The 115,343-nt window shown below is 43.2% G+C and carries 95 protein-coding genes, 3 tRNA genes, 3 rRNA genes and 1 pseudogene (2 of these 102 running past the window's edge); 52 read left to right on the top strand and 50 right to left on the bottom strand.

Features of this window, described 5'->3' with window-relative positions; all coding sequences use genetic code 11:
* From VYM24_RS24710 to VYM24_RS24685, 6 genes are all read left to right on the top strand, one after another.
* A protein-coding gene (locus VYM24_RS24710; protein WP_299088862.1) for a WD40 repeat domain-containing protein crosses the window boundary here: on the top strand, positions 1 to 419 show its final stretch. 1,765 nt of this gene lie to the left of the window's left edge; the window shows 419 of its 2,184 coding nt (coding positions 1,766-2,184); the start codon falls outside the window, past its left edge; its stop codon occupies positions 417 to 419.
* 25 nt (positions 420 to 444) lie between these two features.
* Complete coding sequence (locus tag VYM24_RS24705) at positions 445 to 3,204, top strand: caspase family protein (RefSeq protein ID WP_291554671.1); 2,760 nt, start codon at positions 445 to 447, stop codon at positions 3,202 to 3,204.
* A gap of 171 nt (positions 3,205 to 3,375) precedes the next feature.
* Entirely contained in the window at positions 3,376 to 3,828 is a 453-nt protein-coding gene (locus VYM24_RS24700; protein WP_291554673.1) for a cupin domain-containing protein, read from the top strand.
* A gap of 16 nt (positions 3,829 to 3,844) precedes the next feature.
* The gene (locus tag VYM24_RS24695; RefSeq protein ID WP_330942292.1) at positions 3,845 to 4,573 is read left to right on the top strand and encodes a DUF5131 family protein; all 729 of its coding nucleotides are present in this window, start codon (positions 3,845 to 3,847) and stop codon (positions 4,571 to 4,573) included.
* 80 nt (positions 4,574 to 4,653) lie between these two features.
* On the top strand, positions 4,654 to 5,712 hold the full coding sequence (gene msrB / locus VYM24_RS24690; protein ID WP_330941114.1) for a peptide-methionine (R)-S-oxide reductase MsrB: 1,059 nt from the start codon (positions 4,654 to 4,656) through the stop codon (positions 5,710 to 5,712).
* A gap of 47 nt (positions 5,713 to 5,759) precedes the next feature.
* Positions 5,760 to 6,536: a GNAT family N-acetyltransferase gene (locus VYM24_RS24685; protein WP_330941113.1), complete on the top strand. Its 777-nt coding sequence runs from the start codon at positions 5,760 to 5,762 to the stop codon at positions 6,534 to 6,536.
* Positions 6,537 to 6,629: 93 nt separating this feature from the next.
* Here VYM24_RS24685 and VYM24_RS24680 read toward each other — a convergent pair whose 3' ends face one another.
* Positions 6,630 to 7,067 carry a PepSY-like domain-containing protein gene (locus tag VYM24_RS24680; protein WP_217714250.1) on the bottom strand — a complete coding sequence of 146 codons (438 nt, stop codon included), beginning with the start codon at positions 7,065 to 7,067 and terminating at the stop codon, positions 6,630 to 6,632.
* 27 nt (positions 7,068 to 7,094) lie between these two features.
* Between VYM24_RS24680 and VYM24_RS24675 the strand changes: the two genes are divergently transcribed.
* Positions 7,095 to 7,280, top strand: a complete 186-nt coding sequence (locus VYM24_RS24675) for a hypothetical protein (protein WP_299088851.1) — start codon at positions 7,095 to 7,097, stop codon at positions 7,278 to 7,280.
* Positions 7,281 to 7,526: 246 nt separating this feature from the next.
* Here the strand turns inward: VYM24_RS24675 and VYM24_RS24670 are convergent, their stop codons facing one another.
* The 3 genes from VYM24_RS24670 to VYM24_RS24660 form a co-directional block, all read right to left on the bottom strand.
* Positions 7,527 to 8,411 (bottom strand): IS3 family transposase, encoded by an 885-nt coding sequence (locus VYM24_RS24670; protein WP_244436642.1) that lies wholly within the window; start codon positions 8,409 to 8,411, stop codon positions 7,527 to 7,529.
* An 8-nt stretch (positions 8,412 to 8,419) separates the two neighbouring features.
* Positions 8,420 to 8,803, bottom strand: coding sequence for a transposase (locus VYM24_RS24665; RefSeq protein WP_330941095.1), 384 nt, complete (start codon positions 8,801 to 8,803; stop codon positions 8,420 to 8,422).
* Positions 8,804 to 8,894: 91 nt separating this feature from the next.
* Positions 8,895 to 10,967: a HelD family protein gene (locus VYM24_RS24660; protein WP_291555106.1), complete on the bottom strand. Its 2,073-nt coding sequence runs from the start codon at positions 10,965 to 10,967 to the stop codon at positions 8,895 to 8,897.
* 137 nt (positions 10,968 to 11,104) lie between these two features.
* Here VYM24_RS24660 and VYM24_RS24655 point away from each other — a divergent pair, with 137 nt between their 5' ends.
* A complete protein-coding gene (locus VYM24_RS24655) occupies positions 11,105 to 11,689 on the top strand; it encodes a hypothetical protein (protein WP_007210449.1) in 585 nt (194 codons plus the stop codon).
* A 25-nt stretch (positions 11,690 to 11,714) separates the two neighbouring features.
* Here the strand turns inward: VYM24_RS24655 and VYM24_RS24650 are convergent, their stop codons facing one another.
* Positions 11,715 to 12,482 carry a response regulator transcription factor gene (locus VYM24_RS24650; protein WP_330941112.1) on the bottom strand — a complete coding sequence of 256 codons (768 nt, stop codon included), beginning with the start codon at positions 12,480 to 12,482 and terminating at the stop codon, positions 11,715 to 11,717.
* Between the two features lie 302 nt (positions 12,483 to 12,784).
* Between VYM24_RS24650 and VYM24_RS24645 the strand changes: the two genes are divergently transcribed.
* Positions 12,785 to 14,092, top strand: a complete 1,308-nt coding sequence (locus VYM24_RS24645) for an MATE family efflux transporter (protein WP_299087516.1) — start codon at positions 12,785 to 12,787, stop codon at positions 14,090 to 14,092.
* 21 nt (positions 14,093 to 14,113) lie between these two features.
* Positions 14,114 to 14,308 (top strand): hypothetical protein, encoded by a 195-nt coding sequence (locus tag VYM24_RS24640; RefSeq protein ID WP_291555099.1) that lies wholly within the window; start codon positions 14,114 to 14,116, stop codon positions 14,306 to 14,308.
* Positions 14,309 to 14,509: 201 nt separating this feature from the next.
* Here the strand turns inward: VYM24_RS24640 and VYM24_RS24635 are convergent, their stop codons facing one another.
* From VYM24_RS24635 to VYM24_RS24625, 3 genes are all read right to left on the bottom strand, one after another.
* On the bottom strand, positions 14,510 to 15,046 hold the full coding sequence (locus VYM24_RS24635) for a hypothetical protein (protein ID WP_299087512.1): 537 nt from the start codon (positions 15,044 to 15,046) through the stop codon (positions 14,510 to 14,512).
* 5 nt (positions 15,047 to 15,051) lie between these two features.
* Positions 15,052 to 16,440, bottom strand: a complete 1,389-nt coding sequence (locus tag VYM24_RS24630) for an ATP-binding protein (protein WP_299087510.1) — start codon at positions 16,438 to 16,440, stop codon at positions 15,052 to 15,054.
* A gap of 77 nt (positions 16,441 to 16,517) precedes the next feature.
* Positions 16,518 to 17,357 carry an AraC family transcriptional regulator gene (locus VYM24_RS24625; RefSeq protein WP_330941111.1) on the bottom strand — a complete coding sequence of 280 codons (840 nt, stop codon included), beginning with the start codon at positions 17,355 to 17,357 and terminating at the stop codon, positions 16,518 to 16,520.
* 110 nt (positions 17,358 to 17,467) lie between these two features.
* Between VYM24_RS24625 and VYM24_RS24620 the strand changes: the two genes are divergently transcribed.
* Both VYM24_RS24620 and VYM24_RS24615 read left to right on the top strand, forming a co-directional pair.
* On the top strand, positions 17,468 to 18,064 hold the full coding sequence (locus VYM24_RS24620; RefSeq protein ID WP_299087505.1) for a sugar O-acetyltransferase: 597 nt from the start codon (positions 17,468 to 17,470) through the stop codon (positions 18,062 to 18,064).
* 4 nt (positions 18,065 to 18,068) lie between these two features.
* Positions 18,069 to 18,734, top strand: a complete 666-nt coding sequence (locus tag VYM24_RS24615; RefSeq protein WP_299087502.1) for an HAD family hydrolase — start codon at positions 18,069 to 18,071, stop codon at positions 18,732 to 18,734.
* A gap of 200 nt (positions 18,735 to 18,934) precedes the next feature.
* Here VYM24_RS24615 and VYM24_RS24610 read toward each other — a convergent pair.
* From VYM24_RS24610 to sppA, 5 genes are all read right to left on the bottom strand, one after another.
* Positions 18,935 to 19,007 (bottom strand) — tRNA-Phe (locus VYM24_RS24610).
* A gap of 177 nt (positions 19,008 to 19,184) precedes the next feature.
* Complete coding sequence (gene thiL / locus VYM24_RS24605) at positions 19,185 to 20,249, bottom strand: thiamine-phosphate kinase (protein WP_007210455.1); 1,065 nt, start codon at positions 20,247 to 20,249, stop codon at positions 19,185 to 19,187.
* A 2-nt stretch (positions 20,250 to 20,251) separates the two neighbouring features.
* Positions 20,252 to 21,061: a purine-nucleoside phosphorylase gene (locus tag VYM24_RS24600; protein WP_291555407.1), complete on the bottom strand. Its 810-nt coding sequence runs from the start codon at positions 21,059 to 21,061 to the stop codon at positions 20,252 to 20,254.
* A complete protein-coding gene (lpxK, locus tag VYM24_RS24595; protein ID WP_330941110.1) occupies positions 21,018 to 22,121 on the bottom strand; it encodes a tetraacyldisaccharide 4'-kinase in 1,104 nt (367 codons plus the stop codon). Before lpxK ends, VYM24_RS24600 begins: the two co-directional genes overlap by 44 nt.
* 12 nt (positions 22,122 to 22,133) lie before the next feature.
* The gene (gene sppA / locus VYM24_RS24590; protein WP_291555410.1) at positions 22,134 to 23,903 is read right to left on the bottom strand and encodes a signal peptide peptidase SppA; all 1,770 of its coding nucleotides are present in this window, start codon (positions 23,901 to 23,903) and stop codon (positions 22,134 to 22,136) included.
* A 286-nt stretch (positions 23,904 to 24,189) separates the two neighbouring features.
* On the opposite strand from sppA, the gene VYM24_RS25460 reads away from it, so the two are divergent.
* The 13 genes from VYM24_RS25460 to leuB all read left to right on the top strand — a co-directional run bounded on the left by VYM24_RS25460 (position 24,190) and on the right by leuB (position 38,013).
* Complete coding sequence (locus VYM24_RS25460; RefSeq protein ID WP_425286618.1) at positions 24,190 to 24,894, top strand: transposase; 705 nt, start codon at positions 24,190 to 24,192, stop codon at positions 24,892 to 24,894.
* Between the two features lie 612 nt (positions 24,895 to 25,506).
* Positions 25,507 to 27,029: ribosomal RNA gene (locus tag VYM24_RS24585) — 16S ribosomal RNA — on the top strand.
* Positions 27,030 to 27,185: 156 nt separating this feature from the next.
* Positions 27,186 to 27,259: transfer RNA gene (locus VYM24_RS24580), tRNA-Ile, on the top strand.
* An 82-nt stretch (positions 27,260 to 27,341) separates the two neighbouring features.
* Positions 27,342 to 27,415: transfer RNA gene (locus tag VYM24_RS24575), tRNA-Ala, on the top strand.
* A gap of 100 nt (positions 27,416 to 27,515) precedes the next feature.
* Positions 27,516 to 30,398: ribosomal RNA gene (locus VYM24_RS24570) — 23S ribosomal RNA — on the top strand.
* A 69-nt stretch (positions 30,399 to 30,467) separates the two neighbouring features.
* Positions 30,468 to 30,577 (top strand): 5S ribosomal RNA (rrf, locus tag VYM24_RS24565).
* The 16S, 23S and 5S rRNA genes sit together here with 2 tRNA genes alongside, the layout of an rRNA operon.
* Before the next feature lie 118 nt (positions 30,578 to 30,695).
* Positions 30,696 to 30,935, top strand: coding sequence for a hypothetical protein (locus VYM24_RS24560; RefSeq protein WP_330941109.1), 240 nt, complete (start codon positions 30,696 to 30,698; stop codon positions 30,933 to 30,935).
* A gap of 369 nt (positions 30,936 to 31,304) precedes the next feature.
* Positions 31,305 to 32,798: a 2-isopropylmalate synthase gene (locus VYM24_RS24555; protein WP_044263508.1), complete on the top strand. Its 1,494-nt coding sequence runs from the start codon at positions 31,305 to 31,307 to the stop codon at positions 32,796 to 32,798.
* A 128-nt stretch (positions 32,799 to 32,926) separates the two neighbouring features.
* A complete protein-coding gene (gene leuC, locus VYM24_RS24550; protein ID WP_299096614.1) occupies positions 32,927 to 34,324 on the top strand; it encodes a 3-isopropylmalate dehydratase large subunit in 1,398 nt (465 codons plus the stop codon).
* 234 nt (positions 34,325 to 34,558) lie between these two features.
* Positions 34,559 to 35,146, top strand: coding sequence for a 3-isopropylmalate dehydratase small subunit (gene leuD, locus VYM24_RS24545; protein WP_044263507.1), 588 nt, complete (start codon positions 34,559 to 34,561; stop codon positions 35,144 to 35,146).
* Positions 35,143 to 36,696 (top strand): alpha-isopropylmalate synthase regulatory domain-containing protein, encoded by a 1,554-nt coding sequence (locus tag VYM24_RS24540; protein WP_299096612.1) that lies wholly within the window; start codon positions 35,143 to 35,145, stop codon positions 36,694 to 36,696. Before leuD ends, VYM24_RS24540 begins: the two co-directional genes overlap by 4 nt.
* Complete coding sequence (locus VYM24_RS24535; protein ID WP_259320477.1) at positions 36,693 to 36,962, top strand: hypothetical protein; 270 nt, start codon at positions 36,693 to 36,695, stop codon at positions 36,960 to 36,962. The genes VYM24_RS24540 and VYM24_RS24535 overlap by 4 nt, the downstream gene beginning before the upstream one ends.
* Positions 36,952 to 38,013 carry a 3-isopropylmalate dehydrogenase gene (gene leuB / locus VYM24_RS24530; RefSeq protein ID WP_007214989.1) on the top strand — a complete coding sequence of 354 codons (1,062 nt, stop codon included), beginning with the start codon at positions 36,952 to 36,954 and terminating at the stop codon, positions 38,011 to 38,013. Before VYM24_RS24535 ends, leuB begins: the two co-directional genes overlap by 11 nt.
* On the opposite strand, the gene VYM24_RS24525 is transcribed toward leuB, so the two are convergent.
* A complete protein-coding gene (locus tag VYM24_RS24525; protein WP_299096606.1) occupies positions 38,010 to 38,918 on the bottom strand; it encodes a cation diffusion facilitator family transporter in 909 nt (302 codons plus the stop codon). The genes leuB and VYM24_RS24525 overlap by 4 nt on opposite strands.
* 226 nt (positions 38,919 to 39,144) lie before the next feature.
* Here VYM24_RS24525 and cysK point away from each other — a divergent pair, with 226 nt between their 5' ends.
* Together cysK and VYM24_RS24515 are read left to right on the top strand one after the other, a co-directional pair.
* Positions 39,145 to 40,095 carry a cysteine synthase A gene (gene cysK / locus VYM24_RS24520; protein ID WP_044263505.1) on the top strand — a complete coding sequence of 317 codons (951 nt, stop codon included), beginning with the start codon at positions 39,145 to 39,147 and terminating at the stop codon, positions 40,093 to 40,095.
* 125 nt (positions 40,096 to 40,220) lie between these two features.
* On the top strand, positions 40,221 to 41,045 hold the full coding sequence (locus tag VYM24_RS24515; protein WP_291550660.1) for a tetratricopeptide repeat protein: 825 nt from the start codon (positions 40,221 to 40,223) through the stop codon (positions 41,043 to 41,045).
* A 172-nt stretch (positions 41,046 to 41,217) separates the two neighbouring features.
* Here VYM24_RS24515 and recQ read toward each other — a convergent pair whose 3' ends face one another.
* Entirely contained in the window at positions 41,218 to 43,026 is a 1,809-nt protein-coding gene (gene recQ, locus VYM24_RS24510; protein WP_330941108.1) for a DNA helicase RecQ, read from the bottom strand.
* Between the two features lie 278 nt (positions 43,027 to 43,304).
* Here recQ and VYM24_RS24505 point away from each other — a divergent pair, with 278 nt between their 5' ends.
* The 7 genes from VYM24_RS24505 to VYM24_RS24475 all read left to right on the top strand — a co-directional run bounded on the left by VYM24_RS24505 (position 43,305) and on the right by VYM24_RS24475 (position 50,682).
* On the top strand, positions 43,305 to 43,769 hold the full coding sequence (locus VYM24_RS24505; protein ID WP_007214984.1) for a helix-turn-helix domain-containing protein: 465 nt from the start codon (positions 43,305 to 43,307) through the stop codon (positions 43,767 to 43,769).
* Positions 43,770 to 43,872: 103 nt separating this feature from the next.
* Positions 43,873 to 45,918 carry a dipeptidyl-peptidase 3 family protein gene (locus tag VYM24_RS24500; RefSeq protein ID WP_330941107.1) on the top strand — a complete coding sequence of 682 codons (2,046 nt, stop codon included), beginning with the start codon at positions 43,873 to 43,875 and terminating at the stop codon, positions 45,916 to 45,918.
* Positions 45,919 to 45,935: 17 nt separating this feature from the next.
* The gene (locus tag VYM24_RS24495) at positions 45,936 to 46,595 is read left to right on the top strand and encodes a DNA alkylation repair protein (RefSeq protein WP_007217266.1); all 660 of its coding nucleotides are present in this window, start codon (positions 45,936 to 45,938) and stop codon (positions 46,593 to 46,595) included.
* A 112-nt stretch (positions 46,596 to 46,707) separates the two neighbouring features.
* Positions 46,708 to 47,196, top strand: coding sequence for a Fur family transcriptional regulator (locus tag VYM24_RS24490; RefSeq protein WP_022393539.1), 489 nt, complete (start codon positions 46,708 to 46,710; stop codon positions 47,194 to 47,196).
* Positions 47,193 to 48,464 (top strand): adenylosuccinate synthase, encoded by a 1,272-nt coding sequence (locus tag VYM24_RS24485; protein WP_291550668.1) that lies wholly within the window; start codon positions 47,193 to 47,195, stop codon positions 48,462 to 48,464. The genes VYM24_RS24490 and VYM24_RS24485 overlap by 4 nt, the downstream gene beginning before the upstream one ends.
* Positions 48,465 to 48,546: 82 nt before the next feature.
* Positions 48,547 to 49,854: an alpha-L-fucosidase gene (locus VYM24_RS24480; RefSeq protein WP_425286669.1), complete on the top strand. Its 1,308-nt coding sequence runs from the start codon at positions 48,547 to 48,549 to the stop codon at positions 49,852 to 49,854.
* Positions 49,855 to 49,989: 135 nt separating this feature from the next.
* Entirely contained in the window at positions 49,990 to 50,682 is a 693-nt protein-coding gene (locus VYM24_RS24475) for a zinc metallopeptidase (protein ID WP_007214977.1), read from the top strand.
* A gap of 154 nt (positions 50,683 to 50,836) precedes the next feature.
* Here VYM24_RS24475 and VYM24_RS24470 read toward each other — a convergent pair whose 3' ends face one another.
* A complete protein-coding gene (locus VYM24_RS24470) occupies positions 50,837 to 53,080 on the bottom strand; it encodes an inorganic phosphate transporter (RefSeq protein WP_299094043.1) in 2,244 nt (747 codons plus the stop codon).
* A gap of 84 nt (positions 53,081 to 53,164) precedes the next feature.
* Positions 53,165 to 55,234 carry an RNA degradosome polyphosphate kinase gene (locus tag VYM24_RS24465; protein ID WP_299094045.1) on the bottom strand — a complete coding sequence of 690 codons (2,070 nt, stop codon included), beginning with the start codon at positions 55,232 to 55,234 and terminating at the stop codon, positions 53,165 to 53,167.
* A 55-nt stretch (positions 55,235 to 55,289) separates the two neighbouring features.
* Between VYM24_RS24465 and VYM24_RS24460 the strand changes: the two genes are divergently transcribed.
* The 3 genes from VYM24_RS24460 (at position 55,290) to rfbB (ending at position 57,978) form a co-directional block, all read left to right on the top strand.
* Positions 55,290 to 55,781: a metallophosphoesterase family protein gene (locus VYM24_RS24460; RefSeq protein WP_330941105.1), complete on the top strand. Its 492-nt coding sequence runs from the start codon at positions 55,290 to 55,292 to the stop codon at positions 55,779 to 55,781.
* A gap of 148 nt (positions 55,782 to 55,929) precedes the next feature.
* Entirely contained in the window at positions 55,930 to 56,802 is an 873-nt protein-coding gene (gene rfbA / locus VYM24_RS24455; protein WP_007214972.1) for a glucose-1-phosphate thymidylyltransferase RfbA, read from the top strand.
* Positions 56,803 to 56,838: 36 nt separating this feature from the next.
* Positions 56,839 to 57,978, top strand: coding sequence for a dTDP-glucose 4,6-dehydratase (gene rfbB / locus VYM24_RS24450; protein ID WP_007214971.1), 1,140 nt, complete (start codon positions 56,839 to 56,841; stop codon positions 57,976 to 57,978).
* Positions 57,979 to 57,984: 6 nt separating this feature from the next.
* Here the strand turns inward: rfbB and menA are convergent, their stop codons facing one another.
* Positions 57,985 to 58,893, bottom strand: a complete 909-nt coding sequence (menA, locus tag VYM24_RS24445; protein WP_330941104.1) for a 1,4-dihydroxy-2-naphthoate octaprenyltransferase — start codon at positions 58,891 to 58,893, stop codon at positions 57,985 to 57,987.
* Positions 58,894 to 59,018: 125 nt separating this feature from the next.
* Here menA and VYM24_RS24440 point away from each other — a divergent pair, with 125 nt between their 5' ends.
* The gene (locus VYM24_RS24440) at positions 59,019 to 59,870 is read left to right on the top strand and encodes a metallophosphoesterase (protein ID WP_425286668.1); all 852 of its coding nucleotides are present in this window, start codon (positions 59,019 to 59,021) and stop codon (positions 59,868 to 59,870) included.
* Positions 59,871 to 60,015: 145 nt separating this feature from the next.
* On the opposite strand, the gene VYM24_RS24435 is transcribed toward VYM24_RS24440, so the two are convergent.
* A complete protein-coding gene (locus tag VYM24_RS24435) occupies positions 60,016 to 62,985 on the bottom strand; it encodes a PEP/pyruvate-binding domain-containing protein (RefSeq protein ID WP_299094057.1) in 2,970 nt (989 codons plus the stop codon).
* A gap of 149 nt (positions 62,986 to 63,134) precedes the next feature.
* Here VYM24_RS24435 and VYM24_RS24430 point away from each other — a divergent pair, with 149 nt between their 5' ends.
* The 5 genes from VYM24_RS24430 (at position 63,135) to VYM24_RS24410 (ending at position 71,844) form a co-directional block, all read left to right on the top strand.
* Positions 63,135 to 67,016, top strand: a complete 3,882-nt coding sequence (locus VYM24_RS24430) for a hybrid sensor histidine kinase/response regulator transcription factor (RefSeq protein ID WP_330941102.1) — start codon at positions 63,135 to 63,137, stop codon at positions 67,014 to 67,016.
* A gap of 128 nt (positions 67,017 to 67,144) precedes the next feature.
* Complete coding sequence (locus VYM24_RS24425; protein WP_007214966.1) at positions 67,145 to 68,086, top strand: ROK family protein; 942 nt, start codon at positions 67,145 to 67,147, stop codon at positions 68,084 to 68,086.
* A gap of 50 nt (positions 68,087 to 68,136) precedes the next feature.
* Positions 68,137 to 68,847 (top strand): 6-phosphogluconolactonase, encoded by a 711-nt coding sequence (locus VYM24_RS24420; protein WP_330941101.1) that lies wholly within the window; start codon positions 68,137 to 68,139, stop codon positions 68,845 to 68,847.
* A 4-nt stretch (positions 68,848 to 68,851) separates the two neighbouring features.
* Positions 68,852 to 70,111 carry an MFS transporter gene (locus VYM24_RS24415; protein WP_291550683.1) on the top strand — a complete coding sequence of 420 codons (1,260 nt, stop codon included), beginning with the start codon at positions 68,852 to 68,854 and terminating at the stop codon, positions 70,109 to 70,111.
* 11 nt (positions 70,112 to 70,122) lie between these two features.
* Positions 70,123 to 71,844 (top strand): glycosyl hydrolase family 18 protein, encoded by a 1,722-nt coding sequence (locus tag VYM24_RS24410; RefSeq protein ID WP_291550685.1) that lies wholly within the window; start codon positions 70,123 to 70,125, stop codon positions 71,842 to 71,844.
* A gap of 161 nt (positions 71,845 to 72,005) precedes the next feature.
* On the opposite strand, the gene VYM24_RS24405 is transcribed toward VYM24_RS24410, so the two are convergent.
* From VYM24_RS24405 to VYM24_RS24325, 17 genes are all read right to left on the bottom strand, one after another.
* Complete coding sequence (locus VYM24_RS24405; RefSeq protein ID WP_330941100.1) at positions 72,006 to 73,088, bottom strand: DUF1972 domain-containing protein; 1,083 nt, start codon at positions 73,086 to 73,088, stop codon at positions 72,006 to 72,008.
* 178 nt (positions 73,089 to 73,266) lie between these two features.
* Complete coding sequence (locus VYM24_RS24400) at positions 73,267 to 73,392, bottom strand: HepT-like ribonuclease domain-containing protein (protein WP_291550688.1); 126 nt, start codon at positions 73,390 to 73,392, stop codon at positions 73,267 to 73,269.
* A 4-nt stretch (positions 73,393 to 73,396) separates the two neighbouring features.
* Positions 73,397 to 73,687: a hypothetical protein gene (locus VYM24_RS24395; RefSeq protein ID WP_330941099.1), complete on the bottom strand. Its 291-nt coding sequence runs from the start codon at positions 73,685 to 73,687 to the stop codon at positions 73,397 to 73,399.
* A 66-nt stretch (positions 73,688 to 73,753) separates the two neighbouring features.
* Complete coding sequence (locus VYM24_RS24390; RefSeq protein WP_291550691.1) at positions 73,754 to 74,857, bottom strand: glycosyltransferase family 4 protein; 1,104 nt, start codon at positions 74,855 to 74,857, stop codon at positions 73,754 to 73,756.
* Complete coding sequence (locus VYM24_RS24385; RefSeq protein ID WP_299094072.1) at positions 74,854 to 75,957, bottom strand: phosphotransferase; 1,104 nt, start codon at positions 75,955 to 75,957, stop codon at positions 74,854 to 74,856. Before VYM24_RS24385 ends, VYM24_RS24390 begins: the two co-directional genes overlap by 4 nt.
* A gap of 5 nt (positions 75,958 to 75,962) precedes the next feature.
* A complete protein-coding gene (locus tag VYM24_RS24380) occupies positions 75,963 to 77,204 on the bottom strand; it encodes a glycosyltransferase family 4 protein (protein WP_291550694.1) in 1,242 nt (413 codons plus the stop codon).
* Between the two features lie 183 nt (positions 77,205 to 77,387).
* A complete protein-coding gene (locus VYM24_RS24375) occupies positions 77,388 to 78,758 on the bottom strand; it encodes a nucleoside/nucleotide kinase family protein (protein ID WP_330941098.1) in 1,371 nt (456 codons plus the stop codon).
* An 11-nt stretch (positions 78,759 to 78,769) separates the two neighbouring features.
* Complete coding sequence (locus tag VYM24_RS24370) at positions 78,770 to 79,543, bottom strand: glycosyltransferase family 32 protein (RefSeq protein ID WP_291550697.1); 774 nt, start codon at positions 79,541 to 79,543, stop codon at positions 78,770 to 78,772.
* A gap of 15 nt (positions 79,544 to 79,558) precedes the next feature.
* Positions 79,559 to 80,794: a hypothetical protein gene (locus VYM24_RS24365; RefSeq protein WP_291550699.1), complete on the bottom strand. Its 1,236-nt coding sequence runs from the start codon at positions 80,792 to 80,794 to the stop codon at positions 79,559 to 79,561.
* Between the two features lies 1 nt (position 80,795).
* Positions 80,796 to 81,797 carry an acyltransferase family protein gene (locus VYM24_RS24360; RefSeq protein WP_291550700.1) on the bottom strand — a complete coding sequence of 334 codons (1,002 nt, stop codon included), beginning with the start codon at positions 81,795 to 81,797 and terminating at the stop codon, positions 80,796 to 80,798.
* Positions 81,794 to 82,651 (bottom strand): glycosyltransferase family 2 protein, encoded by an 858-nt coding sequence (locus VYM24_RS24355; RefSeq protein WP_291550702.1) that lies wholly within the window; start codon positions 82,649 to 82,651, stop codon positions 81,794 to 81,796. The genes VYM24_RS24360 and VYM24_RS24355 overlap by 4 nt, the downstream gene beginning before the upstream one ends.
* Positions 82,652 to 82,686: 35 nt before the next feature.
* Complete coding sequence (locus VYM24_RS24350) at positions 82,687 to 83,445, bottom strand: glycosyltransferase family 32 protein (protein WP_291550703.1); 759 nt, start codon at positions 83,443 to 83,445, stop codon at positions 82,687 to 82,689.
* The gene (locus tag VYM24_RS24345; RefSeq protein ID WP_330941097.1) at positions 83,442 to 84,062 is read right to left on the bottom strand and encodes a DUF1919 domain-containing protein; all 621 of its coding nucleotides are present in this window, start codon (positions 84,060 to 84,062) and stop codon (positions 83,442 to 83,444) included. Before VYM24_RS24345 ends, VYM24_RS24350 begins: the two co-directional genes overlap by 4 nt.
* Before the next feature lie 20 nt (positions 84,063 to 84,082).
* Positions 84,083 to 85,066 (bottom strand): glycosyltransferase family 2 protein, encoded by a 984-nt coding sequence (locus VYM24_RS24340; protein ID WP_291550706.1) that lies wholly within the window; start codon positions 85,064 to 85,066, stop codon positions 84,083 to 84,085.
* 36 nt (positions 85,067 to 85,102) lie between these two features.
* Positions 85,103 to 86,638, bottom strand: coding sequence for a lipopolysaccharide biosynthesis protein (locus VYM24_RS24335; RefSeq protein ID WP_291550708.1), 1,536 nt, complete (start codon positions 86,636 to 86,638; stop codon positions 85,103 to 85,105).
* A 75-nt stretch (positions 86,639 to 86,713) separates the two neighbouring features.
* On the bottom strand, positions 86,714 to 87,286 hold the full coding sequence (gene rfbC / locus VYM24_RS24330) for a dTDP-4-dehydrorhamnose 3,5-epimerase (protein WP_291550710.1): 573 nt from the start codon (positions 87,284 to 87,286) through the stop codon (positions 86,714 to 86,716).
* 55 nt (positions 87,287 to 87,341) lie between these two features.
* Positions 87,342 to 87,791, bottom strand: a complete 450-nt coding sequence (locus VYM24_RS24325; RefSeq protein ID WP_291550711.1) for a hypothetical protein — start codon at positions 87,789 to 87,791, stop codon at positions 87,342 to 87,344.
* Between the two features lie 163 nt (positions 87,792 to 87,954).
* On the opposite strand from VYM24_RS24325, the gene VYM24_RS24320 reads away from it, so the two are divergent.
* Both VYM24_RS24320 and VYM24_RS24315 read left to right on the top strand, forming a co-directional pair.
* Entirely contained in the window at positions 87,955 to 88,524 is a 570-nt protein-coding gene (locus VYM24_RS24320; RefSeq protein ID WP_291550712.1) for a BT4734/BF3469 family protein, read from the top strand.
* A gap of 8 nt (positions 88,525 to 88,532) precedes the next feature.
* Positions 88,533 to 90,041 (top strand): annotated as a pseudogene (locus VYM24_RS24315) (DUF3987 domain-containing protein); the annotation flags it as partial.
* A gap of 266 nt (positions 90,042 to 90,307) precedes the next feature.
* On the opposite strand, the gene VYM24_RS24310 reads toward VYM24_RS24315, so the two are convergent.
* A complete protein-coding gene (locus tag VYM24_RS24310; RefSeq protein ID WP_244436642.1) occupies positions 90,308 to 91,192 on the bottom strand; it encodes an IS3 family transposase in 885 nt (294 codons plus the stop codon).
* Between the two features lie 8 nt (positions 91,193 to 91,200).
* Complete coding sequence (locus VYM24_RS24305) at positions 91,201 to 91,584, bottom strand: transposase (RefSeq protein WP_330941095.1); 384 nt, start codon at positions 91,582 to 91,584, stop codon at positions 91,201 to 91,203.
* A 580-nt stretch (positions 91,585 to 92,164) separates the two neighbouring features.
* On the opposite strand from VYM24_RS24305, the gene VYM24_RS24300 reads away from it, so the two are divergent.
* From VYM24_RS24300 to VYM24_RS24285, 4 genes are all read left to right on the top strand, one after another.
* Positions 92,165 to 92,359, top strand: a complete 195-nt coding sequence (locus VYM24_RS24300) for a DUF4248 domain-containing protein (protein ID WP_299094094.1) — start codon at positions 92,165 to 92,167, stop codon at positions 92,357 to 92,359.
* 142 nt (positions 92,360 to 92,501) lie between these two features.
* On the top strand, positions 92,502 to 93,005 hold the full coding sequence (locus VYM24_RS24295) for an HU family DNA-binding protein (protein ID WP_291550715.1): 504 nt from the start codon (positions 92,502 to 92,504) through the stop codon (positions 93,003 to 93,005).
* Between the two features lie 57 nt (positions 93,006 to 93,062).
* Entirely contained in the window at positions 93,063 to 93,197 is a 135-nt protein-coding gene (locus VYM24_RS24290; protein WP_291550716.1) for a smalltalk protein, read from the top strand.
* The gene (locus tag VYM24_RS24285) at positions 93,194 to 93,712 is read left to right on the top strand and encodes an N-acetylmuramoyl-L-alanine amidase (RefSeq protein WP_330941094.1); all 519 of its coding nucleotides are present in this window, start codon (positions 93,194 to 93,196) and stop codon (positions 93,710 to 93,712) included. The genes VYM24_RS24290 and VYM24_RS24285 overlap by 4 nt, the downstream gene beginning before the upstream one ends.
* A 99-nt stretch (positions 93,713 to 93,811) precedes the next feature.
* Here the strand turns inward: VYM24_RS24285 and VYM24_RS24280 are convergent, their stop codons facing one another.
* The 10 genes from VYM24_RS24280 to VYM24_RS24235 all read right to left on the bottom strand — a co-directional run bounded on the left by VYM24_RS24280 (position 93,812) and on the right by VYM24_RS24235 (position 108,474).
* Positions 93,812 to 95,080 (bottom strand): ATP-binding protein, encoded by a 1,269-nt coding sequence (locus VYM24_RS24280; protein ID WP_330941093.1) that lies wholly within the window; start codon positions 95,078 to 95,080, stop codon positions 93,812 to 93,814.
* Positions 95,081 to 95,196: 116 nt separating this feature from the next.
* Positions 95,197 to 95,961, bottom strand: a complete 765-nt coding sequence (locus VYM24_RS24275; RefSeq protein WP_330941092.1) for a tyrosine-protein phosphatase — start codon at positions 95,959 to 95,961, stop codon at positions 95,197 to 95,199.
* A gap of 5 nt (positions 95,962 to 95,966) precedes the next feature.
* Positions 95,967 to 98,354, bottom strand: a complete 2,388-nt coding sequence (locus tag VYM24_RS24270) for a GumC family protein (protein ID WP_330941091.1) — start codon at positions 98,352 to 98,354, stop codon at positions 95,967 to 95,969.
* A 91-nt stretch (positions 98,355 to 98,445) separates the two neighbouring features.
* Positions 98,446 to 99,240 (bottom strand): polysaccharide biosynthesis/export family protein, encoded by a 795-nt coding sequence (locus tag VYM24_RS24265; protein ID WP_291550721.1) that lies wholly within the window; start codon positions 99,238 to 99,240, stop codon positions 98,446 to 98,448.
* 35 nt (positions 99,241 to 99,275) lie between these two features.
* Positions 99,276 to 100,379 (bottom strand): MraY family glycosyltransferase, encoded by a 1,104-nt coding sequence (locus tag VYM24_RS24260; protein WP_330941090.1) that lies wholly within the window; start codon positions 100,377 to 100,379, stop codon positions 99,276 to 99,278.
* Positions 100,380 to 100,424: 45 nt separating this feature from the next.
* Positions 100,425 to 100,961 (bottom strand): UpxY family transcription antiterminator, encoded by a 537-nt coding sequence (locus VYM24_RS24255; RefSeq protein WP_291550724.1) that lies wholly within the window; start codon positions 100,959 to 100,961, stop codon positions 100,425 to 100,427.
* Positions 100,962 to 101,465: 504 nt separating this feature from the next.
* On the bottom strand, positions 101,466 to 102,692 hold the full coding sequence (locus VYM24_RS24250) for a site-specific integrase (protein ID WP_330941089.1): 1,227 nt from the start codon (positions 102,690 to 102,692) through the stop codon (positions 101,466 to 101,468).
* A gap of 316 nt (positions 102,693 to 103,008) precedes the next feature.
* Complete coding sequence (locus VYM24_RS24245) at positions 103,009 to 105,054, bottom strand: glycoside hydrolase family 16 (RefSeq protein WP_330941088.1); 2,046 nt, start codon at positions 105,052 to 105,054, stop codon at positions 103,009 to 103,011.
* Between the two features lie 106 nt (positions 105,055 to 105,160).
* Positions 105,161 to 105,973, bottom strand: a complete 813-nt coding sequence (locus tag VYM24_RS24240) for a ThuA domain-containing protein (protein WP_294604673.1) — start codon at positions 105,971 to 105,973, stop codon at positions 105,161 to 105,163.
* Between the two features lie 35 nt (positions 105,974 to 106,008).
* Entirely contained in the window at positions 106,009 to 108,474 is a 2,466-nt protein-coding gene (locus VYM24_RS24235) for a glycoside hydrolase family 9 protein (protein WP_330941087.1), read from the bottom strand.
* Between the two features lie 441 nt (positions 108,475 to 108,915).
* On the opposite strand from VYM24_RS24235, the gene VYM24_RS24230 reads away from it, so the two are divergent.
* The 3 genes from VYM24_RS24230 to VYM24_RS24220 all read left to right on the top strand — a co-directional run bounded on the left by VYM24_RS24230 (position 108,916) and on the right by VYM24_RS24220 (position 113,957).
* The gene (locus tag VYM24_RS24230) at positions 108,916 to 111,024 is read left to right on the top strand and encodes a prolyl oligopeptidase family serine peptidase (protein WP_330941086.1); all 2,109 of its coding nucleotides are present in this window, start codon (positions 108,916 to 108,918) and stop codon (positions 111,022 to 111,024) included.
* Between the two features lie 233 nt (positions 111,025 to 111,257).
* Positions 111,258 to 112,595 carry an NADP-specific glutamate dehydrogenase gene (gdhA, locus tag VYM24_RS24225; protein ID WP_291550733.1) on the top strand — a complete coding sequence of 446 codons (1,338 nt, stop codon included), beginning with the start codon at positions 111,258 to 111,260 and terminating at the stop codon, positions 112,593 to 112,595.
* A 201-nt stretch (positions 112,596 to 112,796) separates the two neighbouring features.
* Entirely contained in the window at positions 112,797 to 113,957 is a 1,161-nt protein-coding gene (locus tag VYM24_RS24220; protein ID WP_330941085.1) for a M24 family metallopeptidase, read from the top strand.
* A 35-nt stretch (positions 113,958 to 113,992) separates the two neighbouring features.
* Here the strand turns inward: VYM24_RS24220 and VYM24_RS24215 are convergent, their stop codons facing one another.
* Both VYM24_RS24215 and sov read right to left on the bottom strand, forming a co-directional pair.
* Positions 113,993 to 114,994 (bottom strand): DUF3843 family protein, encoded by a 1,002-nt coding sequence (locus tag VYM24_RS24215; RefSeq protein ID WP_330941084.1) that lies wholly within the window; start codon positions 114,992 to 114,994, stop codon positions 113,993 to 113,995.
* Between the two features lie 67 nt (positions 114,995 to 115,061).
* Positions 115,062 to 115,343 carry the end of a T9SS outer membrane translocon Sov/SprA gene (sov, locus tag VYM24_RS24210; RefSeq protein ID WP_330941083.1) on the bottom strand. The gene runs 7,206 nt beyond the window's last position, so the window shows 282 of its 7,488 coding nt (coding positions 7,207-7,488); its start codon lies off the right edge, out of view — the gene reads right to left on this strand; it ends in the stop codon at positions 115,062 to 115,064.

Here is a 115,343-nt window from a genome sequence, read left to right as displayed (position 1 = left end):
CCAATGCCGCAATGTCTTTGATGAAGATAATCAAGAATGCTTTTGAAGGCGATTTCTCCAAGTATCTGTCTGAAGGTAAACAAGTGAAGGTCATTGTTACCGGCTCTGCCGACGCGAGTCCTATTCGCGGGCGCATTGCCTATAACGGACAATATGGCGAATTTATCGATGAACCTTATTATAAGGATGGTAATCTTGATAACATTACCGTAACAAAGGCTTCGGGCATCACTGCTAATGAACAGTTGGCTTTGATGCGTGCGGCAGGTGTGAAGAATTATATTGAAAAGAATGTAACCACACTGGATAACACCAAGAACGAATATGAATATCATGTGGAAGTAGCCAAAGAACGCGGTGGTGAATTCCGTAAGATTAACGTAGAGTTTGTAATCATGGATGCTTTTCCTGCAAAATAATTTAGTGAGGAGCTAATAAATAAATATGAAGAATATTTTAGTACTGACAATCATTTTAATGTTGGGAGCATGTGGGAGAGTAGCGGCACAAGATGCCGCTGCTGCCTCTAAGCGTGCCAACCAGCAATATGTGCTTTTTGAAAGTGAGCGCGATAAAGGAACGAACGTGACAGGTATGTATAGCTATCTGCTGGACAGTTACGAGAATTTCATGAAAGTAGTGGAAGCACCGGATAACGGTCAGTATTTGAGTGGCGCCAAGAATCGTTTGCGTGCTATGTATCCTTATCTCTTGAATGGTGCAGTGTATTATTCCGAACAGAAGCAACCCTCTAAGGCACTGGATTTTGCAGCGGCTTATATTGAGATGCCCCGACTGAAGATTTTTCAGAGCGAGTTGCTTCCCAAAGATAGCCGCTATGCTTCTGTAGTATATTATGCGGCGGTATCTGCCTACAATCTCCAAAAGTATTCGCAGGCGCTGAAGTATTTCCAGGAGTATTTAAGCACGGGAACGGATACACAGCAGAAAGACTGCTATGTATATATGAATATGATTTATCAGTCGCAGAAGAATTATTCTGAACAGGAACGTGTCCTGGAGGAAGCCATAGCCAAGTATCCTGTTTCGCTTGATTTCCTTTATAATCTGGTGAATGTGCATATTGCCACGAACAATATGCCGAAGTTACTGTCGGCCATCGATCGTATTCTTGAAGTTGACCCTAATAATGATAAGGTATTGCCCATCAAGGCACGCATTTTGGAACGCCAGGGAAAGAATCAGGAAGCGCTTGATATCTACAAGCGTTTGTATGCTCTCCATCCCGATAGTTTTGAGTTGCTTACCGGATTGGCGCGCGTTAATTTCAATGTAGCTACGGAAATTGTGAATAACGGTGCTACCATTGCCAATGATACCGAATATGCGTTGGTACGTCAGCGTGCTTCCGGTTATCTGCTGGATGCTAAAGACCTGTTCCTGAAAATTCTGGAAAAAGAACCTTCATCCAAAATGTATATGCAGGGGCTGGCGGGTGTATATCAGTATATGGATATGAAATCTGAGTATGAAGTCTTGATGAAAATCATTACTGACGGTGCTTCATATGCTTCTTTCCCATCCCGCTTGCTGGCCTATAATGAGGCATTGAAGAAGACTGAAGGGGTGGCACAGCAACAGGAATCTGCTCCTGTGCCGGTGGAACCTGCTATGTTGGTCATCCATGTGGATAGTTTTATTGATGGTAATAATAATAAGGTAATAGATGCCGGTGAAAGTTTTGCTGTTCAATTTTCTGTTGAGAATAAGGGACAGGGAGATGCGTATAACATCCGTCTCCGTCTTTCCGAACAACAGGGATATGATGAATATTTCGACGGTCCTCGTGAGTTGGATGGTGGTAATATTCCCGCAGGAACATCGAAGCAATACATTTTCCGTTATCTGGTAAAGAAAGAAATGCCCTCGGCACTGGCTAAGATTAATATTTATGCATTCGAGGCGAATGGTTTTGATGCTGATCCGTCGGAATTGATTGTTAATACACAGGAATATGCTATGCCGCGTCTGCGTGTAGCGGATCATCAGTTCTTTGCTTCCGAAGGTTCTTCTATCACTTTAGGTAAGAATGGTAAGCTGACGCTTGCTTTGCAGAATTTCGGTTCGAAGACAGCACGTAATGTGAAATTGAACTTTAAGTTGCCGAATAATGTGTTTACAACTGATGTACCTGAAATGACGATTGATAGTATTGCTCCGGGTGATGTGGCAACACTGGATTATGGTTTCCTGGTGAACAAGCGTTTCGATGGTGATTCAATCGCTGTGATGGTAAGCGTGAGTGAAGATTCCCGTTCTTCTTATCTGAGTGAAGCTTATAAGGTGAAGGTGGGTGAATACTTAACGGCATCCAGCACAATCAAGATTGACGGAGCTGTCCGTAAGGCGGTTGATCTTAAGAATGTTAGTTTAGGGCTCAATACTGAGTTGCTGCAAGATATTCCTGTGGGTGCTGTGAACCGCCACCGTTATGCATTGATCATTGGTAACGAAGATTATAGCATCACCGGTGCCAATGCAGAAATTAATGTGCCTTATGCTGTGAATGATGCTATGGTATTCCGTGAATATTGTGTACGTACATTCGGTGTACCTGATGGACAACTGAAAGTTGTTCCGAATGCTACGGCCGGTATGATGCACGAACAGCTTGACTGGTTGGTGAATATGGCAAGTACTGATCCTGAAGCGGAATTGATATTCTATTATTCCGGTCATGGTAATAATGATGAGGCTACGAAAGAACCTTATCTGCTGCCGGTAGATATTACGGGTAAGAACATTCGTCTGGGTATTTCTCTGGCGGATTTATATAAGCGTCTGGCAACCTATCCTATCAAGGGAGCTTATGTTTTCCTGGATGCTTGCTTTAGTGGTGGCTACAAGAGTGCTGCTCCGTTGCTGACCCAAAAAGGGGTACGTGTAGTACCGAAGGTGGGTTTGCCGCAGGGACATACCTTGAGTTTCTCATCCAGTAGCGGTGACCAGACTTCCAGTGTTTATCATGATAAGAAGCAGGGATATTATACTTACTTCCTGGTTAAATGTATTAAGGATGCAAAGGGAGATTTAACCATGAAAGAACTGTTTGAAAAGACCAATGCAGAGGTGAAGAAAGCTACTGCTTTGATTGGCAAGATGCAGGAACCTCAGTATATGGTTTCTCCTACATGGTCTGATTGGGCGGATGTGAAGCTGAAGACACCGGCGACAATGAATTAGTTTATTGGTAATATAGAAAAAGGGACTCTGTCGACATAAATGTTGCAGAGTCCCTTTTCTTTCTCTTTTCATAAGCGCATGTAAAAGTTCCATAAAAAAGAACCCGGTTTCTGTTTTGAATGAGGGCAATGCATAACTTTGTGATACATTCTAATTTAAAAAGAAACGGTTATGGAAACGACAAAGGTAATATCAGAAAATGAGAATTATACCGCTGTGAATATCGGTAGTATGGACGAACTGATGGAGCATACTCTGGTGCATCCTGTCAGCGGACGCATTATAGAAGGCAAAGCTTTTCTGAAAGAAGTGACAAAAGCAACCGGTACGGAGATTTCTTTCAACAGCCTTCCGCCGCATACTGATTTATCCTATTTTCATGTGCATGAGCAGAACGAGGAAACATACATTATATTAAGAGGTGCAGGTTATTTCCAGGTAGATGATGATTGTTTCCTCATTTCCGAGGGAAGCGTTATCCGTGTGGCGCCTAAAGGCATCAGAGGAATGGCTAACTCTTCAGATGAGGCGATGATATATATTGTAATCCAGTCGCGTGAAAACTCTTTGCAGCAGTACTCTACGGCTGACGGAACGCGGGTGGAATGCGAAAAGAAATGGTGACCGGCAGATGCTACAAATAGCTAAAAAATCATCCATGTGGAATCCCTGGCATGGTTGTCATAAGTTCAGCACAGGTTGCCAGCACTGCTATGTCTACCGCACGGATGGTAAATATGGCAAGGATAGTTCCGTTGTGACAAAAACGGAGAAGTTTGACCTGCCTTTGCAGCAGAAAAAGAACAAGACTTATAAGATACCTTCGGGTAATATGGTTTATACTTGTTTCACTTCCGATTTTCTGGTGGAGGATGCCGACGAGTGGCGTCCCGAAGCGTGGGAGATGATGCGGATACGTCAGGACCTTCATTTCCTTTTTATCACAAAACGCATCGACAGACTGAGTGCCTGCCTGCCCGCTGACTGGGGTGAGGGGTATGATAATGTCACCATTTGCTGCACCATGGAGAACCAGGATCGGGTTGACTACCGCCTGCCTATCTATAAGGCTGCTCCCATAAAACATAAGATTATCATCTGCGAGCCTCTTCTCAGCCAGATAGACTTCCGTGGAGAACTGGGCACATGGGTGGAACAGGTTGTAGCCGGGGGAGAATCCGGCAGGGAAGTCCGTGTATGCGATTACGACTGGGTGCTGGATATCCGCCGGCAATGCATTGACGCCCATGTCGGTTTCTGGTTCAAGCAGACAGGATCTTATCTGCTGAAAGAAGGCAAGGAGTTCAAAATAGCCCGTCAGTTCCAGCACTCACAGGCACGAAAGGCGGAAATAAATTATGCTCCTTGACTTACTGCTTTCAACTATACTGCCCGTTGTATTGTTATTATATAACGGAAACATAAGAACCGTCAGGAGAGGGGGAGGATATGAAACAACTGATATTCGCTTTTGTATTGTTAATAAGTTGTCTTGCTTGTGCCAATAACCGGACCGGGCAGGCAGAAAGGAAAAAAGATATGAAGTCAACCAAAGAAATTTATCTGGCAGGAGGATGCTTTTGGGGAACCGAACATTTCCTGAAACTGATTGAAGGTGTGGAAGCTACGCAAGTGGGCTATGCCAACGGAAATATTGCCAATCCAACCTATAAACAGGTGTGTACCGGCACCACGGATTTTGCGGAAACCGTAAAGGTGCAGTACGATCCGGTAAAGGTGGATCTGCCTTTCCTTATAGACCTCTATTTCAAAACGATAGATCCTACCAGTGTGAACCGTCAGGGAAATGATCGTGGCACCCAGTATCGTACAGGCATCTATTACACCGATTCGGCAGATTTACCGCTCATTCGGGAAACTGTCAACCGTCTGGCTGCGGCTTATACCCGTCCGTTGGCAGTGGAAATTAAGCCTTTGGAAAACTTCTATCCGGCAGAAGACTATCATCAGGATTATCTAGACAAGAATCCTGGAGGTTATTGCCATATCCATCCGGAATTATTCGAACTGGCGCGTAAAGCAAAAATGCCGAAGAAGCCTGCAACTGTTTATCGCAAACCGGATGATGCCGTTTTGCGTTCGCAGCTCACAGCAGAACAATATGCCGTGACTCAAAAGAATGCAACCGAACCGGCTTTTCATAATTCTTATTGGAATGAACATCGCCCTGGCATTTATGTAGATGTGACTACAGGCGAGCCTTTGTTTGTCTCTACCGATAAGTTCGATTCTGGTTGTGGCTGGCCCAGCTTTTCAAAGCCTATCGACCGTAAACTCATTCAGGAGAAAGTGGATACCTCTCACGGTATGGTGCGCACGGAAGTTCGCAGTTCTACGGGTGATGCTCATTTAGGTCATGTTTTTACAGACGGTCCGGCAGATAAAGGCGGTTTGCGCTATTGCATAAACAGTGCTTCCCTGCGGTTCATTCCCAAAGACAAGATGCAGGCGGAAGGATACGGAGATTACATTGATTTAGTGAAGTGATTTTTCTGTATCAGGAAAACTTTCGTATCTTTAGCAAAAATGGATCTATGATTGAATTTAAAAATGTACCGTTGGCATCACTCCGTGATTTGCGGGAGCAATATTTAGCTTCTTTGCGTTATCCGCAAGAGTTACATTGCGAGTGGCTTGTTGCGAAAGGGACTTGTGTCAGTATTGAAACGGATGTAGAAAGGGTGGGATATTTTGTCTGTTCGGAAGAAGGACAATTGGTTGAATTCTATCTACTCGACAAGATGTTTGCCCGAAAAGAAGAAATCTTCGGACGAATGTTGGGAGAGTTTCAGATTAAAAATGCTTTCTGTAAGTCCTTCGATGATTTGTTTATGACTTGTTGCCATACATTCTGCCGGTTCTATAAAATAGGCGGTATTTTGTTCCGCTTCTTCACTGACGAAATTGTGATGCCTTTGCCGGCTGGCGTAACCGTTCGTAAAGCAAAAGAAATTGATGTTCCGTTGCTGCTGACTCATGACAGTGATTTGTACGAATCTCCCGAAGAGTTGAATTATACCGTTTCAAACCGTATGATACTGATGTATGAGAAGGATGGAGCACTCGTTGGCTGTGGTTATCTTATCCGAATACTTCCTGATAAGGACATTTTTGATGTAGGTATGTGGGTGAATCCAGCATTTCGCAGGCAAGGATATGCCGTGATGATTATTTCTCATCTGAAAAAGACGTGCTTGAAGGCTGGATATGTGCCTGTTGCCGGTTGTGCTGCCGATAATGTGGCTTCACGCAGGACGTTAGAACGGTGCGGGTTTATGACGAAACATTGTGCTGTTGTATTTGAGTTTTGAAACAGCTTTGACACTTGATACAAACAGTTGTTATTTTGTTTCGTTACCGCTGTAACTGTTACAGCAGTAACGAAATGGAAGTATATCTTTGATTTAGTCATCAATATCAATCACCCTCATCTTTGAATCGAACGTGATTTCCAAACGGTTGGATAGTCTGATTTCATACTCTTTCTTGTCAAGCTCAATCTGCAGGATTCTTGTATCCGGATAGTTTTCCTTTACATAATTACGGATGGCTTCCGGGATAATCTGGGCAGGAACTTCACTCTGACGGCATTTCACTTCTTTCCATTCTCCTGTTTTATCAAACTCTACTTCTTCGCCATTGGTAAAGACTACATCGTAGCTTTTATAGAATACTCCACTTTCCTCTTTTGCCAATGCCACTTTATGATCTTTAAAGTAGGTATTGAGGAAAGTTTGAGCCTTTGCAGGGAGTTGATTTACCTGGATCGGTTTGTCATTATCCGCCATTACCATTGTGTGCATCGTGAACATACATACTAATAATAAAACTAACTTTTTCATATTCTTCTGTTTTTAAAAATTAATACTTTGGTTTATTCTGATATTGCAAAGGTAAAGGGCGATTCTGGAAAGAAACTGGAATTCTTTATTGAAACGATTTCCGGCAATGAAGTTCCCTGCACTTGGGAACGACAGTTTCCTCTAATGGGAACGCTCGTTTCTCTTCGTGGGAATGACCGTTTCCGTGCACAGAATGATGTGTACTGGTTTTAGTTGACAACTTCGTTTGTTATAACTGGATTAGTTTACTCAATATACTTTAATATCTAAAGAGGTTTACTTTTGTTTTTCTTATTCCTATTTTAGTTGTCTTTTGTTGGTGCTTGCAAATTTATGCATCTTCCTTTATTTACGCAAGCCTTCTTCAGGAAAATGTAATGTTGCCAACAAACAAGAACTCTTCGGTCGGGGATCGCCCTAGCGGCAAGGGGCGGGCCCCCCCGTCCCGACGAGCGGGTATTATGCTGTAAATCCTACCGTTTCTCTGAGCACTTCCATAGGTGTCCTCATGTTTATCCCTTGATGAGGCCGCACATGATTATATACATATACAGCATCTTCAATGCGCTTGCTTACTTGCTCGAAGCTCTCATCATCACAGTCGAATAGCCAACCGTTTTTAATGGTGTTGTTCATTCTTTCAGCCAATGCATTATGCAAAGGATCACCACACTGCGTCATACTGATGTTGATTTGATGCTCTTTAAGCCTCTCTACATATTTATTTGAGCAATATTGGACACCCCGGTCAGAATGATGAATAAGAGTGCTCATGTCTATGTGATACTTCTCATAGAATGATATTGCCATCTCCAAAGCTTTCAAGGGCCCCTCCGTCTCAAGAGTTTTGTAAAGCGCATATCCAACGATGGCACGACTTGCCGCATCGGTAAGCAACGAGAGGTAAGCCCAGCCCTGACCGGTGTTTACGTAGGTTATATCCGCCACTACCATAGCGCCCAATCGCGTAGCGACAAATTTGGGCGCAACATTCAACAGATCGGGGTAGATATAGTAATTATGGTTCGAATTCGTTGTTTTAGGACGCTTGCGACTTGTACGTTGACACAAACCATTGGAGCGAAAAATGTCATAACAACGATCACGACCGATAACCATCTTTGGTCCAAACTTACTCACGCAGCAGGCGTATAACTCGCGCATACCAGCTTTGGGCATGAGTTCCAACAGTTCCTTGCAGTACAACACGATGCTTGTGGTAAGGATATCAACCTCCAAATGCCGGTTCACATGCTTGTAATAACCTTGTCGGGTTATGCCGAAGTAATCACAGAGGAACTTTATACAACCATGTTTGCGTCGGGTTGAGTGCCTCTGTGACAAGGTGTCGATTACTTGGCATCGGAGTTTTTTCGTACCTTGATATGATACGTGGATTCAGCAAGATTGATGAGTTCTTCGCACGCCTCATGACGTAAACTCTCATCAGCAAGAGCCCGATGAAGTTTACGGTTCTCAGCACGCAATAGCGATAGTTCTTTCTGGAGCTCAGAAATACTAGAATTAATAGCATCGCTATTTACCGGTTTAGGTGATATACCCATAGCTTTGTCTTCCATTTGATACTTGTTAAGCCAATAAGTAAGAAGCTTGGCACAAAAGCCGTTACGCTTACAAAACTGAGATTTGCTCTCGGGACTTGATAAATACTCACGAATATAAGACATTCGTTCATCATCACTGTAATAGTTGTACTTCTTTTTCGAATATTTCATCTTTATTTTCGATTTTTGAAGTGTCAACTTATTCAGTACACTACAGAAGCAGAACAGACCGGTAGTTCGGCAGATGAGGGAGAATGGTATTTTATCTGATGGAGGCAGGAATAAATTCACTTGGTCGTCCGTTGTAGGTTAGTGTTAGTCTATGCATAGCCCTTGTTACAGCTACATAGAGCATACTTTTGTCAATGGCTGAGTTGTAATTCTTGTCGTTGACATAGGGAACGATTACTTCGTCAAACTCCAATCCTTTTGCCATGTGAGATGAGGTAATGATAATCCCTTTCATAAAAGCAGAGCTTTGATTGGACAGGAAATGGATATCACCGGTATGCACCCTGAGGCTTTCTGACAGTTCTCTTGCTTGTGTTTCGGTTTTGCATACTATCCCGAGTGACGTATAACCGGATTTTTTAAAAGAAGAAATTATACTGAAAATACCCAGTATTTCCTGTTTTATATCTTCAAACCGTAGGATTGCAGGAGGTTCACCATGACGTATGATAGGTTCTAATTCATGATTAGTCTGAATCCTTTGCGAGAAATCCGTGATTTCAAACGTAGAGCGGTAACTTTTGCATAGTTTCATTATTTCGCCTATAGTGAATGCTTTCCGAATCATATCGGCTGTTGACGAACCGTAAGGGTTGACAGATTGTGATGCATCTCCGAGAATGGTCTTCCGGCAGGGGTAAAGTTTCTGAATTACTTTGTACTGGATAGGAGAATAATCCTGCATTTCGTCTATCAAAAGATGTTTGACACCGGGCGAAGTAATATTTCCGTCTAAAGCCAGATGCAGGTATGCCAAAGGTGCCAGGTCTGCGTATTCCAACATCCGGTTCTTGCGTAATTTGAATAGTTCGGGTTTACCTACCCATACGAAAAACTCTTTATAAATCTGAAGATCGTTGTTACCTGCAAACATCTTCTTTATTTCTTTCTTCAACAGATTTTTCTCTGAAGTGGTAACTGTAAAGTAGTATTGCACCTTCATCATTTCCAGGATATAATCCGTCATAGCTTCAGAACGCTGGCGCATGGGGTAACGGTTGAAGCGCCTGAATTGCTCTTCAATATATTCGGCGGGAATTGTGATGTGCCTGGTGAGTTTTACTTCTGCAGCTTTGAAGTAGTTGTTTTCCATATAGAGGATAAACTTATCGAGCTGTGAAATAAACTCAAAGGAAGATTTGTATTTGATTCGTTCAATGAAGTTCGAGGACGTTTTTTCGAGTAATTCCGTTACCTGTTCAAAGAAGTTCTGGTATTTGTATTTGTTTTCAAGAACTCCCGAAAGAATCTGCTCCATACTGGTTTCGGGCACACTTTCTTCGCCAAGCTCGGGAAGTACGTTCGAGATATAATCACCGAAAACTTTATTGGGTGAAATAATAAGTATATCTTTTGAGGAAATATTTCCTTTCAACGTATAGAGCAGGTAGGCGATGCGGTGTAAGGCAATGGATGTCTTGCCCGATCCGGCAACTCCCTGGATAATGAGCACGTGAGCTTCTTCATTGCGAATGATCCGGTTCTGTTCCCGCTGGATAGTGGTGACAATATTCTTCATTTTATCATCGGCATTACTGCTGAGTTCCTTCTGAAGTATTTCATCATGTACAGTCAGCGAGCTTTCTATCATATATTCCATTTTTCCTTTACGGATGCGGTATTGGCGTTTAAGTGAAATATCTCCGTTGATTTCACCGGTAGGGGAGGTGTAAACCGCTTTCCCCAGTTCGTAATCGTAGAACATACCGGAAATGGGAGCCCGCCAATCGTATATCAGATTTGTCTTACTTTGTGAATCATAGAACGTATGTATGCCTATATAAATAGGTAAAACGCTACTGCCGTTTTTCTTTTCCTCGAAGTCTATCCGTCCGAAATAAGGAATATCCAGTATTTTGCCCAACCGCCTGCGTTTGTCAATTACGCTTTCACCCAGTGCGAAATGATTGAGGATGCTTTCGCGCATAGATCGGATTTCATGTGGATCGATATCTTTGTTTGACCAGATATAATCTTTGTATTCCTGTAAGGTTTCTACATGTTCTTTGACTGATGTATCGGTGTTATGAATCGTATCGTTAATGATGCCGATGATCCGTTGCAAGTACTTTTTTTCCTGCTTTTCTGTTTGATTGAATGTCATAACTCTTTTAATTTTTTATCTGGGAAGTTTGGAAAGGGTGGCAAAGTTAGTCTGAATTATCAGGTTATTAAATAGTTATTTATAGCTATATATCCGTCCTTTTTTCTACATTTGCACGTCATTACAAAAGAAAAACAATGGATATTCTTGATCTTGCCAGACGGAATCAACAGAAAGCCCGGAAAATTATAGAAGACACAAAAATCATCCCTATTTGGGAAAGTATAGGTGCCAGAGTGAATTTAGTAGGTTCTTTGAGTACAGGATTGCTGATGAAGCATCTTGACATTGATTTTCATATTTATACCTCACAATTTAGTCTGTGTGATAGCTTTCAGGCAATGGTGAAGTTTACGGAAAACAAGTCTTTCATGAAGATGGAGCATAAGAATCTGCTGGATACAGAGGAAGCATGTGTGGAGTGGCATGCCTGGTATCGGGATGCAGATAATGCGCTTTGGCAGATAGATATGATCCATATTTTGGAAGGTTCCCGGTATGATGGCTATTTTGAGAAGTTTGCCGAACGGCTTTCCGCTGTTTTGACTGATGAAACAAGGTATGCCATTTTAAAATTGAAATATGATACGCCCGAGTCGGAAAAGATTATGGGAATAGAGTATTATAAGGCTGTTATCCGGGATGGTATACGCAGTTATGAGGACTTTATGGAATGGAGAAGTCTGCATCCGGTTACGGGAATTATGGACTGGATGCCGTAACTTGAATATTTCTTTCGCGGAGCGGTTAGCTTAGTATTCCTAACTTTAATCCTGCATTGATAGCTTCGATAGAATTCTGTACCCCTAATTTGTGCAATAGGTTTTGCCGGTGAATATTGACTGTATGAATACTGATGCAGAGATTGTGAGCTATTTCTTTACTTAATAATCCTTTTTGAATAAGCTGTAAAATCTCCAGTTCACGCTGTGTCAGATGAATCCGTGGAATAGATACTAAAGTAGGCGAGAACATTTCTCCATTTTTGAGATTCAACACAGTGCATTCCACTTGATCAGTTTCTGTCTGATTAGGTGCAATCTCTATATTTCCAAGTATTAGCCAGGCTTTCCCGTTGCGGCTTGGTTCTAAAACCTGTTGTCGGCTGATTACCCGTATGTACTGTTGTTTGGTATTCATCAGCCGGAAACTATAGATATTACAATAATCATTTCTTTGTTCGTGAGGCAGGCTATAGATAAACTTGCTGAGATTAATCTGCAATTGCTCCAGTCGGGCGAAATCGTCCGGATGAAATCGTGATTCCAAATAATCTCCCTGCTTCTCCAGAGTAGCTATTTTCCGGCTGTCATATCCCAGTATATCTGCAAAGTTAGAAGATGCGAAAGCATATCTGTATTTATAAACGTCAACTACAAATGAGCAACTTCTGCTGATTTTGGACATCTGTTGTAGCACAACTTTATCCTGTTCCCAAATGGCATAGTCGATTTCATTTGCAGACAAATGTTGCTTTGCCCACATCTCTTCTCTTGTGATTTCAGTTGATTTCATGCAGTGGAGTAATTTCACGCAAAAATATAATAACCGTTGATTTATTCGGGTAAGATCGCTTGCTTTTTTATTATTTTTCCTACATTTGCTGTATCGAATTTACATAAAACGATTGTTCAACTCATGAAACATCAACTCTGTATATAGCTACGCTCCACGAATAGCACTTTTTAATAAAAGCTATTCGGCTATCCTGACGGATTTTTGTAATTCGTCACAGAGTTTTCATATCTGATTATTTACATCGAGTGGCACGCAGCTATGTGTATAGTTGTGTGGCATACGTTTATTTTAGTTGAACAATGAATTATACGTATAAGCAAATATGGCTCATCAACTTTCCTGTGATGATGAGCATCCTGATGGAGCAATTAATCAATATTACTGATGCTATTTTTCTGGGACATGTAGGCGAAGTGGAGTTAGGTGCTTCTGCGCTTGCAAGTGTTTATTATCTGGCCATTTATATGCTTGGTTTTGGCTTTAGTTTGGGTTTGCAGGTTATGATTGCCCGCAGAAACGGGGAACAAAGATACGAAGAAACAGGCAGGACTTTCTTCCAGGGATTATTGTTCCTGAGTGGACTGGCTATGTTTTTAAGTCTTGCGTCCTATGTACTGTCACCTATTATTCTGAGATATTTCATCCGTTCACCGGAGATTTATAATGCTGCAGTTGATTATCTGACATGGAGATGTTTCGGTTTGCTATTTTCTTTTCCATTTCTGGCATTCCGCTCTTTCTTCGTGGGAATTACGAAAACGAGAGTTTTGTTGTGGGCGGCTATAATGGCGGTTCTTATCAATATCCCTTGTAATTACTTGTTTATTTTCAGTTTCAATCTGGGTATATCCGGGGCAGCAATGGCTTCTTCACTGGCTGAAGTCGGTTCTTTATTAATTCTGGTTATCTATACTTTTCTGAAAATGGATAAGGAGAGTTTAGGGTTAAAACCTGTTTATGATAGGAAATTACTAAGTTCACTTTTTCACTTATCCGTATGGAGTATGATGCATGCTTTCATTAGTGTTGCTCCGTGGTTTTTATTCTTCGTGGCTATCGAGCGATTGGGAGAAAAACAACTGGCAGTCTCGAATATTATTAGAAGTGTTTCTACCGTTTTCTTTGTAATAGTCAATTCGTTTGCGGCTACTACCGCTTCATTGGTTAGTAATCTGATAGGTGCGGGTGAGGGGAGAAGTATGTTCCGGCTTTGTGGTAAAATTCTCAGATTGGGATATGTAATCGGTCTTCCTCTGATAATTATTGCTATGCTATTTAATAAACAGATTATCGGATTTTATACGGATAATGCAGAATTAATCGAACTTGCTCAGTATCCGTTTATCGTGATGTTACTAAATTACACGTTTGCTTTGCCTGGTTATGTTTTTATGAATGCAGTAACAGGTACAGGTAATACCCGGATTGCATTTATCTTTCAGATTTCCACTATTGTCGTCTATCTGGCTTATTTGTATTTATTGAGTTATTGTTTCACAACGACTTTACCGGCTTATTTGACGGCTGAGTATTTGTTTGTGATTCTATTAGGTCTTCAATCTTACGCTTACCTGAAGATAAACGGTGTTAGTAAGGGAATGAAGTAATATAGCCAATTGCTTTTTCACATGACAGGTGGTGTTGACCTAGTAGTAAACTCTGCCGGTGCAGTATCAGCATTTAAAGATTTAAACTCTTTCATAGACAATAAAAAAGTAAAGTCATGCATTTGTAGTATTTATAGTTTTGAAAATGTGAAAGAGGCACAGACTGCTTTCTCTGGAAATGCATTAGGTAAAATTGTTATAGAAATCAATCAATAGAAAAGAAAAGCGTTGTAAATAATTTATTTACAACGCTTTTCTTTTCAAGTGGTGCCACCAGGAACTGGAAATCAGCTTGTATGACGCTATTTCTCAATAAGTTATATCTTTATTACGATGTTAATCCCTTGAATAAGGTTTTCACAGCTTTGCACCGTTCGACATTAGTTTGTATCTTGGGTACGATTTCTGAATGCAAAGTTACGAAAATATTTTCTTTCTAATAGAATATAGAAAAGAATCTTTGTAACCAAGCTGTTTACAAAAACTTTCGCATTCTTCCTTATTCGCTATCAGTATCTGTAAAATAGTTTTTTCATTCACTTTTTCTCTTTTATATCCTATTTCTTTTCTTATAAGCACCATTAATTTGAAGTAATTTCTTAGAGTAAGAATAGAATCATTTCTTTCGGTATCCATGTTTAATTTAGTAAATTGTAAAACCACCCTATCAGATGCATGGAATAGCAATAGTTTTTTAATTTCCATATATCTATTGGAATATTTAGTTTTATCTATTGGCGTTTTATTTATAGTATCATTTAATAGGTCAAAAATGTAAGAATAAATCTTGTCATAGACAATTTCCTGTTTGTCTCTTAGTTTTGCTTTTAAAGTATTAACTTCTGTTTTTTTGAGTTGATACCAAACTCCCATAAAGGTAATCATTGCTACTATTAAAGCCGATAATACTCCTATTATAGCTACTAGTAAATCATTATTTATTTCAGTACTCATAATCATTATATTTTTGTTAGATAATACCCTCCTATTTTGGGTGCGCCTCTAAACTCAATCAAGTCTTTATCTTGTAAAGTCTTGATATATCGCATAGTCGTTCTTAAGCTCTTGTTGATATACTTACTGATTTCAGAAGCATTCAAACCGGGAGTATTTACCAACAGATTGAGAATAGCTTGTTCATTCTCATTTATTGTATCATTTACTATGTCATTTACTCTGCCATTTACTGTGTCATAGTTGGCAGAGTTGGTGATTTGACGTTTGAACACTGCTGTAAACATCCCCTCTGTGTGAAATTCCGGTTCGGGAAGATTCGCTTCCCTCATGGCTTCTTGCATACGAGGAATACCGGATGCAACTCTTTCGACCAAGTGCATACGGGTAAATAACCCGAATATTAGTGGGTTACGTGTCATGCTTTTATGCCCGAAATTTTTAGCTACAATAGGCAAAAGTCCTCCGGGATTGGAAATCTCTACCCGGTCGTCAAACATTTCTATCATAATGCTTGCGCCTTGTTCATAGTAGTCACGATGTGACAGGGCGTTTATAATGGCTTCTTTAAATACGGTCAAAGGTATTTCCCAAATTTCCTCTCTTGGTCCTGCTCCCTCTATTTTATAAGCTACTTGCAGTTTGCTTTCCAGCCAAGACATAGCCTGTAGATATTGTTGGTACAATGAACCTCCGAAAGTTTTATCATCTATAATATAGACTTTGTTTGTTCCCTTGAAAAGAACACATCTTGTAACAGCGTGCGGAAACTTTCGTTCAGGTTGCTTGCCGAAGAACATCGCTGCACCGTTCTTTGCCGTTCCATTCTCGGTAAACAATTCCAAGTTCTCAAATATTTGTTTGTCGGGTGTGGACGGACTTAGTTTGGCTTCTGTTCGGAAATCCTTAATCATCTGTTCGTCTGCATCCGTGTAGATATTGAACCAGTGGCAGGGAATATGGTCGAAAAAGATTTTGTTACACTCCTGAAAGAAGCTGCGCATTTCTTCGGCTGTGCGAAGTTTCTGCGAGTTTGCTCCCTCACGGACATAGATAGAACCGGAAAATATATAAGGTTTATCTTTCCCTGACGGAACATCAATTACCCAAACTGTTTCATCCTCGATATTTACCGCATACATATCACAATGGAGAGCCGGAGATATTTCACTGATAGAGCCTTGAATGGCTGAACGTTTGTCATTTTCCAAACCTGTACCAATAATTTGTCCGTTATCATCTACGCCGATAAGCAAATATCCTCCGTCAGCATTAGCGAAAGCGCAAATTTCCTCTGTTAGTTCACGAACCTTTGAAGGAACACGAACTTTGAACTCTACATTATAGCCTTCTCCGCTATCGATGAGTGATTGTATGGTTTCTGTATTTGTCATAGACATCTATAAATATAATGCAAAAATAGTCATTTCTATTGTTTTAATAACCCTAAAAACAAGGATATGTATATGGTTTACTTCAAATTGTTCTTTCTGAAATTAGAGGGGCTGCATCCTCTATACTTTTTGAAAAACTTATTAAGATGGCTCTCATCGGTAAATCCCAATTCTTCAACGATTTCACAAATTCTCATTTGACTATGTAATAATCTATTTTCTACTAACTTTAGTTTGTAGTTTAAAATGTATTGCTGCATAGTTTCATTAGTATGTTTCTTGATATATCGTCCTAAATAATTCTCCGAAATGCCAAAATGTTGGCTAATATTTTTTGCTCTGATTTTACCTGTTTTATAGATGTTTGCTTGAATATACTGCAATATGTCAAGCGATTTGTCCTCAGAGCATTCATCCACCTGTTCAGGTAAGAACATTGCGATATTGCGTGCTACCACAATAATAATCGTATTAATTATTTGTGTTATAATCTCCTTGCTGTATAAATTTCGGTTAATATATTCCCTGATAATCGCTTCAATCATGGGTTTCACCAATAGCTTATCTACTTTATTTCTTAGTATACAACCGGGTTGATGATTAGCATGTTGAAGAATAAACTCCAGCCTTTGGATATTTTCAGCACCGAAAACAGAAGAATGTATATATATGTCGTTAAACTTGATGTCGACAAACTTAGTTGTTGTATGGATTTCGAAAGAATGCGTATCTCCGGGAGTAATCATAAACAAATGTCCGTCATGATAAGGAAACATATTGTTGTTAATCCATTGGATGCCTGTTCCTGAAAGAATATATACTAATTCAAAAAAAGTATGTTCGTGTTCTTTTAGCAAGGATTCGTCAAGCTCGCTAAAACTAATTTCGAATGGTTGATGTAGGTTTTCTCTTTTCATGCCATAAATATAGCCCTAAAAAACGGATTAATACCAAAATAACGAAAAATAATACCTGAAATCAGTCAAAAAATCGGTATAACTTTGCAATAAATTTAAAATCATAGCTTATGAAAACTGAAATGGAAAAATGTTTGGCTGGTGAATGGTATGATTGCCATGACCCTTTTTTTATGGATTTGAAAAGTAAAGCTCATCACTTGTTGATGAAATACAATTCTTTGCCGTATGAACAAAAGTCTGAAAAATATGCCGTACTAAAGGAAATGTTTGGAAGTATAGGCACAAATGTTTCTGTCGGTCATTCGTTTATATGTGATTATGGATGCAATATACATATCGGTGATAATGTCACCGTAAATACTGGCTGTACATTTGTCGATTGCAATAAGATTACCATAGGGAACAATGTGCTGGTAGCACCTAATGTACAAATCTATACGGCAACTCACCCGGTAGAGTTTAATGAACGGCTTGTATTGACAGAAACCCCGGATGGCTGTAAATATGTCCGTCGAACTTTTGCCCTCCCTGTCATGATAGAGGATGGCTGCTGGATTGGCGGTGGAGTAATTATTTTACCGGGTGTGACAATAGGGCAAAAAAGTGTGATTGGTGCAGGAAGTGTTGTAACCAAAGATATTCCGGCAAATAGCTTGGCGGTGGGAAATCCGGGTCGGGTGATACGGAAAATCAATCAAATGTAAGGTTATGATTAAATTAGTAGCTTTTGATTTAGACGGTACAATTGGAGATACAATTCCCATGTGCCTCAAAGCCTTAAAAAAGGCAGTAACTCCCTATGTTACTCTTAATGATGTATCCGAGAATGATATTTTAGAAACTTTTGGACTAAATGAAAAAGGGATGATAAAAAAACTTGTTAGTAATAATTGGAAAAAAGCCTTGGATGACTTCTACGTGATATACGAACAAATGCATATAATGTGCCCTCGTCCTTTTAACGGTATAACAGAACTGATTGAGAAGTTAAAAAAGAAATCTATTCCTATTGCTTTGGTTACAGGAAAAGGAGAAAAGAGCTGTGCGATAACATTACGTCAATTTAATATGGACACGTGTTTTGATAAAGTAAAAACTGGAAATCCTTTCAAAAATAATAAAGCAGAGAATTTTAGGGAATTGCTTGCAGATTATAAGTTACAACCGGATGAAATGATATATATAGGTGATACAGTTTCAGATATTGTGTCTTGTAGGGAAGTTGGAATACGATGTTTATCTGCTTCATGGGTAACTTCTTGCTTAGATGTACAAAAATTAGAAGCTCACAATGCTGGGAATGTTTTTAATTCAATAGCTTCACTTGAATGCTATTTAATATGTAAAATAGTGCAACGTTCTGTAAAAGAATGAAGTAGCTGTTGCGTAGTGGAACATTCAGGGCTTTCTAAAACTGTCCTCCGAATAAGGACGTATTTTAACGATATCCCCCAAGTTTTCAAACTGAGCCGTTTTCGGACTGACCCCCACTTATTTTGCTTATTCTTGGAAATAAAAAATCCCTGAACTTCAAAGAAGTTCAGGGATTTACATCGTTTTTCTTTTCTTTAAAGTGGTGCCACCAGGAATCGAACCGGGGACACAAGGATTTTCAGTCCTTTGCTCTACCAACTGAGCTATGGCACCATTGTTTCTCTTTTGCGGTTGCAAAGGTAGTGAAACTTTTGGACTATGCAAGCGCTTTGGAGATAAAAAACGCTGATAATTGCCTATGTGGCTAAGTATCAGCGCTTATATTTTAAGAAAAAAATGAATTCAGCTGTTTATTTGTTCTCACAAATCTTTATCTGCTCTTACAAATCTTTATTCGCCAGCTTTTTCGCCTTCACTTTCGGTAGTTTCTTCTTTTAGTGGATTCCATCCTTGGGCTTTCAGTTCAAACTCTTGACCATCGCGGGTGATCAGTGCACAACCTAATTCCGGTTTAGTGATGTGTCCTATTAACTTCACTCCCTCCATTTCAGAAATCTTCTCGTGATCGGCAATGGGAACGGTGAAAAGCAGTTCGTAGTCTTCGCCACCATTAAGAGCGCATGTTGTCAGATTCATATTGAACTCTTCAGCCATGACGGCAGTCTGATAGTCAATGGGGATATGTTCCTCATAAATGCGGCAGCCTACTTTACTTTGCGTGCAGATATGCAACAATTCAGAAGATAAACCATCTGAAATATCCATCATAGAAGTGGGTTGGATACCTTCTTCCGCCAGTTTCTCGATGATGTCGCGGCGAGCTTCCGGTTTTAATTGGCGTTCCAGCAGATATTCCTTTCCGGAGAAATCTGGTTGCATATCAGCCTTACCTTTCAAAGCCACTTTTTCGCGTTCCAATAATTGTAAACCCATATATGCGGCACCCAGATCACCGGTTACGCAAATCAAATCTGTTTCTTTCGCGCCATTTCGGTAGACAACCTTATCTTTGTCTGCCTCACCTATACAAGTGATACTGATTGCCAGTCCCGTAAGAGAAGAAGAGGTGTCGCCTCCTATGATATCCACATCATATTCCTCGCACGCCAGACGGATACCCGCATACAATTCTTCCATATCTTCCACGGAGAAGCGCTTGGAGAGAGCCAGAGAAACGGTGATCTGCTTGGGCGTACCATTCATGGCGTAGATATCGGAGAAGTTTACGACAGCCGCTTTATAGCCTAAGTGCTTCAGCGGGACATAAATTAAATCGAAATGCACACCTTCCATTAGCAAGTCAGTGGTAATCAAGACTTGCTTTTCGGTAGGATAGGAGAGTACGGCTGCATCATCGCCTACACCGTACCGACTGGATTCATTCTTCAGTTCAATACCGTCGGTAAGGCGGCGGATGAGGCCGAACTCACCGAGGCTTGATATTTCTGTTCTCATGATTATGCTCTGTTTATCAATTCTCTCATAATTTCTGTCATTTTCGGCTGGGCGGCATCGGCAGCTTTCTGCACTTCTTCGTGTGTCACCTCTACGATCTTACCTTCCACACCAAGGTCGGTAATTACCGAAATACCGAATACCTTGATACCGCAATGATTGGCAACAATCACTTCAGGCACTGTAGACATACCCACTGCATCGGCACCAAGGATATGGAATAATTTATATTCGGACGGTGTCTCAAATGTCGGACCTTGCGTACCGATATATACACCATGCTGTACTTTGATACCCTTTTCCGTTGCAATTGCATTAGCCTTACGAATTAGTTCTTTATCATACGCTTCACTCATATCCGGGAAACGCGGGCCATATGGAATATTCTTGCCACGCAACGGGTGCTCTGGGAAGTAATTGATGTGATCTGTAATAATCATCAGGTCGCCGATTTCAAAATCCGGATTTGTACCACCGCTGGCATTCGAAACAAATAGGGTTTTGATACCCAGTTCGCGCATTACACGTACCGGAAACGTTACTTCCTTCATTGAGTAACCTTCATAATAATGGAAACGTCCCTGCATTGCCATGATATCCTTGTTTCCCAATTTTCCGAATATCAGTTTTCCGCTATGGCCTTCTACCGTCGATACGGGGAAGTTCGGAATTTCCTCATATTTTATTTCGTACTTCTCGGTGATTTCGGTGGCAAGACTGCCTAAACCAGTTCCGAGGATAATTGCTGTCTCAGGTTGTGTGTGCATCCTACCTTGCAGGTAAGCTGCTGTTTCTTGAATGAGCTCTAACATAGCCAATAATATTTTGGTTAAATATATGTTGTTGATTTTGTAAAAATTCTATCTCAATCGGTAAAATGTATAAATACGGCTTTAACGTTTCGGCGAGTGCCGGATGGTGTTGCAACCTTGTCGCATCCTTTTCCGTGGTGATAATCAGCTTCCTCTTTCCTTCCAGACGTTCGAAGCGTTCTTTTATAGCTTGCAAATCCTTGCTGCTGAAATCATGATGGTCGTCAAACTGGCATAAGTTTACGTGCGGTGTGTGCATTTTTAGCTTTTCCACCAGCGGCGCAGGCGAAGCGATTCCTGTTACTAGTAATACTTGTTCGTCTTTTTCCAGTGATGCGAGGGTTCGACGTTTTTCTCCGAAGAGCGGTGTTAATGCCCCATATCTGAACGAGGAAAAATAAAGTTGCTGATACGGATACAGTTTTAGTCTTTTCGTGATGATATTGAAATCTATAGGTTTGATATCTTCCGGGCATTTTGTCACGATCACGATGTGCGCTCTATTTTTGCCACTTTCAGGTTCGCGTAATCGTCCTGCCGGAAGCAGGGTGTCGTCTGAAAAAAGCCTGTGGAAATCTGTCAGTAGAATGTTCAGCCCGGCTTTCACGTACCGGTGTTGATAAGCGTCATCCAGTAACACTACATCTACTTTGGGGTGGTCCAATTTCATCAGTTGTTCAATGCCGTGACAGCGGTTCTCATCTACAGCTACCCGGATAGCCGGGAATTTGTTTTTTATCTGATAGGGTTCGTCACCAATGCGCTTTACATCCGTTTCTTCCGTAGCAAGTATATACCCCTTGCTTTTTCGTTTATATCCGCGGCTCAGCATGGCAACGCTTGTTCCCGTTTGTTGTAACAGCTTGATAAGATACTCCGTGTGTGGTGTCTTGCCTGTCCCACCTACAGCGAGGTTACCGATACATACCACAGGTACGTCAAAACTCTTTGACTGGTAATATCCCCAATCAAAGAGTTTATTTCTTAAGCGTACCCCCATCCCGTAAATCCACGAGATGGGGTATAGCCAATAGTGTATCTTAACCAGCGGCTCTTCCATTCACTCCTTTCTTTAATTGATGTTCAACTCGAACGGAACACGTGCCTGAATTTTATCGCAGTTCTCAAAATTATTCAGCCAGTCGAATTGGTGGTAAAGTTCACCGACTTTACCTTTCAGTATCCGGGATTGGATATATCCACCGGGTTTCGTATCCGTCAGCATATCGAAGAAACTTTTCTTGCCCGGATAAGACATTACTGTATAGGCATCCAGTCCGGCCTTTCCGATAGCTATTTCCAAAGCCTTGTCCAGTCCACCCAGTTCGTCTACCAAGCCCAGTTCTTTGGCTTTGGTGCCTGTCCATACACGCCCTTCGGCAATCTTCTTGATTTCATCCGTGGTCATGCTCCGGCCTTCTGCACAACGTTTCACGAACAATTCATAGCCCTCATTCACCATATTCTGCATCAATGCCTTCTCGCCGTCATTCAGCGGACGTCCCATTGCTCCGAAGTCAGCGTATGTATTGGTCTTTACTACATCGAATGACAGACCGATCTTATCCGTCAATCCTTTCACGTTGGGGAACATTCCGAAGATACCGATAGATCCTGTCAGTGTAGTCGGATCAGCTACAATACTGTCCGCATTACAAGAGATATAGTAACCGCCTGATGCTGCATAGTCACCCATGGAAACAATCACTGGTTTTTCTTTTTTAAGTTCGGTGACAGCGTACCAAATTTGTTCCGAACCGAAAGCGCTACCGCCCGGAGAGTTCACACGAAGCACTACAGCTTTCACGTCCTTATCATCTTTCAGTTTGCGTAAGTCGCGGATTACCTTATCAGAATTAATTCCATCTTCACTGCCTGCATACGAACTTCCGCTGTCAATGGCTCCATATGCGTAGTACACAGCGACAATATTTCCGCTCTTATCTTTCGGAACGTTCTTCTTCACGTTCACCATGTCTTTTAAGCTTAATATTGGCATACTGTCATCCTTGTCTATTCCCACCATTGTTTTCAAGTAGTTACGTACGTCATTTTTGTATACCAGAGTATCTGCCAGACCATATTCCACGCAGTCATTGGCGGGATAGAACATCAGCATTTTGTCGGCAGCCTCGTTCAGTTTTTCTTTGCTTACGCCTCTTGATTCTGAAATATCACTCAGCATTTGTCCCCAGATACCATCCAGGAATACGGTTACCTGTTCACGATTGGCCGGACTCATTTCTGTAGAAATGAATGGTTCGACAGCCGATTTGTAAGTACCTACTTTGAATACCTGCATTTCAACGCCAATCTTTGACAATAAATCTTTGTAGAAGGTCGGGGTAGAAGCCAAACCGTACCAGCCGATTGCGCCTTGCGGATTCAGCAATACTTTATCCGCTACACTTGCCAGATAATACAGGCGTTGTGAGTATTGGTCACCGTAAGCTACCACGAATTTACCGCTGGTCTTGAAGTCAGCCAGCGCTTTGCGTATTTCTTCCAAAGAGGCAAATCCTATGCCCATTGAACCAGCTTGCAGGTAAATTCCCTTGATGTTTTCATTTTCCTTGGCTTTCTGGATAGACGAAAGAATGTCATCTAGTCCGTACGTAGTTTCATCTTCGCTAAGGAAGATGTCGAAAGGGTTGTCCTGGCTCCGTTCTGAGAGCATACCTCTCATGTCGAGCATCATCACAGAGTTTTTGCGCACCTGAGTTTCAGACTCTGACGAGGACAGCATACTAAACAGTATCAGGATGCTGACGAAAAACAACACAACGCTTGACACAATAATGCCTGTGATGGTGGCTAGCGTAAATTTAAAAAAATCTTTCATTGTAGTTATTGTTTTTTGTATGCTAACTTATAAAAGCTAACAAAGATAAATAATTGAATTGATATTTGCTCTATCTGTCGCAAGGTTTTTCATTTTGTCACACTCCTCTCGTAAAATGTTGTAATCCGCAAACTTGCCGATTTTCAACATTTTGGCTTTTTCTGTGTTCTTTACCTCCAGAATCTTTTTTTGTAGTTTTATGTTTGAACAAGTTTTAATACTATTATCTTTAATCTCGGTGGTAATGTTTATGCTTTCGATTCTATAACCATTGGCTTGTGTTTAGTTGTATTTTGGTGAGCCAAGTTCCGTAAGAAAAAGATGTATTAAAATACATACACTGTATGATGTCGAAATTCAAATAGCTGCATTCTTCCATACAATTACAGCTTCGATTCACGATAGCAAAGCTATAAATGAAATTCCTTATGAAATAGGTGCCTACTATATCTTTGACTGTGGTTACAACTATTTAAAGAGGCTTTTCAAAATAGAAACCTTAGAGTCTTATTTCGTTGTAAGGATAAAATTAGACTTGCAGTTCAAAGTAATAAACAGGAAACGCTGTTTCCCCAGGAATATACTTTCTGATGCAATTGGCGAACTCATTATTAATAAAAGCTCCAAGAGGTATCCTTCTCGCATACAAAAGGTTTGTTTTGGGGATGAAGAGCAAAAGCGTAAGTTTACGATCCTCATTAATGCTATGGATTTATCTCCACTACAAATTGCTAATTTTTCTATTATATTACCTGTCCCCCATCTGCACATTCTTATTTTTTTCTTTTTCCCGCCTCTGTTCACGCGCACATTTCGCGCACGTATATATAATAATGTATCCCCTTCCCCTTCTTTCATCCTTTCTTTCAGAATTATGTTCTACAACATCCTTATCAATCAGTCAGTTACAAAATTGTTTCAAAAAACTATAGAAAAAGTGATAGATATATTTGGATTGCATAGATATATCGTCTACTTTTGCACCCGCTAACCAAGCGACGGTCAGCCTTGCAATTGACATTCTGACAGAAACGGCGTAGGAACTCCACCGTTTTTCTTTTCTTTGGGCTTAATTCCAACCAAGAATACAGCATTTTAAAAGAAAAAAGAAAAAAAACTTCCGGAAACATTTGGAAGATATGTGATAAAGTTCTTACCTTTGCGCCCGCTTTCCAAACGAAGGCAATCGATAATTGACTTGCTGATTAGGAAACCGGTGTTGCTAAGAACTCCTTTCTCTTTCCTCTTTTATCTCCCTTTCGCAAAGAGAGACGACGAGAAAAAGAAAAAAGAAAAAAAACTTCTGAAATTATTTGGAAGATATGCTTAAAAGTTCTTACCTTTGCATCCGCTTTCTGAAAAGAAAAGCAGTTTTGAAAAGAAGCGATCTTTGAAGAATTTACATAAACAATACAAGTAGTACAAGAGCAGAATGCTACAATGGTTAGTAATGAATAATTAATAACCAAGCGTACATTCTGGGTATAAAAAAAAGAACCGTCAAGTAACTTATATATATAGGTAATTTGAAGACTTTTAATAAACCGAGCGTCCTGAACAGAGCAAAATCACTAGTATTCTTACTAGTAATAACAATACTTTTACAATGAAGAGTTTGATCCTGGCTCAGGATGAACGCTAGCTACAGGCTTAACACATGCAAGTCGAGGGGCAGCATGGTCTAGCAATAGACTGATGGCGACCGGCGCACGGGTGAGTAACACGTATCCAACCTACCGGTTATTCTGGGATAGCCTTTCGAAAGAAAGATTAATACCGGATAGTATAACGAGAAGGCATCTTCTTGTTATTAAAGAATTTCGATAACCGATGGGGATGCGTTCCATTAGTTTGTTGGCGGGGTAACGGCCCACCAAGACATCGATGGATAGGGGTTCTGAGAGGAAGGTCCCCCACATTGGAACTGAGACACGGTCCAAACTCCTACGGGAGGCAGCAGTGAGGAATATTGGTCAATGGACGAGAGTCTGAACCAGCCAAGTAGCGTGAAGGATGACTGCCCTATGGGTTGTAAACTTCTTTTATATGGGAATAAAGTGCAGTATGTATACTGTTTTGTATGTACCATACGAATAAGGATCGGCTAACTCCGTGCCAGCAGCCGCGGTAATACGGAGGATCCGAGCGTTATCCGGATTTATTGGGTTTAAAGGGAGCGTAGGCGGAAGCTTAAGTCAGTTGTGAAAGTTTGCGGCTCAACCGTAAAATTGCAGTTGATACTGGGTTTCTTGAGTGCAGTAGAGGTAGGCGGAATTCGTGGTGTAGCGGTGAAATGCTTAGATATCACGAAGAACTCCGATTGCGAAGGCAGCTTACTGGACTGTAACTGACGCTGATGCTCGAAAGTGTGGGTATCAAACAGGATTAGATACCCTGGTAGTCCACACAGTAAACGATGAATACTCGCTGTTTGCGATATAATGCAAGCGGCCAAGCGAAAGCATTAAGTATTCCACCTGGGGAGTACGCCGGCAACGGTGAAACTCAAAGGAATTGACGGGGGCCCGCACAAGCGGAGGAACATGTGGTTTAATTCGATGATACGCGAGGAACCTTACCCGGGCTTAAATTGCAACTGACGGATTTGGAAACAGATCTTCCTTCGGGCAGTTGTGAAGGTGCTGCATGGTTGTCGTCAGCTCGTGCCGTGAGGTGTCGGCTTAAGTGCCATAACGAGCGCAACCCTTATCTTTAGTTACTAACAGGTCATGCTGAGGACTCTAGAGAGACTGCCGTCGTAAGATGTGAGGAAGGTGGGGATGACGTCAAATCAGCACGGCCCTTACGTCCGGGGCTACACACGTGTTACAATGGGGGGTACAGAAGGCAGCTACACAGCGATGTGATGCTAATCCCAAAAGCCTCTCTCAGTTCGGATTGGAGTCTGCAACCCGACTCCATGAAGCTGGATTCGCTAGTAATCGCGCATCAGCCACGGCGCGGTGAATACGTTCCCGGGCCTTGTACACACCGCCCGTCAAGCCATGAAAGCCGGGGGTACCTGAAGTCCGTAACCGTAAGGAGCGGCCTAGGGTAAAACTGGTAATTGGGGCTAAGTCGTAACAAGGTAGCCGTACCGGAAGGTGCGGCTGGAACACCTCCTTTCTGGAGCGGCGCTCAAATTCAATTAAACGATTGAAACAAATATTAGAGGTTGGTTCTTTTGTGATACTTCCATTAGAACCTCTTGGACTACGCGTAGTTGTTTATATAATATAAGAGAAAGAAGAAGCCGAGCCGCAAGGCGAGGGTTTGACTGACAGTCCTATAGCTCAGTTGGTTAGAGCGCTACACTGATAATGTAGAGGTCGGCAGTTCAACTCTGCCTGGGACTACTCTTTAAGTAATTACAAATTATGAATAAAAATTACTCCGTTCGGACTTGTAGTTGTTATTTAGTAATTCGTAATTAAAAGGGGGGGATTAGCTCAGCTGGCTAGAGCACCTGCTTTGCACGCAGGGGGTCAACGGTTCGAATCCGTTATTCTCCACTCTACCTTTTCTAGGTAATCGATCTTTGACATGATGTACAAAAAAAAGTAAAGTTATAACAAGCTGAAAGTATATATCGAGCCATACGGCTAGGTAAGACTAAAAGTAAGTAAGGGCGCATGGCGGATGCCTTGGCTCTCGGAGGCGATGAAGGACGTGATAAGCTGCGATAAGCCGCGGGTAGGTGCAAATAACCTTTGATCCGCGGATTTCCGAATGGGACAACCCAATATCTTGAAGAGATATTATCCATCTAATGATGGAGGCGAACGCAGGGAACTGAAACATCTTAGTACCTGTAGGAATAGAAAATAAATAATGATTCCCCTAGTAGTGGCGAGCGAACGGGGAACAGCCCAAACCATATGTGTTACGGCATGTATGGGGTTGTAGGACCACGTCGTGGGACGACAGTTAGTGAGTAGAATGATCTGGAAAGTTCAGTCATAGACGGTGATAACCCGGTATACTAAGCTAACTTAACCCTAGTGGTATCCTGAGTAGCGCGGGACACGAGGAATCTTGCGTGAATCTGCCGGGACCATCCGGTAAGGCTAAATACTCCCGAGAGACCGATAGCGAACCAGTACTGTGAAGGAAAGGTGAAAAGCACTTCGAACAGAAGAGTGAAATAGTCCCTGAAACCATGCGCCTACAAGCGGTCGGAGCAGCTTTTAGCTGTGACGGCGTGCCTTTTGCATAATGAACCTACGAGTTACTTTTTCCGGCAAGGTTAAGGATCTTGAGATCTGCAGCCGAAGCGAAAGCGAGTCTTAATAGGGCGGATAGTCGGAAGGAGTAGACGCGAAACCAAGTGATCTACCCTTGGCCAGGTTGAAGGACAGGTAACACTGTCTGGAGGACCGAACCGATAAGCGTTGAAAAGCTTCCGGATGAGCTGAGGGTGGGGGTGAAAGGCTAATCAAACTTGGAGATAGCTCGTACTCCCCGAAATGCATTTAGGTGCAGCCTTGATTTATACTAATATGAGGTAGAGCGACTGATAAGATGCGAGGGCTTCGCCGCCTATCAAGTCTTGACAAACTCCGAATGCGTATTAGTTCTATATCAGGAGTGAGGGCATGGGTGCTAAGGTCCATGTCCTAAAGGAGAACAATCCGGACCATCAGCTAAGGTCCCGAAATAATTGCTAAGTTGATCTAACGAAGTCAGATTGCTAAGACAGCTAGGATGTTGGCTTGGAAGCAGCCATTCATTTAAAGAGTGCGTAACAGCTCACTAGTCGAGGAGTTTGGCGTGGATAATAATCGGGCATAAGCAATTTACCGAAGCTATGGGATGTTTATACATCGGTAGGGGAGCATTCCACTCCGCGTTGAAGGTGAAGCGTGAGCTTTGCTGGAGCGTGTGGAAAAGCAAATGTAGGTATAAGTAACGATAAAGGGGGTGAGAAACCCCCTCGCCGAAAGACTAAGGTTTCCTGATCAACGCTAATCGGATCAGGGTTAGTCGGGTCCTAAGGCTCAGCCGAACGGTGAGGCCGATGGCAGAACAGGTTAATATTCCTGTACTACCTTAAGGAGTGACGTGGAGACGGAGGCGTGACAGTGCCGCGGACTGACGGAATAGTCCGTTGAAGGGTGTAGATGTTGATCGGGGTAGGCAAATCCGCTCCGAGAGTCGAACCTGATAGTATGGAGCGTTCTTCGGAACAATCCAATAGCGCATGTAAACATACTCCCAAGAAAATCCGCTAAACTTAATCTTTAAGGTACCCGTACCGCAAACGGACACACGTAGTCGGGTTGAATATACTAAGGCGCTTGAGTGATTCACGGTTAAGGAACTAGGCAAATTGACCCTGTAACTTCGGGATAAAGGGTCCCCGCTGCGAGGCGGGGCGCAGAGAATCGGTCCAGGCAACTGTTTAACAAAAACACAGGGCTGTGCCAAATTGAAAGATGAAGTATACAGCCTGACACCTGCCCGGTGCTGGAAGGTTAAGAGGAGATGTCATCGCAAGAGAAGCATTGAATTGAAGCCCCAGTAAACGGCGGCCGTAACTATAACGGTCCTAAGGTAGCGAAATTCCTTGTCGGGTAAGTTCCGACCTGCACGAATGGTGTAATGATCTGGACACTGTCTCAACCGTGAGCTCAGTGAAATTGTAGTATCGGTGAAGATGCCGATTACCCGCGATGGGACGAAAAGACCCCGTGAACCTTTACTATAGCTTAACATTGAATTTGGGTAATTGATGTGTAGGATAGGCCGGAGGCTTTGAAACAGGTACGCCAGTATTTGTGGAGCCGCTGTTGAAATACGGCCCTTTGGTTATTTGAGTTCTAACTCGCGCTGCGAGGACACTGTTTGGTGGGTAGTTTGACTGGGGTGGTCGCCTCCAAAAACGTAACGGAGGCTTCTAAAGGTGCCCTCACGACGATTGGTAACCGTCGGCAGAGTGTAATGGCATAAGGGCGCTTGACTGGGAGACTCACAAGTCGATCAGGTAGGAAACTAGAGCATAGTGATCCGGTGTTTCTGTATGGAAAGGACATCGCTCAAAGGATAAAAGGTACTCCGGGGATAACAGGCTGATCCCTCCCAAGAGCTCATATCGACGGAGGGGTTTGGCACCTCGATGTCGGCTCGTCACATCCTGGGGCTGGAGAAGGTCCCAAGGGTTGGGCTGTTCGCCCATTAAAGTGGCACGCGAGCTGGGTTCAGAACGTCGTGAGACAGTTCGGTCTCTATCTATCGTGGGCGTATGAAATTTGCGTGGCTCTGACACTAGTACGAGAGGACCGTGTTGGACTGACCTCTGGTTTACCAGTTGTGCCGCCAGGTGCATTGCTGGGTATCTAAGTCGGGATTGGATAAGTGCTGAAAGCATCTAAGTACGAAGCCAGCCACAAGATTAGATTTCTTAGGGTCGTTGAAGACTACAACGTTGATAGGATGCAGGTGTACAGGTGGTAACATCATAGCCGAGCATTACTAATTGCCCGTTGACTTTTGGTCCTTGCCTTGTATGGCGGATATATACGTTCAGTTTTCTAACTTTGCTTTTTACATCGTGTCTAACTTATTTCAGGTGACTATAGCATCAGGGTTCCACCTCTTCCCATTCCGAACAGAGAAGTTAAGCCTGGTCACGCCGATGGTACTGCGTCAAGTGGGAGAGTAGGTAGTCGCCGTTTTTGAAGGAAAGCCTCCATATCGAAATGATATGGAGGCTTTTTGTGTTTGTATAATTCTAATTTTTTGCTTATATTTGCGCCGCACTATTTATTATTAATGTTTAAAGCAAAATTAGAGATGAAGACAAAGTTATTTTTGGTAGCTGTTGCAGTTGTATTTTCTTTCGCCGTGACTTCTTGTGGTAACAAAAAAGCAGCTAATACTGAAGTAGAAGCTACTGAAGTTGAAGTTGTAGAAGAAGCACAGGCATGTGATTCAGTACAAGCTTGCTGCAAGGCAGATTCTGCAGCTTGTGATAGTACAAAAGCTTGCTGCAAAGAGAAAAAAGAATGTGATAAAGCTTGCGATAAGAAGTAATTCTTATCACATAGAATCATATAAAAAGGAGTATACTACTTTGTATACCCCTTTTTTGTTATACTTTATAGAGTTATTTAATAACAAACTTATAAAATGATGCTTTTTTAGAGAAAAAAGTAACGAATTTGTTTGTGTGCTACGAAATTATCTATACCTTTGCACCGTCATAATAAAAACAAGAAGATAAAAATGATACAGAACTTTACATATATTCTACTGTGTGGTATTATTATTCTACTGGCAAGGTTTAGTGGAAGTGAGTGCTGTGCGTGAATATATGTAACGATTAGGATATTCGAAAGCCTTTCTCACTTCCAAGTGTGAAAGGCTTTTTTTAATGGCAATAATTTATAAAAACTATAAGAAATGAGTGACAAGTTATTTATTTTCGACACAACGCTCCGCGATGGCGAGCAGGTTCCGGGATGCCAATTGAACACAGTGGAAAAGATTCAGGTAGCAAAGGCATTGGAACTGCTGGGCGTGGATGTTATCGAAGCCGGATTCCCGATTTCCAGTCCGGGAGATTTCAACTCTGTTATTGAAATATCCAAAGCGGTGACATGGCCTACTATTTGCGCGTTGACCCGTGCGGTACAAAAAGATATAGATGTAGCTGCGGATGCTCTGAAGTTTGCCAAGCACAAACGTATTCATACAGGTATCGGTACATCGGATTCGCATATCAAGTATAAATTCAATTCCAATCGTGAGGAAATCATCGAACGTGCAGTAGCTGCCGTGAAGTATGCCCGCCGTTACGTGGATGATGTGGAGTTCTATGCAGAAGATGCAGGTCGTACGGACAATGAATATCTGGCTCGTGTGGTGGAAGCTGTAATTAAAGCGGGTGCTACAGTAGTGAACATCCCGGATACGACCGGTTACTGTCTGCCGGACGAATATGGAGCGAAGATCAAGTATTTGATGGAGCATGTGAGTGGTATTGAAAAAGCAATCCTCTCTACACACTGTCATAATGACCTGGGAATGGCTACTGCAAATACGATGGCCGGTGTACTGAATGGTGCCCGCCAGGTAGAGGTTACGATCAATGGTATCGGTGAACGCGCAGGTAATACTTCGCTTGAGGAAGTGGCTATGATTATCAAATGCCATAAAGATATTGAAATTGAAACGAACATCAATACACAGAAGATTTATCCGACAAGCCGCATGGTTTCAAGTTTGATGAACATGCCGGTGCAGCCTAACAAGGCTATCGTAGGTCGCAATGCCTTTGCGCATTCATCGGGTATTCATCAGGATGGTGTGTTGAAGAATGTGCAGACTTATGAAATCATCGACCCGCACGATGTGGGTATTGACGATAATTCTATCGTATTGACTGCCCGTAGCGGACGTGCTGCTTTGAAGAATCGTTTGCAGGTATTAGGCGTGGATCTTGAACAGGAACAACTGGACAAGGTATATGAAGCTTTCCTGAAATTGGCGGATAAGAAGAAAGATATTAATGATGATGATATCCTGGTGCTTGCCGGTGCAGACCGTACACAGAACCACCGCGTGAAACTGGAATATCTGCAAGTGACCAGTGGAGTAGGTGTACGTTCGGTTGCCAGTCTGGGACTGAATATCTCCGGTGAGAAGTTTGAAGCGGCTGCCAGTGGAAACGGTCCGGTAGATGCGGCGATAAAGGCTTTGAAGAAGATCATTGATCGCCATATGACACTGAAGGAATTTACGATCCAGGCTATCAGCAAAGGTAGTGACGATATGGGTAAGGTACACATGCAGGTGGAATATGACAATCATATCTATTATGGTTTCGGTGCGAATACGGATATTATTGCCGCATCGGTAGAAGCTTATATTGATTGTATCAATAAGTTCAAGTAGTTACGAGCTACGAGTAGTGGTTGTATGTTTTAATAATTAATATTAGGAATAAAAAGAACAGTTTACAAGTTATGTGCTATACCGAAGGGCTCTTGTAGCTCGTAACTTGTAGCTAACAACTAAAAGATATGAATACATTATTTGATAAAATCTGGGATGCCCATGTGGTTCAGCAAGTGGAAGATGGTCCCACACAGTTATATATAGATCGGCTTTATTGCCATGAAGTAACCAGTCCGCAGGCTTTTGCGGGAATGCGCGCACGTGGTATCCAATGTTTCCGTCCGGAAAAGATTATTTGTATGCCCGACCATAACACACCGACCCACGACCAGGACAAGCCGATTGAAGATCCGATTTCGAAAACACAGGTGGATACACTGGCCAAGAATGCGGAAGATTTTGGATTGACACATTTCGGCATGCTTCATAAGAAGAATGGTATCATCCATGTGGTAGGTCCGGAAAGAGGCTTGACATTACCGGGAATGACGATTGTATGTGGTGACTCGCATACTTCAACCCACGGTGCGATGGGAGCAGTGGCTTTTGGTATCGGTACAAGTGAGGTCGAAATGGTAATGGCTTCACAATGTATCTTGCAGACACGCCCGAAGACAATGCGCATCACAGTGGACGGAAAACTGGGTAAAGGTGTGACGGCAAAAGATATTGCTCTTTATATGATGTCTAAAATGACAACGAGCGGTGCAACCGGTTATTTTGTAGAATATGCCGGAGAAGCAGTTCGCAGTCTGACCATGGAAGGACGTCTGACGCTGTGTAACCTGAGTATAGAAATGGGTGCACGTGGTGGTATGGTGGCACCGGATGAAGTGACATTCGAATATATCAAAGGCCGTGAATATGCTCCGGCAGGTGAGGAATGGGAGAAGGCGTTGGCATACTGGAAGACGCTGAAGAGCGATGAGAATGCTACGTTTGATAAAGAAGTGCATTTTGATGCGGCAGATATCGAACCGATGATTACATACGGAACAAATCCGGGTATGGGTATGGGTATCACGCAGCATATTCCCACGACTGACGGAATGGGAGAGGCTGCAAAAGCTTCATTCCTGAAATCAATGGATTATATGGGCTTCCAACCCGGTGAGAGAGTATTGGGCAAGAAGATAGATTATGTGTTTTTGGGTGCTTGTACGAATGGACGTATTGAAGATTTCCGTGCTTTCGCCTCGTTAGTGAAGGGGCATAAGAAGGCAGAACATGTGGTTGCCTGGTTGGTACCCGGTTCGTGGATGGTAGATGCACAGATTCGTGAAGAAGGCTTGGATAAAGTATTGGAGGAAGCAGGTTTTGCTATCCGCCAGCCGGGATGTTCGGCTTGTCTGGCAATGAATGATGATAAGGTGCCTGCCGGAATGTATGCGGTTTCTACAAGTAACCGTAACTTTGAAGGTCGTCAGGGACCGGGTTCACGCACGTTGCTTGCCAGTCCGCTGGTAGCGGCTGCAGCGGCGGTGACGGGAGTGATTACGGACCCGAGAGAACTGATTGGATGATGTTTCTGCCGGAGGTAAAAATAGTTTATCCGTATCCGGACTCACAGAGACATACGTATCTCACCTCTCATGACATACGTATCTCACCCCTCATGAGAAGCGCATGTCACCACCCATGAGAAGCGCATGTCATCACCACCCCCTCCAGGATGTGCTGTAGCGGGGGTAAAATCCATTTTCAGCCGGTTTTCCCGTTGCTGGAAGATAATAAAACGATATTAAAATAATAGGACAATGAAACAGAAATTCAATATCATCACCAGTACTTGTGTCCCCCTCCCATTGGAGAATGTGGATACAGACCAAATCATCCCTGCACGTTTTCTGAAAGCTACGACGAAAGAAGGCTTCGGAGAGAATCTGTTCCGCGACTGGCGGTATGACAAGCAAGGAAACAAAATCGACTCTTTCGTTTTGAACGATCCGACCTATAGCGGACAGGTGCTTGTGGCCGGGAAGAACTTCGGTTCGGGCAGTAGCCGCGAGCATGCGGCATGGGCCATTGCAGATTATGGTTTCCGCGTGGTAGTCAGCAGTTTCTTTGCAGATATCCACAAGAATAATGAACTGAATAATTTCGTATTGCCTGTAGTGGTGAGCGAACCGTTCCTGAAAGAATTGTTTGATTCCATTGCCGCCGATCCGAAAACGGAGGTAGTGGTGAACCTGCCGGAACAGACAATCACCAACAAGGCAACAGGCAAAAGTGAGACTTTCGAAATCAATGCTTACAAGAAACATTGCCTGATGAATGGCCTGGATGACATCGATTTCCTGGTAGAGAATAAAGATAAAATAGAAGCTTGGGAAAATAGAAAATGAAGTATAAACAGCCCCAAATAGAAATCATGGACACCACGCTCCGCGACGGTGAGCAAACCAGCGGTGTGTCGTTCGTCCCCCATGAAAAGCTGATGATAGCCCGTCTGCTATTGGAAGAACTGAAAGTAGACAGGGTGGAAGTGGCTTCGGCACGGGTTTCGGACGGTGAGTTCGACGCGGTCAAGATGATATGTGACTGGGCGGCGCGGCGTAATCTGTTGCCCCGGGTGGAGGTGTTGGGTTTCGTAGACGGGCATACGTCGGTAGACTGGATACACGCTACCGGCTGCCGCGTCATTAATCTTCTGTGCAAAGGTTCGCTGAAGCATTGCACATGTCAGTTGAGAAAGACCCCTGAAGAACATATCGAGAATATTATTGGCGTAGTGAATTATGCCAATGAGCAGGATATGGAAGTGAATATTTACCTGGAAGACTGGAGTAACGGGATGAAAGATTCTCCGGAGTATGTCTTCCAGATGGTGGATGCACTGATGCACACGAATATCAAACGGTATATGTTGCCTGATACACTGGGTGTACTGAATCCGTTGCAGGTCATCGAATATATGCGGAAGATGGTGAAGCGCTATCCGTATGCTCACTTCGATTTCCATCCGCATAATGACTACGACCTGGCAGTGAGCAATGTGCTGGCCGCCGTGCTGAGTGGCGCGAAGGGACTTCATACCACGATCAACGGTCTGGGCGAACGTGCCGGTAATGCGCCGTTGTCCAGTGTGCAGGCTATTCTGAAAGATCATTTCAATGCTATCACTAACATTGACGAAGGGCGTCTGAATGAAGTCAGCCGGGTGGTTGAGTCTTATTCGGGCATCGCCATACCCGCCAATAAACCGATTGTAGGTGAAAATGTGTTCACGCAGGTAGCGGGAGTACATGCCGATGGAGACAATAAGAGTAACCTTTATTGCAACGACCTGTTACCCGAGCGTTTCGGGCGCAAGCGTGAATATGCACTGGGCAAGAACAGTGGTAAGGCGAACATCCGTAAGAATCTGGAAGACCTGGGACTGACGCTGGATGAGGATTCCATGCGTAAGGTGACGGAACGGATTATCGAGTTGGGTGACAAGAAAGAGCTGGTTACCCAGGAAGATTTGCCTTATATCGTTTCGGATGTACTGAAGCACGGAGTGATGAATGAGAAAGTGAAACTGAAGACATACATCGTGAACCTTGCTTACGGTCTGAAGCCGATGGCTACGCTGAAGATTGAAATCAACGGACAGGAATTTGAAGAAAGTTCCAGCGGTGACGGTCAGTATGATGCTTTTGTACGTGCTCTGCGTAAGATTTATAAGGTGACGTTGGGACGCAAATTCCCCATGCTGACGAACTATGCCGTAACCATCCCTCCCGGTGGGCGTACCGATGCTTTTGTGCAGACCGTGATTACCTGGAGCTATGACGGCACAGTGTTCCGTACACGCGGACTGGATGCCGACCAGACGGAGGCAGCGATTAAGGCGACAATGAAGATGCTGAATATTATTGAAGATGACTATGAACTTAAAAAATCAGAATGATGAACCCCGCTGAGAAAAAGAAATCATTCTTTGAAAATCATCCGAAGGTATGTTATGCGCTGTATGCAGTCTTGCTCTTTGCTTTCAATCTCTTTCTGCGTTGGAAGGATAGGGAGTTGAGTGCGGACGAATATTTCATCTCTGCTATCAATACCCTTATACTAACAGCGGGTTTTGTGTGGGGCGACCGTTATCGTCGCAAAAATCTTGTGAATCAGAAGAAAATAGAAGAATACCTAAAAAATAAAGAAAACAATGGATTTTAAAATTGCAGTATTAGCCGGTGACGGCATTGGCCCGGAGATTTCCACCGTAGGTGTGGACGTAATGACCGCCGTATGTGAGAAGTTCGGACATAAAGTAAACTACGAATATGCCATCTGCGGTGCAGATGCTATCGACAAAGTGGGCGATCCGTTCCCCGAAGCTACTTATGAAGTTTGTAAAAACGCGGATGCTGTTTTGTTCTCGGCTGTAGGCGATCCGAAATTTGACAATGATCCTACTGCCAAAGTACGTCCCGAACAGGGTCTGCTGGCTATGCGTAAGAAACTGGGATTGTTTGCCAATATCCGTCCGGTACAAACTTTCAAATGTCTGCTCCATAAATCACCGCTTCGTGCAGAACTGGTGGATGGCGCAGATTTTCTTTGTATCCGCGAACTGACCGGCGGTATGTATTTCGGTGAGAAGTATCAGGACAACGACAAAGCGTATGATACCAATATGTACACTCGTCCGGAGATTGAACGTATTCTGAAAGTTGGTTTTGAGTATGCCATGAAACGCAATAAGCACCTCACGGTGGTAGATAAAGCCAATGTGCTCGCATCTTCACGCCTGTGGAGACAGATTGCCCAGGAGATGGCACCGCAATATCCTGAAGTGACTACGGACTATATGTTCGTGGACAATGCAGCCATGAAGATGATTCAGGAGCCTAAATTCTTTGATGTAATGGTTACCGAAAATACATTTGGTGATATCCTTACGGATGAAGGTTCCGTAATCAGCGGCTCTATGGGATTGCTTCCTTCGGCTTCTACAGGCGAAAGCACTCCTGTATTCGAACCGATCCACGGTTCATGGCCACAGGCTAAAGGTTTGAACATCGCTAATCCGTTGGCGCAAATCCTTTCGGCTGCCATGTTATTCGAATATTTCAATTTGCTGGAAGAAGGCGCGTTGATTCGCAAAGCCGTAGACGCTTCTCTGGATGCTAACGTCCGTACACCGGAAATTCAGGTAGAAGGTGGTGCGAAGTATGGTACCAAAGAAGTAGGAGCATGGGTGGTAGATTATATCAAACGTAGCTAATCTTCGGCAAATACGGCTTCATAATGTTCACCCGGAACTTCAAACTCCAGGGTGGCATGGCCGATGCCGAAATCTTCAAGCCGGTGACGGATGAGGTGTTTCACCTCTTGCATACCTTCCGGTTGCTTTAAAACAATATGGGCTGTCAGTGCATTCTCTGTGGTGCTGATGGCCCATATATGTATATGGTGAACGTCGTCAACGCCGGGAAGGACACGGATGGCTTCTACTACTTTCTGACTATCTATACTTGCGGGTACGCCATCCAGCGTCAGCCGAAGACTGTCATGCAGTAAATCCCACGTAGAGATGAGAATGACAACAGCCACAATCAGACCGATAATCGGGTCGATAATATACCAGCCGGTCCGGCTGATAACGATACCTGCCACTAATACTCCCACTGATACCAAAGCATCTGCCGCCATATGCAGATAAGCTCCTTTTACGTTCAGGTCTTTTTCCTTATCTTTCATAAAGAGGAAAGCCGTGAATGCATTGATCAGTACACCCACACCCGCTACCCAAGCAATGGCTCCACCGGGAACAACTGCCGGATTACTTAGCTTATGAATACTTTCGATGACAATGGCGCCTACGGCTACCAGCAAAATGACTGCATTGAGCAGGGATACCAGGATCGTACTTTTTTTATAACCATACGTATAGTGTTCATTGGCTTTGATTTTGGCCAGGCGGAAAGCCAGCAATGCCAGCACGAGACTAACTACATCGCTTAGATTGTGTCCTGCATCGGAAAGCAGCGCGAGGGAGTTGAACCAGAAACCGGCTGCGAACTCTATGACGACAAAGGCTAAATTGAGAACAATGCCTATAATAAATGCCTTGTTTAGCGACTTTGCGTTGATGGTATGGCTATGCTGATGTGAATGTTCGTGTGACATATATTTAGTAAGGTATAAGAGTTATATAAATTTTATTATGCAAATTTACGTGATAGAAATGTAACACTTGAACGGTGAAATAGTTTTTTATCTATCTTTGCTTAGAAACGAAGATAAGCTGCGCCTCTGCATAAAAAATGAATGAGTTCATTTTATTCTGCTTTCGGTTTGCATTATCTTTGTACGAAGATACCTGCAAGTGAGGATATTTAATAATTAGATTGTTATGGCAAAAATAGCAAAGAACCTGACGGAACTTATCGGTCGTACTCCGCTTATGGAATTAGTGGAATACAGTCGTAAATATGGACTGAAACAGAATATTATCGCAAAGTTGGAAGCATTCAATCCGGCTGGGAGTGTAAAGGATCGTGTGGCGCTTGCCATGATTGAAGATGCAGAAGCGCGCGGAGCACTGAAGCCCGGTGCGACGATTATAGAGCCTACCAGTGGAAATACCGGTGTGGGACTGGCGATGGTTGCTACAATCAAAGGATATCACCTGATGCTCACGATGCCCGAAACCATGAGTATAGAGCGTCGTAATCTGCTGAAAGCGCTGGGTGCTGAAATTGTACTGACAGATGGATTGACCGGTATGGCAGGCTCCATTGCAAAGGCGCAGGAGTTGAGGGCGTCTATTCCCGGTTCAATCATCCTTCAACAATTTGAAAATCCTTCTAACGCACAGATTCATACGCTTACTACAGGTGAAGAAATCTGGACGGATACAGACGGAAAAGTGGATGTCTTTGTTGCCGGAGTGGGAACAGGCGGAACCATCTGCGGAGTGGCACGTGCCTTGAAAAAACATAATCCGGATGTGTATATTGTTGCTGTAGAACCGGAATCTTCTCCTGTTCTGGAAGGCGGAGTGGCAGGGTCGCATCGTATTCAGGGAATCGGAGCCAATTTTGTTCCTGCTATTTATGATGCCTCTGTTGTAGATGAAGTGCTTCCTGTGCCCGATGATGAAGCAATTCGTGGCGGACGCGAGTTGGCGTCTACCGAAGGATTACTGGCGGGCATATCTTCCGGTGCGGCTGTATATGCAGCGCGCTTGCTGGCACAACGTCCGGATTTTGCGGATAAGAAGATTGTAGTTCTTCTGCCTGATACGGGAGAGCGTTATCTGTCGACAGAGCTGTTTGCATTCGAGACTTATCCGCTGGATTAGTTAGCCTTATTAAACGTTTCGTTGCGTATTAGGGAACCGTTAGTTTCGTCTAATGAAACTCTTGGTTTCAAGCAATGAAACTAACGGTTCCCTACTTTGACATAATCTTTAAATAATATAGAAATATGAAGAAGGCTATTCTTTCTTTCCTTATATATATAATAGGTATATCTCCTGTGTGTGCCCAAACTTACCAGGAACTTTCGGACCGTGCCATTGCTTGTACGGAACAGGATAGTCTGGCACAGGCGGAAAATTATATCCGCCAGGCTTTGAAACTGGAACCTGCTAATCCGCATAATGCCTTATTGTTTTCTAATCTCGGTACTATACAACGTCGGCAACGGGATTATGATCAGGCTTTAGAATCCTACACGTATGCCTTGAACATTGCTCCACGGGCTGTTCCCATTCTCTTGAATCGTGCCGCACTGAATCTTGAAATGGGACGGAATGAGCAGGCACGTGTAGACTATTCTTTAGTGCTGGATCTGGAAAAGGATAACCGGGAAGCACTCCTGATGCGTGCCTATATTTATGTGACTCAGCGCGATCTCAAGTTTGCCCGGGCAGATTATGAGCGATTACTGAAGCTCGATCCTCAGAATTATAATGCCCGTTTAGGACTCGCCACTCTGGAGCAAAAAGATGGAAACTTACAGAAGGCCTTGGAGATATTGAATAAGATGTTGGTAGAAGATCCGCAGGATGCAGCCTTATACGTAGCACGTGCGGGGATAGAACAGGACATGCAGCATGTCGATCTGGCAATGATTGATCTGGAAGAAGCTCTAAAACTGAATCCTTCGCAGACGGAAGCCTATCTGATGCGCGGACAGATCTACCTGTCCCAGAAGAAGAAAAAATTGGCAAAGCAGGATTTTGAGAAAGCAATGTCTCTTGGAGTGCCGCAGGCGGATCTCAGGGGATTGCTACAGCAATGCAAGTGATAAGTGGTTTAACATCTTTAGTATATTATTTTTCATCCGCAGATAATACAGATGACGCAGCTTTAAAAGGCGGTACTATGATCTTGATAAATAAAAAAACGTGTAATGCGTGTTATCTGCGGATGAAAAATGAATTATTATTTATGCCATAAGAAATCCCGCTAATGGGTTATTAAACGTATTTCTTAATTAACTCGACAAAATCCTTCCCGTATTTCTTCTTTTTATATTCACCGATTCCGCTGATATTGCCGAATGCTTCCATTGTAGTAGGGCGGGCGGTGCTGAGTAAATGCAATACCTTGTCGGACAGTACAATATAAGCCGGTAGTGCTTCTTGATCTGCGAGCCTTTTCCGTAACGCACGCAGGGCTTTGAAAAGTTCTTCACTTTCCGTGTTCGGTAATCCCAATGGTAGCTCTCTGACCGGAATGGTTGATTTTTTCTTTCGTCCTTTGGCGGGTGCGAACTCTTCACGTCGGATTACTGCTAAGCGTGCTTGCGCCCGCCCGAAGAGAACATCATTACCGCTGCTTGTTATTTTCAGATGATTGTTCTCGTTATATGCTATTTCAAAATAACCCAGTTGTAGCATTTGCAACAAGTAGTCCTGCCAGTCACGGGCGGGAACTTCACGTCCGGCACCGAAAGTTTTCAGTTGCTGGTAGCCTTTCTCCGATACATCCGGAGTATTATTTCCGCGTAAGATATCTACAAGAATACTCGTGCCGATCTGCTGTTCCGTACGGACGATAGCACTTAGAGCTTTTTGTACAATCACAGTGCCGTCAAAACGTTGGGGTGGATTTTTGCAGACATCACAGTTCCCGCAATCCTCTGTAGTGGCTTCTCCGAAATAACTCAACAGGATGCGACGCCGGCAAACATCAGCTTCAGCATATTGTTGCATACGTTGTAATTTCTCCAGGTTGATACCTTGTTGACCGCTTTCCGTCGCAAACTTGGTTAATAGAATGAGGTCGGCCAGAGAATAAAATAAGAGAGTATCACTTGGCAACCCATCTCGTCCGGCACGCCCAATCTCCTGGTAAAAACTCTCTATACTTTTAGGCAGATTGTAATGGATGATCCAACGCACATTGCTTTTGTCAATCCCCATACCGAAAGCAATCGTGGCACAAACTATTTGTACACGGTCGTTGATGAAGTCATCCTGTGCTTCATCCCTCCGTGCGGAAGATAATCCGGCATGATAAACTGCCACATGTAACCCTTGTTTTTGCAGCATCTGTGCCACTGTCTCTGTTTTGTTGCGACTCATGCAATAGATGATGCCGCTTTCACCGCGATGGCGACCAATGAAATCCAGTATGGCTTTACTTTTTTCTTTCTGTTGGTATCCTCGTTTTACGGTAAGGCTCAGGTTGGGACGGTCGAAAGAAGAGATGAAAACCTTCGGCTGGTTGAGGTGTAACTGCCGTACAATATCTTCACGTGTAATTTTATCTGCCGTAGCTGTAAGAGCTATGACTGGAATATTCGGAAACATCTCGTGTATGAATCCCATTTGTGCATATTCCGGACGAAAATCATGTCCCCATTGTGAAATGCAATGTGCTTCATCGATGGCAAATAATGAGATGTGCATATCTCTTAAAAGATAGTTGGCTTCTGCTATTAATTTCTCAGGCGAAATGTAGAGTAATTTCAGCTTTCCTTCCATGCAAGAACGGCGTAGGGCGGCATTTTCCGTCTCATCGTTACTGCTGTTCAGTGCGCCTGCGGCTACACCGTTGGCACAAAGTGATTCCACCTGATCTTTCATCAGGGAAATTAAAGGGGAAACTACTACGGCAGTTCCTTCGCACAACAGGGCCGGAAGCTGGTAACAAATGGACTTTCCACCTCCGGTAGGCATCAATACCAAGGAATCTTTTCCGGCCAGTAATGTGCGGATAATCTCTTCCTGTAAGGGACGGAAACTATCATAACCAAAATATCGTTTAAGCGTCTGTATCATTTTCGTTGATAAAGTTTTATTCTGCAAAGGTACATTAATTATTGTATATAAAACAAGCTGGTAAACGTATTCATTTTATATCATAACCTCTTTTGCAAAAGTTAAAGTTTCTTATTAAATCGGCTTAAATACTACTTTTCAACCTTTTTCGTTGTTTATAGGTCAAAAATATGTACGAGAAAAGTTGCGTATTAGAAAAAAATGTCAGACTTTTGTAAAGTCTAAAGGAAAATCCTTCGGGCTTTCATTTTTTAACAAACCCTAACCAGTTAATTCAAATGAGTGATTTAGAAAACAAGAATCAGGAAGCGGCTACTAAGAAGCGCCCCTATAACCTGAGAGAGAAAAAAGAGAAGAATGCTGCTTACCGCTCGTTGATTCGTCCGGAATTGGCAGATGAGTTGTATGACAAGATATTGAATATCGTAGTTGTGCAGAAGAAGTACAAAGATCCCGACTACTCGGCTAAAGACTTGGCGAAAGAGTTGAAAACCAACACTCGCTATCTGTCCGCTGTAGTAAATTCTCGTTTTGGTATGAACTATTCATGCCTATTGAATGAGTACAGAGTAAAAGATGCTAAGCATTTATTGACGGACAAGAGATATGCCGACAAGAATGTAGAAGAAATCAGCACGATGGTAGGTTTTGCCAACCGTCAGTCTTTTTACGCTGCATTTTACAAAAATGTAGGTGAAACTCCTAACGGATATCGTAAAAAACACGCAGATAAAAAGCAGTAATTCTGCTTAGAACAATGTATAAAAAGGGAATATTCCGGAGCGTTTGTTTCGGAATACTTCCTTTTCGTCTTTTCTAAATACCAACTCACATATCTCCCGACACATGAAGAAACAACTAATGGCATGTGCCGCTTTTGCATTGCTGACAGCTTGTAGCGGCTCAAAGACAACAACTGCCGAGGCAGATAAATTTGATTATACAGTGGAACAATTTGCAGACTTACAGATATTACGTTACCGGGTTCCCGGTTTCGAGAACTTGTCGCTCCAACAGAAAGAGCTGGTGTATTACCTTACGGAAGCTGCTTTGCAGGGCCGTGACATTCTCTTCGATCAGAATGGAAAATATAACCTGCGCATTCGGAGAACGTTGGAAGCTGTTTATACAAGATATAAAGGTGACAAAAATACGCCTGATTTTAAGGCGATGGAAGTGTACCTTAAACGTGTGTGGTTCTCTAATGGCATTCATCACCATTATGGTTCTGAGAAGTTCGTTCCGGGTTTTGCTCCCGAATTTTTTAAAGAGGCTGTGCTGAGCGTAGATACTTCTACATTGCCGCTGGCTGAAGGACAAACCGCGGAGCAATTATGCGATGAGTTATTTCCGGTTATTTTTGATCCGGCTGTGATGCCGAAACGCGTGAACCAGGCAGCAGGAGAGGACTTAGTGCTGACTTCTGCTTGCAACTATTATGACGGTGTGACGCAGAAAGAAGCTGAAGACTTCTATAATGCAATGAAAGATCCGAAAGATGAAACGCCTGTTTCTTACGGTCTGAACAGTCGTCTGGTGAAAGAGAACGGCAAGATTCAGGAAAAGATTTGGAAAGTGGGTGGTCTGTATGGACAGGCTATCGATAAGATTGTATACTGGCTGAAGAAAGCGGAAGACGTAGCTGAAAATCCGGAACAGAAGGCTGTGATTGCCGAATTGATAAAGTTTTATGAGACCGGTGATCTGAAGACTTTTGATGAATATGCTATCCTTTGGGTGAAAGATTTGAATTCCCTTGTGGACTTTGTGAATGGATTTACTGAAAGCTATGGTGATCCGTTGGGTATGAAGGCAAGCTGGGAATCATTGGTAAACTTTAAGGATATGGAAGCTACGCATCGTACTGAGATTATCAGTGGCAATGCGCAATGGTTTGAAGATCACTCTCCGGTAGATAAGCAATTCAAGAAAGATGAAGTGAAAGGTGTTTCTGCCAAGGTGATTACTGCTGCTATTCTGGCCGGTGACCTTTATCCGGCAACGGCTATTGGTATCAATTTGCCTAATTCCAACTGGATACGTAGCCATCATGGTTCTAAATCTGTGACTATCGGTAATATTACGGATGCATATAATAAGGCGGCCCATGGCAACGGATTCAATGAAGAATTTGTATATAGCGATGCTGAATTGCAGTTGATAGATAAATATGCCGATCTGACAGGCGAACTCCATACGGACTTGCATGAATGTCTGGGACATGGTTCCGGAAAGTTGCTTCCGGGAGTTGATCCGGATGCTTTGAAAGCCTATGGCTCTACGATCGAGGAAGCGCGCGCGGACTTATTCGGTCTGTATTATGTAGCTGATCCTAAGTTGGTAGAATTGGGACTGACACCCAATGCAGATGCTTACAAAGCAGAATATTATACTTATCTGATGAACGGCCTGATGACACAGCTGGTTCGCATTGAACCGGGTAATAATGTGGAAGAAGCCCACATGCGTAATCGTCAGCTCATTGCCCGCTGGGTGTTTGAGAAAGGTGCGGCGGATAAAGTAGTAGAACTGGTGAAGAAAGATGGTAAGACTTATGTGGTGGTGAACGATTACGAAAAACTGCGTGAACTCTTCGGTGAATTACTGTCCGAGATCCAACGTATCAAATCAACAGGCGACTATCAAAGTGCGCATGATTTGGTAGAAAGCTATGCAGTGAAGGTAGATCCGGCTTTGCATGCCGAAGTTCTGGAACGTTATAAGAAACTGAATCTGGCTCCGTACAAGGGATTTGTAAATCCGAAATATGAAGCAGTGGTAGATGCAGCCGGTAAGATAACCGACGTAAAGGTGACTTATGACGAAGGTTATGCGGAACAAATGTTGCGTTACAGTAAGGATTATTCTAATCTGCCTTCTATTAATAATTAACTATAAATCATTGTTTTGTGGATCTACATGAACAACTGAAAGAAATAAAGACACAGCTCCGCCTCTCTATGAACGGGGCTGTGTCTCAAAGTATGCGTGAAAAGGGGCTGGTCTATAAATTGAATTTCGGTGTAGAACTTCCCCGTATCAAGGCAATTGCCGAAGGGTATGAAAAAGATCACTCATTGGCGCAAGCTTTGTGGAAAGAGGATATCCGTGAATGTAAGATTCTGGCAGGGTTGTTGCAGCCGGTAGACAGCTTCTTTCCGGAGATTGCTGATATCTGGGTGGAAAATATTCAGAATATTGAAATAGCGGAACTTACTTCTATGAATCTGTTCCAGCATCTTCCTTATGCTCCTGCGAAGTCTTTTCAATGGATTGCCGATGAGCGGGAGTATGTACAGACGTGCGGTTTTCTCACCATTGCCCGCTTGCTGATGAAGAAGGGGGATATGAATGAACGTACTGCGAACGAATTTCTCGACCAGGCAGTTTGCGCTTTCATTTCCGGTTCCTACCACGTGCGCAATGCAGCTATGGCGGCCATTCGCCGCTTCATGCAGCATAGTGAAGAACATGCTTTCCAAGTGTGCCGTCGGGTGGAAGAGATGGAACATTCCGAATCAGAAGCCGAACAGTTGCTATATAATCTTGTAAGAGAAGAAATAGAATAAAGTGATAGGGTGATTACTCTATCACTCTTTTTTTGTTTTTTTTCCCCTTTCTCATTTGCTTTCCGCAAAAAAGGCTTAACTTTGTTGGCTGTAAAAAAACTGCGCCGCCAAAATGGAAAGTCAGAATGTGAAAGATACGGTAAAGCAGATATTCACTGAATATCTCAACGCGAACGGGCATCGCAAGACTCCCGAACGCTATGCCATACTCGATACTATCTATTCCATTGATGGTCATTTTGACATCGATACGCTTTATTCGCTGATGGCTGATCAGGAGAATTTCCGTGTGAGCCGTGCGACTCTTTACAATACTATTATCCTTCTCATCAATGCACGACTGGTTATTAAACATCAGTTCGGAAATTCCTCCCAATACGAAAAGAGCTATAATCGTGATACGCATCACCATCAAATCTGCACGCAGTGTGGCAAGGTGACTGAGTTTCAGAACGAAGAGTTACAGCAGGCGATTGGGAATACTAAATTGAGTCGGTTCAGTCTGTCGCATTATTCACTTTATCTGTATGGATTGTGCAGTAAGTGCGATCGCGCTAACAAACGTAAGAAGAAAAGTAATAACCATAAGAAAGAAAAATGAAAGTAGATGTTCTATTAGGATTACAATGGGGCGACGAAGGCAAAGGCAAAGTCGTTGACGTATTAACTCCGAGATACGATGTCGTGGCTCGCTTCCAAGGCGGACCGAATGCCGGACATACACTCGAGTTCGAAGGGCAGAAGTATGTGCTCCGTTCTATTCCCTCGGGAATTTTCCAAGGTGACAAGGTGAATATCATTGGTAATGGCGTAGTGCTTGATCCGGCTCTTTTCAAAGCAGAGGCTGAAGCATTGGAAGCATCCGGTCATAACCTGAAAGCGCGCTTGCATATCTCTAAGAAGGCGCATCTTATCTTGCCGACCCACCGCATATTGGACGCTGCTTACGAAGCTGCGAAAGGTGATGCTAAAGTAGGCACGACGGGTAAAGGTATCGGCCCTACTTATACCGATAAGATTAGTCGTAACGGTGTGCGTGTAGGTGATATCCTGCATAACTTCGAACAGAAATATGCTGAAGCCAAAGCTCGTCATGAGCAAATTCTGAAAGGTTTGAACTATGAATATGACCTGGCAGAAATTGAAAAGGCCTGGATGGAAGGTATTGAGTACCTGAAGCAATTCCCGTTGGTAGATAGCGAACATGAGATCAATAACCTGCTGAACGATAATAAGTCAGTACTTTGTGAAGGTGCTCAAGGTACGATGTTGGATATCGACTTCGGTTCATATCCGTTCGTTACTTCTTCCAATACTATTTGTGCAGGTGCATGTACCGGTTTGGGTGTGGCTCCTAATAAGATTGGTGAAGTCTATGGTATCTTCAAAGCATACTGTACACGTGTAGGTGCAGGTCCGTTCCCGACGGAACTGTTTGATAAGACAGGCGATCAGATTTGTACACTGGGACATGAGTTCGGTTCGGTAACAGGTCGTAAGCGTCGTTGCGGTTGGATTGACTTGGTGGCGTTGAAGTATGCCATTATGGTAGACGGTGTTACCAAATTGATCATGATGAAGAGCGATGTACTCGATTCATTTGAAACAATCAAAGCCTGTGTAGCTTATAAAGTAAACGGTGAAGAAATCGATTATTTCCCGTATGACATCAGCGAAGGTCTTGAGCCGGTTTATGTTGAGTTGCCCGGTTGGGAAACTGACATGACGAGAATGCAGAGCGAAGATGAATTCCCAGAAGAATTCAATGCTTACCTGACGTTTCTGGAAGAACAACTTGGTGTGCCCATCAAGATTGTTTCCGTAGGTCCTGATCGTGGACAGACGATTGAACGTTATACAGAAGAGTAAGCCTAATTATATTATAATGAGATTACATCAGTATACATGCTGATGTAATCTCATTTTTTATTAACCCATCCGCATACTTATGATGAAAACACACCTTCTTTTATCCCTTTTGTTTGCAGCATCCTTTTTGCCTGCAAAAGCGCAGACTTATCAACCGTCTGCCGAGAATCTGAAAGCCCGTCAGGAGTTTCAAGACAATAAGTTTGGAATATTTCTGCACTGGGGACTATACTGTATGTTGGCTACCGGTGAGTGGACGATGACCAATAAAGATTTGAACTATAAAGAATATGCCAAACTTGCCGGAGGTTTCTATCCTTCCAAGTTTAGTGCGGCTGAATGGGTAAGTGCCATTAAGGCAGCGGGAGCCAAATATATCTGCTTTACGAGTCGTCACCATGAAGGGTTCTCTATGTTTCATACCAAGTATTCTGATTATAATATTGTAGATGCAACCCCTTTCAAGCGCGATGTAGTAAAAGAATTGGCAGACGAATGTCATAAACAAGGTATTCGGCTTCATTTCTATTACTCCCATATCGACTGGTATCGTGAAGATGCACCTTGGGGACGTACAGGGCGTGGAACCGGAAGACCTAATCCGAAGGGAGATTGGAAAAGCTATTATACTTTTATGAATAACCAGTTGACGGAGTTGTTGACGAACTACGGTCCGATAGGTGCTATCTGGTTCGATGGCTGGTGGGACCAGGATGCTAATCCGGATTTTGATTGGCAGCTACCGGAACAATATGCACTAATACATCGCCTGCAACCTGCTTGTCTGGTAGGGAACAACCATCATCAGGTACCTTTTCCAGGGGAAGATATACAAATCTTCGAGCGTGATCTGCCGGGGGAAAACAGTGCCGGACTATCTGGGCAAGATGTCAGTCACCTGCCTCTGGAAACTTGTGAAACCATGAACGGGATGTGGGGATATAAGATTACCGATCAAGATTATAAGTCAACGAAAACATTGATACATTATCTGGTGAAGGCTGCCGGAAAGGATGCAAATCTACTGATGAATATCGGCCCTCAACCGGACGGATGTCTGCCGGAAGTGGCAGTTCGGAGGCTGAAAGAAGTGGGAGAGTGGATGAAAGTGTATGGCGAAACGATTTATGGCACTCGTGGCGGTATTATTCCTCCACATGATTGGGGAGTGACAACACAAAAGGGAAACCGACTTTTTGTTCACATCCTGAACTTGAAGGATAATGCACTTTATCTTCCATTGGATGGAAAAATGGTGAAGAGGGGCTTTCTGTTTAAAGATCAATCCCCGGTACGAATTGCCCGTACCGGACAGGGAGTGGTATTGCAATTACCGGAAGTTCCCGCAGATATGGATTACGTGATAGAGTTACAACTTGTTGGGCAATAGTCGGTTTTCGCTAATTCTTCCTAAAATATAAGGGAAACTGTAGTAAAGCTCACGGTTTCCCTTTATTTTTGGCAAACAATTTGTATTATATATAACAAACGACACATTTTTAATTACTAAAAACAGAAAAAGATTATGGAAGGAATGATAGGAATACAATGGATTATCTTTATTGGTATAGCTGTAGTCAGCTGGCTGGTGCAAATGAACTTGCAGAACAAGTTCAAGAAGTACTCCAAGATCCCTACCGGTAATGGAATGACGGGCCGCGATGTTGCCCTTCAGATGCTACATGACAATGGAATTTATGATGTTCAGGTGACACATACGCCGGGACAACTGACAGACCACTATAACCCTGCCAATAAGACAGTAAACCTGAGTGAAGGTGTATATGAAAGTAACAGTATCATGGCTGCTGCCGTTGCCGCTCATGAGTGTGGTCATGCAGTGCAGCACGCACGGGCTTATGCTCCGCTGACTATGCGTAGCAAGCTTGTGCCGGTGGTATCGTTTGCTTCACAATGGATGACCTGGTTGTTGCTGGGTGGTATCTTGCTGTTGAATACGTTCCCGCAGTTATTGCTGGCAGGTATTATCTTGTTTGCTATGACCACGCTGTTCAGTTTCGTCACTTTGCCGGTGGAAATAGATGCAAGTAAGCGTGCATTGGTATGGTTGAGCCGTTCGGGTATTACAAACTCTTACAATCATAAGCAGGCTGAAGATGCACTTCGCTCTGCTGCTTATACCTATGTGGTAGCTGCATTGGGTTCATTGGCAACGTTGATTTACTACATTATGATATTTATGGGACGCAGAGACTAATTGTCGATTTTTCCCTTAGTTGGGAAAATATATTTCTCCAGTTAGGAAAATGAACCTATTTCGTGTAATACAAAAGAGACCATCTATTCAAGTGAGTAGATGGTCTCTTCGCATTTAACAGATGGTCTGTCCGTATTGAACAGACAATCTGTTTTTATTCCGTCAGTTGGAACTTGCGACTGACTTTCATCAGGTTGACTGTATAAGTAACAACGTTCTGGGCTTCCTGTATCATTGTCAGATAAACCATGCTGACCTTGATGCTACCGGATTGACTTTGAATGCGTTGTAACTCTTCACGCTTCAGGTGCGATAATTGTCCGTTCAGATCATTCGCTTTTCGGAGTTCATTCTCAAAGCTTTCATAATCGTTGTTTTCCATCTTGTGGCGGCAAACTTGTAGCAAGTAGATAATATCTTCCGTTACGTCAGAGAATTCACCTTTCTGAATGGTATCCAATGGCTTGAAGTTGTTGTCAATATGTTCGAGACAAGGTTCACAGAGACGTCCGATGCTGTATACCAGTTCGCTGGCGAAATCATTACCTTGATAGTAGTAAAGACCTTTTTCCAATACCGTATTGTTGTCCAGGCGACACATGGCGAGGGTCCCGGTACGTTTCATCTGTTTAATGAGTTGCTTTTCAAATTTTACTGAACCCATGGAACGACGTAATCCGCGAAGGTTTTCGTGCAGGAATGCCGTTACAGTACGTTCTAAGTTTTCTTCGGTAAATGCCAGTACCTTCACTAACTCTTCACGGGTATGTTTACGCAGCAGTTCCAGAATTTCTGCATTGTTACTACTCTGCATCAGTTGTTTGATGGTTTCATTCCCTTTTTCTTTAGCTTTGCGTTTCTTGTACATCACCTGGCTACGAATCAGTGAGAATATTGCCAAGCCAATCAGCGCGATGATGGCAACCGTACCTCCGAAGTGAATAACCAGCGCTACGAAGAAGCAGATGGTGAATGCGGCACCGGCTGTAATGAACCAGCCACCAATAACGCTCAGTACGCCTGTTATACGGAATACTGCGGTATCGCGTCCCCAAGCACGGTCGGCAAGTGAAGTACCCATAGCAACCATGAAAGTTACATAGGTGGTGGAGAGGGGAAGCTTCAATGAAGTGCCCAATGCGATGAGCAAGCCTGCCAGTACCAGATTTACCGAAGCGCGAACCAGGTCGAATGCACCGCCGTCTGCAATGATGGCCTCGTCTTTGCGAAAGCGGGTATCGAGCCACCGTTTACTGCCTTCGGGCATTATTTTGGAAATTCCATTGGATAATGTAAGACTGAATCGTACCAAGGTACGGGCGATAGGAGTACTACCGAAGTTCTCTTCACCTTCATCCTGGCGGGAAAGGTCAACGGACGTTTTGATCACATTGTGCGCTTTTTTAGAAGTGCAAAGGGCATAAACCATGATAGCACCTGCACCGAAAAGGAAGTACCAAGGCGTTTTGGCAGGTCCCAGCAATGAAGTCATCAGGAAGCCATCCGGACCTGTGCCGGCTCCATTGGTTGTATAATCTATAAAAGACGAATATCCGGCAAGAGGTACACCGATAAAGTTAACCAGGTCATTGCCGGCAAAAGCAAGAGCCAGGGCGAAAGTACCCATTAGTACTACAATCTTGAAGACATTCACCTTCAGCCAGTGCAGTACTTGCATCAGTATGGTGAAGAATACAAAAAAACAGCTGATGAGCATTACAGTGTTGTCCTGTATCCAATGCTTATTATCAGCTGTCATGAATGAACTGTCTTTTAATCCTTTGATGAGCATGAAATAAATGATAGAGGTGGCGGCGATACCTCCGAAAATCCCGATGCTGTACTTCATCTTTTTGGTATAGTTGAAAGTAAAGATGACGCGTGCCAGCCACTGCACCAACATACCGAAGAAGAAAGCGATGGCGACGGATAGGAAAATACCCATGATGACAGATAGAGCCTTATCCGTATTAATCAGATCACCCAAACCGATCGCATCATTACTGTGCGCTTTAATCAGAGCCAAGGCAAAGGTACCACCCAGTAATTCAAACACCATCGAGACTGTGGTGGAGGTCGGCATTCCCATAGTATTGAAAACGTCCAGCAAAACAACGTCGGTTAACATGACTGCCAGCAGGATGCACATGATCTCGGCAAAGTAGAAATGTTGCGGCTGATAGATGCCATGTCGGGCAATGTCCATCATACCATTGGACATCGCCGCTCCGATGAATACACCAACCCCGGCTATAAAAAGCATGGTTTTGAAAGATGCTGCCTTTGCTCCGACAGCCGAGTTTAAGAAATTGACTGCATCATTACTGACGCCCACAATGAGGTCGAACACCGCAAGGACGAACAGGAAGATGACAATGCATAGATAAATAGTTTCCATAATAATGTATTTTATTTCTGGCTGCAAAGGAACGTAAATCGTGTTGCAGAGAAATGTCATACATATTACATAGATGTTACAAAACTATTCGGTTTTCTCCTTCAGGTATTCATAAAAAGTATATTGTGAACGTACTTTTTCCTTTTGCGGATGAGCTGATTTCCAACAGTTACGCAGATTCTCATCTACAAAACAGGCTTTACGCTTATCTGAGAGCTGGATAGAAAGCATATCTATCAATTCCTGTTTTGCATCCGGGTCCAGTATGGGGGTGACGGCCTCGATGCGACGGTACAGATTACGCCGCATCCAGTCCGGTGAGCCGAGGAATAGTTTCGGATTTCCTCCATTACCGAAATACCATATACGCGCGTGTTCCAGAAATGTATCCACAATACGTGTGACACGAATGTTACGACTGTATGTTTGCCCCGGTATCAGGCAGCAGATGCCACGGACAATCAGGTCTATTTCCACACCGGCTTGTGAGGCTTCATACAGACGGTTTATCATGGTAGGATCTTGCAGTGCATTCATCTTTAGTATGATGCGACCGACTTTTCCTTTTTTCGCCAGTTCCATTTCATGATCAATCAGACGGTTCAGTTCCGGTATCAGGTTAAAACGTGCTACCAGTAAGCGATGGAACTTCAGATTCTCTTTACCTTGAAGGGTACGGAACAAGTTGTACAGATCGTTCACGATGATTCGGTTACAGGTAAATAGACCACTGTCTGCGTAGAGTGTGGCAGTCTTTTCATTGAAGTTACCGGTGCTGATATAGGCATAACTGGTTAGTTTTTTCCCTTCCGCGTTGCGCCGAAGGACGAGGGCGACCTTGGCATGTACCTTTAATTTAGGAATACTATATATGATATTAATGCCCGAAGCTTTCATCATTTCAGCAGTGGCAAGGTTGTTTTCTTCGTCGAAGCGGGCTTTCAGTTCCACAAAAACAGTAACCTTTTTGCCATTCTGTGCGGCAGCTATCAGAGTATTGATTACAGCGGAGTTCTCGGCAACCCGGTATTGTGTTACCATGATTTCACGCACGGTAGGTTCGTGTACGGCTTCGTACAGGAAGTGGATGAAATGTTCGAATGAATGGTAAGGATAATGTAATAGCAAATCCTTTTTCTCCACATAGCGGAATATGGATTCCCGTTCATCCAGACAGTTTATCTTCATCGGTTGCGGCTTCCGTATAGGGTGTATATTGGGGTTGGGATTAGGCAAATGGCGCAAGTCTTCCAGGTTGAGATGCTTGTCTCCCGGAACCAACTCCCGGCGGTCGATATGGAAAGCGTCTACCAGGAAATCAAGAAAATCCTGCGGCATGGCACGGTCGTACACAAAGCGGCACACATCTCCTATCTTGCGTTTCTTTACTTTTGTCTTTACCTGTTCGATGATTTCGGAAGTGTTGGCGGCATCGTCTATCAGTATATCCGCATCGCGCGAAATCTTGATGCAATAACTGCTTTCTACATCATAGCCCGGGAAGATAACATCCAGATTAGCCTTGATGATATCCTCTATGAACATCAGATAATAGTTGTTTCCTACTTTAGGTAACTCTATGAAACGTGGTACTTTGCTGTACGGCTGTTTCATTACGAAATATTGCGTACGTCCCGGAGCACCGGGCGGCAATCCTTTCTGTTGAAGACGGACGGCAAGATACAGACGGTTATCGCGCAGAAACGAAATGACCTTGTCCTTGGACACAGGCACAGGTTGCAGGAACGGGAAAATTTCTTCCCGGAAGAAACGTCGCACGAAGTCGTGATGGAAGGGTTCCACATTTCGGCTCTGATAGAAAATGATATGATTTTTCTTCAGGGCAGGAAGTATCTTTTGCTCGTAGATACGGATACGGTCCTCCATTTGGCGGTTTACTTCAAGGTTTATCGCATCCACCAGTTCGATGGTAGACTGTACGGTTTCCTCGTCACTTTGTGCGGCGCCGGTAGCTATTGCTTTATGGTCGGCAACACGTATCTTGTAGAACTCTTCCAGGTTGGAAGAATAAATGGATATAAAGTTAATGCGTTCATACAGAGGCAGGGTATCATCTTCCGCTTCCAACAGAACGCGGTAATTGAATGATAGCCAACTAATGTCCCGTTTAAAATATTGATATTGGTTTTCCATACTCATCAAGATTTGCCCAAATATAGTTACCTTTGCACAGATAAACAAAAGAAAGATGACAAAAGTTGGTTTATTATCTGATACACACGGATATTGGGATGAAAAGTATCTGCAATATTTTGAAACGTGTGATGAAATCTGGCATGCCGGTGACATCGGTTCGCTGGAAGTGGCGCAGAAGTTGGCGGCATTCCGTCCTTTCCGTGCCGTGTATGGCAACATTGACGGGCAAGACATTCGTCAGGTCTATCCGCAAATCAATCGTTTTACTATTGACGGTGCCGAAGTGCTGATAAAACATATTGGTGGCTATCCGGGCAATTACGATCCTTCCATACGGGGAAGCATTCTGGTGCGTCCGCCCAAACTTTTCATTAGCGGACATTCTCATATATTGAAGGTGAAGTATGACAAAACACTGGATATGCTGCACATCAATCCGGGTGCCGCAGGCATGTCCGGATTCCATAAGGTGCGCACAATGGTACGTTTCATTATTGACAATGGAGTGTTCAAGGATCTTGAAGTAATAGAGTTGGCAGGTTGAGAAAGCTCCTAAAAATAAATTAAATTATTTTGTACTGCATTTGCTTTGCATTATCTTTGCGACCTGAATAGCAAATTGAGAGCCGTGGGGCTTGGTCCTCCTTCTTATTTTATTCTATATTTGTATCAACCGAAAAAAGAACTGAAATATGAAAGGAATTATTCTTGCCGGTGGTAGTGCCACCCGCCTTTACCCCTTATCAAAGGCTATTTCCAAGCAGATTATGCCGGTTTATGACAAGCCGATGATTTACTATCCGCTTTCCACGCTTATGTTGGCGGGGATACGCGAAGTGTTGATTATTTCCACTCCACGTGACTTACCCATGTTTCGCGAATTGCTCGGTACGGGTGAAGAACTCGGAATGTCCTTCTCTTATAAGATACAGGAGAAACCCAACGGACTGGCACAGGCTTTTGTTCTGGGTGCCGAGTTTTTGAACGGTGAACCGGGATGTCTTATCCTAGGTGATAATATGTTCTACGGTCAAGGTTTCTCTGCTATGCTGAAGCGTGCCGCTTCGATAGAAAAAGGCGCATGTATCTTCGGCTATTATGTAAAGGACCCACGCGCCTATGGCGTGGTGGAATTCGATGCCGACGGCAAAGCCATTTCGCTCGAAGAGAAGCCTGCGCAACCCAAAAGCAACTATGCCGTGCCCGGTCTTTATTTCTATGACTCTACTGTTACTGCCAAGGCTGCCGCTTTGAAACCGTCTGCCCGTGGCGAATATGAAATCACCGATCTTAACCGCTTGTATCTGGATGAAGGCACACTGAAAGTAGAAATCTTCGGCCGTGGTTTCGCATGGCTCGATACGGGTAACTGCGACAGTCTGCTGGAAGCAAGCAACTTTGTGGCTACCATACAGAACCGACAAGGTTTCCGCGTCAGCTGTATCGAAGAAATAGCCTGGCGCAAAGGTTGGATAGATGCCGATCAGTTGTATCGTCTTGGTGAACAACTCGGCAAAACGGAATACGGTACATACCTGATGGAACTCGCCAATTCCCATCGTTGAGAAAATCATAAATCATAAATTATAAATCATAAATCAATGAAGACTTATCTCGTAACCGGTGCAGCCGGATTTATCGGCGCGAATTATATCAAGCACATTCTGGCAAAGCATGATGATGTCAAGCTTGTGATACTGGATGCTTTGACTTATGCCGGCAACCTCGGCACCATCGCCAAAGACATTGATGATGAACGTTGTATCTTCGTGAAGGGTGACATTTGCGACCGTGTATTGGCTGACGAACTGTTTGCCAAGTTCAAATTCGACTATGTAGTGAACTTTGCCGCTGAAAGTCATGTAGACCGCAGTATTGAAAATCCGCAACTTTTCCTGGTTACTAACATTCTGGGTACGCAGAACCTGCTGGATGCAGCGCGTCGTGCCTGGGTGACGGGTAAGGATGAAAATGGTTATCCTACCTGGCGCAAGGGGGTACGCTATCATCAGGTTTCTACCGATGAAGTATATGGCTCATTGGGTGCTGAAGGATACTTCACAGAGCAAACTCCGCTTTGCCCGCACAGTCCTTACAGTGCTTCCAAGACAAGTGCCGATATGGTGGTTATGGCTTATCATGATACGTATAAGATGCCGGTAACCATTACCCGCTGCTCCAATAACTACGGTCCGTATCATTTTCCCGAAAAGCTGATTCCGCTGATTATCAAGAATATTCTGGAAGGAAAGAAGCTTCCTGTTTATGGTGACGGTAGCAATGTGCGCGACTGGTTGTATGTGGAAGACCACTGCAAAGCTATTGACCTGGTAGTTCGCGAAGGCGTGGAAGGTGAAGTGTACAATGTAGGCGGTCATAATGAAAAGACCAACCTCGAAATCGTGAAGTTAACTATTGCCACTATCCACCGATTGATGACAGAGAAACCGGAATATCGTGAAGTTCTGAAGAAGAAAGTGAAGGATGAAGATGGTCAGATTGATATCAGCTGGATTAATGAAGACCTGATTACCTTCGTGAAAGACCGTCTCGGCCATGACCAGCGCTATGCCATCGATCCGGCAAAGATCACTGCTGCTTTAGGCTGGTATCCTGAAACGAAGTTCGAAGACGGTATTGTGAAGACTATCGAGTGGTATCTGAATAATCAGGACTGGGTGGAAGAAGTAACCAGCGGTGATTATCAGCACTATTACGAGAAGATGTACGGAAAGAGATGATAACTCTCATTTCATCATTGCTATTATAACACTAAGAAGAATCCCCATAAACAGCATATTGCGCGAAGTCTCGCCCAGTATGCTGTTTAATTTTTTACCGCTTCGTATCTTTACCATGCGTTTCCAAGTAGTTACGTGGAAATAAAGGTAGGTGAAAGGCATGAAGATACCTGCATAGTTCCAGCCTTGGGCAAACCAGAAGCAAAGCAACGTCGCGATGATGCCGAGCCAGAGGTAAAGGTATCTGCCGAAAGGTTCTCCGAAACGGACGATGAGCGTACGTTTTCCGCTGAGGGCATCCTGATCGCGGTCGCGATAATTGTTCACAACTAATAAGGTATCTATTACCAGTCCGCTGATGAGCGAAGCAATGATGACGTTTGGGGTGAATGTATATGCCTGCACATAGTATGTGCCGCCTACCGGAACAAAGCCGAAGAATATCAGCACCAGTAAGTCTCCCCAACCTTGATAGGAGAGGATGGTGGTATAAAGGAAGGCGAATATTACGCAGAATACTCCCAGCACAATGAGTTCCCATCCTCCATGAGGCAGTTCTCCCCAACTTGTGTATAGCAGTCCGAGACCGGAAATACAGGAAAGGATGACAATGATGCCGATTCCCACTTTCATAGCTCTCGGTGTAATCCAGCCTTGTGCGCAGGCACGTTCCGGCCCCAGGCGGTCGGTACGGTCGGTACCTTTCAGGAAGTCGAAGAGGTCGTTGATGAAGTTGGCGGCGATCTGCATACCACAGGCAAAGAGCATACACAGCAGAGCGGGAACAATTTTGAATTGTCCGTCGGTAAATGCCAGTGAAGTACCTATCAGCACAGGAATGATAGCTCCCGTCAAGGTTTTAGGACGGGCTGCAAGGAGCCATGCACGGGGGGAATTCTGTTTGATCTCTTTCATATTCCGGTTTTAGAAGTAAGTTTTCATTTATCAATTTTGTAGCAAAGATACAGAAAATGCCTATCTTTGTGTTCGTTTATGATGAATAATGTGCTCATTTACGATGAATAATATACTTGCCTATGATGAAGAATTTATTTTATATATGCGTCCTTTCCTTACTATTCTTTTCTTCCTGTAAGTCGGGTAGCAGTATGTTTTCGTCTTCCAAGTCCGGTTCCGGATATAAAGGCATCAGCCGGGTAAGGACTTATGAATTTACCCATCCCGATGTACCGACCGCTTTCGATGGTTTTCGTATTGCCTTTATATCCGACTTGCATTATAGAAGTCTTTTCAAAGAGAAGGGATTGGCTAATTTAGTCAAGTTGCTCAATAGCCAGCATGCAGATGCTTTGTTGATAGGTGGTGACTTGCATGAAGGTTGCGAATATGTTCAGCCCCTTTTGGCTGCCCTGTCCGGGGTGAAAGCACCGATGGGGACGTATGTCGTACTGGGCAATAATGACTATGAAGCCTGTTATGATGATATTGTACGTGAATTGCAGAAGTACGGTATGCACTTGCTGGAACATAAAGTAGATACTTTGAGACGGAATGGAGACGAAATTTTGATTGCCGGCGTGCGCAATCCTTTCAATTTAAAGAAGAATGGCACATCTCCCACACTTGGACTTTCACCCGATGATTTTGTCATTCTGCTGACGCATACGCCTGACTATGCGGAAGATGTTCCCATTACGAATACCGATCTCGTACTTGCCGGACATACTCATGGAGGACAGGTCACTCTATTTGGCTTGTACGCACCGATCATTCCATCCCATTATGGCAAGCGTTTCCGCACCGGATTGAAATACAACTCGCATCACATACCGATGATTATAACCAATGGCATCGGTACATCCAATAAGAATATTCGGTTCTTTGCACCCAGCGAAGTGGTGATGATTATACTGCATCAGCAGAAAGATTAATACCTTTCGCCCCTTTCATTACTATCTTCTCCTCTGTTCTCCCTGACCTGTCATACAAAAGATGCCATCTTTCGCTACAAAAGATGGCATCTTTAACATCATTAGATGGCATGTTTTACATCAAAAGATGGCATCTTTTGCATGTTCACTCACCGGGTAAGAGCACAATACCCAGCTTCTTCTTGCCATCCATCTTTACCGTTACAGGTTGTTCGAAGTGGACATGCCGCAGATACTTGCTTTCGTGTACGGCCGGTTGTGCATTCAGGAAGTCCTGATCATACACGCCATCATTCATAAAGGCATTAATAGTGAAGTAGCCTACACCGAACGAAGTCAGGTTCTGGAAGAAGTGGGTTCCCTGGCTGGGATCTACGCGATAATTCGTCAATCCGGCTTCCACAATGACGCGGGCGGCACTGATGTGCGGCCATTTTACAGGAATACCCAGCCATGTGTCACTGCTACCCCAACGTCCGGGACCAACGAGAACATAGTTCCTGCCTTCATCAAGGAATTGCTGGTTCAGTTTCTCTATTTCCCAGGCAATCTCTTGATTGTGCGATGCGCTGTAATCATCCGTCTTCACATAGATGACATCATAGATATCATTCATAATTCCATGTCCCAGGGAATTGTTGGAGCGAAGCAGTACTTTATCGTCCGGTATGGCTGTCAAATCTTCATCCAGCATCTCTTTCGTATCTACGATGGGGCGTATCTGCAACAGGTAGAAAGTACCCGATTTGTCCTGTTCCCGGCTCATGGTGGCGGCAAATTCTATTTCGACGGGGCGGCGCATTTCCTGTTCACCGTATTTCAGTACCAGTTGCAGTATGCGTGCCAACGGGAAAACGTCGTGTTGCAGGATATTGGCGAAGGTAATGACTTTGCGTCCGCCGGGATATAGACCGTCACGGATAATCTGGTCGTAGGGATCGTAGGTAGAGGCTATATAATTCAGTGCTCCGTCCTTTTCCGCCTCTTTCACGTGCAGTTTCAGCAGGTTGAAGCCGTCATCCATAGAGAAATCGTGTCCGGCATTATGCAGGTCGAGAGCGTAGAAACGGGTTTGCGTCTCTTTCAGTGCTATTTCCATTTCGCTGGTCTGCAATATCTGGTGGGGATGATAGGGAGAGAAGCGGAGCGTCATGCCACCGTCTACGATATATTTTCCCAAACCGAGGGCGAGGTTCACAGTACCTTCTTCAGCTTTTTCATCACCGATAGGATAATAGTTCAGCGAGCGTGCCACACCGGACATACTGGGGTAGTAACGGTCACCATATTGGTTGCCGACTACCTCTTGCAGAATGACCGCCATCTTTTCCTGGTCGATGACATTGCTTGTGGCCTGCATATATGCTTTACTGTCGCGGAAGTAGACCGAAGCGTACACGCCTTTTATGGCATCGGACAACATACGGAGCATTTCGTATTTATCATCCAGATAGGGGATCATATACGTATTGTATATTCCGGCAAAAGGCTGATAGTGTGAATCTTCCAGCAAAGAAGACGAACGGATGGCAAGCGGAGACTTCACTACATCAAAGAAGGTAAAGAAGTCTTCTACCAGTCGGTCGGGTAACTTCGCTTTCAGGAAGTATCGCAGAATCACATCGTCCTCCGCATCCGAAAGGGCCACCTGATACAGATTGTTTGTCTCCATAAACTCGTCGAAGACATCAGTACAGAGCACTACGGTCTTGGGTATGGCAACACGGGCGTTATCGAATTCTTCGAATTCAGGATGATGCTTCACCATATTGTCGATGAAAGCGAGGCCGCGCCCTTTACCTCCCAATGAACCGTCACCTATACGGGCGAAGTTGGAGTAGCGGTCGAAACGGTCACGCTTGAATACTGCTACCACACCCTGGTTCTTCATCTTGCGGTATTTCACAATTGCTTCGAAGATGATTTTACGGTGGGCATCCACATCCTGCAAACTGTTCCAGGTGATAGGTTTCAGAAACTCTGCTACCGGGAACATGGCGCGTGAGTAGAGCCAGCGGCTGACATGGTTGCGGCTGATATGATAAAGGAATGACTCTGCCGGTACGGCAAAAAGGATGTTTTGTAATTCCTTCAGGTTCTTTACACGTGCTATCTCTTCCAGCGTGTCGGGATTGCGGAAGATGAAGTCACCGAAACCGAAATTGTCCGATACGATGCGGCGCAGGTCTACGTCCATCTTCTTGGAATTCTTATCGATAAAGGCGGCACCATATTTTGAAGCATAAAGTGCATTCTCCGATTCTGACGACTGAATGATGAGCGGTACGAAGGGATCTTCCTTACGGATGGCAGCGCAAAGCTTGATACCGGCAAGTCCGTCCTTTTCACCACGTTCCACACGTGGAAAGCGGACATCGGTAATGACTCCTAATATATTATTCTTGTATTTCTCGTAAATGCCTATAGCTTCTTCATACGTACGGGCCAGTACAATCTTCGGACGTCCACGCATACGCAACGTGCGCTGATGGGCATTCAAAGCTTCGGTACTGAACTCCTGGCTCTGCTTCAATACGAACTTATAGAGGTTGGGCAATATGGATGAATAGAAACGGATACCGTCCTCCACAACCAGGATCACCTGCACACCTACTTCATTTACGTCGTGTTCCAGGTTCATCTTGTCCTCTATCAGTTTGATGATAGACACCAGCAGATCCGTGTTACCCAGCCAGCAGAAGATATATTCGAAAGGACTCAGGTCTTCGTTGGCGATGCGTTTGGTGATGCCGTGGCTGAAAGGGGTCAGTATCACCATGGGAATATGCTCATAAAGGCTCTTGATGTGCCGCGCTACGTCGAAACTGTCATTATCTCCCGTTCCCGGCATACAGATGATGAGATCGAACGGTACGGTAGAGAGTTGTGCCAGAGCTTCTTCACAGGTAGACACCTGGGTAAAGCGGGGGGGGTAGCGCAGAGAAAGTGAAGTATATTCATTAAAGATTTTCTCGTCAATGCGTCCGTCATCTTCCAGCATGAAAGCGTCATAAGGATTGGCTATCAGAAGGACGTTGAAGATGCGTCGCGTCATCAGGTTAGCGAACTGCGTATCTTTGAAATAGAGCTGGTTTAATTTAAGCTTGCTGAGCATGGCTTATCACGGTTTATTGGTTTGATGGACAAAAGTAATAGAAATCAAACCTATTTGGATAGTTTTTAAACCACTTTTTTTATATTTGTGTCTAATATTGCATCCGCGAAACCTATAAATGTATAATGCGGGCAGATAATAACGATATTATGATAAAATACATTTTCACCTTACTTATATTTCTCCTTCAATGTTTCACTTTATTTGCAGGTTCGTTTCGTTCCCTGAGTATAAAAGAAGGGTTGAGCAGCCGGCAGGTGTTTCAGGTCAGTAAAGATTCTGCCGGTTTTATATGGACCTATACTCATATGGGGGTAGACCGGTATGACGGCAATGAAATAAAACATTATCAGCTGGACGAAACGGTGGAGTCCAAAGATCATATCCTGTCTTCCACTACCATGATCTGCGATTATTCGGGGAATATCTGGATTGCTTTGAAGAACGGGAAAATATACGCGTACGATAACCGGACGGATGCTTTTCAACTGCGTGTCGATGCATCCGGATATCTTTCTTCCCCGGTCTTGAATAATATCCTTTTTGATGCGGACAACCGCCTTTGGGTGTGTATGTCAACGGGTGTTTACTGTTGGGAAAAAGAGTCTGGCTTATTGCTTGCCGGGTTGGAGGGTCAATGCGTCAATTGCATGGTGCAGACAGATGATACCGAATTCTGTGCCGGAACCAATCAAGGTATCTATCGGCTGAAGCGAGCGAATAAAACCGTTTTTTCTTCAGAGGAAGCGATACCTCTTCCCGCGGAAATGCATGTCGAATCATTGTGTGCTTTCGGAGATAAATTATTTGTAGGTACTTTTTCCGACGGGGCTTTTGTCGTGGATAAATCAACAAGGAAAGTGCGGTCTTTCAAAGAGTTCATCCCCCATGTTCCCATTCGTACTTTTGCGCAGGCTCCTGATAATACCTTGCTGATAGGCGCTGACGGTGCCGGTGTTTTCCAGATAGACAGAACCACGGAACGGCTTCTGAAGCATTATATTACCAATGAAGATGATGAAAGAAGTCTGAATGGCAATACCGTTTCCGATATCTGTGTAGATGAATTTGGCGGCATTTGGGTGAGTACCTCCACTAATGGTATCAGCTATTTAGACCCCAATATTCCTGATGTAAGGAGAATGAAGCATGAACAGAATAATGTCAATTCCCTGAAATCGGATCATATCAATGTCATATTTCAGGATTCAGAGGGAGATTGCTGGTATGGCACAAACAATGGGGTCAGCCTTTACCAATCCAAACAGCGCCAATGGAAGCACTTCCTGGATGGTACATGGCATGGCTCTAAAGTAGTGTTGGCTCTTGCTGAAGACTCAAGAGGAAATATCTGGGCCGGCGGATATGGCATCGGTCTTTATGCCATTCATAAGCGAACAGGTAAGGTGCAAAAGATGGAAAAACGGAAAACCGGTTCGGACAAGGGTGTGGCAACCGATTACATTTATGCTATCCATGCGGAAGGTGATTGTCTTTGGGTAGGGGGTATTGAAGGCGAATTTACACGCTATAATATGCTGACAGATACTTATACCTATTATCCGATTGATTGTGTAGGAGACTTGAGGGCCGGTAAAGACGGTTCATTACTGATAGCAGGATGTAGTGGTCTGGCTATTTTTGATAAAGCTACGGGGGAAATACAGTGGCACCAGAAGTTCGGGGACATTTCCCTGCACTATCCTATCCGATGTCTATTACAATCTTCATCCGGGGATATATGGCTTGCCACCGACGGAGAAGGATTGGTGCGTTTCAACCCTGATAGAGGAGAGGCGCGTGTCTATACTACGGATAACGGTCTTGCCTCCAATTCCATCAATAGCCTGTTGGAAGATAACGACGGCCGTATCTGGTTCAGTACGGAAAAAGAACTCTATTGTCTGGACTTATCAAAAGATATTCTGATCAGTGCAAATGATTTTCTGGATATTACCTGGGGATATTATAACCCTAATGCAGCCTTTAAACTGAATGACGGATGCCTAGCTTGGGGTACGGCAGAGGGAGTGATCACCTTTTCTCCTTCGCTGGATTTCGGACAGCATGGTCCTGTCAAACTGATACTGACAGATTTTAAATTGCTTTATGAATCGGTGAAGGCGGGTATGAAAGGTTCCCTTTTAAAGACTAATATCAACGACACGCAGAAGATCGGCTTGAACTATAATCAGAATTCATTCTCCATCTCTTTCTCTGCCATCAATTTTACGGCTCCACACAGAATCAGGTATGAGTATATGTTGGAGGGGCATAATGAAGAATGGGAACACTCCAATTCGGTACGGAACGTGAACTATATGGACCTTTCTTCCGGTACCTACACATTCCGGTTGCGGGCATTTGATAAATATACCGGGCAACAGATAGGGGAGCGCAGTCTGAAGGTGGTAATCAATAGTCCTTACTGGGTTTCATGGTGGGCATTGCTGTTTTATTTTATATTGCTTTCTGTTTTTATTTACATCTTTGTGCAGTATCGGAGGCATAAAGCCAATGAAGACCGGGTAAAGGAGAAGATACGTTCCTTTATCAGCATAGCGCATGATATACGCACCCCGATCAGCTTGATAAAGGCACCTCTGAGCGACCTTGAAGCACAGCGGGAACTCCCGGAAGAAAGTAAGAAGATAGTGTCGGTAGCTGTGAAGAATGCCGAGAAACTGCTGAGTATGGTTACTCAGTTGTTGGACTTACAGAAAACGGAACTGCATGCTGAATGCCTGAAAGTCTCTCCTTACGATATCAAAGCTTATCTGGAAGAAAAGATAGCGGAGTTCCACATGGCCGTCCTGCAAAAGGGAGTGGAAATTCAGTTACAGGCAGAGGCGGACATGCCGCAGGTGTGGATGGATCGGGATAAGATGGATCATATTGTGGACAATCTCCTTTCGAATGCCTTGAAGTATACGGAGAGAGGGATTATCTATATTACGGTAAGAACAACGAAGAAGAAATGGTCGATTGAAGTAAAAGATACAGGTATCGGCATTCCGAAGGAAGAACAAGGAAATATCTTCCATGAGTACTATCGGGCACAGAATGCCATGAACTTTCAGGAAACGGGTTCAGGTATCGGGCTGATGATTACACGGAGGATTGTGAAGCAGCATCACGGTGATATTTCGTTTAGCAGTACGGAAGGTAAAGGGACGGCATTTACCGTTACATTCCCGTTGAAGATAAAGTCGGGGATAGTTGTTGAGCGAAAAGAAAATACTTTGGAAATACCCGCTGTTGATACCTTCCCGGAACAGGAAGATGCCGGTAAGAATGTGTTACTTCTGGCTGAGGATGATAAAGATATGAGGGAGTATCTGATGAACAGTTTGTCATCAGAATATAAAGTAATCGGAGTGCCCGATGGCGGGAAGGCTTTGGAGATGGCGAGGGAGATCAATCCGGATATCATTATATCGGATATTGTCATGCCTGTGTTAGAAGGTGATGAATTGTGCCGTATACTGAAATCTTCTGTCGATACGAGCCATATTCCTGTGATACTATTGACGGCCCTGAGTGAAAGGGAGAATATCATATTCGGACTCGAAGCCGGGGCGAATGACTATATAATCAAGCCTTTCGACCTCTCTGTCCTGAAAGTCCGGATACGGAATATCCTCCAGAACAGGCAGCATCTTCGCGATACGGTGTTGTCCATGGATACTCCACCGGAAGATACAGATTATACCAGCCAATTGGACAAGGAGTTTATGGATAAAGTGATGGAAGTGATTGATGAAGAACTTTCTAATTCAGAATTCTCTATCAACGACTTTTGCCGTATGTTGGGCATGAGCCGTACTTCCGTTTATAATAAGATCAAGACCTTGACCGGGCAGGGACCTAATGATTTTATCCGTATTGTCCGTTTGAATAAGGCGAAAGAACTTCTGGCTTCCCGAAGATTTTCGATTGGTGAAGTATCTTCCATGGTTGGATTTTCTGACTCAAAATACTTCAGTACTTGCTTTAAAAAGCAGTTTGGTACGAGTCCCAGCAAAATTTAAAGTATTAAAGATAGCTTTTTAACCACTACGGACAGGTATTAAACCTTTTTTGTTAGATAATCAACTTCCGTTTTCCTGATAGTGCGTAATATTGTGGACAGTAAACAATATTAAAAGCGCAATAAAGAATGGAAACTTATTTAGGTCTTGATTTGGGTGGAACCAAGCTACTGATTGGTGAGGTGGACAGCCATGGTAATATTTTAAGGTATAAGAAATATGACTCCGGATATTTTAATCAGCAAGCTGCTTCGGAAATCATAAAGTCATCACTCGATGATTATATCCGTACGGTGGGCTGGTGCGACCAGAAACCTGTCGGTATGGGAGTCGGGCTGATAGGGCGTGTAGATCCTAATCAGGGCATTTGGTTACAGATTGATCCGAGTCGGACGCAACCGATAGCGCTGGCAAAGGAATTGTCGGATATTTATGGTATTCCCTGCCATATAGATAATGATGTGAAAAGTGCCACTCGTGCCGAACGCGTCTGGGGATTCGGACAAATTTCCAAAAACTTTATTTATATTAATGTAGGTACAGGTATTGCTGTCGGTACGGTTATCAATGGCAGGCAGATACGTGGCAGTCACTTCAATGCGGGTGAGGTAGGACACGTGCGTGTGGGAGTGAATCTTGGCATTAAGTGTGGTTGCGGAAGAATGGATTGTGTGGAGGCCATTGCCGCCGGTATCGGTTTTGATAATTGCGCCCGTCTTCTTCGCAACCGATATGAAACCAATCTGCATATCCCGGCAGAAAAGGGAGAACGGGTACTGATCAGCGAAGTCTTTGCGCTAAGCCAGAAAGGAGATCCTCTGTGTGTGGCTCTGGTTGAAAATGCCTCGGAAGCTTTGGCAAATCTTATCATGAATCTGGTACGGGTTACTGATCCTGATACGGTGGTATTGGGTGGTGGCATTGTGTCCGACGGATATATTCATGAGAAAATACTGGAGAAACTTCATCCTACTACGATGCGCTTTGTAACCAATGGTGTGGTAATCACGAAACTGAACCCGGGTTTTATAGGTTTGCTGGGTGCAGGCGCAGTGGCGATGAATATGTAAATAGTGATTAATGGTTAGTGATTAATGATTATTGATAAGAAAGTGGACTCATGAAAATAACTATAGCAAAGAGTGAAAAAGAATTTGATTGTATCGCTGCATGGCGCATTATTGGTGAAATTCTGAATAAGCCGGAAAGTGTTATCGGACTTTCTACAGGGCGTACTACCGGCAACCTGCACCGTTTGGTTGGAGAAATCTATTCCCGATATCCTTTTGATGTTTCTTCTGTTACCTTCTTCGGATTGGACGAGGTGACTAATGTACCCCGTGAGTATGCAGGTGCATGTTACACAATGCTGAAGACAGAACTGATCGATACGCTGGGCATCCCAGAAGATAACTTCCTGATGTTACCTACAGTTTCTGACAATTTTGACAAAGCCTGCAAGCTCTTCCAGCAGGAAATAGAGAGTCGTGGAGGTATTGACCTGCTGATTTTGGGATTGGGTGAGAATGGCCATCTGGGTTTTAATCAGCCGGGTTCTCCCTTAGGCGGAGAAACATGGGTGACTCAAATGAATGCTGAGCTGGAAGAACGTATCCGACGGGAAACGAATACACCGCCGGAGAAAGAACTGGATGGTGCTACTTTGGGAATCCGGAATATCATGCAAGCCCGTAAAATCATATTGGTTGCCAAAGGTGCGAATAAGGCGGATATCGTCAGGAAAATGCTGGAGGGGCCCGTTACACCGGAAGTTCCTGCATCGGTACTTCAGCTTCACCCGAATTGCGAATTTCTTTTATTTAATACATGATACTATGACACAACAAGAAAAACAAGTGAACTATATGGGGCCATTTATCACAATGGTATTCCTGTTCTTCATTGTAGGCTTCCTCACTACTGCCAATACTCAGTTCCAGGGACCGTTGAAAGAAACATTCCTTGCCGAAGTGGGTGGCCTGAAAAACACATTCGCCACATTGATCACCTTTTCCTGGTTTCTGGCTTATCCGGTCTGTGGTCGGGTAGGGTCGTCCTGGATTAGTAAATATGGCTATAAAGGTACGCTGATGCGCGGACTGCTGGTAATGGTGGCTGGTCTTGGATTGTTCTTCGCTTCCTCTTATTTTACGGTTTTCTTTCCGGAAGCCAACTGGCATGTCGGAGGAAATGTTATTCCCGGTGGTTTCTTTATTTTTCTTCTGGGGTCTTTTGTGGTGGGAGCCTCTGCTACCATATTGCAGGTGGTTATCAATCCTTATCTCACGGCTTGCCATGTGAAAGGTACACAAGCCATTCAACGTCTTGCCATTGGTGGCTCTGCCAATTCCGTAGGAACCACTTTGGCACCTTATTTTGTTACGGGGGTTGTTTTCGGTGGCTTGGCAATGGAAGATATCCGGATAGATCAGCTGATGGTTCCGTTCCTGGTGCTGATAGTGGTGATTTCTTTGATTGTTTTCCTGTTAATGAAACTATCTTTGCCGGATATACAGGGAACTCGGATAGAGAAAGGTGAGAAGCTGGAAAAGAGTATCTGGTCGTTCCGGCATCTCACTTTAGGAGTTTGTGCTATATTCTGTTATGTGGGCGTGGAAGTCTGTATAGGTGCCAATATCAATTTGTATGCCATTGAAATGAATTATGCATCTCCGGCATTAATGGCTACCCTATATTGGGGCGGGATGCTCGTAGGGCGGTTGGTAGGAAGCTCTTTGAGTAAGATTTCTCCTCGTGTGCAGTTGGTTGTAACTACGGTTTCGGCAGGAGTGCTTGCCTTGTTGGCTATCCTTCTGAATAATCCGTGGTTGCTGACGGCAGTCGGGTTGTTCCATTCTATTATGTGGGGAGCCATCTTTACCCTGTCCGTAGCCCATTTGGGTAAATATACATCTGTGGCTTCCGGGGTATTTATGATAGGTGTAGTGGGTGGTGCCATCCTGCCTTTGTTGCAGGGAATACTGGCTGATGTGCTCGGAAGTTGGAGATGGTCTTGGTTTATTGTACTTTTGGGCGAGATATTCATGCTCTATTACGCATTGATAGGTTCGCGTATTCGTCAAACAGCAGATTAATTATAATATTTATGAAGAAGATTAGAATGATGATGGCGGTTGCTTTAGCCATATTGGCTTCATGCAGCACCACCAAGTCGGGGGAAAGCACAGCGAACCCCTTGAATTCCAAAGTGATTGTGGCGTATGTAACTTCCTGGAGTGACATCATGCCGGACCCCCAGTACATGACGCATATCAATTATGCTTTCGGTCATGTAAACGAAAGTTTTGATGGCGTCGGGATTGACAATGAAGAACGCTTGAAACAGATTGTGGATCTGAAGAAGCAAAATCCCGAATTGAAAGTACTTCTGTCTGTTGGCGGATGGGGTAGCGGACGTTTCAGTGAAATGGCTGCCAATGATGAATATCGCCGGGCGTTTGCCAAAGATTGCGACCGGGTAGTGAAGGAATTTGATCTGGATGGCATCGATATCGACTGGGAATATCCCACAAGTTCCATGGCGAACATTTCAGCTTCACCCGATGACACGGAGAACTTTACGCTTTTGATGAAAGATATCAGGGCGGCGATAGGTGATCGGAAAGAACTGACACTTGCCACTGTGGCTTCAGCGAAGTATATCGACTTCAAGGCTATTCTTCCTTTTATCAACTTTGTGAATATCATGGCTTATGACATGGCCTCTGCTCCAAAACACCATTCGGCACTTTATCGGTCTGCTAACAGCGGAGGCATTACGTCGGATGAGGCTGTTACTGCGCATCTGAAAGCCGGTGTACCCCCTTCCATGCTGGTGATGGGGATGCCTTTTTATGGCCGTGGTGGAGATGGTTACCCCAGTTTCCAGGATTTTAATAAAGTAGGAAGCACCAGTGGTGATTATACTGAAAAGTGGGATACGGTTGCACAGGTTCCTTATCTGGTTAATGAGAATGATACACTGGTATTCGGCTTTGAAAATGCCCGTTCACTGGCAATCAAGTGTCAATATATCTTGGATAGAGATTTATTGGGTGGTATGTATTGGGACTATAGTGGTGATAATGAGCAAGGAGATTTGCGTCGTACGGTGGCTGAGAATCTGCTTGGTAAGAAGCATAGAACTAAGGTGCTGGTATTGACGGAAAGAGGTGGTCAGCATGGCGGATTTACGGATGCGGGTCTGAAGTGGCTGACCGATGAAAGTGGAAAGATGAATTTCAGCATTACCGAGATAAACAATGCCAAACCTATTACGGAGACTTATCTGTCCCAGTTCAATCTGATTATCCAGTTGGATTATCCTCCTTATACATGGCCGAAAGAGGCGGAAGATGCTTTCGTTAAATATATAGAGGAAGGTAAAGGCGGTTGGATCGGTTTCCATCATGCCACTTTGTTGGGTGAGTTTGACGGTTTTCCACTGTGGCAATGGTTCTCTGATTTTATGGGAGGTGTACGTTTCCAGAATTATATAGCGCCGCTTGCTGATGGTATGGTGATTGTGGAGGATAAGAAACATCCGGTGATGAAGGGGGTGCAGGCTTCTTTCGTGGTGCCTGATGATGAGTGGTACACTTATGACAAGAGTCCACGTCCGAATGTGCATGTGTTAGCCAGTGTTGATGAGGCTACCTATACGCCTGCTTCGGACATCAAGATGGGTGACCATCCTGTGGTATGGGTGAACGAAGGTAAAAAAGCGCGCAATGTTTATTTCCAGATAGGGCACAGCAAGAGGCTGTATGAGACGGAAGATTTCACGAAGATGTTCAGGAATGCTATTAACTGGACGTTAGGAAAGTGATGAATGTTTTCCTTCCTATGGCTCTTCTATAAAGACAGTGCCGGAAACAATTACCAGGTAAGGCGATTGTTTCCGGCACTTTGCCGCTATAAATAATTCGATAAGTATGGATAGTTTATAAAATATTTTACTGATGAGTTTTCTTTTGTGAAGATGGTTAGTTATTTGTGGGATGAAAGTAATGCTTTATATTGTTGAGCTATAAAAGCCCAGGTATAATGTTGCCTTGCAATCTCCCGCATCTTGTATCCACCCTCGGGGCTGTCATGTAGCAATTCTACCAGTTCTTCACTTGTTTTGAAGTAATGAGCTTCGTTTTCTGTTGTCTCGCGATTATAAATCACGTCGTAAGCTAAAATCGGTTTGCCGAAAAACATAGCTTCCACTAACGAAGGATTTGTGCCGCCTGCACTATGTCCGTGGATATAGCACCTGCATTGGTTGCGCAGTGCATAGAGTATATCGAGGTCATACACAGAATCTACCATCTGTATATTTTTTCGACCGCAATATTCTTCTTTGAGTCGTCGGCTGTATTCGCTCCGTTCCCAATTTCCCACAAAAACCAGATTCTTTCCAGAAATAGCAAAGGCTTTCAGGATCAGATGACAGTTGTTTTCCGGCTCAATACGGCATACACTGACAGCGTAGTTTTCGGGAGTGATTCCATATTGCCTCATAATCTCGTTCTGCCTTTCTTCGGTGACATTTCTTTGTGCATGATCTCCTCCATAGGCTACTAATTCGGCTTTCTTATGATACGTATTCCATACGTATTCCTGTATTCCTTTATTGTCGGCTATAATTACGTCAGCATAGTGTACGGCCATCGCTTCACTTGTTCGCAGAAAACATCTGGCAAACTTACCCCATTTGGCCCTCCGGTGTTCCAACCCGTCAATGTTCACTATTAATTGCTTCCGATACAACAGTCTGAAGACGGGCAAAAAAATACAGCCTGACACACCTAATATGATTACAGTATCATAACCTCGCAAACATCTAAGCATCGACAGAATATCATAAGGAGTGCTTTGCATCCCATTGGCATGGAATAGCGGGATGTACTTCAGTTGTGCTCCTTTGTAGGTTTTCATGCGTGTGGCATAATCCTTACCACTACAAAAAACGGTATAACGGACTTCGGAGCAACAGTTATCACCGATAATGTTCTCCACTAAAGTCTCAAAGCCGCCATATTTTGCAGGCACACCTTGTATGCCTACGATAGCTACTTGTTTCATAAATATAAAAAGATTAGATGCTTTTGTTGGACAGCTTATGAATTACGCAGGAAGTTCTTGCGCAAATCGTAAACTGCTATTATTTTTGCTTGCAGAATCTTTTTGAGCAAGCTATTAAAAGAGTATAGGAGGAAATTTTAAACAAAAACTAATTGAAATAAAATCGGGATTACTTTTTTCAGAAGTCAGATTTCATTTTCAAAATTGTATTGTGTAAAATGGGGAAGTCTATTTTGATCACTTTAAATATTTCTTCAGCGTCAATATGGTGATATTCATGTGCTATGATATCTTGTAACTCCATAATATCATTCCATGGGATATTTTAATAAATAGTCGTGTTCTGTTTTGGCATCAAGCACCTTGACACTCTCACCAATAAAAATGAGTTGCATACAAATACCGCTCAATGTGAACATTTCATCCGAACTGTATAAAAAATCTTGGGCGGATTTGATATGAGAGGAGTTTTTCTCAATCAAGTTAATGGCTTCTTCTATTAACAGAACCAAAAGTCCCATCCGCTCCACACCGTAGCTGGTAGCTTTAGTGCGGAAATATTCGCTGAGCAACGCAATATATTCTTTTTGAGATTTCATGATGGTCATTGTTTACTGTTAAATGTAAAGTAATAAATTCTATTTTGTATTTCCTAATCTATTCCGTTATTTTTCTTTTAATGATGTTGTGGCGAGTACTTTTGTAATTTGCCCAATCATATTGCCAGCATTAAATTTTTCAGAGTATTTTAAAGCATTAGTTGCCAATAGTGTGTATAGTGCTTTTTCTGATAGAATATTCTTGATGGCATTGGCTATTTTATCCAGTTCTTGTACGTCTATCTTATAGCCGTTCTCTCCATTCACAACCATTTCTGCAATTCCTCCTTTTGTGGGCACTATCACTGGCAACCCAGCACTCATTGCTTCCAATGCTGTCAATCCGAATGTTTCTACTACCTGTTCTTTATTGGAAAGATTCAAAACGAGTGAAGCCTGATTGTAGAAAGGTACGACATCATTCTGTCGAGGATATATGGTCAGATTTTGACAGATATTTATCTTGTGTTCCTTCATAAAGCAGTTAATGTTCTCCTGCGTGTCGTTCACCACCAGTTCAAAAACAAACTGTGGTAATATTTGTGCGAGTTCGATAAACTCCAACGGACTCTTATACAATTTCAATGAGCCGAGCATTAAAATCTGTTTTCGCTCAAAGGCTGTCTGGAGGTTGGGAGTCAGTCTGTTTACGAAATTCTTTGGCAGGGCATTGGGTACAACTATTACACCTTTTTTCCGTTGCAGGAATGATGCTTGGTATTCTGATACGCAGATGATTTCATGCGCTAACTTCTGCATGGCAGTAGCCAGTGCCTTGTAGAATCCTCCCTTTGCAAATGCGTTCTCATGATAATGATAAACTATGTGTTTACCCATGATGCGCCCGGCTAATGCCGGTCCTACAGGAAGTAAAGTGTTGATGTAGAATACCACATCTTTATGGAATAGCCAGCGGAACGCCAATAAAAATGTGTAAATCTGTATAGTACTATAGCGCAGTATTGTTATTACCGGATTATTGGAAAAGCGGTAAGAGTAAGAGTACTTACGCAAGTTCTTGTAATGCAGTAATTCATCCAGCGTGCCACCTTTGGAAGATATTAAATCTACTTGATAACCCTTTTTGAGTAAGCCTTCCAGTGCCATTTTCAGTACTTTGGGACTACCACTATAGTCGTTAAAGAGGTGGAAACAGATGATACGGTTCATTCCTGTAAATATTTTAGTAAGGATATCCAGATTCGGAATGATTTAACCATTTCTCTGTTTATGTTCCCTTTCTCACGAATAGCGAAACGAGATATTATCTCTAATAAATAGAGTAAATACATCTCCCGGTCTATCCATTTCCCATTTTCTGAATTTATATATTCGATAATCTGCGAAACGCTCCAACGCTTCTCAAAATATGCCGTTTGAGTAAAGAAGTGATATTTATCTAACTTGGGAGGGTAGGTAAGCCGTGCATATTCCCAATCGAATACAAATAATTGTCTGTTCTCCATAAACATATTCCATGGAGTGAAATCTGCGTGATAGGCAGAAAAATCCATTTCCTGTTTTTGGTATTGCGATAATACCCGATTAATGACAGTCGTTACCAACGTGACATCCACTTCTTGAGGAAGCCATTCGATATGCAACTGTAAATCAGTTAATGTCCGGTAGTAATCACTTTGCTCAAAAGTAATGAGTTGATGGGTGCTTTTATAGAGTCGGTCAAGAAAATCCTCATGCAACGCTGTCCATTTATGCACAACTTGTGAATTCCGGGTTTTTACTGTACTTTGCACGAACAATTTTATTCCATCTGTTGTTTCTCCGCAGAACATGCATACTGGTGTTTCCTTTAATCCTTTTTGATCCAACTCTTTTAGAATATGGGCTTCGCTTTTGAACAAAGTAGCAATATTCTCATTGTCCGTCACCTTACAATAGCCTAAAATACGTTTGCCTTTGCTGATTTGCATTGTAATCTTCTGATGTACACAAGGAGTACCGCAGAAAATTGAAAAATCGATCTCTGCTTCGTGGAATAACTGATAAAACAACCGCTTCAACTCATCATTTATGTCAAAATACACACTTTTCGCATGGATGACTTTGAGAACGAATGGTAAGCGATGTAGCCACGGAAGTAACGCTTTTACCATTTTTCCATTTCGGCCGCTGGGTTGGTAAAGATTCATTGCCACCTGCATATTATGTGCAGGCATCAGCCAGGTTTTACCGTCAGCATTAGAAAAACGATATAGATGTTTACCCGTTCCCTCTATGAGGAAACGTTCTAAAATGGAATCGACTTGCATTTATTTTATTTGGAAGAATAAGATATATAAGCCTTGACAATCGCATCGCGAATTTCTTTCCCGTGATTCTCCCATGAGAATTTACAGGAGGCTTCCTGTGCCTTTCGTCCGAGCATTTCCCGTTCTCTTGAGTCTGTGAGACGTAATATTCCGTCTTTTATATTTCGGATGACTTCTTTTCTTCCGGTTCGCGGAATTAAGATGGCATATTCATTGGTAAAGTAGCGGGTGTAACCGGTGGTATCCAGACAAATCAACGGTTTTCCCATAGCCATGCAGTCGAATGATACGGTAACAGCACCCTCTTTTAGGGCAGCGTTAATCACAACATCCGCTCTATCCATCATTGTTTTATAAGTTTCCATAGGAACTTTTCCTGTTAGTGTCACAGCCTTTTCCAACTTAAATTTTTTAATAAGTTCTTCAAGTCTTTTCTTGTCCGATCCATCCCCAACGATTGTTAAATGAAGATGAGTATTTTCTTTTATAGCTTCTGCCATAGCTTCAATCGTTAGGTCAAAACCTCGCCATGCATCCAGATGTCCTACAGTGATAAATTCAATTGTATCATTCTTCTCTTTAGATAGCTTTGATGTGTTGACAATATCTGCTGCCACATCAGTAAAAAGAATTGCTTTGTCTGCATACTTCTGTGGTACTTGCTTACGGGTTATTTCTGTCTTACATAGAATTAGATTGGCTCGTTTACAACGTTGTCTAAATCCGTAGTTATACGATGTTGCTGATATTGCTATCCTCCGGATTTTCTCTATGATTTGCGATTTCTTATTGTAATGACGGGAATATTCCTTTGGAATACTCTCCAATCCACCAACTGGTCCCCATACGAAGAACTGCATTTGTCCATATTTGCTCACCTTCCAGAGTACATTGCCGTAAGTAAGGTGATGGAAAATCTTTATCTTATTCTCTTGCATGGTTCGTTTCACAATGCTGTTGGTACAATACTGCCAGATATTATAGTAGGTTCTTACTCCTCGTAACCCTTTTTTCCAAAACCGTGCCCATTTGGGCCAGTCATAATAAAGGAAATGTATATGGTTGTATTCGGGATATTTAGCAATCCAAGGTTCAATGGTAGGTTGGTTACTCTTGCGAGTTAATACCCATAGCTCAAAGTACTTGGACATCTCCAGTACCCAATGCCAGCCCACACCAATTTCGCTACCTAAATCCGGTTCACAAGCGTAGGCGGAGATAAATAATTTAAGTTTATCTTTTTCCATTTATTCCTTATTTCTTTGTTTTGCAGTCTTGTAGCGGTGAATATATCTGAGTATTCTAAACAAGGGAATTGTTAATGTAGAAAATACTCAATATAATATGGGAAAGGCCATTGTATACTGGAATGATAATAGAGAAAAAGAGCATCTTCTCTGATTTATTTTTTCGTTTTCCATAGTTGCATATTATTTTAATTTTATTGTAAACTGGTCTAAAATCATTTTAATTGCATCGTTTACCATTTCCTGCACTGGACAATTTCCGTCAATTGGGAGTATACGTTTATTAGTAGAGACCAATTTCTCGTAGTCAGATACTTGCCGTTTAATCTCATCCAATTGCAGTTCCTGTTTTCTGCGATAAATCTCTTCGGGGTCTACTTTGATATAAAAAGACAAACGAGGTTCCGGCATAAACTTTACAAATTTTTTCCTGATCCATATGGGTAAATTGAGCCGTGTACGACCTGGATCGACAATTAAGTCATAAGCGTAACGGTCGAAGATTGTGAAACGATCGCGTAGAATATCTTTCGTTGTTACTATGAACCATCCCAATATATAATCAATCCAGTAGTAAGTGATCCTTGTGAAAGAACTCATTATACCCACTGGTTTTGCGCGATGAGGAACGGAATAGTTGGTGTCTTGTTCCATTATCCCCACTTTTTCTCCTATTTCTCCCAAATTAGGCAGAATAGTAGGGCGGAAATGATAAATATGTCCGCAATTTGTATCTTTTGTGAAATAGAAGGCCATTTCTTCTACAAGACTATTCAAAAAAGTTGTTTTGCCTGCTCCGTCAGGAGCCATTACAGAGAAGGACTTTACATACCTATGGCGACATAATACTAATCGACATAACTTCAACGCATAGAACTTCATGGTATGAATTAAACACGATAAGGGGGCTTTTTTCAATGCGTAGTGGCGTAACTGTTGGGTTAGTTTCTTATGCTTCGATAACAACTTGTCATAATCTCCTTGAACAATGAATTCCAGTTCGACTTGTGCTAGTTTATCTCCTAAAATTCTCTGAAGTATGGAGGCAAATTCAGGATAGAGCTGATTCGTTTTGGATATGACTTGCTTGTATTCCTCTTTTAGTTTAGGGGTTTTGTACCCGAATTGTTTGTATACAAATACCATCACTCCTTCATATAATGGATCAACTACTTTGAATCCTTTGTATTCAGATGTATGTTCATAGAGTTCATCAAATGTGAAGACTTCACATCCTTTTACTCGATAGCCTCCGATAATATCAATATGAATACTTAAATGCTGCTCTATATCCATGCCATGCCAACAATAAACGTCGGTAAATCGTATCATATACAAGTGCGACAGTCCATGCTGCTTATAGATACTTGTCAGGATTGTATTAGCAACTTTTACTTTGGAAGGTTCCACAATAATATCTACATCCTTCGACTGGTTAGTCTCCGGCAAACCTTCATAATTTCGAAGAATGAAGTATCTGACTTGATTTTTATCTAACTCTTTTATTAAATCCATCAATATGGTTCCATGCTTTTTATCCCAATGTTTATTCATCGCTACTATGATTATTTCATGAAGTTTCTTATTCTGATTTCGAGTGTACGAACTGATTCTTTTCCTATTATTTTTAGGAAAAGACTGCGGCATTTTTTTAGCAATGGACGCATTACTTTTACCCAAAATATATTATTTCCTCTTCGCTTCTGACGTTCAGTGAGCCAGCTCATAGAGTAATGGTGTATACCATAAGTGTCATCAGATAGCCTGAATTGGTTTTCACCAAGTCGTTTAGGATAGAAATATTCTCTTGGATATATAATCAGATCTTTTATTATTTGCAATGTGTGGTCACACTTTGCTCCATCAGCTATAAGAATATCGGTTAATATGGAAACATTGGCGGTATTATCTATACGTCCCTTTTTATCTATGAAAGAATGAGTATTGTAATATTCCAGGAAACGTTTCATTACGAAGTGTTTTGCTTCAAAAGCCATAAACGCCGTACCAATATTCGAGTGATTTTCCCATCCTAAAACATTGTTATTACCCTTTATTAATGTATCTATAGGTTTTAATACTTCATAATCTGTATCAAAATATAATCCACCATATTCATAAAGAACTTTAGTACGTACATAATCACTGACAAAAGCATATTTTTTCATGTCATAAGCTTGCTTACAGAAAGTAGAGGAGTTTAAGTCGAAATTTTCTTCATTCCACTTTATGAACTTATATTTTGGGAAATACTTCTTCCAGCTTTCGATACACAGTTTTTCTTTGGCTGGCATTTCTTTGCCGCCAAACCAACAATAATGAATTATTTCAGGAATCATTTGGAGAAAATTAATTTATTCAGTAATTACTAGTAATTCTTGTTCATATTGTTCTTGGAAATAGCGTACAGCAGTGAATATCATAATAGCCCCCCAAGTATAGGACACATTTCCGAATGTCATGCTGAAAAGGAAAAGCCACAATAATGTCTCTACCGACAAAACTTTTCGAATAGCACAAGAAAAAATAAGCATTTGCATAATGATGAAACTAAAAAGACCAAACTCTTGGATTCTTCCTATCATTTGTTTTTTCATTTGTTCCACAGGCCCTTTAAATCTCTTGACATAATCTGCGCCATATCCAACCCATGAATTTAAATTGAACAGATCAATGTTTTTAATTGTGTTAATCAACGGAGTTATGCGTGTTGCTGCGCTGCCATCTGTTTCTATTACACTTTCTGTATCAAGCGTTAATGTTACTTCTACAGCGTTACGAGCACGCTGAAGAGGTTCAAATTCAATTGAAGGAATAATGAAATATATAGCTACAAGTATGGGAGCGATACTAAGCAAATATTGTTTCTTAATGAATAGTATAGACAGTATTCCCAATGCTACAAAAGCTGTACCACTACCCATAGTCGACATAGCCCAAAGAAAGCCGATGCTCGACCATCTTAGTTCTTGAAACAATTCTTTGATGTTAGGCAACCGTCCCTTTTTTAGTTGATACATCCGTAATAATCCTAAATAGGCTACCGCCATAATACGTGCAGAGGAAGATGGTTCAAATGATAGAGAGTTTGCACCAAAACTTCGATTCAGAACCTGTACAAGATTAATAATTGGGAATTGAACAATTCCTATTAAAATAAAACTTTGTTGAATTAATAAACAGCCAGAATAGGCCAGTATTAAACCTTTAAGTAATTTGATGAAATAATCAATATCAAAGACATGGTTACAATGCAATAAATTATAGTAAGTAGTATATAGTAAAAGAAATAGTGTGGTATAAATTAAAGTACTTGCCCTGAACGTTTCATAATGAATCAGACTGACAATCCACATTATGTTCAGATAAATTGTGGCCAGATATAGTGCCTTAGATATTTTCGTTGTTTTCAGTAAGAAAATGAAAGGGCAGATTGCCATTACTGCAACTTTCAGCCAACTGACTCCTGCACGACTTTCAATAGGAATATACTGAATACAAAATAGCAATAGAAGAAATGTAGTGAAATTGCGTAACGTATAGCTCTGTGCCGAGAATAGTAGCGATATATATTTAAGAATCTTGTTCATATTAATGTTTGCCTAATAAGAATGGCATCCTGCGATGTATAAGTTCTGCAATAAAATACTCGACTATCATTGTGACGATAAAAAAATAGAGAGCGTGATAGCCGGCTAAATGAGGTTCACCATATACAGTCTTATTTATTATTTCGCAGATTACCTGTATAATTGAATAATGAGTAACCATTAGTATCAGGGAATGACGCCCCCAGTAATCGAAGTAGGCTAATATACTCCACTTTTCGATAGCCATTATTATGAGTATTATTCCAATAGGACCTAAGAGAGGAGCCAATAGTCCCCACAAGAATGGGATTGGCCAGTAATTGGCAGTATAATATGCGATGAGGCATAGCAATAGTCCGAAGCAGATTTGTTTGTTTTTGTTATTAAACAAAACGGGATATGATAAGCGCATCCGGCAAAATCCATACCCTGTAGCAATTCCAATCCAAGCGGATAACACATTACTTACAGTACGGAATGGTGCCTCAATAATCTTACTTGAAGAATCGGTACGCCCATCGAAAATATTATAATAAAAATGTTGATATACCAATATCAGTGCAAGAGTGATTAATATTATTGATATGCTTTTTTTTTTGCGTATAATGTACCACAAAATTTCTCCACCGAACAATGCAGGAAGAAACCATAATGTACCTATCCCACGGAGAGTTAGTGTTTTGTACACCTCTCTTCCTATGAAATAATTGTCATAATAATCTAAAGTCCACAGTATACAGTCGAAAACAAGGATTATGATTGTCCATAATATATATGGTATACCAAGTTGCCTCCACCGTTTTTTTATTAATTCTTTCAGCGTGCGCTGTTCGTGGTGTAGTGCGTCAATCCATCCGGCAACTATATAAAACATTGAAATCATAAAGGAGCCAATGAATGTGTTCAGTTGTTGTGGAAATAACCCATCTTCGAAATGGAGCAATACGATGCAGATAATGGATATTCCTTTTGCTATATCAATATATTGGGTACGTTCTCTCATCTTTTTTTTAATCTCAATATTATTGTTATAATAGCTACATATAAGCGCATAGTAATGATGGATATTTGCTTTCCCATGCACGTATCACTACTGTAATACTTGATAAAATAAATGCGCGATTTTTTCCATTGGCGAATATGTTTTATCGGATCTCCTTTTTCACTTTTTATATGACGGTGTATTGCTCGTGCTTCAGCTAAGTAATACATTCGTTTGTTGTCACGTTCTATCTGTTTAGCCAAAATAGCCTCTTCTGTATAAAGAAAAACATTTTCGTCGAAATAATTTATGCTTCGCATATAGTCTATGCGTACTAATAGGCAGCATCCGGATACTTTGTAACAATATTGGCTATTGCAGAAACGAATAGTAGGCATAGAGTTGTTGATTGACTTTTTCCATTTTAACATACCGAATAACCAATAGACACTACTTTGCCAATTACCGTCACGTTCCATTGGATTTTGATGAATACCCTCTGGTCCTACAATGTCACTTCCGCACACTACTACGTTAGGGCGTTTTTCCATTGCATCTACCATCTTTGCTATATAATCAGTTTGTGGAAACTCCATATCTGGATTAGCTATTAGTGCATATTTGTAGTTATGGGTGGCTGCGTAACGAAGGCCGATGTTGTTACCGGCATTGTACCCTCGATTTTCATAGGCAGGAATGAAAGTGCAATCATGTTCCCTGCATAGTAACTTTATTTGTTCCCGGTCTTCATCTTGAGAACAATTATCTACGATGATGATTTCTAATTCGACACCTTGTTGACGTTTTAAAAAGCCAATACATTTACGGCAATCTTCCGAAGAATTATAATTAAGTAAGATTATTGGGATTAACATATAACATTTAATATAGAAAATTACTTTATTGCTGGTTACTTTTTAGAAAGTGAAGCCAATGTTTCTTGTAATCTTTTTTTTAAATAATCCCATAACTGTAATTTGTGAGAAGGTCTGGTTGTCCATGATGCGTTAAAGCGGTGGATACAGAATGTATGTGGATCACGTTTATATTTGTCGGCATTATTTTTCCCATCCAAATAACATTTTTCTATGTCATATTTTATGGGAGAAAAATAATTGGCCGGACATATCAGTAATTCTCCATCATTGATATTCACTTCCTTTTTACCCGATTCTATTTTTTCGTTCGGATAAGTTTTTTGCAAGGCCATTTTTATTACATTGGGGGCTAGGAATCCATTCTCTCTTACATATTCCATAGAAAATCTTCGTTCTTCATAAAAGTTTAAAGCTTTCTTACACCATGACATACCGGGTTCTGATCCCATAATGGCGGCTTCAATGCCATGAGTAGAAGCTTCGTATCCTAAAAACGATTTGTAATTTAGCAGTGGATTGAATGATTTTATCATTTCAACATCTGAATCAAGATAAATTCCCCCTTCTGTGTATAAAGCATAAATACGGATATAGTCAGCTGCGAAAGCAAATTTTTTGGCTTCATAGGCATCTTTTACCCAAGGTACTGAATTTATATCAAAGTGCTTGGTATCCCAAAGCACAAATTCATAATCTGGTAATATTTTGTGCCAGGTTTCTATACAATATTTGATAAGAGGGGGATATTCATCTCCACTTAGCCAACAAAAATGAATCTTCTTAGGTATCATACATTTCTATGTTTTAAAAATTTCATCCAATTGAATTGGTCATAAATTCGTAATGGAAGTATCTTGTGGAAACGATAAGAATCAATTACTCCATTCTGATTTTCATATCCTTTTATATAATGAGCACATTTGATTTGTGGATAGGACTTGTGGGTTGGGGCTACTTTGTTTTTGTAGGGTAATTGGTCGAAGCGTTCCAGATCTTCGTAGGTACAACCATCGGTTTCGATTAGTACGAAATACATCCGTTTCGCATTAATACGTGTCTCTCGCCGGCGCCAAGCGAGAACCCCTTCCTCAACTGTTTTGTAATGAATTAGATGTATATGTACTTTACCTCCCAGCAAAGCAATTGGCCATGATTGGTCGGATTTTGTTGGTTCGATGGGCGCATTGGTGTAATATTCAAGGTTAGCAATATACTCAATAAAGTCGGATGGAGGTATCATCAGGTTTACCGTAGGAGAATTGAATGGAAGTCGAAAGTCATGCGCAACAAATGCTCCTATGCAGTTATTACAAAATATTGAGATGTTTTTATCAATCTTGCCTATTGATATTTGATAACAGTCAAACATTAACATTCGTAGTTTCCATTGAATATTGTTCCAAGTCATAACTTCTTTGTTTTGTTTGGTTAATTTCTCCTGATGTGCGATAACTTGTAAATAGTAGGATAGGCTCCGACTATGATGAAGAATGAGATAACTTTCATCATCCATGGTATTGATCTGGACAGCCATATTCTGCTTATTCCCCTATGAAAACTGTTCATCCACAGACGGCGATATTTATTGTTCTTTTTTAGCAATGGAATTAGGAAGCCTCTTACTACAAACTCAAAATGGAATAGAGCATCCTTATATTCGCTCAGTAATTTTTTATCTCGTAAAAAATGCTCTATAATTGCAAAATTTACACTTGCTTGATGGAAGTTACGCAGCATTCCCGCATTAGAGGTGTTGCCGCACACCGAATCGGAGCGTTGATAATAATAATAGAAAGGACTATCAACACAGCCATGTGATTGGGCATAATAAGAAATTTGAATAGAATAGACTCTGTCTTCCATCATGTGACAGGTAGGATATATGAAATTATGGAGTTGATAAATATCTCTCTTAACCAGTCGGTTACAAAGACTGACAGATGTTCTGCCATAAATAAGTTCGGCAAGGAACTTCATCTTGTCTTCTTTAAAAGTATATTTTATCATCTTATGTGAACTACCGTCTGTATAATATATCGAGCGACAAAGTACGCAGTCTAATCTACTTTTCACCGCTTTTTCATACATGGTGCGATACATTTCTTTATCCACCCAATCGTCGCTGTCGCAATGGATAATATATTCACCCTGTGCTGCTTTAATTCCGTCTTCACGAGCTTTGGCAGCTCCCATATTGTACGGCTGGTTGATGATTATTATTTGGTTCTTCCTCTGCGCATAATCTTCCAATACATTTTGTAGTATCCGCATAGAAGCATCAGGCGTGCAGTCGTTAACGAAGATATATTCTATTTCTTCCAAAGTCTGCTCAAACAAACTTCGGGCACATCGTTCAATGTAAGGTTCTACATTATAGACTGGAATGATTACTGAAACTTTAGGTGTAGACATCTTGTTTTAGACTTTGTATAAAACTTATAAAAATGGTCATTTCCTTTTGATCAATTTCAGGATAAGCATCCGAAATTCGGAAAAACATGTTATTTGTAAGATGAAATAAAGAAGGAAACAAATAGTTGAAAATAGAAAAGCTCCCAATAAGAAATCAGACCAGCTATTATTTAAATAGCGTGACGAATCAAATAGAGAGAATATGTGCTTAGTCGTTATCCATATAATATATGTTATTGTGATATTCACAATTAATAATCCCCAATATCTCCAGACTCCCTTCTTGAACCCTCGTCTAAACAAGAAAATCGGTTTCCAAATATAGACTATACTTATTATGGAAATGATGGGGCCCATCAATACGCCACAAAGTCCCCACAGAGTTCCTCCAAGTATTGCGACTAGTACGAAGATTATTGATTCGACAATCGGTGCCCAAGTATCATAAAACAATCCGTATCCAAATAAGAACTGGTCATTTACTCCACGTTGAATACTTAGATATAATTGCGCTATAATCAAAAATACAATGTAATCATCGAGCATATACTGTTTACCAAGCCATATAGAGATGAGCGGATTGATAAATGTATAGGTTATGATACTAAAATATCCTGCACAAAAAGCTCTGAATGAGAGTAACTCTTTATAGGTTCGGTATATGATATTTTGATTTCCTTGAGAGATAAGATTCCCCACGCCGGCATTCGTACTATCAAGTACGCTACCTAATAGTCCTTGGAGTTTCTGGATTATCAGTGTATAATTACCATAAACAGCTACCATGGGCAATGTTACATAGGAGTAAATAAGAAATGGAGTTACTTGTGATTGTACGAATGAACCTATCTTGTGCACAAATAATTGCTTGATATATTTACCTATTTCAGGGTATTTCTTAAATAACCGCTTACCAATCTTTACATCAGCTTGTAGCCAAGGGTAAACCTTACGAATACGCATATTCAAAACTATTGAATAAAGAATTCCGAATACCAATTCAGTGACAAGGAATAAAGAAAAGCTGCATACGAAATAAGCTAATGCCATTTGCATGAGCATCTTCATTGAAACAACCGTTTGGTAGTACCCCATTACTTCATAATTGCGCTGGTCGGCAGAAAGTAATGTCATTTTATAGTTTGCGAAATAAGTCAATAATGAAGAAGTCAAATAAGAATAATACCCCAGATAAATTACTCCCCACGAGAAATCTGTATTAGGGAAAATCAGGGGTAGGAATAGCGACAAGATAAATCCCGCCCCAATGATGAATAAACCTATGCAACGGTACAGATAGCCAAATACGGAAATTATTTCGTTTATTTTAGAATGGTCATCATCAAAAATGGGTTTATAGAGAACGTAACCAATAGCACTGCTAACGCCTAATTCTGCCATATTTAGGAAGCCTAACAGACTTTGCAAGGTGCCAGTAAATCCGATAAATTCTGTTCCTAACCGATCAAGGAGTATTTTGCGAGTAAAGAAAGCTACTGCTAACGATACGAAATAACAAATTAGGTTGATTCGCGCATTCAGTAGGCTTTTCTTAACACGAGATTCTTGCATATGGTAAGAGGTTTATGTTAGTATTCTGTTTAGAGGTATTAAGTTGCCCAAGAATGATAGGAGATAATACTCTTATCATTCATAAAGCCCCATCCCATATTCAAACGGACTCTCAAAATCCCCCAGTAACGGATGCTTCGTATCTTTCTCACTCAATATCGCTTTATCAGCCGGTATTTTCCAGTCTATTCCTATGCCTTCATCCAAGATACTGATTCCACCATCGGCTTGTGGAGCATAATAGTTGTCACATTTGTATTGAAATACAGCTACCTCACTCAGTACAGCAAACCCATGGGCAAAACCTTTGGGAATGAAGAATTGCAAATGATTATCCTCTGATAATTCTACAGCCACGTGCTCACCGTATGTGGGCGACCCTTTGCGAATATCTACCGCCACATCAAGCACGCTGCCTTTAACGCAACGTACCAGTTTACTTTGTGTAAAAGGAGGCAATTGGAAATGGAGCCCGCGCATTACTCCATATGATGACATACTCTCATTATCTTGTACGAAATTCACCTTGCGCACTTTTTCTTCAAATTCCCGTTGGGAAAAAGACTCGAAAAAGTAGCCGCGTTCGTCTCTGAAAAGGCGTGGCTCAATGATGACCAAACCCTCTACATTTGTTTTTTGTATAAGCATTGTTTCTTATAAAAGCTTTAAATATTAAAAGGTTACATTCTCTAAACTGCCTCCCTTATTTTCCTCCTCTCCCTTGCCTCATCAGCATATTATTAATCTGTTGTCTCACATTGTCCACCTTTGCTCCCGATGTCAGTCGGGAAGCGAAAGGAAGAAGAACCTCGATGAAGGTGCCTTTCACCACCGTGTCCTTGCCCACGCGGGGCTCGCTGAGCATGATGCTTACTACACTTGCCAGATCGTGGGCGGTGGCGCATTCGCCCAGAAGTCGGGTGTACTCATGCACTTTTTTCACGTCGGGCACGTAGGTGAAAAGAAGGCACTCGGCATCGTTCAGACTTTCAACGCCCTCGGTTTCTTCGGGACGGATGGCGACCTCGGCAAACTGATCGCCGTAAAAATTCTGAACGGCGGTAGCGCCTGCCGGGGCTATCATGTTCGTACCGCCGAATATCTTTATCTCTATTTTCGGTTTGTCATTCATATTTATATTTTCTTTCTCCATTCTATTTAATAATTTTCAATGAATAATCAATGAGCGTTTAATGAGTGTAAACGGTTAGTAAATGCCTTTTAACGGAGTGAAAAGGATGATTTATACGCCGTATATTTGTAGACATAAGTCTGAAATTATAGAATATATTTTTAATTAAATTAGAATCAACGTCATGAAAGAGTATATTATGTCTTTTTTCAACGCTCCCATCACTAATAAAGTACCTGCGGGGGTGTGCAGCGTAGCAGGACTTCATGCTTATGTCTCTTCCGATTCCTGTCTGAAGGAACTGACAAAAAGAGTAAGGGCTGATATGGAAAATGATAAGGTATTCCGTGGAAAAAAGCAGACGTTATTGCCTTACGTCACGCCTGCCGGAATCTTTTCGTACTGTCGGGAGCAGTGTATCATGGTACCCTCCGGACTATTCGTGATAGATATCGACCATCTTGCTTCTACCGAAGAAGCTGCAATGTGGCGTGACTGCCTCTTTGCCGATGAAGTGCTGCAACCCGACCTTGCCTTCGTAAGCCCTGGTGCTAAAGGAGTGAAACTCTTTGTACCCTACCGGCTGAATCTCACGGATACGCTTGAACAGTCGTTTGACAAGGCGGTGCACACCGCCTGGGACTATCTGGAATGGAAGCACGGCTTGAAAGCCGATACCGCCAATGCTGATATGTCGAGAGCCTGCTTCCTGGCATACGATGAAGAAGCGAAGTGTATAAATCACAAATCATAAATATTTTCATGAACGATATTGACATTATAGAACAACTGACCATTGCCGTAGAACAGGCGGGGATCAATCTTGCCCCCACTTATCAGGAATACATGCCATTGGCCTTTGCCATGGGTAATAGTTGCGGTGAAGCGGGACGCGGCTTTTTCCACCGCCTTTGCCGCTTGTCCGACAAGTACCGGCAGGATGAAGCGGACAAGCTCTACAGCCATGCCTTGCAGCACGGGCGGGGAGGTAATTCCCTGGGAACGGTATTACATCTGGCGCAATTGGCAGGGGTACGCCTCGACAAGAAACTTGCAAACTTGCAAAACTTGCAGGCCCCCCTCGCCCCCCCACACACGTGCGTGCGTGAGCAGAAGCAAGCGGAACAAACGAAGAAGCTGTCCGCGGAACCCATATCCGTCTCTCTGCCTTGTTTTCCGGACTATCGGTGGCCCGGATTCCTTCAACAGGTCATAGACTGTGGAGATACATCTGCACAAAGAGACATCCTGCTGCTGGGAGCGGTGACTGTATTCGGTGCTTCCATTAACAGGCTGTTGAGCTTTACCTACGGGCGAAAAAGTAAATATCCGTGCCTGCAAACTTTTGTCATTGCCCCTGCCGCTTCTGGAAAAGGAGCGCTGACATGGGTACGCCGCTTGGTAGAGCCTATGCACGACTCGCTGATGCAAGCCTACTACACAAAGACGAAAGTCTATCGCTTGGAAAAAGCGAAATGGGACGCGATGGGCAAGGAGAAGGCTAACATTCCTGAACCCGAACCACCTCTCATGAAGATGTTTCTCATTGCGGGAGACAATTCTGGAGCAGGTATGATGGAAAACCTGATGGATGCCGAAGGTGCCGGGCTGATATGCGAAACCGAGGCTGACACCGTGAGTGCGGCCATAGGCGCCGACTACGGCCATTGGAGCGACACGCTCCGCAAAAGCTTTGACCATGAGAGGCTGGCCTACAATCGCCGCACCAATCATGAATATCGTGAATGCCCCAAATCATACCTCAGTGTACTGCTCAGCGGAACCCCCGCGCAGGTAAAGCCGCTTATTCCATCGGTAGAGAACGGACTCTTCTCGCGCCAGGTGTTCTACTACATGCCTGCCGTAGATGAGTGGATGGATCAGTTCGGTCACTCCGAAACGGACTACGACCGCATGTTCACCGCCTGGGGCGAGCGTTGGAAACTGTGGCTCGATGCACTGAAGGCAGCCGTTAGCGGCATAAGCCTGAAGCTCACCGGGAGGCAGAAGGAGGAGTTCAACGCTCACCTTTCGTGTGTGTTCGGCCGTGCGGGCGCGGTTCATGGCGACTCCATGCGAAGCGCTGTGGTGCGCATTGCCATCAATATCTGTCGAATCATCAGCGTTGTGGCATTACTGCGTTCGCTCGATGCCTTGCTGACGGAGGCCGAAATGGTGCCGGACAACATCGTGCGGATGCTGATGTCATGTCCGGGATTGTCTCCCGCACCCCATATTCCACAAGAGAACGTGCAGGACGGAGTGGTGCCACTGATGTGTACTGGTTTTAGTTGACAACTTCGTTTGTTATAACTGGATTAGTTTACTCAATATACTTTAATATCTAAAGAGGTTTACTTTTGTTTTTCTTATTCCTATTTTAGTTGTCTTTTGTTGGTGCTTGCAAATTTATGCATCTTCCTTTATTTACGCAAGCCTTCTTCAGGAAAATGTAATGTTGCCAACAAACAAGAACTCTTCGGTCGGGGATCGCCCTAGCGGCAAGGGGCGGGCCCCCCCGTCCCGACGAGCGGGTATTATGCTGTAAATCCTACCGTTTCTCTGAGCACTTCCATAGGTGTCCTCATGTTTATCCCTTGATGAGGCCGCACATGATTATATACATATACAGCATCTTCAATGCGCTTGCTTACTTGCTCGAAGCTCTCATCATCACAGTCGAATAGCCAACCGTTTTTAATGGTGTTGTTCATTCTTTCAGCCAATGCATTATGCAAAGGATCACCACACTGCGTCATACTGATGTTGATTTGATGCTCTTTAAGCCTCTCTACATATTTATTTGAGCAATATTGGACACCCCGGTCAGAATGATGAATAAGAGTGCTCATGTCTATGTGATACTTCTCATAGAATGATATTGCCATCTCCAAAGCTTTCAAGGGCCCCTCCGTCTCAAGAGTTTTGTAAAGCGCATATCCAACGATGGCACGACTTGCCGCATCGGTAAGCAACGAGAGGTAAGCCCAGCCCTGACCGGTGTTTACGTAGGTTATATCCGCCACTACCATAGCGCCCAATCGCGTAGCGACAAATTTGGGCGCAACATTCAACAGATCGGGGTAGATATAGTAATTATGGTTCGAATTCGTTGTTTTAGGACGCTTGCGACTTGTACGTTGACACAAACCATTGGAGCGAAAAATGTCATAACAACGATCACGACCGATAACCATCTTTGGTCCAAACTTACTCACGCAGCAGGCGTATAACTCGCGCATACCAGCTTTGGGCATGAGTTCCAACAGTTCCTTGCAGTACAACACGATGCTTGTGGTAAGGATATCAACCTCCAAATGCCGGTTCACATGCTTGTAATAACCTTGTCGGGTTATGCCGAAGTAATCACAGAGGAACTTTATACAACCATGTTTGCGTCGGGTTGAGTGCCTCTGTGACAAGGTGTCGATTACTTGGCATCGGAGTTTTTTCGTACCTTGATATGATACGTGGATTCAGCAAGATTGATGAGTTCTTCGCACGCCTCATGACGTAAACTCTCATCAGCAAGAGCCCGATGAAGTTTACGGTTCTCAGCACGCAATAGCGATAGTTCTTTCTGGAGCTCAGAAATACTAGAATTAATAGCATCGCTATTTACCGGTTTAGGTGATATACCCATAGCTTTGTCTTCCATTTGATACTTGTTAAGCCAATAAGTAAGAAGCTTGGCACAAAAGCCGTTACGCTTACAAAACTGAGATTTGCTCTCGGGACTTGATAAATACTCACGAATATAAGACATTCGTTCATCATCACTGTAATAGTTGTACTTCTTTTTCGAATATTTCATCTTTATTTTCGATTTTTGAAGTGTCAACTTATTCAGTACACTACACACGGTTTGAGCTCAGCGTAAGCGATGATGATTTCCATGCGGCGCTCTCACTTGCGGAACCTCTGTACTTTCATTCGTGCCATATACTTTCGTTCCTTCCGTCTGCGGATGTCGTGTCGCAGCCGAAAGCGTCGCAGGAGGCGTTCTTTGACAGGCTTCCTCTCAGCTTCACCCGTGCTCAGGCCCTGCTGGAGGGCGAACGGTGCGGAATGGCTCCCGGCACGATAGACTCCATGCTGAAACGCATGGTAGACAAAGGCCGGCTGGGGCACGCCTGCCGTGGAGAGTACAAATTTAAGTGAGTGTCCGGAGCCGCCCTCGCATGCGCGTGTATATGCATACGTGTGTGGGGGCGAGGAGGCCCTGCAAGTTTTGCAAGTTTGCAAGTTTGCACAAGTTTCACAAGCCCGTTTTTTTCTCCAGTTAGGAAAATGTTTTTCTCCAGTTAGGGAAAAAAAAGTTCCTAGTTGGAAAAAAGTCTCTTCAATTTTAATTTTTAATTTTTTTTTTTACAATGTTTTTCCACCCCATTTCCATGAAGAAGAGTGAATTGGCTCTGCTGTATTTTCCCGATTCAATGCCTGCGGTAGCAACTAACCGTCTGATGCGCTGGATTCACGGCTGTCCTCTCCTGATGGAGGAGCTGGAAGCTGCCGGCTACCATCGCTCGCAGAAGTTGCTCACCTCCCGGCAAGTGTCACTAATTGTACACCACCTGGGCGACCCGTAAAGAGGAAACTTGCAAAACCCATCGAAACCCATAAGCCGGGTTTCACCCTGTCATATCTTTGCCCACAGCTTCTTGAGTTAGTAAAGTAGTACGTACATACTACTTTACCACTCGTCATTATTAACTAAATTTTATTGAGATTATGGGAATCAAAGTAAAAGCCCGTCAGACCAAACTGGCGGTAGGCCCCTCAAAGGGGGAGTATCGCTTCATCATGCAGGCTGAAATCTACAGCACGCTGAAGCAGGAAAAAGTTGTATCCGAAGCCTCCATTCGGTCAGGGATTCCGAAGGGAACCCTTAACGCCTCCTGGCAAGCTATTGGCGAAGTCATCAAGGCATGGGCCACTGAAGGGCACTCTGTCGCTGTGCCCGGACTGGGTACCATGCGTTTCGGCCTGCAAGCCGCGGCGGTGGCCAAAGTGGAGGATGTGAGTTCGGGACTCATCACCGCCCGCAAGGTTATCTTCACCCCCAGTACCACCATCAAGCAGGAATTGAAGGGAGCCTCCATCAACATTACCTGCTACGACAAGGAAGGAAACGTCATCAAGCAGGTGAATTCCTCCGACCCGGGTGACGTGGATGATGAAGGTGGAAGCGACAATCCCGGAGGTGGAGGATTGGATGAAAACCCGCTGGGATGAATCTAACGCCGGAAGCGTTGGAAATTCGTAATTCGTAATTTGTAATTCATAATTCACATGTCTGACTCTGTAAAAAAGAATAAAATCACCTGGGTGTCTCTGCTCAATGCTATCATCCAGGCAGCCATCGCGGCTCTCACGGCACTGGGCGTGACTAGTTGTTCAACCATTGTAGAATGTATGCTGCCATGATACAGGAAACATTTCCCATGACCGTAGGCGGGGATGAAGTGCTTAACGAGCGCGAACTCCTCACCGGGGTGGAGAGCGGACTGATGATGAACTCCACCGACTCGGTACGCTACATCATTCTGCACTGTTCCGCTACCCGTTGTGACTGCAACTATTCCGTGGAGCAACTCTTGCGTGACCATCGTGCCCGTGGGTTCCGTACTATCGGTTATCACTTTTATGTCCGTCGTGACGGCACTGTCAGCCGGCATCGCCGGTTGCTTGAAGTGGGTGCCCATTGTCGTCCCTTCAACCGATGTTCCATCGGTGTATGCTACGAAGGCGGACTGGACGCGGAAGGACATCCTGCTGATACGCTCACCCCGGAGCAGTTTGAGCAACTGGAACAACTTCTGTCGAGGTTACTGAAGCTCTTCCCGAAAGCGCAACTCAGAGGCCATCGCGACATGCCGGGAAGTGTGCCCAAAGCATGTCCCTGTCTCGACTGCCAATCCGTGTTCCGAGCCATTCTTTGAAATGTTTTGAAGAATGCGTATCGGTTCCTATCAGGTCGTACATCCCTGCTTTCAGCAGGGGGGTACGACCTTTTTATAAGGTAGCCACATATTCTTTTTTTATTCTTGTAATAACCAGTCTGTGATAGATATAATTTGTATTGTATGATTCTCTTTTTCAACAATCCTATTGTCATTCATGGTTATTAGAGTTAATTTATTGCATTTTAAATCAGTAGAAGCTTTACACAATGCTGATATTTCCCGATTATAAGTTTTTGCAGAAGAAATATCAACGGATACCTGAATTAATTCTCTGACATTATTTCCTTCACAGATTACAAAGTCAATTTCATATTGCTCTCGATAGTAGAAAATATCATAGAATAAAGGTTTATTTCTTCTTAATAGTTCAATATAAGTGATATTCTCTAATTTCCACCCCAGATTTTGTCCGTTCATAGCATCATCTCTTTCAGTTATGAAGGCGATATCAACCACATACCCTTTCTCATTACGAATACGTTCTTTGCTTTTAAATGAGAATTTGTGTATGCCTAATAAAAGATAGGTCTGTTTTAGATATGAAACGTAGTTCTCAGCTGTATGTGAAGAGCCAAAGCCAAAGCGTTCAGCAAGATCGGTATAGATAATCTCCTGACCGAAATTATCTATCAGATGATTCGCTAACATGCGCAACGATTCTATATATCTGATTTTAAATCGTTGCTGTATATCTTTACGTATGATAGAGTCGAATAACCCTTGAATATATCCTCGACTGTTTTTAACCTCGGATAATTCGGGGAAACCTCCCTTTTGGAAATATTCTTCGAATGCAGCTTTTTTGAAAGCCACTCCTTTGGTTGAAATGTCTCTGGTATCAATTTTTCGATATTGGCAGAATTCTGTGAATGAAAAAGGGTAAAGCTCTATTTGATTATACCGTCCGGTCAAGTGTGTGCTGAGTTCACTACTTAAAAGTTTGGCATTAGAGCCGGTTATAACAAGATGAATTTTCTGTCTGAGCAATCTGTTTACGAAAAGAAACCATTCTTCAATATTTTGTATTTCATCAAGAAATAAATATTGGAAGTCTCCATATACCATATATATCGCTTCCAATAGTGAGTTTAAGTCTTTGGACTCTAATTTGTATAATCGTTCGTCATCGAAATTGGCATAAGCATAAGGTATGTTTCTTTCTTTTAGTACTTTATGGCAGATTGTTGATTTCCCACTCCGGCGTACTCCTATGACGATTTGTGCTAAGGGACTATCTATGTCGAACTGGCTTTCTTCTTTCCGCGAACATAGATCTTTAGGATTGATGAATTTCAACTCTTCTTTTTGGTCTGCTATAATCTGTGCATATTCGTTGATGTTCATAGCGTTATTTTTTATCTGGAACAAAGATAGTTATTTAATCCCTTAAACTGCACTATTTTGTTGTTTTATTTATGGCAAACTGCACTATTATAGTTAATTTTTCTTTTTAAACTGCACTATTCCAATTGTTGAAACATCTCATTTTTCCACTTTTTGAAGTGTGCCCAAAGCATGTCCCTGTCTCGACTGCCAATCCGTGTTCCGAGCCATTCTTTGAAATGTTTTGAAGAATGCGTATCGGTTCCTGTCAGGTCGTACATCCCTGCTTTCAGCAGGGATACGGACTTTTTTTGTATATACGTGCCGTATGTTCCCGTCAGTGACGGAAGGTTCAACTGGAAAGCAACCTGTTCTTGCTTCAACATACAGTAGTAGGACGTGCCCATATATAGATAGCGTTCGGGGTGCGCCAGTAAGGGCCGGTAGCCCTTTGTCTGAATGCGTTTCAGGACAGGTAGCAGGTTCATGGGCGGAGTGAAGCCGGTGGTTTCCACCAGTAGATACCGGTAACCGCCTTTATAGATCGGAAGCAGGTCGTCGGACTCAAGACGCTCCGTGAAGAGGTTGTCCATCATGTATTCAGCGGCCAGGTTCAGCTCCACTGTGCCGCGATAGGTATCTTCCGGCTTCCGGAATTTTTCTTTCAATTCTTGAAATCTTTCTTTCAGCCCGGCGCTGGTATTGGGTATATCTTCCATGATATGGGGAGTAAACCACACTTTGCGGACTCCTTGGCGTTTCATCTCCGCAAGAATCTGAAGCGACTCGTTCATTGTCTTCACGCCGTCGTCCACCCCGGGCAATATGTGGGAGTGGTAGTCGCTCATTTCGCAAAGGATGCCGCTTGCCGCGACGGGCTGGGATTTAGAAAATGGCCACATGAGTTTTATTTATCTTTACTGCCATAATAGGAAGCATAACCGTAATGGTATCCGTAGCGATAGCCGTAACGTCCTCCGGTGCTTTCAGTTCCGTTCAGTATCATGGAGAGGTTTTTAAATCGTTTTCCGGTATACATATTTTCCAGTTCGGAAAGCATGGACCGGTCCAGCAAGCCGGAGCGGACTACAAAAATGGTGCGGTCCGCCCATTTTTCAATAATTTGTGCGTCGGCTACGATGTCAATAGGAGGGCAGTCTATGAAGATATAATCATATTCCGGTCTTAGGGCCTCTATCAGTGCAGACAATTTGCTGTCTTCCAGTAGTTCCGTTGGATTGGGAGGTACTGTTCCGATGGGCAGGATGTGCAGGTTCGTGTATCCCTTGTAGGAAACTATGATTTCCTTCCAGTCCTCAATCTGATTGTTCAGGTAGTCGCTTAATCCCTTGTCTGGAGAATCGACATAAGAAGAGACGGTTCTGTGCCGGAGGTCTCCGTCAATGACCAGGATTTTCTTCTTTTTGATGGCGAAGCTGATGGCGATGTTTATGGCCAGGAAACTTTTTCCACTGCCGGGATTGAATGAGGTCAATACGAAAACATGTTGGTTGCTGTCCTTGCTTGCCATGAAATCCATGTTAGAACGTAACACACGGAATGCCTCGTTGATGATGTTGCGGTTTCCCTCATTCACCACTATAGTTTTCATGTCCTGCCGCTTCTGGTGCTTGAATTCCCACCATTTTTTCTTTGTGCCGGAGTATTGTGGAATTTCGCCTATGAATGGGATGCTCAGGTTTTCCAGGTCTTTCCGACCGCGTACTTTGGTGTTCATATTCTCCTTCATGAAGATGCCTACCGCCGGAACCAGTAATCCTACGGCAAATGCCACCAACAGGATATTCATCTTGCGGGGAGCGGTAGGGAACATACTGCCGCGCGGAGCGGTAATCAGGCGGGTGTTGTAGGCGGTAAATGCTTGTGAGAGTTCGTTTTCCTCACGCTTTTGTAGCAGATAGAGATAAAGTTCTTCCTTTACCTTCTGCTGACGTTCTACTGACAGTAAATACTTAGCTTGGTTAGGGTTGGATGCCAGCCGGTTGGTGGTAGCTTCTTCCTGGGTACGAAGACTACGTATCTGGGTGTTCAGTGAAACGATCAGGTTGTCGACTGACTGGATGATGGTTCGCTGCATGCTTTGTAGAGAACTGGCCATATTCTTTACCAGCGGATTCTTTTCACTACTGTTGGCTATCAGTCGGTTGCGGTCCAGTACCAGATTGTTATATTCACTGATCTGCGTTTCTATATTGGCGCTGACGATGCCTGAATTGGCGGGCAGCGTTTGGTCCAACTGTTTTGTGTTCAGTTCTCTGCGGATATATTGGGCGGTGGAGAGCTGGTTGTTCAGCATTGACAGCTCTTTCTTATTCTCAGCGGATTGTGCCATGTAGAGACTGGATGCCGCCTGTACGTCGGGTAGCAAATGCTCGCTTTTGTAGCTGGATATATTTTCGTCTACATGCCCCAATTCGCTCTCTATCACACCCAGACGATCGCTAATGAACTGCGAGGTGCTGACGGCTATCTGGTTTTTGTCCCGAATCCAGTTTTCATTATAAACCTCGATCAGGGTATTCAGGATGTCTTCCGCTTTCCGTATGGACGTGTCATTGATGCTGAGGTTGATGATAGTGGCATCTTCGTTACCTAATTCAGCGATCAGTGCATTTGTATAGGTATCGGTGGCGGCACGCACGCTTCCCCGGACATACCGGACAGATGTGCCTATAAAAGCATCGGTAAGCTCTGGGGTAGGGGATATGATCATGATTCCGGCAGGGGTCTGTATGGAGTCGCCCATTTGGGCGGAGAGTGTTTCCCCTGTGTCTTCTCCCGATATTTCAAGTTCGGAAATGGCAAACGCTTCTTTTGAAAGGAACTTGATGTTGAAGCTTAATGGAGTTTCTACCTTGTCGCAGAAGGTAATGGTGACAGGGGATACCTTGTACAAATCTACGTTCTTTAATCCTTTGCGGATGGTGAAGGTTTCATTCAATCCCAACCGGTTGACCACCTCCGTCATCAGTGTGGGCGATTTTAATGTCAGCAACTCGTTGTTGATGTTGGTATTGGACTTGAAGATACCCAAATCGGAAAAATCGCTCGTTACGCCGGTAGAAGAACTGCTTTTCGAGTTGTCCTTGACGAGAATGGCAGCGGTACGGGTGTAAATAGGAGGAGTACTCAGCAGGTACAACACCGCTATAGTCAGGGTAATGAATAGGGAGATAGCGAACCAGTACCACTTGGGAACAAACATGTTCCACAGATCCTGTATCCGTATAAAGTCATCGGCGGGTTTGCCGGCAGGCGTTTTCTTTTCAATCATAATAATATAAATTAGTTACTTAGTTACGAGCTACGAGTGGCTGCGCTATGTACCGAAAGGCACTTGTAGCTTGTAGCTCGTAACTGTACCACTATTTAAACAGCAATACACCCAGGGAGGTGAGGAATGATCCGATGCTAATCCATAATCCTACGCTCTTTACGCTGTTTTCATTCAGTGTGGATTGTCCGGCGCGTACCTTGTTGGGCTGCACATACACCACGTCGTTTTGTTTCAGGTAATAAACGGGAGATTTGAATAAATCGCAGGAACGGAGATCCACCCAGTGCGTCACCCGTTCTCCGTTTTCTTCACGGATTACGAAGATGGCATCCCGTTTGCCATAGATGGTAAGGTCACCAGCCATGCTGATAGCTTCCAACAAAGTTATATAGTCTTTCGAGATACTGTATTTTCCGGGAGTCTTCACTTCGCCCAGGACGGAGAAACTGAGGTTCATAAATTCCACGGTGACCACCGGGTCGTTTACCAGGTTCTCTTCCTTCAGTCTTTGTTTTACCAATGCGGCAATCTGGCTCCGGGTCATACCCGCTATGGTGAGGCTTCCCAATACGGGAAAGTCGATGGCGCCTTTGTCGTCAAGCGTATATCCGGAAATTTCTCCGTTGTTGTTACTGTTGTTCAGTCCTGTGGAGCCAACTCTCTGCTGCACGCGGGTTAGGTTGAACAAAGCCGCCAGTTCGGGATCCTTGCTCGACACCACGATGGATATCTGATCCTTGGGTTGCACGGTGATGTCCTGGGGTGGAGCCACTGTTTCGGGACTGTTGACCGCTACGTCCTGAAAATAGATTATCTCTTTCGATGTGTTGCACGATGAGAGCAACGCCAACGAAAAGAATAGGTATAAAAGATGATTTTTCATGTTTTAATTTTAATATAAAATAGAAATATGAAGTATTAATTTCTTGGGTGTTTTTTGGTAATTTTCGCTGTGATGTAGAAGTGCATCGCTGTCCATACCGCCACATCCAGCAGGAACAGTACGGTGACGGACAAGTAAGGAGCCAAGAGTGTATTGGTCATGATAAAAAGCCAGGCGATGCTCAGGATGAAGCAAAGTGCCTGATGTTGCGACATTCTCAGGGCGATGAATTTATGATGGATATGATTTTTGTCGGGGAGGAACGGAGGCTGATGGTTGCGCAGGCGGTGAAGTACCACTCGGACTACATCCAGCATCGGCACCAGCAGGAAGGAAAAAGCCGTCACGATGGCACCGGGAAAGCGTTCTTCCTTGGCGGGATCGGACATACTGAGATGAATGGCCATTACAGCCAGCAACAGACCGATAGTCAATGAACCGGTATCTCCCATGAATACTTTCCGTCCGCGGCGGGTTTGCCCGAACATATTATAATAGAAGAATGGTATCAGTGCTCCCAAAGCTGCAAAGGAGATAAAGGCATACAACCACCAGTGCAGACAGACGAACATGCAACCGAAAGCGAAGAAGGCTATCATGCTCAATCCGGAAGCCAGGCCATCGATGCCGTCTATGAGATTAATCGCATTCATGATATAGACAATGATAAAGACTGTGAATGGTATACCCACATAATGGGGTAATTCGTAAATGCCAAACAGTCCGTAGAGATTGTCGAAACAAAAACCTGAAGCTACCAATAAAAGGCTGCAAAGTGTCTGGATGACAAACTTAGCGCGGTAGCGCATGCCTATCAGGTCGTCTCTCATCCCCATCAGATAGAGCATGAAGAGGCAGCTGAACAGGGTGAGCAGGCGGGTGGATTGTTCCCAACTGAGCAAATTGCTGTCTGTACAGAGATTATGGCAGGCGATGACGAGCGAAATGGGCATAATGATACACGGAAAAAAAGCGATTCCCCCCAGACGGGGAATGTGTGTCGTATGCAACTTTCGGTCGTCCAACGGATCAAAAAGTCGCCGTTTGAAAGCTATCAATGATATTTTGGGAATGATCATTGCACTGAGCAGACAGCTGACGGCGAATGCCGCTAAAGTTTCAAAATAGCAGATTGTCATTTCTGAAGGATTTGATTAGGTGAGAGCTTGTTTAATTGTATTGATTTATATTTTCCTGAGAAAGCATTGGGGAATATAGGCAGTTGCCACCGCGCACACACCTTGTATTGCTACTATCAGGCGGCGGTTTCCTTTGATGCGGTGTATGCAGCCTTCTGCTCCCTTGAATGGACCATCCGTAACAAGAACCCGTTCGCCGGTGCTGTACTCCATGGGAACATCGCCGAAATAGTCCAGCCCTTTCTCTCCGGAGGAAGTGACAAGCATGAAAATTTTCATTTCACGTTCGGGAATAGCTATCGGCAGCTTTTGCCAATTGACAAGACGGGTATATAGTAGAACTCGGTCTGCCAGCTTCTGCTGTAAGGCCAATGCTTGTTTCTCTGTGGAATGGAAGAACAGAAGGGAGGAAATGATCGGTTTACGTACATGCTTTTTCACTCCGCCCCGCTCTACAAGAATTCTTTCACAAGGAATATAGCTCTCGATTTTGTCTTTATTCAGCGTGTCTTCTATCTCAAATACTTTGTTGTAAAAGACTTTGAATGCATACCAATGCATAATTGAAGATGCCTCTTCCATATTTGTCGTATCTCACCTAAAAGATATTCCTTCCATTCCTGCGTATCTGAGTATTTTTGATCTTCAAAACAACTCTGATGCACAGCAAGCAAGGTTAATCCAATTCTTCGTTTTGTCTGTCGATTTTTGGAACTCGGAACTTCTCCTGACCCAGGAGAAGGTATCCGTAACCCTGTAATTGTACCGTTTCTAAGTAAGAAACGGCACGACGTTGTAAACCCTTGAATTACTGTAGGATAAAAAATATCTTTTTATCCTATTTTTTTAGGTCTTGTAGATTCGGTACGATGTTTGGATAATTTTTTTAGAATATATCTATCGAGTTCTATATTAGCATCTGTTTTTAATATCTATTCATTTCTTTTTTTTATGAGTATCTGTCTATAGTGTTAAAAATCAATATTTTGTACTCGTTTTGAGATTGAAATATAAACAAATATTTATAGCATTATGTTGTTTTATTCTTTTATTTGTTATATCTTTGCGCCGTAATTTTAAGGTTTCTTACTTAGAAACGTTACAACATAACGCCTCTAAAATCCCTTCATTTGCTTTGTCTATCTGTGAATTTTCTACAGACTCCAAATATATAAGCGTGGTCTTTTCGGAAGTATGTCCCATGCCTGCACTAATGACGGATAACGGGACGTTGTGGTTGCGTGCAACCGTCGCCCAGCTATGCCTTGCAGTATAGGAAGAGAGGCGTAGATCTTCTCCTGTCAATTTCCCCAGTTTCTTCAACTTTCGGTTATGATAACCCAGTGCCGTCTGATATTGTCGGAAAGCTTCTTCCGGATCATTGGAGGTAATGATAGGGAAAAGATAAGGGCTATTGCGGACGGACGGTTCGTAGCGCTTGATAATCTCCTCTATAAGAGGTTCTATGCGTACGATGAGGCGTTGTCCAGTCTTATGGCGGACATAGCTGAGCACTCCTCCGTTTATGTCCTTTTTCTTTAGATAGGCAATATCTACGAAAGCCATTCCACGGGTACAATAACTGAAGATAAACATGTCGCGAGAAAAGGCAAGTGGAGCAGAATGGGTCAGATCCAGTTTTTGCAAACAAACCATGATACCTTCACGCACAGCACGTTTGTGGGTACGTTCCACACCGGTATAAACATTCCGAAAGGGATACGTCTGCTCCAATTGCTTTATGCTTATCACTTTATTATAGGCAGAGCGCAAAGTCCGCATATAAAAAGAACTGCTGTTCTTGCTCACCTTTCGTGCCCGGAGCCATTGTTCATATTCCATGATAAGTCTTTCGTCTACTTGCTTGAAAGGGATGTCCAAACCTCCCAGGAAGCCTGAAAAACTGTTCATTGCACGTTGCAAATTGCGGGCGTTTCCCCACCGTTCGTCATTTTTTAACTCATCGACCAGAGCTGCCAAGCAGGACAGTATTGTGTCTTCGTTTTCATCCCTGGCATGAAAGCGGGCGATGACGTCCGCCAAAGTGTAGTCTTTCCCCGCTTCATCCCATTCGCATAGAATCTGACGAATATATCGCAAGTCTTTCTCTATTTGACGTTGGTAGCGTGCTGACATTCCATTATTGTCCGCTTCACTTATAAATGCTTCCTTTTCTGCATCCCACCATTGGGAAAGCACATGCATTCGGGTGGTTATCTGCCTGTTGCTTTGCTTGTGGCATAGCTGGTAATAGATGCTACCGGCCTTTCCTTCCACCGATGATTTTCTGAATTTTACTTTTACGGTCGCCATAGTTTTTTATCAATTTATATAAATATATACTATGTACGACAAAAAAGAAAGTAATCTGTTCAAACTATTTCTCGCTCATCAACTCCTCCATGCCGTCGATGGCCAAAGCTCCAGCACCCAACAGGCAAATGAATCTCGGGTTGAGCTTGGTAATAACTACGCCGTTGGTGAGAAAACGGATAGTCACGTCATGCAAATGCTGCCACAGCGTTCTCCACCAGCATTGAAGTGGCAGCCACGTATCTGGCGGCCCCTCACGATGATGCTGGCAGCAATGCCCGTGGAAAACATCACTCCTATTCTTGCTGTTCTGTTATCATTTTCCTATGAATTCGTCTATATATGCCCTGTAATCGTGGTGTGTATTATAGGTACTTTTTCCTATGCCGTTCAATATATAATTGAAACCTTTAGCACCTCCTCCCGAAAGAGTGTTGTTGCACATGTGATACATTCTTATACCGGCTTTATCGGGTACTTCTATTGAATTTTCAATCATTATTTCGTTATGTAACACATCATAAATGCCGAAGGCAAAAGCTTCATGAGTATTCACGTTATCAGCCACTTTATATGCGGCATATCCGGCGTGTGTGCCGTTTTCGCTCATGTAATATTCCTGTGAGGGAGCATCATAGGGCGTCTCGCACTGATAGAAGTAAGTTCGTCCATGTTCTCCTGTCCAGTAAGTCTGATATTCCTGGAAGTGCTCGTTGAATAAGCCGTAAATGGTGACATAGTCGCCGTTTACTATCAGACCGTTTCTGGTGGTATTGATTTCCCAGCCTACACTGCCGCGAACACCATGATCTGCCCTCCATATCCAGAAATGGTCGCCAATCACGTCATTACTGTTTAATTCGACTGCACGGTCTACATGTACCTTTGCCGGACGGAATCCGCCTATCCGGAAGAACAAGTCGGTGAGCAGAATAGGATTTTGTATATGTCTTTGAGCTGTTTTCTCCGTGCCGACCTGAATCAGGGTATTGGAAGTGTAATGTGCATCAAACATCAGAGAGGCAATCGTTACCCCGTCTACATCTTCTACCAGAATCGCCGTATCGGAATTTTTTTCTCCCGGAATCAGAGTCGCCCATCCTATTCCCAATATAATGGTGTTGGGGCGGGTGACGCGGAGTGGCTCTGAAAGCTCGTACATGCCGGGAGTTATAAGCAGATGTTTACCCGCTGCGAGTTGCTTATTCATATATTCGGCCGAGGCACCCGGTTTCACTACATAAAATTCATTCAGTAAATCCAGACTTTCACCTTCGCCCATATCAGTGCGGCTGTAGGATACTCCTTTGTGTTCGTGTTTCAGTGCCGGACGGAATACTTTGTATCTTCCGTCGTCACCGATAAACAAGAACGGCTTTTCGCGTATGACTGGGGTAGTGGGGATGAAAGTTACATTTCCTCCTTTGTCCCAGTTGTTCCGATAGGTCTTTGTATCTACTTCCGGCCCCAGTTCAACGCCTTGGAAACAGTAGTTGTATTTGATTTCTTCGAACTCCCCACGTCCTTTATTCAGGAAGGAATTGCGGGTATACCATTGTTGTTGGTTCTTAGAACCTGCGGCAGCTTCAAAATAGCAGTCTGCGGTGAATCCGCCGCTTACCCATCCGTTTTCCCATTGATTACGTACAACGCGCTGTGAGTAGATACGACGAATAGGTGCTGCCTGCGATACGGCCCATTTGAAAGTTTCTTCTTCGTCGTAGGTTTCCGGTCCTATGACGGACAGGTTTTCTGTAGAGCGCCAGAAGGTACATGTGCCGTTTCCGTTACTTAGATGGGGTGGGGTGTGTATATTGGAAACTTCCACGTCAAACGGTGTTTTGCCCAACCCTGCCAGATGTACATAGAACGGGACTTTCAGCAGTCCGGCTTCCTTGTAATCTCCCGCCTTGAACAAGAGGGCATAACGGTTGGGACTGAATTCCTTGCCGAACATCTGGTCGTGAATGGCATTGATTTCATGTCCCACGTCTTCTTTCCGGTCCGTATTGCTATATATGTATACATAGTCGCCGAATAACTCGGCATCCATAGAAATAGAAGCCACCAATTCACCTTTACTATCCATAATCTGATAGTAATAATCATGGGGATTTCCTTTCGGCTTTTTATCGACAAATGTTGTTGAAGAGGTACTGCCAATTGTTTTGTATTCGCTGAATTTTCCGGTAGCTCTTTTTATGGTGTATTTGCCGGCAGGGGCTTGTGGTGAAATCATGGTGCTGAAATCCAGGATGATATTCCCATTCCGCACTTCGATGTCTTTGGCTTTGGCTTGCAGACCAATTAACTGGAGGCAAACCGCAATGAATACTATCTTGAGAAGTTGATTTATTTTCATATTTCTGCAAATCTTCGGATTATATTATCTGTTTAATAAACACATCCACGGCCGCTACACGTTGCAATGTTGAGTTTTTCATTCAGTATAGGGTATTTGCTGACTTTTATTTCTTAAACGGATCTCCTTTCTTGTCAGTACTAACCACCCAACGGAAAGCATTTACAAATAAGAGATTTTGTGTAGCATCGATGAATTCTTCATCGCCATGTCCCATGTTCAGGTATATCATCCTGTACTTGGTATTGGTCCATACGAGAGGGAAGTCGCCAAAATTGACCACGTCCTTGATTCCTAACGGATAGTTCTTAGGTGAAAGAGTGAGCAGGACTTCTACGTCTTTGTTGGCTCTCGGACTGGGATTCCACTGATACCATTCGCTGGACGGAGCCACAAAGGAGGCAGGTAAATTCTTGGTGACGGGGTGATTCTCATTGTCAACTTCAACCAATACAGGTTGAGGGGGCCAGTTATTACAATAGAAAACCCCGCCACCCAGAAAATCTACAAACCAAGGCCAATTTGTGTTCTTGTCATTATAGGCGGCAACGTGGAAGCCTACCCAGCCTCCTCCGTTTTCCATATATTTTTCAAAAGCGTCACGTTCAGCTTTTGTATTGGGATAACCGTCGAGCATTACCACTACGCTGTAGTCTTTCAGCTTTTCGTAGGTGTATGTGGAGAGATCCATGGTGAAGTCCAGTACAAAGCCGTCGCCATAGTTCAGTTTCTTGAAGAACTCTACTGCCTGCAGGGAGAATTGATAGTGTGCTTCTTCCGCATGTTGCGTATAATAAACCAGTGCTTTGAAACGCGGCGCATTGGCATAATTGGCCGGATAGCCTTGAGGCGTTTGCGCATTTACCAGAAATGTGCAGACAGCAAACAATAGAGTCAGATAGAATTTGATTGTTCTCATAGCATGTATATTTTATATGATTAATAATTTCTTTCTTAATATTCGGCGATAAGCGATAACCATTTTCCGGCCGAGGTCACCCACACTTCCTTGTAACAGGCATTGTTGGTCTGCGGCCAGTAGGGGACGTCATCGTTGCCCAGCGTACGGATACCGACGGGCATTTCACCGGTCATCTCGCCGGAAGAAAAAGTGTTCATCTGAGGATAATTGTACCCTTCACCGTATATCAGCGATTGCCCGAAAGGATTCTTGCCGACGGTCCAGTAAAGTTGTTCCCGTCCGATAGTCAGCAACTCTTCGTCTTTGAGGAAGTTTCCGCAGATGGCGGCGGATTTTCCGGTGGAAAGATGGATGGCTGTGTTGCCGTTGAAGATGCTGAACCATACGGGGAAACGTTTCAGATAATGTTCTTTATCGAGTTTGACTCCCCGTGTTATCTGTTCCGTGTACAGTTCCTGTGCATTGGCAGGTGGAAAAAGATGGAGGGAGTAGAAGCTGGCGGAATCTTTATATTCTTCCGCATGATATACCCCGCTCGGAACCATTCCGTAAGGTTGGGTATATTTCATCAGGCCTTTCAGATAGTTTCCGTACAGTTGTATGGAGTTCGCCCACTTCTGATAATCGGGATGCTCTTTTTGCATTTCGCAGAGTAAGGTCATGGCTTGCATGTAAATCTGCTCGCGCGACTGATGGATATAGTGTACGATAGATTTCCGTGATTTATCCCGATAGAAGAATCCGCAGGTCCTGCCTTTGTCTTTCAACGGTTCGGTGCGCTGGCAATCGAGTACATACCGGATGGCTTCTGCAGCAGTTTCCGCATAGCAGGATTTTCCCGTCAGTTTATAGAGCATGCTGGCGGACCAGGATATGGTTGCCATATACTGGCTGTGAGAGGTATTGTAGCTATGTTCGTACATCTGTTTGAACAGGTCGAAACCATCTTTTTTGAACTTCTCCATAGCGAATGAGAAATCCTCTTCCGCCACCTTCCGCAGATGTTCTTGCAGCATCGGGTCCCGGTCTATGGTCATAGCGGCATAAGCCTCGTAGCCTGCATAGAGGAAGTTGTCGAATGCCATGTTCTGAACACGTACCGAATGAATATCATCCAATGTATTTAGAACGCCATCCTGCCAGATAAGCAATCCCATGCTGCTGGCACGGTAACCATCCCCGTAACGGTTCTTCAGGATAAACTCAACTCCCCATTCGGCTTCCTCCAGTAAGCGTGCAGCCAGTGGGGCATTGGTTTCTTTGAGGCGGTTGTAGGCTTCCAATAAGGAGAAAGTCACATCTCCGGTTTGTAAGGTCTGTTGCGACAAGTCGCCTGCATCGTGCCATCCGCCCGAGTAAGAGATACTTTTTCCGTCATGCCGGGAAAATAAATCCGTGTGACAGGCGGCGTGTTTGCCGGGAACAGGATGGCCGCAGCGTTGGCAAAACAGGAAGTTCAGCACTCTCCAAAGGGAGTTATCCCATACGTTTTCACCTATCCGGAACGGGGGCGTCATGATGTCGCCTACTTTCAGTTGATAATCTCCCGGCTGATTGAAAGCGGTAAAGTCGATAACTCCGAATTCTCCGATAGTTGTTTGCTGCCGCTCCAGTGAACCTTCGTAGGCAACCTGGTCGTTAGCAGCATTAATCAGTTGGAAATGTTTCCATTGACCACACAATCCGGTGTTGACGATGGCTGTTTTCCGGTCACCTGTTTCATATCCTGTGGTGGAATAAGCAATTGTATGCTCTGCCGGACTCCATCCGCTTACCTGCTCAGGGTTCTTGATTTGTTGCAGTTGGAGGTTATCGATATAATAAACGGCAGAATCACCCGTAGTCCGGTCTTTCCCTTTCAGGGCCGTATCAAAGCTGATTGCCATTACTTTATCCCGTTGATACTCATCTATCTCGAGGAAACAATGGTTCCACGTCTTGTTCACGAGATTGATGAGATGCGAACCGCTGGGAGGGTTATATCCTGCTTTGGGGGTGGAACTGTCGTTTGTAAATGTCAGGTTCATATTGACTACGCGGGCTCCGTCACAGTCGGGATAGATGGAGAAGAAAATCCTATTGTATCCTTCCCAGTTTTTTCCATTGACGTGATAGGTGACGCGGCTGTTTCCATAGGTTGCATAATCGGGGTCGGAGGGGGAACCGGTAGCCCTTTCTCCTGTAGATGTAGGGAAGGACAGGCGGATGCTTCCTTTACCCGATACAGACTTCTCTTTAGAAAAAGACATTTCCCCTTGTCCGGAGTGGCGCCATCCATCCGTTCCGCCGGATACCGTAAGCGGTTGGCTGGACAGGATTTCTTTTTTCAGGGCTTTTTCTTCGAATGAACGGGTGGTGTTCAAGGGTAGCGGAGCATGAATCAATCCTGTTTCATAAACTTGCTTTTCCAGTTGGGCATCCCTCGTCAGAAGATTTTGGCTGAATAGGGAAGAATTGGCGATGAACAACAAGAGTAATATGAATGTTTTTTTTCTCATGATTATGTTAACCTTTTGTTTCTAAATGCAAGGTTAGCTATTATTTAGCAAAAGAAGGTTTGATAACTGCCATAAAACCTTTAAAAACCATCAAAAAGAAGGAAAATGATAGAATCTCGACTTTTTGTGATAATATTTAAACTAAGGTATCCTTCTCTTCTTCTTAATTCCCTCTTCCTTTGTCTATGTTCTTTTCTTTTCCGTATATATTGGAAATTTTCTCTTAACAGATTCGGTTTACTTCCGTTAAATATACTATTCTTTATTCTTGGCTACTGGTTTTCCTTTTCCTCTGCATTAAATGCAATTTAAAATATAATTATAGGATAAACCCTTGTTTCCTATTGGTTGTTTTTGTATTTTTAACGCCTGAATTTGGTGAGACGTTTTCACGACAATTTTCAAAAAAGAATGAACAATCATCTCCTATTTATGTATAATATGAAAAAAGTAACTTTATTTGCAACCGGTGTCATCATGATGTCATGTGCTCAACAACAGAAGATTACGTATCCTGAAACCGCGAAGGTGGATACTGTAGATGTTTATTTTGGAACAGAAGTTCCCGACCCGTATCGGTGGTTGGAGAATGATATTTCTGCTGCAACTGCCGCATGGGTGGAAGCCCAGAACAAAGTAACGAATGACTATTTGTCTAAAATACCTTTTCGTGATGCTCTGCTGAAGCGACTGACGGATGTGGCTAATTATGAAAAGATTGGTACACCATTCAAGAAACACGGTAAGTATTATTTCTATAAGAATGACGGTTTGCAGAACCAGAGTGTGCTGTATGTACAGGATAGCTTGGACGGTGAACCGCGCGTATTCCTTGATCCTAACAAACTTTCGGATGACGGTACGGTAGCTTTAACAAGCATTTCTTTTTCGAATAACGGAAAATATACCGGCTACACCATTTCGCGCAGTGGTTCGGATTGGCAGGAGATTTATGTAATGGATACTGAAACCGGCAAGTTGCTGGACGATCATATTCAATGGGCAAAGTTTACAGGAGCTAGCTGGCAGGGCGATGGATTTTACTACAGCGCTTACGATGCTCCGGTGAAAGGGAAGGAGTTCTCTAACGTGAACGAGAATCATAAGATTTATTACCACAAGATGGGTACGCCGCAATCGCAGGATAAGCTGGTTTACCAGAATCAGGCATATCCCAAACGTTTCTACAGTGTCAGTGTGAATGAGGATGAAACCATCCTGTTCCTGTATGAAAGTGGTGACGGACGGGGCAATGCCTTGTATATGAAAGATCTGCGTAAACCGAACGCGCCATTCGTTGCAATGGCTACGGATATGGATTACACTTATGCTCCTATAGAGGTGATTGGTGACAAAATCTATATGTTTACGAACTACAATGCGCCGAAATATCGCCTCATGACAGTGGATATCAATAAACCCGCCCTGAAAGACTGGACGGAGCTGGTTCCGGAAAGTGAGAATGTACTTTCGGATGTCGGTGTGATAGGCGGGAAGTTGTTCCTGACATATGATAAAGATGCTTCCAACCACGCGTATGTATATGGCCTGGACGGCAAGGAGATACAGGAAATTAAGTTGCCTTCGCTCGGTTCCGTAGGTTTCAGTGGTGACAAGGATGACGAGGAATGTTTCTTCGGTTTTACTTCGTTCACCATCCCCGGTGCTACGTATAAATATGATATGGATGCGAATACGTATGAGCTCTTCCGTGCTCCGAAGGTTGACTTCAACTCCGATGAATTTATAACGGAGCAGGTATTCTATCCCAGCAAGGATGGTACCAAGATACCGATGTTCCTGACTTATAAGAAGGATCTGAAGAAAGACGGTACAAATCCGGTGTATCTCTATGGTTACGGTGGTTTCAATATCAGCCTTAATCCGGGTTTCTCTACATCACGTATTCCGTTCCTGGAAAATGGAGGTATCTATGCACAGGTTAATCTGCGTGGTGGCGGTGAGTATGGCGAAGACTGGCACATAGCGGGTACGAAGATGCAGAAACAGAATGTGTTCGACGACTTCATCGCAGCTGCCGAATACCTTATTAATGATAAATATACCAACAAAGATAAAATCGCTATCGTAGGTGGCTCTAATGGTGGTTTGCTGGTAGGTGCCTGTATGACACAACGTCCCGATTTGTTCCGCGTAGCCGTTCCGCAGGTAGGTGTAATGGATATGCTTCGCTATCATAAGTTTACTATCGGTTGGAACTGGGCAAGCGATTACGGTACGAGCGAGGACAGCAAGGAAATGTTTGAGTACCTGAAAGGCTACTCTCCGCTACACAACCTGAAACCCGGCACCAAATATCCCGCAACTATGGTTACTACCGCCGACCATGACGACCGTGTAGTTCCTGCCCACTCATTCAAATTTGCCGCTACCCTGCAAGAATGTAACGACGGAACGAATCCTACTATTATCCGTATCGACAGTAAAGCCGGACATGGTGCAGGCAAACCTATGGCTAAGGTTCTGGAAGAACAGGCTGACATTTACGGATTTATAATGTATAACATGGGAATGAAACCGAAACTATAAATTAAGTATTAGGTATTAAGTATTAATTGGCTGCGCAAATGACGCTGCATACTTAATACTTAATACCTAACACTTAATACCTGATTTTGACGTTTTATCATTATTTAATCAAAATATCACTGAAAAGTATAGGTAAATCCAAAAGTTTTCCTATATTTGCAGTGTTATTCGTTGACATTTTGTTCGAATAACCTTAAAATCACGAAAGGACAAACCTTTTAAAACGTAATATTATGAATATCGAACGAATTATGTCCTCATTAGAGGCAAAGCATCCCGGCGAGTCTGAATATCTTCAAGCCGTAAAGGAAGTGCTTCTTTCCATCGAAGATATCTATAACCAGCATCCAGAGTTCGAGAAAGCTAAAATCATAGAACGCTTGGTTGAACCCGACCGTATCTTTACGTTCCGTGTTACTTGGGTGGACGACAAAGGTGATGTACAAACCAACCTTGGTTACCGTGTGCAATTCAACAATGCCATTGGCCCGTACAAAGGCGGTATTCGTTTCCATGCTTCCGTAAATCTTTCCATCCTTAAATTCTTAGGCTTCGAACAGACGTTTAAGAACGCGCTGACTACTCTGCCTATGGGTGGTGGTAAAGGTGGTTCCGACTTCTCTCCGCGCGGTAAGAGCGATGGTGAAATCATGCGCTTCTGCCAGGCATTCATGTTGGAGCTGTGGCGTCACCTTGGTCCGGATATGGATGTACCAGCCGGTGATATCGGTGTAGGCGGTCGTGAAGTGGGCTATATGTTCGGTATGTATAAGAAGTTAACCCGTGAATTTACTGGCACATTTACCGGAAAGGGTTTGGAATTCGGCGGTTCTCTGATTCGTCCTGAAGCTACAGGTTTCGGTGGATTGTACTTCGTGAACCAGATGTTAGAAACTAAAGGCATTGATATCAAAGGTAAGACCGTTGCTGTTTCCGGTTTCGGAAATGTAGCTTGGGGTGCCGCTACCAAAGCAACCGAACTGGGTGCGAAAGTGATTACTATCTCCGGTCCGGACGGATACATTTATGATCCGAATGGTATCAGTGGCGAAAAGATAGATTATATGCTTGAACTCCGTGCATCGGGCAATGATATAGTAGCTCCGTATGCAGACGAATTCCCCGGCTCTACATTTGTTGCCGGTAAGCGCCCTTGGGAAGTGAAAGCTGATATTGCACTGCCTTGTGCTACGCAAAATGAACTGAACGGTGATGATGCCCGTCAGTTGATTGAAAATAAAGTGATGTGTGTGGGTGAAATATCTAATATGGGCTGTACGCCGGAAGCTATCGACCTGTTCATCGAACATAAGGTGATGTATGCTCCGGGTAAGGCAGTCAATGCCGGTGGTGTTGCCACTTCCGGCTTGGAAATGTCGCAGAACGCAATGCACCTCAGTTGGAGTGCTGCCGAAGTGGACGAGAAACTGCACGCTATTATGCACGGCATTCATGCACAATGCGTAAAATATGGGACAGAACCTGACGGTTACATCAACTACGTGAAGGGAGCCAATATTGCAGGCTTCATGAAGGTGGCTCACGCAATGATGGGTCAGGGAATTATTTAAAGGAAAACTTTGTTTAGTTGTATTTGTATTTGTGGTTTGTGCTGTCCTGCCTGTGAAGGTGTAGGGCAGTACTTTTTTAATGAAGAATGAAGAATTTGGTTGCACTATACAAGTACACCGTGCGGAAATTCTTCATTCTTCATTCTTCATTCTTCAATTTTTAGTCTACCTTTGCATCTCGAAATTATAAATAACAAAGAGATGTTACAACCGGAACTAAAATTAAGACGCGATAAAATACGTGTCTTGATGGCTCAACAAGAGATTGATGCCGCTCTTATCACTTGCAATGTAAACTTGATTTATACGTACGGACGCGTTGTCAGCGGCTATCTGTATTTACCGTTGAATGCTCCGGCACGCTTATTTATCAAACGTCCTAATAATATTGAAGGAGAACATATACTTCCTATCCGTAAGCCGGAACAATTGCCCGATTTACTGAAAGAATGCGGCCTGCCCTTGCCTGCGAAATTGATGTTGGAGGGAGACGAACTCTCTTATACGGAGTATACCCGTCTGGCAGCCTGCTTTCCTGAAACTACTGTTGTGAATGGTACTCCCCTGATTCGTAAGGCGCGTAGTGTAAAGACAGATATTGAGATTGAAATGTTCCGTCGTTCGGGTATTGCCCATACGAAGGCTTATGAACAGATTCCTTCTGTGTATCGACCGGGAATGACGGATCGTCAGTTGTCTATTGAAATAGAACGCCTGATGCGTTTGGAAGGTTGTCTGGGTATTTTCCGTACATTTGGTCAGAGTATGGAGATATTTATGGGGAGCTTGCTGGCTGGAGATAATGCTACTGCTCCTGCACCTTATGACTTTGCTTTGGGTGGTGAAGGACTTGATCCGTCTATACCTATCGGTGCAAACGGTGCATTGTTGCAACCCGGTCAGAGTTTTATGGTTGATATGGGTGGAAACTTCTATGGATACATGGGGGATATGAGCCGAGTATTCTCTATCGGCAAGTTACCGGAGAAGGCTTATGCTGTACATCAAACATGTCTGGATGTACAGGCAGCTGTGATTGAAAAGGCAAAACCGGGTGCTGTTTGCGAAGATCTCTATAATACAGCTATTGATATCGTAACGAAAGTCGGATTTGCCGATTACTTTATGGGAGTAGGACAGAAGGCGAAATTTATCGGTCATGGCATTGGCTTGGAGATCAACGAAGCTCCTGTACTGGCTCCGCGTATGAAGCAGGAATTAGAACCGGGTATGGTATTTGCTCTCGAACCTAAAATCGTATTGCCGGGTGTCGGTCCCCTGGGTATTGAAAACTCATGGGTAGTGACAGCAGACGGGGTAGAGAAGTTGACACTGTGCAAGGAAGAGATAATAGAAATGTAGGATAAGTATGAAGTATTAATACTTCATACTTTTTCTCACTCTCCTTCGTAATACTCACACAAGAAGTATCGTGCAATGAAGTCCCAATTATTGTGCAATACCTCTTTTCCACCAGGGAAGGGAAGTTGAATATCAGGAAGCAGGCCTTTTGCCATACCATATTTCAGGAGATCAAAGGGGCAGGTACCCGGATAAGTGAATAATTTGTATCCTTTGGCAGCTGCCTTTTCTGTATTATAAGTCGGATTGCGTGGATCGCAGAAACAATAAGAGACATTAGCGGCAATCAGCATACCTTTGGCATTGGCATAGATCACAAAGTTTCTTTCATCTCTTAATTCCGGCAACAGACTTTCATTTTTATCTTCCCATTTTAGTTCTTCCACAAAGAAACGGCGTAATTCATCGTAGGTGGTAAAATAAAGTAGCGGTTCTCCTTTGCTGTAAGCCAGGCAGTTCTCCACATCTTTTTTAAGTGTCATTCCGGGAGTGATTTCGGGAAGTGGCACTAATGGCATTTCCAGTAAATCAAGTCCCATCACCCAAATGGGAGAAGACGGCTCGTCGCAGATGGGAGCTTCTTCAAAGGCGGTATCCATCACATCATATATCTTTTGGCTGAATTCTATCAGTTCAGGATCATGAGGATTCTGGATAATAACTTCGTCCTCTTCGAAGATGGCATAGCGGGAGAGGAGCGTCCACTGAATGAATGAGATATCCTCTACATTGATTTCGTCGGGAAGATACTCGTCGGTCAGCGTATAGAAAGGAAGATAGGACTTGTACAATCCGTAATAGGCATTGGAAAACTCTTTCCAACCACCGGACTGGGCGATGGCATCTTGCAGATAAATAGCTAGTGAAAGGGCGGTATCTACTTTCTCTGTTTCAAACTTTTTACTGTATAAAGGGGATGCATCGATCAAAGATAGCAGTTGACTGGCGAAGTTCAAATACCAGGTGTCGGTCGAGAGTTGTTTACTGCGTTCGTTAATTCCTAACCAACGCTTCATATAAATTCTTGCTTGTTTCATATTGCTTGTTGTTTACCTCACAAAGATAAAACTTTCCCTTGAATTGCTCCTTAATCGTCGAGTCTATTTACCGCGTGAGAGAGAATTTCATACTGAAACCAAAGTCGGCACTGACTACCGGATATGAACTGGAGGATATTAACGGGGTATTTTGCTGGCGGTCATAGTAGAGGCGCAGGGTTAACAAGCGACTCAGAGTGTAGTCTGCCGAACATGATATTTTTAGGGCTTTGTTGCCATTGGTAGCTTGTGCAAAACCTTGCTGGATGTCCCGGCAGAGGGCGGACTGGTTGCGGAATGAAATATCTGCACGGAGAGCAAGGTCATGACTGACACGATTCTTGCTGTC

Origin of the sequence: Bacteroides sp. MSB163 (assembly GCF_036416795.1) — a bacterium.
GTDB lineage: Bacteria > Bacteroidota > Bacteroidia > Bacteroidales > Bacteroidaceae > Bacteroides > Bacteroides maternus.
Note: the sequence above shows the minus strand (reverse complement) of the source record. Positions and strands in the feature narration are given on the sequence as shown.

Excerpts from the sequence above, each read along its gene's own strand:
- VYM24_RS24705 (WP_291554671.1), top strand. The coding sequence starts at position 445 with ATGAAGAATATTTTAGTACTGACAATCATTTTAATGTTGGGAGCATGT.
- VYM24_RS24700 (WP_291554673.1), top strand. The coding sequence starts at position 3,376 with ATGGAAACGACAAAGGTAATATCAGAAAATGAGAATTATACCGCTGTG.
- msrB (WP_330941114.1), top strand. The coding sequence starts at position 4,654 with ATGAAACAACTGATATTCGCTTTTGTATTGTTAATAAGTTGTCTTGCT.
- VYM24_RS24685 (WP_330941113.1), top strand. The coding sequence starts at position 5,760 with ATGATTGAATTTAAAAATGTACCGTTGGCATCACTCCGTGATTTGCGG.
- VYM24_RS24680 (WP_217714250.1), bottom strand. The coding sequence starts at position 7,067 with ATGAAAAAGTTAGTTTTATTATTAGTATGTATGTTCACGATGCACACA.
- VYM24_RS24665 (WP_330941095.1), bottom strand. The coding sequence starts at position 8,803 with ATGAAATATTCGAAAAAGAAGTACAACTATTACAGTGATGATGAACGA.
- VYM24_RS24660 (WP_291555106.1), bottom strand. The coding sequence starts at position 10,967 with ATGACATTCAATCAAACAGAAAAGCAGGAAAAAAAGTACTTGCAACGG.
- VYM24_RS24655 (WP_007210449.1), top strand. The coding sequence starts at position 11,105 with ATGGATATTCTTGATCTTGCCAGACGGAATCAACAGAAAGCCCGGAAA.
- VYM24_RS24650 (WP_330941112.1), bottom strand. The coding sequence starts at position 12,482 with ATGAAATCAACTGAAATCACAAGAGAAGAGATGTGGGCAAAGCAACAT.
- VYM24_RS24645 (WP_299087516.1), top strand. The coding sequence starts at position 12,785 with ATGAATTATACGTATAAGCAAATATGGCTCATCAACTTTCCTGTGATG.
- VYM24_RS24640 (WP_291555099.1), top strand. The coding sequence starts at position 14,114 with ATGACAGGTGGTGTTGACCTAGTAGTAAACTCTGCCGGTGCAGTATCA.
- VYM24_RS24635 (WP_299087512.1), bottom strand. The coding sequence starts at position 15,046 with ATGAGTACTGAAATAAATAATGATTTACTAGTAGCTATAATAGGAGTA.
- VYM24_RS24630 (WP_299087510.1), bottom strand. The coding sequence starts at position 16,440 with ATGACAAATACAGAAACCATACAATCACTCATCGATAGCGGAGAAGGC.
- VYM24_RS24625 (WP_330941111.1), bottom strand. The coding sequence starts at position 17,357 with ATGAAAAGAGAAAACCTACATCAACCATTCGAAATTAGTTTTAGCGAG.
- VYM24_RS24620 (WP_299087505.1), top strand. The coding sequence starts at position 17,468 with ATGAAAACTGAAATGGAAAAATGTTTGGCTGGTGAATGGTATGATTGC.
- VYM24_RS24615 (WP_299087502.1), top strand. The coding sequence starts at position 18,069 with ATGATTAAATTAGTAGCTTTTGATTTAGACGGTACAATTGGAGATACA.
- thiL (WP_007210455.1), bottom strand. The coding sequence starts at position 20,249 with ATGAGAACAGAAATATCAAGCCTCGGTGAGTTCGGCCTCATCCGCCGC.
- VYM24_RS24600 (WP_291555407.1), bottom strand. The coding sequence starts at position 21,061 with ATGTTAGAGCTCATTCAAGAAACAGCAGCTTACCTGCAAGGTAGGATG.
- lpxK (WP_330941110.1), bottom strand. The coding sequence starts at position 22,121 with ATGGAAGAGCCGCTGGTTAAGATACACTATTGGCTATACCCCATCTCG.
- sppA (WP_291555410.1), bottom strand. The coding sequence starts at position 23,903 with ATGAAAGATTTTTTTAAATTTACGCTAGCCACCATCACAGGCATTATT.
- VYM24_RS24560 (WP_330941109.1), top strand. The coding sequence starts at position 30,696 with ATGAAGACAAAGTTATTTTTGGTAGCTGTTGCAGTTGTATTTTCTTTC.
- VYM24_RS24555 (WP_044263508.1), top strand. The coding sequence starts at position 31,305 with ATGAGTGACAAGTTATTTATTTTCGACACAACGCTCCGCGATGGCGAG.
- leuC (WP_299096614.1), top strand. The coding sequence starts at position 32,927 with ATGAATACATTATTTGATAAAATCTGGGATGCCCATGTGGTTCAGCAA.
- leuD (WP_044263507.1), top strand. The coding sequence starts at position 34,559 with ATGAAACAGAAATTCAATATCATCACCAGTACTTGTGTCCCCCTCCCA.
- VYM24_RS24540 (WP_299096612.1), top strand. The coding sequence starts at position 35,143 with ATGAAGTATAAACAGCCCCAAATAGAAATCATGGACACCACGCTCCGC.
- VYM24_RS24535 (WP_259320477.1), top strand. The coding sequence starts at position 36,693 with ATGATGAACCCCGCTGAGAAAAAGAAATCATTCTTTGAAAATCATCCG.
- leuB (WP_007214989.1), top strand. The coding sequence starts at position 36,952 with ATGGATTTTAAAATTGCAGTATTAGCCGGTGACGGCATTGGCCCGGAG.
- VYM24_RS24525 (WP_299096606.1), bottom strand. The coding sequence starts at position 38,918 with ATGTCACACGAACATTCACATCAGCATAGCCATACCATCAACGCAAAG.
- cysK (WP_044263505.1), top strand. The coding sequence starts at position 39,145 with ATGGCAAAAATAGCAAAGAACCTGACGGAACTTATCGGTCGTACTCCG.
- VYM24_RS24515 (WP_291550660.1), top strand. The coding sequence starts at position 40,221 with ATGAAGAAGGCTATTCTTTCTTTCCTTATATATATAATAGGTATATCT.
- recQ (WP_330941108.1), bottom strand. The coding sequence starts at position 43,026 with ATGATACAGACGCTTAAACGATATTTTGGTTATGATAGTTTCCGTCCC.
- VYM24_RS24505 (WP_007214984.1), top strand. The coding sequence starts at position 43,305 with ATGAGTGATTTAGAAAACAAGAATCAGGAAGCGGCTACTAAGAAGCGC.
- VYM24_RS24500 (WP_330941107.1), top strand. The coding sequence starts at position 43,873 with ATGAAGAAACAACTAATGGCATGTGCCGCTTTTGCATTGCTGACAGCT.
- VYM24_RS24490 (WP_022393539.1), top strand. The coding sequence starts at position 46,708 with ATGGAAAGTCAGAATGTGAAAGATACGGTAAAGCAGATATTCACTGAA.
- VYM24_RS24485 (WP_291550668.1), top strand. The coding sequence starts at position 47,193 with ATGAAAGTAGATGTTCTATTAGGATTACAATGGGGCGACGAAGGCAAA.
- VYM24_RS24480 (WP_425286669.1), top strand. The coding sequence starts at position 48,547 with ATGAAAACACACCTTCTTTTATCCCTTTTGTTTGCAGCATCCTTTTTG.
- VYM24_RS24475 (WP_007214977.1), top strand. The coding sequence starts at position 49,990 with ATGGAAGGAATGATAGGAATACAATGGATTATCTTTATTGGTATAGCT.
- VYM24_RS24470 (WP_299094043.1), bottom strand. The coding sequence starts at position 53,080 with ATGGAAACTATTTATCTATGCATTGTCATCTTCCTGTTCGTCCTTGCG.
- VYM24_RS24465 (WP_299094045.1), bottom strand. The coding sequence starts at position 55,234 with ATGGAAAACCAATATCAATATTTTAAACGGGACATTAGTTGGCTATCA.
- VYM24_RS24460 (WP_330941105.1), top strand. The coding sequence starts at position 55,290 with ATGACAAAAGTTGGTTTATTATCTGATACACACGGATATTGGGATGAA.
- rfbA (WP_007214972.1), top strand. The coding sequence starts at position 55,930 with ATGAAAGGAATTATTCTTGCCGGTGGTAGTGCCACCCGCCTTTACCCC.
- rfbB (WP_007214971.1), top strand. The coding sequence starts at position 56,839 with ATGAAGACTTATCTCGTAACCGGTGCAGCCGGATTTATCGGCGCGAAT.
- menA (WP_330941104.1), bottom strand. The coding sequence starts at position 58,893 with ATGAAAGAGATCAAACAGAATTCCCCCCGTGCATGGCTCCTTGCAGCC.
- VYM24_RS24440 (WP_425286668.1), top strand. The coding sequence starts at position 59,019 with ATGAAGAATTTATTTTATATATGCGTCCTTTCCTTACTATTCTTTTCT.
- VYM24_RS24435 (WP_299094057.1), bottom strand. The coding sequence starts at position 62,985 with ATGCTCAGCAAGCTTAAATTAAACCAGCTCTATTTCAAAGATACGCAG.
- VYM24_RS24430 (WP_330941102.1), top strand. The coding sequence starts at position 63,135 with ATGATAAAATACATTTTCACCTTACTTATATTTCTCCTTCAATGTTTC.
- VYM24_RS24425 (WP_007214966.1), top strand. The coding sequence starts at position 67,145 with ATGGAAACTTATTTAGGTCTTGATTTGGGTGGAACCAAGCTACTGATT.
- VYM24_RS24420 (WP_330941101.1), top strand. The coding sequence starts at position 68,137 with ATGAAAATAACTATAGCAAAGAGTGAAAAAGAATTTGATTGTATCGCT.
- VYM24_RS24415 (WP_291550683.1), top strand. The coding sequence starts at position 68,852 with ATGACACAACAAGAAAAACAAGTGAACTATATGGGGCCATTTATCACA.
- VYM24_RS24410 (WP_291550685.1), top strand. The coding sequence starts at position 70,123 with ATGAAGAAGATTAGAATGATGATGGCGGTTGCTTTAGCCATATTGGCT.
- VYM24_RS24405 (WP_330941100.1), bottom strand. The coding sequence starts at position 73,088 with ATGAAACAAGTAGCTATCGTAGGCATACAAGGTGTGCCTGCAAAATAT.
- VYM24_RS24400 (WP_291550688.1), bottom strand. The coding sequence starts at position 73,392 with ATGGAGTTACAAGATATCATAGCACATGAATATCACCATATTGACGCT.
- VYM24_RS24395 (WP_330941099.1), bottom strand. The coding sequence starts at position 73,687 with ATGAAATCTCAAAAAGAATATATTGCGTTGCTCAGCGAATATTTCCGC.
- VYM24_RS24390 (WP_291550691.1), bottom strand. The coding sequence starts at position 74,857 with ATGAACCGTATCATCTGTTTCCACCTCTTTAACGACTATAGTGGTAGT.
- VYM24_RS24385 (WP_299094072.1), bottom strand. The coding sequence starts at position 75,957 with ATGCAAGTCGATTCCATTTTAGAACGTTTCCTCATAGAGGGAACGGGT.
- VYM24_RS24380 (WP_291550694.1), bottom strand. The coding sequence starts at position 77,204 with ATGGAAAAAGATAAACTTAAATTATTTATCTCCGCCTACGCTTGTGAA.
- VYM24_RS24375 (WP_330941098.1), bottom strand. The coding sequence starts at position 78,758 with ATGAATAAACATTGGGATAAAAAGCATGGAACCATATTGATGGATTTA.
- VYM24_RS24370 (WP_291550697.1), bottom strand. The coding sequence starts at position 79,543 with ATGATTCCTGAAATAATTCATTATTGTTGGTTTGGCGGCAAAGAAATG.
- VYM24_RS24365 (WP_291550699.1), bottom strand. The coding sequence starts at position 80,794 with ATGAACAAGATTCTTAAATATATATCGCTACTATTCTCGGCACAGAGC.
- VYM24_RS24360 (WP_291550700.1), bottom strand. The coding sequence starts at position 81,797 with ATGAGAGAACGTACCCAATATATTGATATAGCAAAAGGAATATCCATT.
- VYM24_RS24355 (WP_291550702.1), bottom strand. The coding sequence starts at position 82,651 with ATGTTAATCCCAATAATCTTACTTAATTATAATTCTTCGGAAGATTGC.
- VYM24_RS24350 (WP_291550703.1), bottom strand. The coding sequence starts at position 83,445 with ATGATACCTAAGAAGATTCATTTTTGTTGGCTAAGTGGAGATGAATAT.
- VYM24_RS24345 (WP_330941097.1), bottom strand. The coding sequence starts at position 84,062 with ATGACTTGGAACAATATTCAATGGAAACTACGAATGTTAATGTTTGAC.
- VYM24_RS24340 (WP_291550706.1), bottom strand. The coding sequence starts at position 85,066 with ATGTCTACACCTAAAGTTTCAGTAATCATTCCAGTCTATAATGTAGAA.
- VYM24_RS24335 (WP_291550708.1), bottom strand. The coding sequence starts at position 86,638 with ATGCAAGAATCTCGTGTTAAGAAAAGCCTACTGAATGCGCGAATCAAC.
- rfbC (WP_291550710.1), bottom strand. The coding sequence starts at position 87,286 with ATGCTTATACAAAAAACAAATGTAGAGGGTTTGGTCATCATTGAGCCA.
- VYM24_RS24325 (WP_291550711.1), bottom strand. The coding sequence starts at position 87,791 with ATGGAGAAAGAAAATATAAATATGAATGACAAACCGAAAATAGAGATA.
- VYM24_RS24320 (WP_291550712.1), top strand. The coding sequence starts at position 87,955 with ATGAAAGAGTATATTATGTCTTTTTTCAACGCTCCCATCACTAATAAA.
- VYM24_RS24305 (WP_330941095.1), bottom strand. The coding sequence starts at position 91,584 with ATGAAATATTCGAAAAAGAAGTACAACTATTACAGTGATGATGAACGA.
- VYM24_RS24300 (WP_299094094.1), top strand. The coding sequence starts at position 92,165 with ATGAAGAAGAGTGAATTGGCTCTGCTGTATTTTCCCGATTCAATGCCT.
- VYM24_RS24295 (WP_291550715.1), top strand. The coding sequence starts at position 92,502 with ATGGGAATCAAAGTAAAAGCCCGTCAGACCAAACTGGCGGTAGGCCCC.
- VYM24_RS24290 (WP_291550716.1), top strand. The coding sequence starts at position 93,063 with ATGTCTGACTCTGTAAAAAAGAATAAAATCACCTGGGTGTCTCTGCTC.
- VYM24_RS24285 (WP_330941094.1), top strand. The coding sequence starts at position 93,194 with ATGATACAGGAAACATTTCCCATGACCGTAGGCGGGGATGAAGTGCTT.
- VYM24_RS24280 (WP_330941093.1), bottom strand. The coding sequence starts at position 95,080 with ATGAACATCAACGAATATGCACAGATTATAGCAGACCAAAAAGAAGAG.
- VYM24_RS24275 (WP_330941092.1), bottom strand. The coding sequence starts at position 95,961 with ATGTGGCCATTTTCTAAATCCCAGCCCGTCGCGGCAAGCGGCATCCTT.
- VYM24_RS24270 (WP_330941091.1), bottom strand. The coding sequence starts at position 98,354 with ATGATTGAAAAGAAAACGCCTGCCGGCAAACCCGCCGATGACTTTATA.
- VYM24_RS24265 (WP_291550721.1), bottom strand. The coding sequence starts at position 99,240 with ATGAAAAATCATCTTTTATACCTATTCTTTTCGTTGGCGTTGCTCTCA.
- VYM24_RS24260 (WP_330941090.1), bottom strand. The coding sequence starts at position 100,379 with ATGACAATCTGCTATTTTGAAACTTTAGCGGCATTCGCCGTCAGCTGT.
- VYM24_RS24255 (WP_291550724.1), bottom strand. The coding sequence starts at position 100,961 with ATGGAAGAGGCATCTTCAATTATGCATTGGTATGCATTCAAAGTCTTT.
- VYM24_RS24250 (WP_330941089.1), bottom strand. The coding sequence starts at position 102,692 with ATGGCGACCGTAAAAGTAAAATTCAGAAAATCATCGGTGGAAGGAAAG.
- VYM24_RS24245 (WP_330941088.1), bottom strand. The coding sequence starts at position 105,054 with ATGAAAATAAATCAACTTCTCAAGATAGTATTCATTGCGGTTTGCCTC.
- VYM24_RS24240 (WP_294604673.1), bottom strand. The coding sequence starts at position 105,973 with ATGAGAACAATCAAATTCTATCTGACTCTATTGTTTGCTGTCTGCACA.
- VYM24_RS24235 (WP_330941087.1), bottom strand. The coding sequence starts at position 108,474 with ATGAGAAAAAAAACATTCATATTACTCTTGTTGTTCATCGCCAATTCT.
- VYM24_RS24230 (WP_330941086.1), top strand. The coding sequence starts at position 108,916 with ATGAAAAAAGTAACTTTATTTGCAACCGGTGTCATCATGATGTCATGT.
- gdhA (WP_291550733.1), top strand. The coding sequence starts at position 111,258 with ATGAATATCGAACGAATTATGTCCTCATTAGAGGCAAAGCATCCCGGC.
- VYM24_RS24220 (WP_330941085.1), top strand. The coding sequence starts at position 112,797 with ATGTTACAACCGGAACTAAAATTAAGACGCGATAAAATACGTGTCTTG.
- VYM24_RS24215 (WP_330941084.1), bottom strand. The coding sequence starts at position 114,994 with ATGAAACAAGCAAGAATTTATATGAAGCGTTGGTTAGGAATTAACGAA.